Here is a 114890-nt window from a genome sequence, read left to right on the forward strand (position 1 = left end):
GCGACACGCGCCTGCGTCCATTTCTCGTTGATGACCAGCAGGACCATTTTCAGTCGGCCCTGCGGTGTCAGCGAAGCGCGGGCATGAGTAATGTAAGACATGAGGACCTTCGTGTGATTCGAGATGAGTGTGGTTACCCATATCGATACCGGAGGTCCTCACCTCTTCTCACACAACGCGCCGTTGCCCACAACCTCCGTGGGAAGAACAGCTAGCTCCGTGCCTGCTGGCCGCGGTGCTCCGAGCACTAGCATGTCGACTTGCTCATCGCTCAGTGTCTTATTGTGCTTACTACGCATGAGGAAGAACAGAACTCCGAGCAGCGTCCACACAGCCAGCGCGATCATCGATTCCTTTCCGAGCACTCCAGGCGACCCAGGAATCAATAGCAACGCCATAAACGTCAGCGAGGTGATCGCCCCAAGCAGGCTGAGAACCTTCTTTGAAGTCGAGTTGACGTCTCCTAGAGAGCTGATTCCCTGTTTGGAATTTGTCGTGCGGAAAAGCTTGAAAGCGCACAAACACGTGTACAGGTAAGCGACCGTTACACCGACAGCCGACATGTCTACTACCCAGGTAAGCGCAGCGCGGCCAAACCACGGGCTGATCAAGCAAACTGCTGCCACAAAGAGAACTCCGTAGTGGGGGGTCTTGTACTTGGGGTGAAGCCGGGCAAACACTGCCGGAATCATCTGCGCGCGCCCCATGCCCAGCAGGATGCGACTGGCCGATACGTAGAAACCGTTCAGCCCCGTGCTGACGCCCATGGTGATGCCGATGGTCAGCAACAGCATTCCTACACCGCCCATGACCGCGGTCAAAGCATCGGCGCTACCCCAGGCCGAAGTCCCATTTGCCAAGGCCTCCCAAGGTGCACTGAAAGCAACTGCCGCAATCATTGCACAGTACAGCAATGCAGCAGCCAACAGAGCCAGCACGATCAGTCGCATGGCTTTGGCCGGAGGAAAATCGAACTCTTCGGCCGCCTGAGGCACATTATCAAATCCGATAAATGCCCAAGGCGCGATGGCGACGATCGCGGCAATAGCGGCAACTGGATTCACTTCAGCGGGAAACGCGGGGGTAGCGTTGCTCAGTACTGCCTGTGGACTGGCCAGGACGCCGACCAGGATGCACGCCACCGCTATCAGCATGATGACGCAGGCGATGAATTGAATTCTGCCCGACAGCGCTGTGCCTCGAATGTTGAGCAGGGCGAAGACGATCAGCACAGTCAACGAGATGGCTACCTCGACGATGTACACATCCCATCCGGCCACGGTGTAGAGGTATCCCTGCTGCACTACGTCCGGCATGAGCTTGCGGAAAAGCAAGGCCATGGCTGAAGCGTTCAGGGCCACAATACAGGTATACCCCAGGGTCAGGTACCAGCCGCAGAAGAACGCGTGTGTACGTCCGAAACCGACAAGCGCGAATGCTAGCTCACCACCGGAAACCGGGAAGGACTTGATCAGGAAGCCATAGCTGACGGCGATAAGAATCATCAGCGCTCCACCGATCATGAAGCCGCTCAAAGCTCCGACGGGTCCGCCGATCGCGAGCCAGTCAGTGGGCAAAATAAACGCGCCCCATCCGACGGCAGATCCCAGAGCAATTGCCCAGACCCACCGGGCCTTAAGTGTTTTGGCTAGGCGTTCGGGCTGTTCTCCCCCTGACGCGGATTCCATAGCGATTCCGGAAGGTCTCGCCGGTTGGCTGGTGTTGCTTGTAGTAGTCGCCTTCATTTTTACCTCGATCTCAAGTGGTGCTGCACTTCTTTGGACTGACTCTTACTCCTTCACGCCTCGGCGGGCGGTGAAGGCAGAGACTGCACCAAGCTGATAAGGGAGACATTTACGATGTCTGAGACGCTCGCCCCACGGGACAAGTCATTGACCGGCGCGGCCAGGCCCTGAAGGATCGGCCCATAGGCCTGCGCTTCGGCTAACCGCTGAGTGATTTTATATCCGATGTTCCCGGCCGCCAGGTTCGGGAATATAAACACGTTGGCTCTTCCGGCTACTTCAGATTGCGGTGCTTTAGCGGCTGCGACAGCGGAATCCGCTGCCGCATCAAACTGAAGTTCACCATCTACGCATAGGCTGGGGCGCCATTGGCGTACCAATTTCGTGGCTTCACGTACCGTCCTAATACTCGGATGCTCGGCGCTTCCGGCTGTGGAGAAAGAAAGCATTGCAACCCGAGGTGTTGTGCCTGTTATTGCTTGAAACGTACCGGCAGTATCGATGGCGATCCGAGCCAGTTGTTCGACCTCGGGGTCGGGTACCACCGCGCAATCGCCGTAGGCAAGATACTGTCCAGACGTCAAGCGCATCAGAAAGCAGGACGATACGGTCGCCCCTTTTTCTGCCGGTCCGACGACACGAAATGCGGAACGCATGATGTCTGCCGTGGGCAGGGTTGCCCCCGCCACAACAGCTTCTCCTTCTCCACATGCGACTTTCGCCATGGCCAGCGCCACCGGGTCTTGCAAGGCCTGGTCCACCGCTTCTGCACCGCGTGGTTCCAGCGAGGAACGCAGGTGCTCCTCAACCGATGAGGTGCGCAGTTCGCGTATCGAACAGTTCCCGACCGCTGCGGCGGGCGCCTGAAGCAAGACTGGTTGGGCACCCAGTCCGCTCAAGATATCCGCAGCGCGCTGTATCCGTTCATCTTGTCCTTCCGGCAAGATGATGCGATGCATGTTCCGGTAGGCAAGAGCTTGTTCGAAACGCTGTAGAAGCATCTGGTCAATGCCGGCGAGATCCACAATGGTGCTGGCCATGGAATGGTCCTTCCTGCGGTCCCGCGCTTAGACGCCTGCCAGCGATTGCACGCTAGTGCGCAAGTACTGATCGGCTGCGCTCATCACATGATCCACCTTGCCCAGCAAGTCATCCAGAACGTCCTGGTCGGCGACCAGCGGCGGGGAGAGCACCAGCATGGTGGCGCCCCGGTTGTCCGGGCGAGTAATGAGATTGACTTCCCGCATCGCCTTCGGCATCACCTGGGTCAGCAAGTGCTTGGATTCTTCCTCAGTCAGTTCTCGTCCAGTGTTCCGGTCACCCATCAGTTCGATTGCATAGAAGAATCCCGCACCTCGGTATTCTCGGATGCTCGAATGGACATCGACCAGCTGGTTCAGTCCATTCTGGAAGTAAGGCTCGAGGCTACGAACGTTGCCTGTAATGTTCTCTTCCTTCAGAGCATCCAGGTTGGCCACGGCCACGGCAGTCGACACGGGGTGGCCGCCCCAGGTGGCGCCATGTGTGAAGATCCCCGCCTGCGGACTGGCGAGCATGCCATCGGCCAGCGGCTTGCGAATGATCACTCCCCCGAGTGGCGCATAGCCACTTGTGGACCCCTTTGCAAAGGTAATCATGTCAGGGACCACATCAAACTTGATGCTGCCGAACCACTCGCCCAGTCGACCGAAGCCCGTAATGACTTCGTCCGCGACCAGCAGGATTCCATGCTCATCACAGATCTTTCGCAGTTCCTGCCAGTAGCCGGCCGGGGGCACCAAGGCGCCGCGCGAGTTCTGAACTGGTTCGGCGAACAAGGCCGCGATCGTGTGACCGCCCTGCTCCTCAATGACCTGCCGAATCGCTTGAACCGAGGGCAGGTCTGCGGCGCTTCCGCCTTCTGGAATCGTTTCTCCCAGAGTATTTGGAACATGGAACACACCGGGCATCAAGTTGCCGAAAGGTTCCTTGTAGGCCGGGATTCCCGTTACTGCCAGCGCACCGAGGGTGGTGCCGTGGTAGGCCATGTTGCGAGCAATGATCTTGGTTCGCTCGGGCTGCCCCTGGCTGCGGTGGTACTGGCGCGCGAACTTGATCGCCGATTCCACGGCCTCAGAGCCGGAGTTGACGAAGAACGTTACATCCAGGTCACCCGGAGCCAAGTTGGCAATACGAGTCGCTGCCTCCACCGCTGCAGGGTGAGCTGAACCCCAGTTCGTCCAGTAGGCCAGTTCGGACATCTGCTCATAGGCGGCCTTCGGAATATCCTGTCGACCATGACCGATGTTCGCGCAGAAAAGCCCTGCCAAGCCATCGAGGTAGCGTTCCCCGGACTCGTCGAATAAGTAGCTTCCTTCGCCCTTGACGATAATCGGCAGATTCTTGTCATTCCACACCTGGCCGGCAGTGAAGTGCGGGTAGAGGTGCTGCTGGGCACGATTGCGGATGTCTGAAGCGGTCATTGCTTTCCTCCTTGATGAAGATCTGATCCTGCCAGCGTTAGATTCACTAACAACTACCAAGATTTGATGTGGTGAATATCACTCTGCCTTGTCGCTGGGTCCTTTCCCAGAGCCACAATGGAGCCAGTTTTTAGGTACCAGATGTTGAATCTCGATAGTTTCGTGGGACTCTTGCGCCAATGCCCGTGAGGATCTCATAGGGTATGGTTCCTGCGGCTTCCGCCCAATGCTCAACTGTTGGTTCGCCATCTTGTGCAGAACCGAAGAGAACGGCTTCGTCTCCCGCCTGGATCGCGTAGTCGCCCACGTCGACCACGAACTGGTCCATGCAAATGCGCCCTATAACGCGGAAGTGCTCGTCCCCGATGCGCACAGGTCCCCTTGAACTGGCACTCCGAACCACACCATCTGCGTACCCAAGAGGCACGACAGCCAGCCGCGTGGCTCGAGCGGTTTTCTCGGTCGCCCCGTAGCTGACAGGTGCTCCAGCAGGCGCTGGCTTCACGTTCACGATCTTCGCGCTCAATCTCATGGCGGGCTGTAGTTGCATCCGTGAAGTTCGGGCTTCACGGGGCAATGGGTTGATGCCATAGACGGCTAGGCCGGTGCGCACCATGTCGAAATGGGCATCGGGGCGGGAGAGGGTTGCGGCAGAATTTGCAATATGGCAAAGCTCTGGTCTGAGCCCCAGATCTCGTGCGACGGCTATTGCTCGACGAAAGTTGGAAAGCTGAGCGTCGATGGAAGGATGCCCGGGTTCATCGGCACAAGCCAGATGGGACCATACCCCGACGATGCGGACAACACCGTTAGCTTCTGCACGGCGGGCGGCTGCGCATAATTGAGGCCATGTCGCTGCGTCGGCGCCACCCCGCCACATGCCGGTGTCGATTTTCAGGTGAATACGGGCAGTGGCTCCGGCTTCTCGGGAGGCTTTGATGATTTCTGCTAGCTGTTCGATGTTGTAAGCCGCTACATCGATCTGCTTGGAGAGTGCGGTGACAAAATCTGCGCCTGGTGCCGCCAGCCATGCGAAAACCGGCGCCTCGATACCCGCGTCTCGCAGGGCGAACGCCTCCTCCAGAACGGCAGTCCCCAGGAAATCCGCGCCACCCCGCAACGCAGCCTCGGCCGAGGGAATCAACCCATGACCATAGGCATCGGCTTTTAGCACGGCCATCACCTTGGATTGCGCGGCAAACTGGCTCAGAAGAGAAACGTTTTTGCTGATGGCAGCCAAATCGATATCGGCATTTCGCTGTCCACGCCCATATTGGGCCTCGGGTTTAGCCGCAAACGCGGCTTCTTGTTGGGCGGTCATAGCGTGCTCCTTTACACACTCGGGTACCTTCCCAACTACTGTCGCCGAAGCAGACTCGCGGCCCTAGACCCAGATCGCACTGGTTTTCCAAGAACCAGCGGTAAGAAGGTCTATAGGCCGAGGCCGTGAACGATTTTCGCCAGTCGTCTTATCCCCGGTTCTATGGCCGCTGCGTCGATTGCGGCAAACCCGAGTCTGAAAAAATTCCGGTGAGTAGACGGATCGTCAAAGAACACGTCACCGCGTTCGATGACGACTCCTTCCCTCAGGCACGCCGCTTGAAGTTCGATGCAATCCAATTCCTGCGGCCCCCTAATCCACACGCTGACTCCTCCGGGTGGAGCCGACACGTCCCAGGGGAGGTACTTTTCAAGTGCTTCGACAAGCAAGCGCCATTTCCGCTGGAGTTGCGTGCGCCGCCGCGAAATTGTTCGATGGTACTGCCCAGAGTCAATCAGCATCGCCATGGCGCGCTGGGGATGCCCGGCGATATGGCGGATGCGGTATCGCCGTTGGCTTCTCAACTCAGCAATGATCACGGGGTCACCAACTATGTACCCCATGCGAAGCCCCGGAGCGAGAAACTTGGTGAAGGATCCCAGATAAACGACGTGCGCCGAATTAGGTAGAGCTTTCAACGCCGGAGTGGGTTTTCCCCGATACCGAAACTCGCTGTCGTAGTCGTCCTCGATTACCAAGGTTCCGCTTGCAAGTGTCGCATCCAAAATAGTTCTGCGGCGACTAACGCTGAGTGTCACATTCGTTGGACTGTGGTGGCTTGGGGTCAAGTAGAGTGCGTCCAAACCAGCAAATGACTCTGGCGGGATCAGCCCATGTTCATCTACGGCCAGAGGGCGCAGTTCAGCTCCAGTACGCGCGAAAGTATGACGAGCGTCCACGTAGCCAGGATCCTCCACGGCAACTGTTGAGCGGCTATCCATGATCGTCTGGGCCAGAAGATCTAGTCCTTGTTGCGAACCCGCGGTTATAAGTACGTTCTTGGGCTCGGCAACAATCCCGCGGGACGGTAGCACTCTGCGGCACAGAACATCAATCAGGTAAGGGTCATCCTCATCGACAGAGTCGCGTAAGGAGTAATGCAAGTGTGGTGGATCCAGCGCTTCCCGCAATGCCCGAGCCCACGCCAAACGCGGGAAATCGCGTTCGTCAACCTGCCCGGCGACAAACGGATAGCGGTGTTCTCGCCAATTGCTTACCTTGGTGATTTCGGGCCTGTCTGCGCCTACGCGCGGACGAATATGCTGACTCCAGTCGATGGCCGTGGGGCCAACAACCGCGTTGTGGGGCAAAGGCGCAGAGGCGTCTAAGATCTGAGCATTGATGAAATAGCCGCGTCGAGCGTGGGATTCTATGATTCCAGAGGCCAGCAACTCCTGGAAGGCCGCATTTACTGTGTTTCGTGACAACCCGAGCTCGCGTGAAAGCTCCCTGGAAGAAGGCAGAGGAGCGTCTGGAGCAAAGCCGCCCACGCGGATCTGATGCTCTAGAGCTCGACGCAACTGCCGGTAAAGCGGCTCTCCGACCTCGGAACTGATCGAGATTGGGGCAAGAATCTGCTCATACACTTCAGGAGCAGGTTTCTGAGAGTTATTCGTCATGTCAGCGTCACTCAGAGCTGGATTGAGTGCGTGGAATTTCTGCTCAGGTGGTACCGGGGAACTACCACCATGGGCACAGGAAGAGCCCGGAGCATTTTGTTGGCGGTTGTTCCCATGAAAATCGTGCTCCGCTCGGCCAGACGGCTGGAACCGATGAGAACAATTTCGGATTCGTCCCATTCCAACTGCTCAATAGCCGCCTCAATCGTCTTTCCCTGAGCCACTTCGGCAGTTACGAGAGTTCGATGGGCTACGGCCGCCACGGCCTGATTGAGCATTCGTGTGGCATGCGCCTGCGCTCGTTGTTGCAAATTGCCAACTTTACGCGCGGCGCTGAGATCCAAGGCAACCAACGACACGAGACGCAACGGAACATGGCGTAATGCTGCGGCTTCAACGGCTACGTCTAAGACGGCATCAGATCCGGAACGCAGTCCCACACCGCAGGTAAAACGTGTGAGGTGACGCGGCGGAAGATACCCTGTTGGTGCCAAAGCCACCGGAACCGGTGATGAATGCAGAAGGGCATTGGCAACACTTCCGACAGTAAAACGCCGCAGTGGGCCATGACTCGCTGCGCCAATAACGACCAGGTCAGCGTTAAAACTGGAAACACTCTCCAACAGCCCTTGAGCCATCGAGTCTGCGAAACGGACCCGGGCCTGAGCGTTTATCGACGAAGGTACCAGGTCCAAGGACCTCTTCATCCATGTTTGCGCAGTTTCAAGCTGGTACTGCTGAAACACCTTCTCGCTCTGGGTAGACGCATCTTCCGGGGAGACACCGTGAATGATGTGCACAAGTTCCAGCTCCACCTGATCAAGCTCAGCCAGGGAACGGGCCAAGGTCAAAGCCAGCGAAATCGCGGCTCGTCCCCGTTCATCATCGGTACAACCGATTACATACTTCAAGCTTCACTTCCTTCTAACGAGATATCTGACGGTGCTAGGTCACTTGATTTGCGCATGATGATGGAGGAAGGCGTAAACCTCTGTTTCGTCAACACCGGGGAATGCGCCCTGCGGCATCGCTGCCAAAAGATGAGTCTGAGCTCGGGCGCTTGGCCATGCCTGCCCTGCCCACTCTTGTTGCAGATCGTGAGGGGGCCTACGACAACAGGAAGGGTCTGGGCAGGTTGAAGTTGATCGCTCAGTTGTATCGCGGCCGCGAAACCATTTGACATGGACATATGGAACCCCGATACTCAGCGAGAATCGGCCGCTGGTCGAACGCTCGGTACGCGCCGTGCACCAGAACGTTCCTGCAATCGTATCCGTGTATTGGTTAAATGCACTGAACTGGTCTGGAACGTTAAAGACTTCTCGGCTGGTCCAGTACCGGCACACCGACTGCCCTTCGATCGCGCCAATGTGATCCTGCGGAAAATTCACGCCGTCATTCTCATACGCCTTGTGAATGATGCCTGACTCGTGCACCTTCTGGAAATGCACCGGAATTCCCAGATGTTCTGTCGCAAGATTGGTGAAACGGTGAGCTGCCGTCTCGTAGGAAACAGCAAAAGCGTCCCGGATATCTTCCACTGCGATTTCGCGGGCTTCCTTTGCGCGTTGCAGAAAATCGACAGTAGCTTTTTCGGGCATCATCAGCGCTGCAGCAAAGTAATTGGTAGAAACTCGTTGTCTCAGAAATTCGGCGTAGTCCTTCGGCGTTTGATGCCCAAGTACCTGATGTCCGAAAGCCTGCAGAAGGACCGAACGTGTGCTGAACTCCGATCGAGACGACTGTGTCAAGTAAATGCGCTTGTTTTTCAGGTCGGTTACGGATCGTGTCGAGTGAGGGAGGTCAGACACATTGTGGAGTGTAAAGCCCAGGTGACTCGCGATATCGGTAATCTGATGTGTTGACAGCGGTCCCTCGGTTTGGCCGATTGCTTTCAGCAACGAGCTGGCTTCTTCCTCTAAGGACGGGAAGTAGTTGTTTCGTTGCCGCATCTCTTCACGAAGTTTGGTGTTCGCCCGCCGCGCCTCCTCCGGTGTCGCTGCTTGTTCATTAAGTCGTCGTTCCAGTTCTCGTTGCAGCCCCACCAAGGATTCCAGCACATCCATGGATAGCGTGCTGCTAACGCGGACCGTCGGCAGGCCCAACGATTGATATAAGGGCCCTCGCTGAGCCCGCTCCAGTTCGATTTCGAGTGCTGCCCTTCTGGAGGGCGGCTCAGTACCAAGAAGGTCATCGATACCGACTTCTAGGGCTCGGGCCAAAGTTCTGAGAAGTGAAAGCTTCGGTTCCCGTTTGCCGTTTTCAATGAGCGACAGCTGGCTGGGTGCTGTATCCACGAGTCCGGAAACATCATCGAGGGTGAAGCCCTTTTGCTTCCGAAGGTGCCGAATCCTTCGTCCAAGCGCGATGGAATCTAGCTCTGCGCGTTCGGAATCGTCTGATTCACCGGGAACCTGCCCGCTCCATGTGGTAGTCGTCACACGCACAGTCTAGGAAAGAACTGAGATACTTTCCAGCCTTTGGTAATTTCGTTGCCGTCCTTGAATACCTGTGGTGCGTACGCCGTCAAAGAATCCCTGAAATTACAAGATGACTCATGGCAGGAGCTCCAGGTCCTGGAAAACCGGAACACGCTTATAGTCTTCGCCTCGTGAGTCCTTTAGGACCGAGTCCGCATCGAGTAGGCCGGAAACCTAAGGTGCCGGAGATCTCTGCGTGTGCGCTTCTTTGTCGTTCACCGCCGGTACCCCGACTCAAACTACGACCCTTAGACTCGTACCATGAGCGAAAACGTCTCGTCATACACGCCCGGTTCAATCATTCCACTTGCCACCAGCACGAAGCGGTCGTGGGAGTTGGGGGACATGCGACAAATAGCCACTGGAACAGTCTCCCAGAAGGGACTACTAGTGCCATCATCGAATGACGAGACATCATGGTTTCTTTCGGTTCGGTCCGTAGAACGCGCTGGTATTTTTGAGACGTCAATGCTCCGACAGACTGTGACTATTATCGAAGGCGAGTTCCTCCAGCTAAAGGTTGAGGGAAAGAGTCAAGGCCTCGAATTATTTCGACCTCTTACTCTTGCCGATAGGTCATCAATCGAAGCCGCCCGCCCCATGGAACAACTGCTGATTCTTCATCTGGCGCATGACACATCCAAGGTAAGCGGTGTCGTCCGCCTGGTCGAACTGTCCAAAAACCGCGAGCAATATCTATTTGACGGGCAACTCGGCGTCCTCATCCAAGGACAGGCCATCGTGAATACCGCCGATAACGAGTCCCGCATGATGTTGCGTGACACGGTCATCGGTAGCGAGTCAGAAGGCGTTAGATTACACGGGCGGGGGACGCTCGCCGTCGTTTCTCTGGACCGAAACGGGTAAACAGCACCTCGCTACCCCTGCGAACCCGCACTCAGAGTTAAGCCCGCGCCTGGGAATAAGGGCCGTCTATGCTCGGAATTGCCCACCCATCCCACTGCATGGCCATGCATTCGCTATACCTCGGTTGTATAGCCGGGAGGCTTTTTGGAGTTCCGACACATTGCAAACTTCCGGGCGGCTTCTTGCGCGCAGTTCTGTACCACCACTGCAAGCGGTTCCCTCTTATCCACGAATCGCACCACGTTGCGCTTGCAAAAAACCCTGAAATCTATAATTTGACGATTCTTCTGGGTTGAATCCTCAAAAATCGCACGTTCTTCATGATCCACCTCATAGATAAGCGAAAAAAACTAGTTCTTCTCACGCCATCAATAATCGGAGATCTTTCCTTGGATAACCTCTAGCAACACTCTTGCCCCTGGGGAAAAGTAGTTGTCACGAGGAAGTCCACCGGCAAGATCCGGCAAGACCGGAGCATCACCGGTAGAGGACGACAGCTGACGAAGGAGCAGGACATGACCGATCAGAACACCACCGAGAACCGGATTGCAACCCTTGAGAATGACTGGGCAAACAACCCGCGCTGGGCGGGGACCACCCGTGATTACTCGGCAGCCGAGGTCGTCAAGCTCCAGGGCCGAGTCCAAGAGGAGCATACACTGGCCAAACGCGGTTCGGAAAAGCTGTGGAAGCAGCTGACTGAAGAAACCCCGACCGGCGGCTACACGAACGCACTGGGCGCCCTGACCGGCAACCAGGCGGTCCAGCAGGTCAAGGCCGGCCTGCGTGCCATCTACCTTTCCGGCTGGCAGGTCGCCGCGGATGCCAACCTTTCGGGCCACACCTACCCGGACCAATCGCTGTACCCAGCCAACTCGGTGCCGCAGGTTGTGCGTCGCATCAACAATGCCCTGTTGCGCGCCGACCAGATCGAATTTTCCGAAGACATCAAGACCGTCGAGGACTGGCTGGTTCCGATCGTCGCCGACGCCGAAGCCGGCTTCGGAGGGCCGCTGAACGCCTACGAACTGATGAAGTCGATGATTACGGCTGGCGCCTCAGGCGTGCACTGGGAAGACCAGCTGGCCAGCGAGAAGAAGTGCGGCCACCTGGGCGGCAAGGTCCTGATCCCCACCCAGCAGCACATCCGCACCCTGAACGCCGCCCGCCTGGCAGCGGACGTCGCCGGCACCCCGAGCGTGGTCATCGCCCGTACCGATGCAGAGGCCGCCACCCTGATCACCTCGGACGTGGATGAACGCGATCAGCAGTTCATTACCGGCGAACGCACCGCGGAAGGCTTCTACAAGGTGCAGAATGGCATCGAGCCGTGCATCGCCCGGGCCAAGGCCTACGCGCCCTACTCGGACCTGATCTGGATGGAAACCGGCACCCCCGACCTGGAAGTGGCCCGTCGGTTCGCCGAAGCTGTCAAGTCCGAGTTCCCGGATCAGATGCTGGCCTACAACTGCTCACCGTCGTTCAACTGGAAGAAGCACCTGGACGACGCGACCATCGCCAAGTTCCAGCGCGAGCTGGGCGCCATGGGCTTCAGCTTCCAGTTCATCACCCTGGCCGGCTTCCACGCCCTGAACTACTCGATGTTCGACCTGGCCCACGGCTACGCCCGGGACGGCATGAAGTCCTACGTCGACCTGCAGGAGCGCGAGTTCGCCGCCGAGGACCGCGGTTACACCGCCACCCGGCACCAGCGTGAGGTCGGCACCGGCTACTTCGATGACATCTCGACCACCCTGAACCCGAACGCTTCGACCCTGGCCCTGGTGGGATCCACCGAAGAAGGCCAATTCCACTAAACCGGCTCACTTTTCGAGCCTTGGTGGGGTCTGAAACGCCCCGGCAGCCGACAAACTCAACACCAGTCGTCAGCGGTTGCCGGGGCCCACGGGCCCCACCAGCCATTAAGTCTTTAAGGATATGCAGCCATGAACTCCCCAATCACTTTGAACACCGTGTCCATCACCGCTTCCCCGGTGCGCTACCAGGAACAGATCCTGACCGCCGACGCACTGGATTTCATCGCCAAGCTGCACCAGGCATTCGAATCCCGCCGGGTGGAACTGATGCAGCGCCGCCAGCTGAACCGGGCCCGCATCGCCAACGGCCACGACCCGAAGTTCCTGGATTCCACCCGCCATATCCGCGAAGACAACAGCTGGCAAGTCGCCCCGGCCGCGCCGGGCCTGGAGGACCGCCGCGTGGAGATCGCCGGCCCCATCGACCGCAAGTCCACCATCAGGGCACTGAACTCCGGTGCCAAGGTGTGGATGGCCGACATGGAGGACCAGTGCTCCCCCACCTGGGCGAACGTCATCAAGAACCAGGTGAACCTGCGCCGGGTGCTGGACGGGACCATTGACTACACCACCGTGGAGGGCACCGTGCTCACCCCGCACAGCACCGAGCTGCGCGAGCTGCCCACCATCGTGGTTCGCCCCCGTGGGCTGCACCTGCCGGAGAAGAACATGCTCATCGACGGCAAGCCGATCGCTGGCGCGTTCGTGGACTTCGGACTGCACTTCTTCCACAACGCCCAGCGCCTGATCGCCGCCGGGCGCGGCCCGTACTTCTCCCTGCCGAAGCTGGAGAACCACGCCGAGGCGCGGCTGTGGAACGACGTGTTCATCCTGGCCCAGGACCTGCTGGGCATCGAGCAGGGCACCATCCGCGCCACCGTGCTGATCGAGACGATCACCGCCGCGTTTGAGATGGAGGAGATCCTCTACGAGCTGCGCGACCACTCGGCCGGCCTGGTGGCCGGACGCTGGGACTACATCTTCTCGATCATCAAGAACTTCCGTTCCCGCGGCGCCCGGTTCGTGATGCCCGACCGCGACTCGGTGACCATGACCAGCCCGTTCATGCGGGCCTACACCGAACAGCTGGTGCGCGCCTGCCACCGCCGCGGGGCGCTGGCGATTGGCGGGATGAGCGCGTTCGTGCCCAACCGCAAGGATCCGCGCATCAACGAGCAGGGCTTCGCCGAGGTCAACGCGGACAAGTCCCGTGAGGCGGCCGAGGGCTTTGACGGCTCCTGGGTGGCGCACCCGGACCTGGTGCCGGTGGCGATGAAGGCCTACGACAACGTGCTGGGCGAGAATCCGAACCAGGTCTCCAGGCTGCGTGAGGATGTGCAGCCCTCGGCCTCCGAGCTGCTGAACGTTTCCGGGCTGGGTGGGCGCATCACCGAAACCGGGATCCGGGACAATGTGGAGATCGGCATCCGCTACATCGAGTCCTGGCTGCGCGGCAACGGCGCGGTGACCATCCGCAACCTGGTGGAGGACGCCTCCACCGCGGAGATCTCCCGTTCCCAGCTGTGGCAATGGATCCACCAGTCGGCGATCACCGACGAGGGCGAAGTGGTCACCCGGCATTGGGTGAGCGAACTGGCCGAGGAAACCATGGAGAAGATTGAGCGTTTCGAAGGTGACCGCTTTGAGGAGGCCATGGAGATCTTCGAGGCCTGCTCGCTGCGCGATGACTTCCCGACGTTCCTGACCTCCAACGCCTACCTGCGCTACCTGGACAAGCCGGCCCGCCAGTACGCGATGGCCAGCTAATCCCGCAAGGACCTGCGGCACCCGCCAGCGTTCCACCAGGTTTCGGCCCCCAAGTTCCCGGTTCCGGCACTGTTGCCCGAACCGGGGGCGAGGCGGGCCGGGGCCCCAGGAATCCGCGGCGGGTGCCGCTGTGCTGTGCCCGGGCGCTGCAGCTGTGCGCCGGGACCGGGGGCGGAGGGACCGGTGGCGGCCAGCGCCTATGCTGGAGGCATGGCAGCAGAATGGGACCGGCAAGGGCAGGGATGGACCGCTGACGTGCTCGGCGAGGACTTTGAGTGCCGGGTGCTGCCGTTGCCCGACGCTGAGCAGGCCACCCTCATCCGGCACCGTCCGGCCCGCTGGCGCCGCGCCGTGGGCGGGGTGCTGCGCGGGCACTCGGTGCTCTACCTGCACGGCTGGTCCGACTACTTCTTCCAGCGCGAGCTGGCCGAGTTCTTCAGCGCCGCCGGGGCGGACTTCTACGCGGTGGACCTGCGCAACTACGGGCGCAACCTCACCGCGCAAAGCACACCGGGGTACATCACGGACCTGCAGGAGTATTTCGCCGAACTGGATGCCGCCCACCGGATCATGAGCGCCGAGCACCCGCAGAACCGGGTGGTGCTGCTGGGGCATTCCACCGGCGGGCTGACCGCGTCCCTGTACGCGGCGCAGAACCCGCAAAAGGTGGATGCGCTGGTGCTCAACAGCCCCTGGCTGGAATTCCAGGCCACCGAGTTCGGGCGCACCGCAATCTCCGCGCTGTTCGCCGCCGGCTCGCGGCTGAACCCGCTGCGGGAACTGCCGCGGGTGGACCCCGGGTTCTATACCCGCAGCGTCTCCAGCGCCTACGACGGGGAATGGGACTACAACCTGCAGTGGCGTCCCCCGCAGGGCTTTCGGATCACCACCGGGTTCGTCAACGCCGTGTTCCGCGCCCAGGCCACCGTGGCCAAGGGCCTGGAGCTGCAGCAGCCGGTGCTGGTGCTGCTCTCCGCCCGCGACTACCTGCTGCCGCGCTGGACCCCGGACGCCACCCGCGCGGATGTGGCCCTGAACGTTCAGGTGGTGGCCCGGCGCAGCGTGGACCTGGGCGCCAACCTGTCCCTGCTGCGCCTGGACGGGGCGCTGCACGACATCTTCCTCTCCGTGCCCCAGGTGCGCCAGCGCGCCTACCTGGCCGTTGGCTCCTGGCTGGATGCCCAGCGCCACCGGATGGCCGGGTCCCGGCTGCAGGCGCTGGCCCGCAGGGTCACCGAGGACACCGCCGCCCGGCGCAGCGCCGCGGCCACGCCAGCGGATGGGGCCGGGCAGCAGCCGGTCGCAAGGTAGCGCTCGGCTGCGGCTAGGTGCGCAGGGCTCGCTGCCGCCGCTCATGGTTCAGCCCCAGGGTGGCCCACAGCAGCATCGCCGCGGCCGCGATCCACAGCACCGCCAGCCCGAACGCCAGGTAGCTGATCGCCCCCAGAAGCGAGCCCAGGGTGATCATCGCCCACAGCACCGCGTAGGGCGCCCACATCCCCCGGTTCCCGCCGCTGAGCGCCGCCGCCAGCTGCTGGCCGAGCTTGACCAGCGTGCCGGTCATGTAGGTCAGCCCCATCGACACCTCCCCGGAGCGGGTGTAGCTCACGTTCACCGCCCCCATCGCACTGGCCAGCACGCAGGCGGTGAGCACCTGCCCGCGCTCGCCGAGCAGCGCCGCTACCACCAGCAGGGCCCCGGAAATGTACATCACGATCGGCCGGCGGTGCACCCGGGCCCGGGCGCCGACCAGCGTGGCCAGGATGACCCCGAGCACGAAGCAGGAGACAAACGCCATCGCCAGCCACCACCCGGTCACATCCCCGCCGGCCAGCGCCGCCGAGGAGCGGGTGGAGTTGCCGGACATGAACGACAGGAAGTACCCGGAGTAGTGGATGAACCCTACCCCGTCCACGAATCCGGCGATCGCCGTGATCGCGCCGGCGAAGAACACTCCCCGCCACGACAGGTTTCTGGCCACCACTTCCCCCTTTACCCAGGCCCCGGCGCGTGCCTGCGGTCAACCTCATATTGACTTGCGCCACATCAGTACCCAAAAGGGCGCGGCAGCGCGTATGATTTTCACGGTTCGACGTCCACCGCCGCGCAGGTGCCGGCGCAAGGCCGGCAGAGCGGTGCGCGGTAGGCGCGTCACCGACTCCAATCTAGCCAACCAGGAACCGAGTTCGCACCGTGAGTGAAACCCAGCAGGCCCTCGCCCGGGGCCTGAATGCCCGACACATCCGCTTCATGGCCCTGGGATCGGCCATCGGCACCGGGCTGTTCTACGGCTCCTCGGCCGCCATCCAGGCCGCCGGACCGGCGGTGCTCTTCGCGTACATGATCGGTGGCGCCGCGGTGTTCGTGGTGATGCGCGCCATGGGCGAGATGGCGGTCAAGCACCCGGTCTCCGGCTCCTTCGCGCACTACGCCGCGCGCTACCTGGGGCGTTTTTCCGGATTCGTCACCGGCTGGACATTCACCTTTGAGATGGCGATCGTGGCGATCGCCGACGTCACCGCGTTCGGCATCTACATGGGCTTCTGGTTTCCGCAGGTCCCGCGCTGGATCTGGGTGGCGGCGGTGGTGCTGCTGATCCTGGTGATCAACCTGATGAAGGTCAAGGTGTTCGGGGAAACCGAATTCTGGCTGGCGGTGATCAAGGTCAGCGCGATCGTGGCGATGATTGTGGCCGGCGCCGCGCTGATCGTCTTCGGGTTCCACGCCCCCGGGCAGGACACCGCCCCGGGCCTGGACACGCTGCTGGCCGCCGGCACCCTGTTCCCCAACGGCTTTACCGGCCTGCTGCTCTCCTTCGCCGTGGTGATGTTCGCCTTTGGCGGCATCGAGACCATCGGCATCACCGCCGGGGAGGCCGATGACCCGGCCCGGGCGGTGCCCGCCGCGATCAACACGGTGCCGTGGCGGATCCTGCTGTTCTACGTCGGTTCGCTGGCCGTGATCATGATGCTCTTCGACTGGCGCCAGATCGACGGGACCACCTCCCCGTTCGTGCAGATCTTCGACGCACTGGGCATCCCGGCCGCCGCCCACGTACTGAACTTCGTGGTGATCACCGCGGCGATCTCCGCGATCAACGCGGACACCTTCGGCGCCGGGCGGATGCTCTACGCACTGTCCCTGAAGGGCCTGGCCCCGCGCTCCTTCACCCGGGTCTCGGCCAACGGGGTGCCGTGGATGACCGTGCTGGTGATGGTGCTGGTGCTGGTGATCGGGGTGGTGCTCAACGTGCTGCTGCCCGAGCAGCTGTTCCTGATGATCGCCTCGCTGGCCACCTTCGCCACCGTCTGGGTGTGGGTGATGATTCTGGCCTCCTACCTGTCGATGCGCCGGGAAATGGGACGCACCGGCGGCAAGCGCAACGCGTTCGAGGTGCCCGGCGGCAGCCTGAGCGCCTGGGCGGCGCTGGCGTTCATGGGCTTTGTGGTGGTGCTGCTGGCGTTGAGCGCCGAAACCCGGGTCGCGCTCTACGTGGGCGCCGGCTGGCTGGTGCTGTTGGGCATCAGCTACAAGCTGCTGGTCAAGGCCCCGGCCGCGCAGGCGGTGGACGCCCCCTCGGGCAGCGGCCGGGAATAAGCCCGCCCGGCCCCGGGTTGGCACCGACATGAGTGAACAACGTCTTCGCGTGGACATCTGGTCCGACATCGCCTGCCCGTGGTGCTTCATCGGCAAGCGCCGCTTCGAGTCCGCGCTACAGCAGCTGGACTTTGCCGACCAGGTCGACGTGCACTGGCACGCCTTCCAGCTGGACCCGAGCCTGCCCGAGCATTATGCGGGCACTGAACTTCAGTACCTCAGCGAGGTCAAGGGAATGCCGGCCGAGCAGGTGCAGGGCATGCTGGAGCACGTCACTGCCCAGGCCGCCGGTGAGGGGCTGTCCTACGACTTTGAGAAACTGCGTCCGGCCAATTCTTTCAACGCGCTGCGGCTGCTTCAGTTCGCCAAGCAGCAGGGGCAGGGCTCGGCGATGAAGGAGGCGCTGCTCTCGGCGCACTTCGAGCGCGGCCTGGACACCGGCGACCGGGAAACCCTGGCCGACCTGGCCGCCGCGGTGGGCCTGGATCGTTCGCAGGCGCTGGACGTGCTGGAAACCGATGCCCACGCCGATGAGGTGCGAGCCGACATCGACCAGGCCCGCCAGCTGGGCATCAGCGGGGTGCCGTTCTTCGTGCTGGAGGGCAAGTACGGGATCTCCGGGGCGCAGCCAGCCGAGAACTTTGTCCAGGCGCTGCGTCAGGTGCGCGCCGAGCAGGGCTAGCGGCAGGAGACCGCCGGCAGCCCTGCCGTCCGGCTTCTTCTACTTCTTCGCCGCCGACGCGGCACACTGCAGGGGACCCGGCGTCTTGTCCAGGCGCCGGGTCTTGGTCATTTCGGCGAACTTCGCACCGATTTCAAAGTCCACCTGCGCCCCGCGCTTGTCCTTGTCGAACACGTACACGGCCCCATCCAAGTGCCGCTGCAGGGTCAGCGCCTGCGCATAGCCCTGCGGGCCGGAAACCACCGCGCCCACCGTGTCCGCGTAGTCGCTGACCGCGCTGGTGATCAGCGCAATCTGAAAACCGCGCTGGGACAGCTTCTGTGCGGTGCTGCCGCCCAGGCCGTTCTGCCCGCCCGCGTTCAGCACCCGCACCTCGACCTCGCTCGGATCCAGGTAGGTGAAGTCGCGCTGCGGGCATTCGGGGTTGGCAATCGGCTGCTGCTGGTCGGCGGCGGCCGGGGTCTGCCGCTGCCCGGATAGCTGGATCTTCTGCGTGAACACCAGCAGCGCCACGACCAGCACGACGGCCACCAGTGCGCTGAGCGCGCCGAACACGGCGTTCTGCCGCCGGCGGCGGCGCCGTTTGGCCTGGGCGTCGGACTGGAAGGACAGCTCATCCTCCCCCACAATCCGCTGCCCATGCCAGGTGTTCGCGTCCTGGGGTTCCTGCTCGCCGCTCATGGCCCACCTTTCCGGGCCCGCGCGCCGCGCTCCGTAGTGGCCGGCCCGGCCGGGGCGACGTCGATGCCCTGTGTGACCTGTAGCTTACCGGCTACTCGTCCAGGTTCAACACCCTGGCGTGCATTATCGAACGGTGGTGCAAGGCGGTGCGCACGGCGCGGTGCAGCCCGTCCTCCAGATACAGGTTGCCCTGCCAGCGCACCACGTGCGGGAACAGATCCCCGAAGAACGTCGAGTCCTCGGCCAACAGGGCTTCCAGGTCCAGGGTCCGCTTTGTGGTGGTCAGCTCCTCCAGGCGCACCTGCTGCGGGGGAATCGCGCTCCAGTCCCGGGTGCTGCGCATCTGATGCTCTGGATAGGGGCGCTGCTCTCCTACTGCTTTAAAAATCACCCCTCCAGCATAGAAAACCGCTGTCGGCCCAGACCCGCAACGCAACGGATGCGGCCAACCGCCCCCGCGTGGGTTATCATGTCCCCGGCGGAGCGGCTCGTTGTCCTCTACACAGCGCCCCCGGGTGCCGTCGCCGGGCAGTATGCCCCAGTAATCACGCAGAAAACAAGGATTTCGACGCATTCATTAACCTGCCGGAACCGTGCGTAACCTACGCTGGTAACAATCGCTGCGGCGGGTGCAACATTGTGGGCATGAACAACGCAGTCACCGAGATCCCAGTGCTCGATATCTCCACCGCCCGCAACGCCGACGGCTCCTTCAATCAGCAGTTCGTCCAGAAGCTGCGCCACGCGGCGCACCGCGTCGGCTTCTTCCAGATCGTCGGCTACGCCAAGACCGAGAACCAGGACCAGCAGCTGCTGGAAACCATCGCCGAGTTCTTCGCCAAGCCGGTGGAGCAGAAGCTGAAGCTGGATAACCGCAACAGCGCCCAGTTCCGCGGCTACACCCGGATGGGCACCGAGATCACCCGGGGACGGGCCGATGCGCGTGAACAGATCGACTACGGCCCACAGCGCCCTGCCCTCGACGCCGTTCCCGCGGACGCCCCCTACCTGAATCTGCAGGGCCCGAACCAGTTCCCCCAGGATTTCCCACAGCTGGAGGAACGCGCGATGGCGTGGGCCGAGCTGATGCACCAGACCGGACATGAGCTGCTTTCGGCGCTGGCCGTGGGCCTGGGGCTGGATGAGGACCACTTTGATGAGCCGTTTGCCAACACCCCGGCCTGGATGGGCAAGCTGGTGCACTACGTCTCCGGTGACGTGGTCCCGGACGCCGGCAACCAGGGCGTGGGGCTGCACGCCGACTACGGCTTCATCACCCTGCTGCTGCAGGACAGCGTGGGCGGGCTGCAGGTGCAGCCGTACGGGCAGGAAGAGTGGATTGAAGTGCCACCCACTCCCGGCGCGCTGGTGGTGAACCTGGGTGAGATGCTCGAGGTGGCAACCGACGGGTACCTGATGGCCACCATTCACCGGGTGATCGCCCCGCCGGCGGGCGTGGACCGCTACTCGGTGCCCTTCTTCTACTCCCCGCGCCTGGACGCGGTGATCGACAAGGTCCAGCTGCCAGCCGAACTGGCAGCCGAAGCCCGGGGCGTCTCCGATGATCCGCAGAACCCGATGCTGGCCTCCTACGGCGCCAATGTGCTCAAGGGTTGGCTACGCGCCCACCCACAGACCGCGGCAATCCATTACCCAGAACTGGTGCAGAGCAAGGCCAGCGCTTAAGTTCGCAAGGCCGGGCGCAACGGACGCCGCGAGCGCGGGAGCCTTACGGTGCTGTTGCTGTTAACAGTGCGAGTGTTCATGACGTCAACTGGTCCCCCAATTACCAGTCAGGCCGTCATCTGAGAAGCACTCCCGGTATACACCGTGCCCCCATTCTTACCCGTGTGACTCAAACTACTGATAGGTTCATCTAAAGATTTCATCAATTCATCTGAATGCGCCTGTCAGACCGCTAGTTTCTGTTCCGTAATCATTCGGTAGCCAACGCCGCGAACGGTCTCAATCCATTTTGGTTCCCGCGCCGAGTCACCCAACTTGCGGCGCAGGTTTGCGATATGCACCTCGATGCTGCGTTGATCGGCGGAGGAAATGTAGCTGTCACCGCCGTTCTCGTAGCCATTGAGATGGCGCACCATCTCCTGCTTGCTGCGCACACGCCCCGGATTCATCAGCAACATGTGCAGCAGCGAGAACTCCGTGGCGGTGACCGGAATGGAGGTTCCGTCAATCGTCACATCCCACGTGCTGGTGTTCAGAATCAGATCCCGGTGGCGCAATTCCTCGCCGCCGTCTGGATCGATTCCGTTCAGCAGCTGCCGCATTCGCTCGCGTTGCCGCATGATCGCATTGATCCGGGCGCGAAGCTCCCGCATGCGTCCGGTTCCGGCCATGTATTGATCGGCCCCGGCTTCCAGCGCCAGCACGACTTCTATCTCGTCGTCGCTGGGCAACATCGCAATGATGTGCGCTTTGGTTATCGGGCGGATTCGCTGAATGGTTTCATTCATGTCGATATCCGGCAGCCCGGGGAAGACCAGGACAATGTCCGTTTCGGCCCTCTCAACCTGCTGCACCCCTAAGCGGCCCGAGTCCGCACGGTCAACAGAGAACCCGGCGTTATGCAGCACCAAATCAAAATCTGGTCCCGCCGCCGCGTCTCCACAAATAAGCACAACTCTGCGCTTCTCATTCACCATATCTATGCCCCAAACATCGATGAACGATCCAATTTTTCCCAAGTACAGCAGATACTACAGCAGAACATGCGGCTGACGGGGAAAGAGATGACGGGTAAAGAGCGCAGGTTACTTGGGAAGCCGCAAATCCAATGCAATCCAGGAACAACGACGCCACACCCACAACCGTCGACGTGGCGGGCCTATCGATCAGATAGGACGCAGAATTCATTGCCCTCGGGGTCGGCCATGACCACCCATTCTTGAATGCCCTGACCAATGTCGATGGGACGGGCCCCAAGGATAATTAGACGCCGCACTTCCTCCTCCTGGGAAACACCATGCGGGGTGAGGTCCAGGTGCAGCCGGTTCTTGACGCCCTTGCCCTCGGGAACTCGAGCAAAGGTCAGGATCGGGGTTCCGGACCCCTCACCCGCACTCCTCATAAGCCCACCTTCACCACGTAGTGCGGGCGAACCTATGGACACGAATTCGGCGGTGCGTTCGATAACGGCAAAGCCCAGTGCGGCACACCAGAAATCCGCCAAGGCTTCGGGTCGATGACAGTCGATTCCGATCTCGGTGATCCAACTAGTCATTCTCGGCTCCCCTCAGGGATCAAGTCCGCAGGATCCCAGAGGTTAAATGATAATGTCCCGGTGAACCGAAGTTACGGTCCACCGGGACATCCATCTGGCGGAGGATGGGGGATTTGAACCCCCGAGGGCGTGAACCCAACACGCGTTCCAGGCGTGCGCCATAGGCCGCTAGGCGAATCCTCCATAGCGCTCTGTAGAGCAGGCTCCAGCATATCGAAATTTTTCCTGATTCACGAATCGGGTTCCGGGCCAGCCTCAAAAGTATCCCAGTCGCTCAAGATCCCCGGAAGTTCGGGGATTCCGGACGCTTATCCCCATCGAGCAGACCCCGAGATCAAAGTGTCGGGGTGCCGCGAGACAATGAATACATGGGAAAAAGAGATGTATTTCATAACGACGGTGATCCTCACCGTTTGCACATCCTCCCATCTGGTCATCGTGAGTTTTGTGGATCAGATGGAGACTGGTCCGCGCAGGTGGAACGGGAAGTTGTCTTCAGCTCGTTGGCAGATAACGTCACCACACTGTCGGCGCTCGGTGTTGCCACCACTGCAAAGCAGGCCCTGACCCAGCTTGAGCAAATCGCCAGAATTCGCTCACAACTGGATAGCGCGGAAGCGCTCCTGCTGGCTGATGCCTTGGAACTGGCCAATCGGGAGGCGGAACAGAACGCCGAGCAACAGGTCCTCTTCCAGGACGCACTCCAGGAACGCAGCGCTGAGTACTACGGAGTCGACCCTCGAAACCCGGACATCATCCGCTCTTCGCTGGTCAGTGAAGTTTCCATCGCCATGCGCGAACCCGAGCGGGTAGTGCGAGGCAAACTGATCACCGCAGAAGGCCTGCGCCATTTGTGCCCAAGGACGCTCAGCGAGCTCAGCCAAGGAAGCATCACCACCAAGAGCGCGGTGGAAATCGTGAAAAACTCGCAGGATCTTGAACCGGAGGAAGCCCACCATCTGGAAGAGGTGCTGCTGCCCATTGCCCGCACCAGCCCCGACCACACCGTCAAGAAACAGGCGCAGAAGATGCGCGGACGCCTTCATCCACAAAGCCCGGAGGAACGCCACAAGGTGAAGCAGGCCGAACGCGGCGTCATTTGCTGGAACGAAGATGGCGGGATGGCCAAGATTCTGATCACCCTGGAAGCCCAGGACGCACTCGCGATCATGAATACGCTGAACTGGCACATCGCGGGACACCGCGACCCGGACGACGATCGCGGCGACGCGCAGATTCGCGCGGACATCTTCCGGGATGTGTTGTTGGATGGCTGGCCGGAGCGCAAGGGAGCCGACGTCAAGGCTCGTATTGCAATCACCATCCCGGCCCTGGAAATGCTTGCAAACCCACAGCGGACGGTAGCGGAACTAGAAGGCTACGGGCCGGTCCCACTGGGAGTGGCGCTGCAGCTGGCCAAGAACGCGCCTTCGTTGATTCCGGTGCTAACCGACCCCTGGACCGGAGCGGTAATCGACATTGGTCGAACCCGCTACCGGCCACCCAACGTGCTAAGGGAATTCCTTCGCTGGCGGGACGAGCACTGTTGCTTCCCCGGATGTCGTCGGTTGCCCGATGCCAGCGAAATCGACCACATCGATGACTGGGCGAAGGGCGGCGGAACGACACGGCGGAACACGAGACTGCTGTGCAAGCGGCACCAGATGTTCAAGCACGCGCTCGGGTGGCAATCCACATACCGCCCGGATGGCTCGGTTGAATGGCGCACCCCCAACGGGATGATTCAAACTCACCTGCCGGGCAGCATCCGCAGCGCCCAATCGTTCGAACCCGAGATGGCGACAAATCCAATGTTGCCCACAGTCGAGGTGAACGATGAAGTGCTCCGGGTTCTGGGCTGGCGTGACCCTCCCCAACAGAATGCCGGGTAAGCGGCAAGGATCTTAACACCCTCGTTGAGAGCAAGGGCACGTCTCCTCGATTTCATCCACGGGCACGTCTCCGGTAGTATTTTCGGTGACCCCTCGTGTGGTGTCATCCTGTTGAACTCCCCCAGGACCGGAAGGTAGCAAGGGTAGATGGGCTCTGGCAGGTGCATGAGGGGTCTTTACTTTTCCACGATGCGTGAATGGAGTCTAGGTGGGCGCTGGTCGTTACGCCCCAAGTCCTTCGGGGCCGCTTCACCTTGGCAATTTACGCACTGCGATTCTGGCCTGGCTATTTGCCCGCTCAACCTCGCGGCAGTTCCTCTTGCGCATTGAAGACCTGGACCGTGTGCGTTCCGGCGCCGAAGAAATGCAACTCAAGGAATTGGCGGCGCTGGGCTTGGATTTTGATGGCCCCCTGGTCCGCCAGCACGAGCGGCTGGACACTTATCAGCAGATCATCGCGTCTCTGGCTGAACGCGGAATGGTTTACGAATGCTTCTGCTCACGCAAGGACATCGCCGAAGCTGCGTCCGCGCCGCACGCCGCACCCGGCGCCTACCCGGGCACCTGTCGAAACCTGACGGACGTGCAGCGGGCCGAGCGAGCCAAGGTTCGGCCTGCCGCTTTGCGGCTCCGCGCCGAAACCGCCTCCTTCACCGTCCATGACGAATTGGCTGGCGAATACCGCGGACTGGTCGACGACTTTGTGCTGTTACGCAACGACGGCGCACCGTCGTACAACCTCGCCGTGGTGGTTGATGACGGGCACTTCGGCATCGACCAGGTCGTGCGCGGGGACGACCTGCTCTCTTCGGCGCCCCGGCAGGCCTATTTGGCGTCGCTGCTGTCACTGCCCGTCCCCGAATATGCCCATGTGCCGTTGGCGGTCAACGACAAGGGGCAACGGCTGGCCAAACGCGACGGGTCAGTGACCCTCGAAGACCTTTTCGAGAAAGGCATTGATGCCGACCAAGTGCGCGGGATCTTGCTAGAGTCATTGGGCCTGCCTACCAGCTCGCTCGACGCCGCGTTGCGGGCCTTTGACCCGGCCCGGCTGCCCCGGGAGCCTTGGGTGGTACGGCCAGATGAAATTGTTCACCAGCTGATGCCTGATGCATCGAAGAACAGATAGGGTATCGGTGTGAGTACAGCGCTTTACCGTAGATATCGTCCCGACACCTTCGCCGACGTTATCGGGCAAGAGCACGTGACCACCCCCCTGATGACTGCCCTGTCGAAGAACCGGGTCAATCACGCCTACCTCTTTTCCGGGCCCCGCGGCTGCGGCAAGACCACCAGCGCCCGCATCCTGGCACGCTGCCTGAACTGTGCCGAAGGCCCGACGCCGACCCCGTGCGGCAAATGCGACAGCTGCATTGAACTGGCCAGCGGCGGCCCGGGCTCCCTTGACGTCATCGAGATCGACGCGGCCAGCCACGGCGGCGTCGAAGACGCCCGCGACCTTCGCGAGCGTGCAACTTTTGCCCCGACCCGCGACCGGTACAAGGTCTTCATCATCGATGAGGCCCATATGGTTACCCCGGCAGGATTCAACGCCCTGCTGAAAATCGTTGAAGAGCCGCCGGCCCACATCAAGTTCATCTTCGCGACCACCGAACCGGACAAGGTCATCGGCACGATTCGCTCGCGTACCCACCACTACCCGTTCCGCCTGGTTCCTCCCGAGGCCCTGCTGCAGTACCTGCAGACCCTCTGCGAACGTGAGAACGTCCAGGTGGCCGAGGGCGTGCTGCCGCTGGTGATCCGCGCCGGCGGAGGATCGGTGCGTGACACCCTCTCCGTACTGGACCAGCTGATGGCCGGGGCCTCGGAGGCCGGGGTCGACTACGAAACCGCGGTCGCCCTGCTGGGCTACACGCACGCCACGTTGCTGGATGAGGTGTCCCTGGCGCTGCATGAGGCCGACGGGGCCAGCCTGTTCGACGCGATCGACCGGATCGTGCAGACCGGCCTGGATCCGCGCCGCTTCGTCGAGGACCTGTTGGAGCGTTTCCGTGACCTGATCATCGCCAAGGCGGTGCCTGAGGGGCTGGAAAAGATCCTGCGCGGCATGCCCGGCGACCAGTTGCAGAGCCTGGCCGATCAATCCACCCTGTTCGGACAGGCCGAGCTGAGCCGTTGGGCCGATGTAACCAACCAGGCCCTGACCGACATGACCGGGGCCACCTCACCGCGCCTGCACCTGGAGCTGCTGGCCGCGCGCTTGCTGCTGCCTTCGGCCGATGCCGGGGCCAGCGCCGTTGCCGCCCGCCTGGATCGGCTCGAACGCCATGCCATGACCGGCGGCGCGCTGCCCGAGCTGGCGCAGGATGGCTCCAGCGATGCACCGATGTCCAGCGCTCCCATGGCATCTCCGGAAAGCACCCGCCAGGGCGCCGCCGCAGTACGTGAGGCACTGGCGGCTGCCCGCGCCCGCAAGCAGGGAACAGCCCCCGCCGAGACTGCCTCCCCGCAATCCCAGGAGCCTGAAACCCCCGCCGCTCAGCAGCCCGAACAGGTTCCAGCCGACGCTCAGACCGCTCACTCACAGACTCCGGCTTCCGATCACCGGCAGCCGCAGGAGCCGAGCGCGCAGCAGATCCCGGATGCCGAAGACGGACCCTTGGATCCGGGCGGCTCACTCAACACCGGGGCCGACGCCGACTGGGGCGGCACCTGGGGTCCGATCAGTGATGCGCCGAGCAATCCGGTAACCACCCCGGTGGATCCTTCCCCGAGTGTCCCGGCCCAGCGTCCGGAAGGCGTCTCCCCGTTCAGCCTGGTTCCGGATCCGGCCAGCGGCGAAGACCTCTCCTTTGGCACCGGAGTGCCTATCGACGACGTGAAGCAGAACGCGGCCATGGCCGAATTCGCCAAGCGCGCGGCGGCGCAGCGCGAACAGTCCCAGCCGCAGGGCCCAGCCGCACCACAGCAAACTGCTCAGCAGCAGCCCGCCTCGCCACAACCCGCACAGGATTCCCCTGCCCATCCAGCCCAGTTCGAACAGCACCGAGGGGCCGACGAGCAGGATCAGCACGCGGAACAGCAGCGCGCCGAAGTGCAGCGCCAGGCTGAGGAAAACGCGCGCCGCGAACAGGCCCAGCGCGAACAAGCTCAGCGCGAGCAGGCCGAACGCGAACAAGCCCAACGCGCCGAAGCGCAGCGCCAGGCCGAAGAAAACGCACGCCGCGAACAAGCCCAACGCGAACAAGCTCAGCGCGAACAGGCCGAACGCGAACAAGCCCAACGCGCCGAAGCGCAGCGCCAGGCCGAAGAAAACGCACGCCGTGAACAGGCCCAACGCGAGCAGGCACAGCGCGCCGAACAGCAGCGCCAGATGCAGCAGGAGCAGCAGCGGCCGCAGCAGCAGCAGGCACCACATGGTCAGCCTTCCCCGCAGCGCCAACAGCCACAGCAGCAGTCTCAAGCGGCTGCCGCCTCGGGCGGGTCCGGCGGTGCAGTCCAGGCGTTCCAGCAGGCCTGGCCCACGATCCTGGAGCAGCTGCAGTCCCACTCGCGGGTTCTGCACTCGATGGTTGCGAACTATGCGAACATCGGAGGTTTCGACGGTCGCACCCTGACACTGGCCTTCTCAAACTCCGGGCCGCTGGTGAACTTGCGCAACCGGCCGGACATGATGGGGCTGCTGACCAATACGGTCAGCCAGGTCATGCGGCAACAGGTCGAGGTGGTCCTCACCGAGGGAGGCTCGGGTCCCACCGGTGGTGGTTCCCCAAAAGGTGACCGCCGGCCCCAGCCGGCGTCCGCACCAGTAGCTGAACGTCAGTCGAACGCAGCGGCGGACGCCCCGGCGCCCACGCCCCACTCACCGCAGGCAGCGTCGGTCGCCCAGCCCTCCCGGCAGGAACCTGCCGGGCAGCGCGCCGGTGAGGGCTCCGCACCGGCGGGGATCTCCGCCCCGCCCTACGACGAACCGCCCTACGATGAGGAACCGCCGTACGATCCGTACGAGGACTCCTACCCTCCAGAGGACAGCTACTACTCCCCCGAGCCGTCGCGCCCCCAGCCAGCCGCACGCCCGGCTGCTGCCGACGTACCAGCTACGCCTGCGCGGCAGGCCCCGTCCGGTCCCGTGGCGCCCTCCGGGCAGACGGCTGCCCCCGGGGCTCCGCGTACCTTTGACGGGCCACCGGTGGCACCCAAGCCGCGGATGACCGCCGGCATGAGTGCCCGGCAGGCCGAGCAGGGCGGGCCGGCGGCACCTGCCGCGGCGGCCGGCGGCTACTCCCGGCCGGTCAGCGACGTTCCGCTGCGCCCGGGCAGCACCACCGATTCCTTCCCGGCACCTACCGGTCCGGTGGACGTGCCTTCCGAGCCGGCACCGCCGGCCCCGGGCAACGAGCCACAGCGTCGGCAACCGGAACCACCCCAGGCCCACCGCGAAGCCCCGATCCCGGCCAGGCCGGAGCCGGCCGGCCTGCCGCAGGCCCAACCGTCACAGCCATCGCAGCCGCACCAGCAGCGCCCACCCATGGACCAGGAATCGGCCCCCGTCGCCCCGGCTCCTGGCGCCGGGCATGCCTCGGCGGCGGACAATGCGTGGGGGCAGCCCGCAGCGCCGCGCGCACAGTCGGGCGCACCCGCAGCCCCCGCACCCGCGGCCCCCGCTGCTCCTGCAGCCCAGGGCGGCCAGCGGCTGAGCCGCTACCAGCAGCTGATGAACCAGGCGCGCAGCTCCTCGTCCCCGATGGATTCGGCCGCCGGTTCCTGGGGCCAGCCGCAGCGTTCGGCACCGCAGCGCCCCACACCGCAGCCGGAACCGGAGCCGGATGAGTTCGTGCCCAGCGATGATGACATCGCGGTGGAGGATTCGAACCTGATCGGGGTGCCGGCCATCGAACGGCTGCTGGGCGGCGTGGTGATCGAACAGCGCGACACCAACGGCAATCCGGTGGAACTTCGCCGCAGCCTCTAGCTGCGCCGCCCGCCACGGGTAAGTGTCGGTGTGAGACGCTAATCTAGTACGCGAACCCCGGCCAGCCAGCACGGGTTCGCCCAGCAAGGAAAGAGAGCAGCAGTGTACGAGGGAGCAGTTCAGGAACTGATCGACGAGCTCGGTCGGCTTCCGGGCATCGGTCCGAAGTCCGCACAGCGCATCGCTTTCCATATCCTCGATGCCGATCCGGGTGATATGACCCGGCTGGCGGCCGCCATCCAGACGGTGAAGGAGAAGGTGAAGTTCTGCCAGATCTGCTTCAACATCACCGAGCAGGAGATCTGCGCGATCTGCCGGGATGAACGCCGCGATGGCAGCAAGATCTGCATCGTCGAGGAGTCCAAGGACGTGTTGGCCATTGAGCGCACGCGCGCCTTCAACGGCAAGTACCACGTGCTGGGTGGCTCCATCAACCCGATCCAGGGCATCGGCCCGGAGCAGCTGCACATCCGCGAGCTGCTCGCCCGGTTGGGCGATGAGTCGATCACCGAGCTGATCGTGGCCACCGACCCGAACCTGGAGGGCGAGGCCACGGCCACCTACCTGATTCGTGCGCTGCGGCCGCTGGGCATCAGCATCACCCGGCTGGCCTCGGGCCTTCCGGTGGGCGGGGACCTGGAGTACGCCGATGAGGTCACCCTGGCCCGTGCGTTCGAGGGGCGGCGCGACACCGCGCCCGCGGCCCCCGCCACGCCCTCCGCTTCCCAGGACTCCTAGGGCTGCCCCCACGGCCATCGCCCTCCCCGGCACGCCACGGTTCGCCTCCCGTGGACGGGCACACGCGCCCGGTTTTTAGTTGTCAAAAGTCAATGAATGTGGAATCGCCCACTTTGGTTGATCGAACTCAACCATCGGTCTATAGTTGACGTAGTTCAACTAACAGACTTTGGAGCACTATGACCACTACACCCGCGGATCAGAACCCGCGTATGTCGCACCGGGAGGTTTTGCAATCTCTCACCGGGCTGCTGATGGGCATGTTCGTCTCGATCCTGGCCGGCACCGTTGTTGCCAGCTCGCTGCCGGTGATCGTTGCCGACCTGCACGGCAGCCAGACCGCCTACACCTGGGTGGTGACCGCCACGCTGCTGGCCACCACCGTCTCCACCCCGATCTGGGGCAAGTTCGCCGACCTGGGCAACCGCAAGCTGCTGCTGCAGATCGCGCTGATGATGTTCGTGCTGGCCTCCGCGGCCGCCGGCTTTGCGCAGGACACGAACTTCCTGATCGCGATGCGCATCATCCAGGGCCTGGCCGGCGGCGGCATGGGCGCCCTGAGCCAGATCGTGATGGCCGACATCCTCTCCCCGCGCGAACGCGGAAAGTACATGGGCCTGTTCGGCGCGGTCATGGCCGTGGGTACGGTCGGTGGACCGCTGATCGGCGGGTTCATCACCGACACCATCAACTGGCGCTGGAACTTCTTCGTCGCCCTGCCGGTGGCGATCGTCGCGGTCATCATGATCCAGCGGACCCTGCATTTGCCCGCCGTGACCAAGCGGTCGTTCAAGATCGACTACTGGGGCATGATCCTGCTCTCCGCCGGCGTGTCCTTACTGCTGATCTGGATGTCGCTGGGCGGCAGTGAATTCGAGTGGGCCTCCCTGACCAGCTACCTGATGGTCGCCGGCTCGGTGCTGCTGCTGGCCGCGTTCGTCCTGGTCGAGCTGCGCGCCGAGGAGCCGCTGCTGAACCTGACCCTGTTCCGCAACCGCACCTTCACCTTCGCCGTGATCGCCTCGCTGGCGGTGGGCGTGTCGATGTTCGGCACCTCGGTGTTCCTCAGCCAGTACATGATCATGGCCCGCGGCGCCAGCGCCATGCAGGCCGGGCTGATGACCTTCCCGATGATGGCGGGCCTGCTGGTGATCTCCACCGGCGCCGGCTGGCTGATCTCGCGCTACGGCAAGTGGAAGGCGCTGGTGGTCAGCGGGTCCATCCTGCAGGTGATCGGGCTGTTCCTGCTAGGCAGCATCCACTACGACACCCCGTTCGTGCTGGTGGCCACGTACATGTTCATCCTGGGCGCCGGCGTGGGCCTGGTGATGCAGAACATGGTGCTGGTCGTGCAGAACTCGGTGGCACAGCGTGAGCTGGGCGTGGCCTCCTCGGCCGTGAACTTCTTCCGCACCCTGGGCGGCACCGCCGGCACCGCCGGGCTGGGCGCACTGTTGGCGGTCAGCATCCCGAACATGCTCGAGGACCGCAAGAACGAGCTGATGCAGGCTCTGGCCTCGCTGGGCGACAAGGCCGCTGAGGTGGGCGCCGCCCTGAATTCGGGCTCGCTGCCGGAAATCTCCTCGCTGCCCGAACCGGTGCGCGTGATCCTGGAATCCACCTATGGCGATGCCGTGGCCCAGCTGTTCGCGGTCGCCGCACCGATCAGCATCATCACCGTGATCGCGGTGCTGCTGCTGCCGAACCAGTCGCTGAGCACCCAGACCCGCACCGAGCGCATGCGCGATGAGCAGGGCCTGGTTGAGGTTGACCCGGAGCACGGCCTGGCCGCCGCCGCGGTGACCACCGAGGCCGCACAGCCCACTGGGGATGCCGCCGATGCACCGCAGGCCCCGGAGCAGGGCAAGACACTGGGCTCGGGCTCCACCGCGCAGCAACGCCCGGGGAACCCGGCGGGAAAGTAATCCACGATGAACACGGATCTAGCGGCCGCGGCCGAACCGGCCCGGGAAGACCTGGGGCCGGCGGCCACCGGGGATGACTTCAGCCACCGCTTTGAGGCGCTGGAGCACCAGCTGGTGCAGCTGATGGTGAACAACACCCACGCCAAACGGAACCTCGCGGCCCGATTCGGGGATCAGCTGCCGCCGGCCGCGCTGCCGGTACTGGCGCTGGTGCTGAAGAACGACCATATCGCGCAGTCGGAGCTGTGCTCGCAGCTGATGATCGACAAGGCCAGCCTCTCCCGGCTGGTGACCCGGATGGAAGAGGTCGGGCTGCTGGCGCGCAGCCTGGATCCGGATGACCGCCGGGTCAGCCGGCTTAGTGCCACCGACGAAGCGCGCACACGCTGGCGCGCTCTGATGGGAGAGCACCGGTCGCGCTGGCGGTCCAAGGTAAGCGAGTGGCCCCGTGACGATGTGGACCGGCTGATCGGACTCCTGGACCGGCTGAACATCGATCTGCGGGAGAACTAAACAGCCGGACTCACCTCGTGCTCCGAGGCGGAGAACAAGGTGTATCACCGGATAGGACGCCGGGGGACTGCGAAAGTCCCCCGGCGTCCTGCTGTTTCTCCACCCCTGACACCGAGGCGCGGCTTCGGTAAGGTCGTGCCATGACCAGTAAGTCCAGCAACATCCCAGCCATCGAGCGCGCCACCGGGATTGGGTGGGAACAATGGGTTGAGCACCTGGGCGCGGCCCAGGCCCAGACGCTGGCCCACGCGCGCATCGCCGAGCTGGCCGAGCAGCGCATGCCGCACCGGGTGCAGAACTCCGGCTGGTGGGCCCAGAGCGTGGCGGTGGCCTATGAGCAGCACATCGGACGGCGGCTGCCGGGCCAGGCCAACGACGGCAGTTTCCAGTTCTCCGTCTCACGCACCATCGACGCCGACATGGACCAGGCCCTGCAGCGCTGGCAGGAGCTGGCCCAGGAACGCGGCGACTTCAACGGGGTGCCGATCCAGGAGCCCGGGCGCGCCAGCAGCACCCCGAAATGGCGATACTGGCGCATCGGGCTGCAGGACGGGGCGCGGATCGCGGTGAACATCAGCGCCAAGGGTGCCAAGTCCGCGGTGGTGGTGAACCACAGCGGGATCATGGACCCGGATCTGGTGGAGAACTGGAAGTCCTACTGGCGCTCGCTGCTCGCCCAGCTGCCCTCCTGAGACGGTCCGGCCCCGCGGATCCCGCCCTTTGACCGGTCGATCGGGCTTGCGGGAAACGATTTCAACAGCATGTTGCGAAGATGTTGGGCAATATGACTAATGTTAAGAACCGCAACTAGGTCAAGTGGGGCACCTGCTGTCACAATAGGACACTGATAGAAATACCGCGGCCGCGCCGGCCAAAATCGGCTGGCTGCCGCGCGTACATCATGGTTGTTGCCACGGGTGTGGTTCAACAACTCTCAGTGTTGGAGTGTGCTTGCCCATGAGCCTGATCGTCCAGAAATTCGGTGGTTCGTCCGTCTCGGATGCCGAAGGCATCAAGCGTGTTGCGCGCCGGATTATTGACACCAAGGCCGCCGGCAACGACGTGGTCGTTGTCGTCTCCGCCATGGGTGACACCACGGACGACCTGCTGGATCTGGCAGCCCAGCTCACCACCAACGCCCCGGCCCGGGAAATGGACATGCTGCTCTCGGCCGGGGAACGCATCTCCATGGCGCTGCTGGCCATGGCCATCGACGAGCTGGGCGAACAGGCCGCCTCCTTCACCGGCTCGCAGGCCGGGCTGATCACCGATGCCTCCCACGGCATGGCCCGCATCATGGAGGTCTCCCCGCAGCGGGTGCACCGGGCGATCGAGCGCGGGTACATCGCGATCGTGGCCGGCTTCCAGGGGATGAGCAAGGAAACGAAGAACATCACCACCATGGGCCGCGGCGGCTCGGACACCACCGCGGTGGCGTTGGCCGCGGCATTGGACGCCGATGTCTGCGAGATCTACACGGACGTGGACGGCATCTACACCGCCGACCCGCGGGTGGTCTCCTCGGCGCAGAAGATCGAGAAGATCTCCAGCGAGGAAATGCTGGAGATGGCCGCCAGCGGCTCGAAGATCCTGCACCTGCGCTGCGTGGAGTACGCCCGCCGCTTCGGCGTGCCGCTGCACGTGCGCTCCTCATTCAGCACCCATGAGGGTACCTGGGTCATCCCCGACCCGGACGACAAGATCACCATCCAAGAGGGAGAACCCATGGAACAGCCAATCATCTCCGGTGTCGCCCACGACCACTCCGAGGCGAAGGTCACCGTTATCGGCGTGCCCGACATCCCGGGCAAGGCCGCGCAGATCTTCGGGGTCATCGCCGCCGCGCAGGCCAACATCGACATGATCGTGCAGAACATCTCCACCCAGGGCTCGGGCAAGACCGACATCTCCTTCACCCTGCCGATGACCGAGGGCAAGCGGGTGCTCGATGCGCTGAACACCGCCAAGGGCGAGATCGGCTTTGAGGAGCTGGAGTACAACGAGGAGGTCGGCAAGCTCTCCCTGGTCGGCGCCGGGATGCGTTCGAACCCCGGGGTGTCCTTCACCTTCTTCGAGGCGCTGCACCAGGCCGGGATCAACGTGGACATGATCTCCACCTCGGAGATCCGCATCTCCGTGGTCACCGACGCGGACAAGCTCAACGACGCGGTGCGCGCGATCCACACCGCGTTCAATCTGGACGCCGAGGTCGAGGCCACCGTCTACGGCGGCACCGGGCGCTAGGCCCGCAGCGCGCGGCCGGCCAGCAACAGCACAAAAAGGGCCCGGGGTTCCTTCCCACAGCGGGAGGAAACCCGGGCCCTTTGGCGTCAGGGTGCCGGCGCGTTAGCGGCTGAGCTTGCCGGTGAGCCCGGCGATCGGGCGCAGGAAGATCGGGCGGGCCAGCAGCCAGCCGGCGACGACCACGACCACCGAGCCGATGAAGACCCACAGGCCCAGCCAGCCGGTGTCATCACGTGCCGCGTACATGTGGTTCAGGTTGCGCAGCGCCCCGGTGGAGAAGACCAGCACCACGTGAACGATGATGAACATGACGAAGAACAGCATGGTGGGCAGGTGGATCGCCCGGGCCAGCTCGATCGGGTACGCCTTGTTGATCCTGGCCTGCTTCGGCCACGCGTTGGACATCCGCAGCCCGGTGATGATGGCCAGCGGCGCAGCGACGAACACCACCAGGAAGTAGGTGATCATCTGCAGGGCGTTGTAGTTCGTCCAGCTGTTCTCCAGGGGCCAGTCGAAGGAGGCGTACTGCAGGGCGGAGGACAGGGCGTTGGGGAACACGTCCCAGTGGGTCGGCACGATGCGCACCCATTGGCCGGTGACGAACAGCAGGATGTAGAACACCAGCCCGTTGAGCACCCACAGGGCGTCCAGGCTCAGGTGGAACCACAGTTCCAGGCTGATCTTCTTCGGTGTGCCCTTCGTCTTGACCAGCCCCTTGTTGTTCCGCGTCCAGAAGGTGCGCGGGCGCCCGGTGCTGCGCACCTGCCAGCCGGAGCGGATGATCAGCACGATCAGGAACATGTTCAGGAAGTGCTGCCAGCCCATCCAGGCCGGGAAGCCGACCGGCGCGTTCTGCGGCAGCGTGGAATGCCCCGGGTAGCGGGTCAGGAAATCCTGCACCGGTTCCAGGGTGCGCAGCCAGCGCGCCAGCAGCACCACGAGGGCGGCGACGATCAATGCCGCTGCCACCGTGAGAACCGGGCGCAGCCACGGGGGTGGTGTGGCCTTCCCGGTGCGTGACGGTTTCTTGCCGATCGTAGACATATGTGTTTTTCCTTCGACACGAAGTGGTGATTGCACTTATCGTAGCGTTCCTACCGAGGTGAAGTCAGGTATCGGTGTTCAGGTCGGCCCCGGTTTCCGTAGCTCAGCTGCAGCTGCAGGGCCTCGCTGGCGACCAGCGCGGCCAGATACCGCTGCGCGGTGGCCCGGGCGATTCCCACGGCCTCGGCGACCTGGGCGACGCTCAAGGGTTCGCTGGCATCCTGCACGCAGGCCAGCACCGCCTGCTCGGTGGGGGCGGCGCCTCCGGACGGCGCGGCGGTCTCCTCCCCCGCCCACAACGCCTTGTACAGCCGGTCCACGGCACCCTGGTCCAGGTTCGTGCTCGCCGCCAGCTGCCGGCGGTAGCGGGCCCAGCCCTTGAGCTTGGCGGCCAGGGTGCGCGGTTCGAAGGGCTTGATGACAAAGGCCAGCACCCCGGCGCGCAGGGCCGCGGCGATGTTCTGCGGTTCGCTGGCGGCCGAGACCATGATGACATCCACGTCCAGCACCTTGGCCAGCTCCAGGCCGCTCACGTGCGGCAGGTACAAATCCAGCAGCACCAGGTCCGGCTGCTGCGCGGCCACCACCTTGGGCACCGTGCGCGAATCCTGCACGGGTTCCAGCGCCGTGAAACCCGGTATCTCATTGACCATGGAGGCGTGCAGTTCACCGACCCTGAAGTCGTCGTCGACGATCAGCACCCGGTAGTCCCCAGGGGTTGGCATGGTTCAGCCCTTCCTTTCCTCGCTTAGTACCGACGGCAGCCGGGCGGCAATGACCGCCCCGCCGTGCTCCCCGCCCCGGTCGGCCACCCACACGTCCCCGCCGCGGGCCCGGGCCAGCCGGCGGATCAGGGGCAGTCCCACCCCGTGTCCGTGCCCGGCACCGAGCTGGCTGCCGGTGGTGACCGCGGGATTGAAGATGTCTTGTGCGGTGGTGATGCCCGCCCCCGAATCGGCTACCGCCAGGTGCAGGGTGCTCCCCTCGGACAACAGGTCGACTTCCACCCACCGCGGCCCTTCAGCCCCTAGTGAAGCAGTAAATGCATTATCAAGCATATTTCCAAGGACCGCAGTGACGTCCTGGGCGTCGTGGGCGCTGGCGACCGGCGCGTAGAGCATTGAGTCCGGGGAGATGCGCAGCTCGATTCCCATTTCGTGGGCGCTGATCCCCTTGGCCGCAATGAACGCGGCCAGATAGGGGTCGCTGATGGTTTCCAGCCCCTGGACCGGGACAATGGCCGGCCCCGAGTCGGTGACCTCACGCAGGTAGTCGCGGGCCTGGTCGATCCTGCCCTGGTGCAGCAGTCCCAGCACCGCGTGCATCCGGTTGGCGAATTCGTGGCGCTGCGCGCGCAGCGCGTCGGCCATGTCCTGCACCGCATCCAGCTTGGTGCCCAACGCCTCAACCACCGTCACGTCGCGCAGCAGGATCACCTGGCCCAGGTCCACCCCGTCGCGCACCACGTCATTGATGCGCGCGATCAGCGAGGTCTGGCCAACCTCCAGGCGCACCGGGGTGCGTTCGCGCTGCCGGATGGCGGTGACCAGCCGCTCGTTCAGTCCGGCGGCCGCGTAGTGGCGGCCCACCACGTCGGCCAGCTCGGTGCGGTGCGGCAGCCCGAGCATCTGCCGGGCGGCCTTGTTGCGCACCGTGATCACCCCGTCGCTGCCCAGGCCCATCACCCCGTCGGTCACCCCGTAGAGCACGGCCTGCTGGTCGCGGACCAGTTGGGCGATTTCCGCCGGTTCCAGCCCCAGGGTCTCACGCTTGAGCCGGCGCACCGTCGCCCGGCCAACCAGGGTGGCCAGCACCGCGGCCAGCAGCGCGAAGAGGATGATCCAGGAAATGGAGACCAGCAGGGTGCGGGTCAGCGACTCGGTGGCCAGCCCGACCGAGACCTCCCCGACCACGGCGTCAGTGCCCGGGGCCCGGACCGGCACCTTGGCGCGCACCGAATCGCCCAGGGTGCCGTGCTCCCGCGAGACATCCTCCACCCCGCTTAGCGCAACCGGATCGGTGGAGACCCGCTGGCCGATCTGCCGCGGATTCGGGTGGGTCAGGCGCAGCCCGCGGTCCTCGGTGATCACCACGAACGCGGCCCCGGTGTCCCGCCGGACCGCCTCGGCCTGCGCCTGCAGCGGCCCACGGCGCAGCGAACCGGCGTCGAGCCGCTCACGTTCGGCCTGCTCGGCGGCCACCTGGCGCACCTGCGGATCGGCGGCCACGGTGCGGGCGATACCCAGGGCCGTGGCTTCGGCACGTTCAAAGACCTGGTCGTAGCGCACCGCGATGGTCGCGGCGGTCACCACCAGGATCAGCAGCCCAAGCACCGCGAACTGCAGGCGCATGATGCGCGAGGCGAAGTGCTTGCCGCTCAGGCGGCGGCTGGTGGCGGTGGTGGAGCGCATTTACCCAGCATACGGGCCGGGGAGATTTTAATGAGCAAAAAGCGGTCAAAAACTAAAAGCGATCAGAACCCGGCACAAGCCGCGGTCGTGACGCAGCCCACGTAGCGTCAATGGCGTACCCGCCCCACGGGTGCAATCATCAACGTTTTTCCGCCAAGGAGGTCGGTGCAATGTTAGTTGCCCTCGGATTCCTCATGGTCGCCACCTTCATGGTGCTGATCATGACCAAACGCATGACCCCGATGCTGGCACTGATCATTGTGCCCACCGTGTTCGGGCTGTTCGCCGGGGCCGGGCTGGGCCTGGGCGACATGGTGATGGACGCCGTGAAGTCGATGTCCGGCACTGCGGCCCTGCTCATGTTCGCCATCATGTACTTCGGCATCATGATCGACGTGGGCCTGTTCGACAAGCTGGTGGCCGCGATCCTGAAGCTGGTCGGCAACGACCCGGCCAAGGTCGTCATCGGCACCGCGCTGCTCACCGCCGTGATCTCGCTGGACGGCGACGGCTCCACCACGTTCATCGTGGTCACCGCCGCCCTGCTGCCGGTGTACCAGCGCTTGGGCATGAGCCCGGTGGTGCTCACCTGCGTGGCCGGCCTGACCAACGGCACCCTGAACGTCGTGCCCTGGGGCGGGCCCACCGCCCGCGCCGCGGCCGCCCTGGGCGTGGAGGCCACCGACATCTTCGTGCCGATGCTCCCCTCCCTGGGTGTCGCGCTGGTCGTGGTCGGCATCTTCGCCTGGCAGCTAGGCCTGTCCGAGCGCCGCCGGCTGCACCGCGAAATGCCCGAGGTGTGGGGCACCGAGCTGGGCGGCGGCGCGCTGAACCGCCCGAAGGCCCCGGCCGGCGGCCCGGGCTCCTCCCCGGTGGCCGTGCTGCAAGCGGTGGCCACCAAGGGCGATGGCAGCGAACGGCCCACCATGGACGGAACCGCGCTGGACCCGAACCGCGAGACGCTGCGCCCGAAGCTGTTCATCTTCAACCTGGTGCTCACCGTGGCGATCATGGTGCTGCTGATCATCGACGTTGTTCCGCTGTCCTACCTGTTCATGGTCGGCACCGGCATCGCCCTGGTGGTGAACTTCCCGAAGGTCAGCGACCAGATGAAGATGATCACCGCGCACTCCAGCGAAATCATCGCCGTGGTCTCCATGGTGCTGGCCGCCGCGGTGCTGACCGGCGTGCTCTCGGGCACCGGCATGGTCGATGCGATGAGCGCCTGGCTCGTGGACATCATCCCGGATTCCATGGGCCCCTACCTGGCCGTGCTCACCGGCCTGATCTCCGTCCCGGCGACGTTCTTCATGAGCAATGACGCGTTCTACTTCGGTGTCCTGCCGGTGCTGACCGAGGCCGGAGCCCACTTCGGCATCGACGCGGTGGACATGGCCCGCGCCTCGATCACCGGCCAGCCGGTGCACATGCAGTCTCCGCTGGTGCCCGCGATCCTGCTGCTGGTCTCCATGGCCAAGGTTGACCTGGGCGATCACCACAAGAAGGTGCTGTGGCGGGCCCTGGTGGTCTCGCTGGTGATGCTCGCCTCCGGCGTGCTCTTCGGCGTGATCCACATGGGCTAGACCCACTTCCCACGCCGCTGGCCGCTGGCCGCCACCGCCTCAGGGGCGGGATAATGGGTGCCATGCCCACGCCTGAAACCGTCCTGCTGCCCGCCGCCGCATGGGGCGAGCGCGCCCTGGAGCATGAGCGGCGCGCACGCAGCTTCGGCGAGGCCTTCACCACGCGGCGGATGAGCGGGAAGAAGCACCCGGTTGAGGACTTCCTGTTCACCTACTACACGCAGAAGCCCGGCCAGTTGTACCGCTGGCATCCAGGGGCCGGGGTGCAGCTGGCCGGGGAACCGGCCCGGCAGCGGGCCCACTGGAAGTTCTACCGGGTTTCCGAGGTGGACGGCACGCCGGTCGCGCAGGTCGATCTCGCCGCGTTCGCCGCCGCACGGGCCCGGATGGTGGAGTTCGCCCGGGTGATCCTGCGCGGCACCGCGAGCCGCCCCGCCAGCTTCTCCTGCTTTGGACTGCACGAGTGGGCGATGGCCTACAAGTCCGAGGAGAACGGGATCCGGCACGAATACCTGCCGCTGCGGCTGGGCGCGGCCGGCACCGACCGGGTGGTGGAGAGGCATCGGATCCGCTGCACCCACTTTGACGCCTTCCGCTTCTACACCCCGCAGGCCGCGCCGCTCAATGAGCTGCAGCCCACCCGGGAAACCCAGCGGGACCTGGAACAGCCCGGGTGCCTGCACGCCAACATGGACCTGTACAAGTGGGCGTACAAGCTGGTGCCGCTGGTCTCCAGTGAGCTGATGATGGACTGCTTCGAGCTGGCCTGGGACATCCGCACCATGGACATGCAGGCCTCCCCCTACGACCTGGCCGAGTGGGGCTACTCGCCGATCCGGATCGAAACCGCCGAGGGCAAGGCCCGCTACGTGCGGGAGCAGAAGCGCTTCGCCGAACGCGCCGACGTGCTGCGTTCGCGGCTGCTGGCAGTCGCCGAATCCGTGGCGCTGCCGGCCTCCGGCAACACCTTGAGCACCAGCTAGCGCCGGGACGCTGGCGGCCGGGCTGTGCTTCAAGCCACAATGGACTATGGACGTTCTACGCTTGGCGCGCCGCGCCGGACTTTCGCTGACCTGCCTGCTGGCCCTGATGGCGGCCAGCGGCTGCGCGCAGGTCGAGCCCGACGGGCAGCAGCCAACGACCACGGTCAGCAGCAGTTCCGCCTCCTCCCCCAGCCCCACGGATCCGGCCGTGGACACCGCGCTGACGGTGGAGCTGTACGCCGACGGCACGAACCTGAACAGCCAGTACACGCTGAGCTGCCGGGGCGCCGAGCCGGTGGATTCGAGCACCGTCCCGGATGCGGCGGCGGCCTGCGCGCTGATCGAGGAGAACCCGGCGGTCCTCGCCCCGCAGCGCCCGGCCTCCCAGCCGTGCACCGAGCAGTACGGCGGGCCGGACCGGGCCGTGGTCACCGGCACCCACCGGGGCGACGCGGTGGAAACCTCCTTTACGCGCAGCAACGGCTGCGCGATCGCCGAATGGGATGCGCTGGCTCCACTGCTGGGCCACGGCGGACTCTAGGCGACCTGCCACCCGCGGACCGACACGGAAAAAAGTTGATGAAAATCAACTACATTTGATCGTGTGACAACTAGGATTTGAGGTGTCATGGAATTCTTCCTCCTCACCGTCGCCCTGCTCTTTGTCACCGTGCTGGTGGTGGGAGTTTCCGAACGCATCGGACTGCCCTATCCGATCCTGATGCTGCTGACCGCGCTGGTGGCCGGCTTCCTGCCGTTCATGCCGACCCTGCACATCGACCCCGAACTGATCCTGCCGCTGTTCCTGCCGCCGCTGCTGTTCGCCACCGCCCAACGCAGCTCCTGGTCGGTCTTCCGGCTGCGCTGGCGCACGCTGATCCGCATGGCGGTGCTGCTGATCGTGGTCACCGCCGGCGCCGTGGCCGCCACCGTCTGGGCCTTCGTGCCGCTGCTGTCCCTGCCCCTGGCCATCGCGCTGGGCGCCATCGTCGCCCCGCCGGACCCGGTGTCCGTGGACGCGATTGCCACGAAGGTGAAGATGCCGCGCCGGCTGACCTCGCTGCTGGAGACCGAGGGCCTGTTCAACGACGCGATGGCGATCGTGATCTTCCAGCTGGCGGTGAACGCCACCATCAACCGCACCGACGTGGGACTGGAAATCATCCCGCAGTTCGTGCTCGGCGCCGCGGCCGCCACCATCCTGGGCATTGCAATGGCCTGGCTCGTTGGGGCGATGAACCGCTTCGTGCCGAACCTGGTGGCCCGCTGCGCGGCCACGCTCGTGGCCCCCTATGCGGTGTACCTGCTGGCCGAGGAGGTGCACGCCTCCGGGGTGATCGCGGTGGTGGTCACGGCGCTGGAGCTGGGCCGCCGGGCCCGCCCACAGGACTCCCGTGAACGGCTGACCCGCACCGCCTTCTGGGAAGTGCTGGAGATGCTGGCCACGGGCCTGGCGTTCGGGTTCATGGGCATTGAGATGAACCGGGTGGTCATCGAGGAGGGCGCGCACCTGCTGACCTTCATCCCGCAGGTGGCCCTGATCTGCGCGGTGGTGATCCTGGTGCGCCTGGCCTGGATCTTCGCCACCTACTACCTGCCGCACGTGCGGGCGCAGGGCCTGTCCGCCGCCAAGGACTCGCTGGTGCTCACCTGGTGCGGGATGCGCGGGCTGGCCACCCTGGCCCTGGCGCTCGCGCTGCCGGTCAGCGACGCGGCCGGGCAGGCGATCGAAGGCCGGAACTTTGCGGTGGTCACCGCCTGCGCGGTGCTGCTGACCACGCTGGTGATCCCGGGGCTGACCCTGCCGGCGCTGATGCGGGTGCTGAAGATCCAGGACAATGTGGAGCTGCTGGGGCGCAAGCGGCGCAAGCTGGCCAACCGGGCACAGCACACCGCGATGGAGACCCTGAAGGCCTCCCCGGACCTGGACAGGCTGCCCGATGACTACCGGGAGCTGGTGACCCGCCGGCTGCAGACGCTGCACACCCTGCTGCTCAGCGAGGAGTCGCAGGTGGAAAGCGACACCCTGCACGGGCAGAAAATGGCCAAGTACCGCAAGCTGATCCACATCTCCGATTCCCTGCAGAGCCAGGCGCTGGACGCGGCCCGCAATGAGCTGCTGCGGGCGCGCAACGAACCGGGGGTGGACCCGCACATGGTCGATGAGATCATTCACCGCCTCGACCAGCGCACCATGATCCTGGACCGCTAGCCGTTGTCCGCCGTCCGGGGGCGGCGCTGCAGGCGCACAATCACCTCATAGTGGTTGGTCTGCGGGAACATGTCCATCACCCGTGCCTGGACGGCGGTGAACCGGTCCATGCGCCGCAGGTCCTTGGCCAGGCTCACGGCGTTGCAGCTGGAGTAAATCACGTGCTGCACCTCAGAGGCGTTCAGCCAGTCGGCCAGGGTGGGCCCGATGCCGCGCCGCGGCGGGTTGACGACGACCAGCTGCGGGGCCTGGTCCTGGGCCAGGGCAAACTGCGTGGCGTCCCCGGCGATGAACCGGGTATCGGCCAGCCCCAGGTCCGCAGCGCTGCGTTCGGCCGCGCGCACCGCCTCGGCACTGGTTTCCACCCCGGTCACGCTGCGCCCCGGTGCGGCGGCGTGCAGTGCGAACCCGCCGACCCCGCAGTACAGGTCCCAGACGCTGGCCGGCTGCAGCTGCCGCACCCAGCTGGCGGCCTGGCGGTACAGGGCGGCGGCGATCGGCGTGTTGGTCTGGAAGAAGCCCTGCGGGCGCAGGTGCATCCCAATGCCGTTCAACTCCATCGGCAGGGTCTGGGCGGCGCTGAGCACGATCTCCTCACTGCCTTCGAGCACGGCCTTGTGCTCGGGCAGGAAGTTCACCGAGACCACCTTCGCCGCGGGCAGCGCCTTGGAAAACAGCGGCAGCGAATCGCGCAGCGCCACGAAGTGCTTCTTGGTGCGCAGCACCCAGCGCACCATCAGCTGCCCGGAGGGGGCCAGGGTGATGATCACGTGCTTGAGCTCACCCTTGCGCCGCGGCACGTCATAGGGGATCAGCCCCAGCTGGCGGATGAAGTGTTCGATGACGGGAAACGCGGCGCGCAACGCCGGGTCGCAGACCCCGCAGTGGCGCAGGTCCACCCCGTGCCCGTCCGCGTCCAGGATCCCGATGGTGGGGTTCTCGCTGGTGCCGGAAATCACCATTTTCGCCTTGTTGCGGAACCCTGATTCGACGCTGGGCTGCGGGGGCAGGAAGCGCAGCTGCTCATGCCCGGCCAGCAGCTGGGCGCAGTGCTCGGCCTTGCCCTGCAGCTGCTGCTGGTAGGGGCGGGTAATTTGGCTGCAGGAACGGCACCGGCCGGCCGAGAAGTAGAGGCATTGCATGATGCTGGCCATGTTATCGAATCCGCCCCGCTGCCAACTAAGTGAGCTCGACGCTGATTGCCCGGGATTTTTCAGGTTCCGGCGATAGGCTCAAACCCAGTTGCTTCGCTGGGGCGTAGCATGATGACCGCACTCGCAACCCCGGAAAGGGACAATGGTTCAGCAGATTCGACGCCGCTCGCTTCGTCGTCCCCTGGCCTTCACGGCCCTGCCCTTGGCCGCTGCGCTGGGTGTCAGCGGCTGCTCGGCCCCGTCCCAACCGGCCCAGCCCGTCGCTCCCACCTCGTCTTCGGCCCCCGAGGCCGCCGCACAGGGTTCCGGCCAGGTCGCGGCCGCCCCACAGCCCAGCAGTGACCCCAAGGCCAGCAGCACCGGCAAGGCGCCGGCCACCACCGAACCGGCCCCCTCCACCGCTGCGAGCAAGACCGCCGATGAGGTGGCCCCCCTTTCCAGCGCCGGCACCGGCGCGAAGGCCCCGGCGGTGTCCCTGCTGCCTAGCACCAGTGCCAGCTACGACAAGGCGACCACCCAGCTCCTGGATGCGGTAAAGAACAAGAAGGTCGCCCAGGCGGAGAAGGCCGTTGCCGACGGCGCGGACCTGGAGGCCCGCGACAGCTACGGGCGCACCGCGCTGCTGAAGGCGGTGGTGAACAAGGACGAGGCGATGGCCCTGAAGCTCTTGAAGCTGGGCTCTGACCCGAACGCCACCGATGACTTCCACGAATCCGCCTACCTGCGCTCCAGCGCCGAGGGAATGGTGCCGGTGCTCTCCGCCGCGATCGAGCACGGTGCGGACCTGGAGGCCACCAACCACATGGGCAGCACCGCGCTGATGATGGCCAGCGAAAACGGTGAGGTCGAATCCGTGCGGCTGCTGCTGCAGCACGACGTGGAGGTCGACCACGTCAACGACCTGGGCTGGACGGCGCTGCATGAGGCCGTCGTGCTGGGCCAGGGCTCCTCGAACTTCGTCAACGTCGCCCGGCTGCTGCTGCTGGGCGGGGCCGATGCGACGATCAAGGACCGCACCGGCAGCGACGCGCTGGAGCTGGCCAGCGAACGCGGGCTGTCGCAGATGGTGCAGGCCATCCGCAGCGCCTCGCGCTAGGGTGCGGCCGCGCCCGGCGGCTACAGGGCGTCCAGGTAGAACCAGGCCCCGTCTTCCTTGACGAACGTGCTTTTTTCGTGCTGCGTGCCCACCCCGTCGGCCGCACGGTAGCTGGCCTCGAACTCCACCACCCCGCGCGAGGCTGATTCCTGGCCGGCCCGGGTGGAAAGGATCCGCAGCCCCAGCCAGTGCACACCCGGGTCGAAGTCGATGCTGCGCGGACGGGTGCTCTCATGCCAGGTCGCCAGCAGGTAGTCGGCCAGCTGCAGCACAAACGCGCTGTAGCGTGAACGCATCAGCTGTTCGGCGCTCTGCGGCAGCGCGCTGGCATCGGCCCGTCCCGCGTGCCAAGGGGCGCAACAGCGCCCATAGCTGCGCGCGTGCTCCTCGGCGACCCGGCAAGGGCAGGTCGCCGCGAGTGAAGTGCTCAGTGAAGTAGCCACGCCTCCAGCGTACTGCCTGGCTGCGCCCGGCACCCGTGCGGCGGGCGGGTTCCGGTCCCGGGGATAGCTGGCTCACACTCGGCCCAGCACCGGTCACATTGCCGGTAGACTGGATGGGCAAGCTCGCGGAGCGCCAATCCCCCTGGTGTGAGACGGCAACTCCGTGTGGCATTTAACCCCCTCGCGCACAGGAGATATGCCGGATGCCCCGGATCGTTGTTGATGTCATGCTCAAGCCAGAAATCCTTGACCCCCAGGGCAAGGCGATTGCGGGAGCACTGCCCCGCCTTGGCTTCTCCTCCTTCGAAGCTGTCCGCCAGGGCAAGCGCTTCGAGCTGACCGTGGAGGGCGAGGTGACCGAGCAGATCCTCACCCAGGCCCGTGAGGCGGCCGCCACCTTGCTGTCCAACCCGGTGATCGAGGACGTCGTCAACGTCGAGGTCGTCGCGGACTAATGAGCACCGAACTGCCCCTGATTGGCGACTATTCGACGCCCAGTGCTGAACTGTCCGGCGCCCGCATCGGCGTGGTGACCTTCCCCGGAACACTGGATGACCGCGACGCCGCCCGTGCGGTTCGCGCCGCAGGCGCCCAGGCCGTGGCGCTGTGGCACGCCGACACCTCGCTGGGAGAGGTGGACGCGGTGATCATCCCCGGTGGCTTCTCCTACGGCGACTACCTGCGTGCCGGGGCGATCTCCCGCTTCGCCCCGATGATGGACAAGATCGTGGACGCGGCGAACTCCGAGGCGAAGCTGCCCGTGCTGGGAATCTGCAACGGCTTCCAGATCCTGACCGAGGCGCACCTGCTGCCCGGTTCGATGATCAAGAACGACCATCTGAAGTTCATCTGCCGCGACCAGGTGCTGCGCGTGGAGAACAACCAGACCGCCTGGACCGGTGAGTACGAGCAGGGTGAGGAAATCACCATCGTGCTGAAGAACCAGGACGGCCAGTACGTGGCCGATGAGAAGACCCTGGACGCGCTGGAGGCGGAGAACCGCATCGCGTTCTCCTACGTGGGCTGGAACCCGAACGGCTCCCGCCGCGCGATTGCCGGGGTGAGCAACCAGGCCGGCAACGTCGTGGGCCTGATGCCGCACCCGGAGCACGCCATCGAGCCCGGCTTCGGGCCGGACCACCGCGGCACCGACGGCCTGCGGTTCTTCACCAGTGTTCTGACCCACCTTGTTGGAGGCAAGAAATGAGCAAGGACGTCGCTCAGGAATTCAATATCGACACCGTGGAGAATGCCTCGGCCACCCCTCAGGTTCAGCTGCCCTGGGCCGAACTGGGCCTGAAGGAAAACGAGTTCGACGAGATCGTCAAGATCCTGGGCCGGCGCCCCACCGCCGCCGAGCTGGCGATGTATTCGGTGATGTGGTCCGAGCACTGCTCCTACAAGTCCACGAAGAACCACCTGCGCCAGTTCGGCGCGAAGGTCACCGAGGAGATGAAGAAGGACCTGATGGTCGGCATCGGCGAAAACGCCGGCGTGACCGACCTGGGCGACGGCTGGGCCGTGACCTTCAAGATCGAATCGCACAACTCCCCCTCCTACGTGGAGCCCTACCAGGGTGCGGCCACCGGCATCGGCGGCATCGTGCGTGACATCATCTCCATGGGCGCCCGCCCGGTGGCGGTCATGGATCCGCTGCGTTTCGGCGCCATCGACCATCCGGATTCCCAGCGTGTGGTGCACGGGGTGGTCTCCGGCATCGGCGGCTACGGCAATTCGCTGGGCCTGCCGAACATCGGCGGGGAAACCGTGTTCGACCCGATCTACCAGGGCAACCCGCTGGTCAACGCGCTGGCCGTGGGCGTACTGCGCCACGAGGACCTGCGCCTGGCCAACGCCTCTGGCGTGGGCAACAAGGTGGTGCTCTTCGGGGCACGCACCGGCGGGGACGGGATCGGCGGCGCCTCCGTGCTGGCCTCCGAGTCCTTCGACGACTCCAAGCCCTCCAAGCGCCCGGCCGTGCAGGTCGGTGACCCGTTCGCCGAGAAGGTGCTCATCGAGTGCTGCCTGGAACTGTTCAAGGCCTCCCTGGTCGAGGGCATCCAGGACCTGGGTGCCGCGGGCATCTCCTGCGCCACCAGCGAGCTGGCCTCCAACGGCGAGGGCGGCATGCACGTGGAGCTGACCAACGTGCTGCTGCGCGACTCGACCCTGACCCCGGGCGAAATCCTGATGTCCGAGTCCCAGGAACGCATGATGGCGGTGGTCTCCCCCGAAAACGTTGAGGCGTTCGAGGCCGTCATGGCCAAGTGGGGCGTGGAGTACTCCTGGCTGGGCGAGGTCACCGACACCAACCGCCTGGTCATCACCTGGAACGGCGAAGTGATCGTGGACGTGGATCCCAAGACCGTCGCCCACGACGGCCCGGTCTACGACCGCCCATACGCCCGCCCCGACTGGCAGGATGCGCTGCAGGCCGACACCTTCCGCTCCTCCGCGGCCGGGCAGGACCTGCCGGGCACCGGTGAGCAGCTCAAGGCGGCGGTGCTGGAGTTGATTGCCAGCCCGAACCTGTGCGACAAGTCCTGGATCACCCGCCAGTACGACCGTTACGTGGGTGGCAACACCGCGCTGGCCTCCCCGGATGACGCCGGCGTGGTGCGCGTGGACGAAGCGAGCGGGCTGGGGGTGGCGATCGCCACCGACGCCAACGGCCGCTACACCTACCTGGATCCTTACGCAGGAGCGCAACTGGCGCTGGCCGAGTCCTACCGCAACGTGGCCACCTCCGGGGCCATCCCGGCGGCGGTCTCCGACTGCCTGAACTACGGTTCCCCCGAGGACCCGGACGTAATGTGGCAGCTGGCCGAGGGCATCCGCGGACTGTCCGACGCCTGCATGGAGCTGGGCGTGCCGGTCACCGGCGGCAACGTGTCGCTGTACAACCAGACCGGGGAGAAGGCCATCCACCCGACCCCGGTGGTCGCCACCCTGGGCAAGCTGGATGACGTGGCCCGCCGCACCCCCTCCGGGTGGCGCGCCGAGGCCGACGGGCAGGCGATCTACCTGATCGGCAAGACCCTGGATGAGCTGGACGGCTCCGAGTACGCGAACCTGCGCGGGCACCTGGGCGGGCTGCCGCCGAAGGTGGACCTGGCCGCGGAGAAGGCGCTGGGCCAGATGCTGATCAACGCCAGCCGCGACGGCATGATCGACGCCGCGCACGACCTGTCCGAAGGCGGCCTGGCCGCGGCGCTGTCCGAGATGGTGCTGCGCTACGGCGTGGGTGCCCGGGTGGCGCTGGATGAGGTCATGACCCGTGATGGCATCGACGCGTTCACTGCGCTGTTCTCCGAAACACAGGCCCGCGCCCTGGTCGCGGTGCCGCGCAGCGAGGAAGTGCGCTTCAACGACATGACCAGCGCCCGCGGGATCACCGTGGCCCGGATCGGTGTGGTGGACGCCGAGTCCAACGCGCTGGAGGTCCAGGGGCACTTCACCGCCTCGGTGGAGGAACTGCGTGAGGCCCACGAGGGCACCATGGAGAAGTACTTCGGTTAATCGCCACTCTCCGATTTAACGCAACGGCCCGTTTCCCCCTCGCGGGGAGACGGGTCGTTGCGTTTCCCCCTCTCCGCAGGGGTGAGCCTTCCCATCTTGTACATGGCGGTGATGACCAGAGTCCCTTTGGGCGCAATGCGCCGAGTGCTTTCCCCGGTATTGGTCGCTTGGCGGGTGCAATGGAAATGCCATGGTCCACATAGACGTTATCCCCGGACACCTCTGCCGCGAGAAGAACCTAAATCTGCAGATCTGTATTCTGGGCTTTGGTAGATGCGCGGACGTATCTGCGCAGCCTGAACTTTAGTACGTCAAAGCTGTCTCGCAACTAACGATGGCAAATAAAATTTTCGATTCTTCCGCCTTGAGGTTCACGGTAGCCGTGTAATAGTGCAAGGTAGGGCGGCGCTATGGGGAGTCATGTCGGTAGCGGAGGTGAGCCGCCCCATCTTGTATCCCAGCTCGGCAGCGCGCAGACTCGAGGTGCCGGCCCAAGCGCGGTGGGCCGGGCCAGTGCGGCACCGCCACCCGATACCCGCGCATGATTCGAAGGGGGCCGGCAGATGTCGAAGCACCAGAGGCAGAAGTACCCGCGCCCCGGACGAGGCGAGGGGGCTCCGAGTGGCGCTGATCTGTTCGTCCTGCAGGTGCTTGAACGCGCCGAGCAGGCCGGGGCGAAGGCCGGGATCAAAGCGGTGAGGAAGGCGCTGAAGTACGCCCACACCCCTGGCTTCGAGTTGAGCCCAGAGCAGCAGGAGCAGCTTCGGGCGGCCGCCGAACGTGCCGGGGCCGCCGCGGCCCTGCTCGAAGCCCGCGACATGCTGCACGGTTCCGCGCTCCACGCACCGCACCGTGAAGGGGAACCCGCCGAGGCACCGGTCTCCGCCGCCCCCGAATCCGACCAGCCCCGTGTGGCGCCGGCGCAGGGCAAGGGCCAGCACGTGCTGGAGATCCGCCGGAGCGAGCAGTTGAGCCCACAAATGCTGCGGATCATCGCCGGAGCACCACAGCTGGACGGTTTCCAGCCCAACACGAAGGCCGACCAATATGTGAAGGTCTACTTCGCCGACCCCCAGCTGGGCCTTGAACCGCCCTATGACATTAAGGCGCTGCGGCAGCACCTGCCCCGCCACCAGGTGCCCCGCTCCCGCTCCTACACCATCCGGTGGGTGGACCGCGCCGCGCAGGAACTGGCCATCGACTTCGTGCTGCATGATCAACCCGGTTCCGCCGGGGAGTGGGCGCAGGCCGCGCGCCCCGGGGACCGGCTGGTGATCTCGGCGGCCCGCGGCAAGTTCAGCCCGGACCCGGACTCGCAGTACTTCGTCCTCGGCGCCGATGAAACGGCGATCCCGGCGGCGTCCCGCGCCCTTGCCGCCCTGCCCGAGACGGCGCTGGGCGTGGCCCTGCTGGAGGTGGCCGGGCCGCAGGGCGAACTGCAGATCCCCCACCCTGCGGGAGTGGAGCTGCGCTGGCTGCACCGCAATGGACAGCCTCCGGGCACCACCGACCTGCTGGCCGAAGCTTTCCTGGAGCTGCCCACTCCCCCGCCACAGAGCACGGTGATCGCCCACGGCGAGCGCTCTGCCGCCAAGGCGATCTCCCGCATCGTCGCTGGCTGGGGCCTGGACAAGAAGCGGGTGCACGTCTCCTCCTACTGGACGCTACGCACCCGATCGCGCTGAACCGGCCCCGGCCGCTATCCGGGCTGGCTGGCTTCTTCGCGGGGCCGGGACGATGCGGGCAGGCCCAGTCCCAGATGCCCGCGCAGGGTCGAGGAGGAGTACGCGGTGCGGAAAAGTCCCCGGCGCTGCAGTTCGGGGATCACCAGGTCCACGAAATCCTCGATGCCGCCGGGCAGAGTGGGCGGCATCAGGTTGAAGCCGTCCGCCGCCCCGCAGTCCAGCCACTGCTCCATCTCATCGACAATGGACTGCGGGGTACCGATCATGGTGGCGTGTCCGCCTCCGGCGGCCAGCAGCCCCAGCAGTTCGCGCACCGTGGGCTGGTGCACGGCGATCAGCCGCTGGATCGTGGCATAGCGTCCCTTCGGTCCGGTGAAGCTGTGCAGTGGCGGCAGTTCGGGCACCGGGGCATCCAGGTCCCATCCGGAGGTGTCCTGCTGCACGAAGACGCCCAGCTGCTTGAGCGCGTCACCGGTGGGCAGCAGCTCGTTCAGTCGGCGCTGCTTGGCCCGGGCTTCCTCATGCGTGCGCCCCACATAGGTCACCAGACCCGGCATGATCGCCACCGCTTCCGGGTCGCGTCCGGCCGCGGCGATCCGGGAGCGCAGATCGGTACCGTAGTCCAGGGCCATCTGCCGATCGGCGGCCACCGCGTACACGGCCTCGGCATACTTCGCGGCCAGCTCCCGACCCTGCGGGGAGGAGCCGGCCTGGAACAACACCGGGGCCCGCTGCGGGCCGCCGGGAACGTTCAGGGGGCCACGCACCGTGAAGTGCTCCCCCACGTGTTCGATGGGCTGCAGAAGTTCCGGGCTGGCGAAGTCCCCGTCCCGGCTGGCCTGTATGGCCTGGGCCGGGAAGGAATCCCACAGTCGGCGCACCACCTGAATGAATTCATCGGCTCGCGCATATCGGGTGTCATGGTCCCCCAGCCCGGGCATCGAATGGTTCTGCGCCTCGGCATCCCACATGCTGGTGACCACGTTGACCCCGGCCCGTCCGCCGGAGAGGTGGTCCAGGCTGGCCAGCATTCTGGCGGCATGGAATGGGGAGTAGAAGCTGGAGGAGACAGTACACACCAAGCCTATGTGTTCGGTGTGCTGGCTCAACGCCGAGAGCAGGGTCAGCGGCTCGTAGAACCAGGTGGGTCCGGCCTTTGCGGCCTGCGGGGAGATGGATTGGCCGTCGGCCAGGAACACCGCGTCCAGCAGCCCGCGCTCTGCGGTCTGCGCCAGCTGCGTGTAGTACCCGGTGTCGCCCAGGCGTTCGGCAGCGGAGTCCGGGTCCCGCCAGGCAGCCTGGTGGTGGCCTGCACCGTAGATGAACAGGTTGAGTTTCAATTGCTTGGGGCTCATCCCTTAACCAGTCCCCCATCCACGATCAGGTTCTGTCCGGTCACGCCGCGGGCCCAGGGGGAGGCGAAGAACAGGACGGCGTCCGCCAGTTCGGCCGGGCTGGTGACCTTGCGCAGCGGTGTGCCGGAGGCGATGAAGTCAAAGACCTCTTCCGGGGTGGCCGCGGAGGCGTCGGTCGTGCGCAGCAGTCCGCCCGAGACCATGTTCACGGTGATCCCCTCGGGTCCCAGGTCATCGGCGAAGGTGCGGGTCAGCGACAGCAGTGCCGCCTTGGTGGCCGTGTAGTCGTGGTACGGGACCACCGGATGCTGGAAGAGGTTCGTGCCGATATTGATGATCCGTCCAAAACCGGCTTTGCGCATGTTCGGCAGCACGGCCTGGATTGCGGCGACCGGGGCCAGCACCGACCCGGTGAACTGCTTGCTCAAATCGGCCGCGCTGAGTTCGCCAGCCTTGGGCCGGGCGTCCCCGTTGAAGGAGAAGTCGACCAGCGCGTTGTTGACCAGCGTGGTCAGCGGCTTGCCGAAGTGCTCTTCGGCCTGGCGGACCAGGTCCTTCAGCTGCCCGGCTTCACGCACATCAGCCTGTACGGCCAGGGCCTGTTCGGGGTAGCGGACAGCCAGATCGTTGGCGGCCTGCCCCGAGGAGTGGTAGTTGAGGACCACGTTCGCTCCGGCGTCCAGGAAGGCGGTGCTGATGGCCGCGCCCAGCCCGCGCGCGGCGCCAGTGACCAACACCTGCTGCTCTGCCAGGGGCAGAGCACTGTTGCTGGTTTCGACGGTGGTGGTTTGTGTGTTCATGGTGTTCGAACTCCTTGAATGTGGGTCAAGGCGAACGGAACCCGGTGGATACGCCGCAGCCACTCAAAGGTGCGGGGCATCGTGGAATCCAGGACATTCCCTTCGCCAGTACTAACTGGTGCAGGTTCGACGGGTGTTTTCTCAGCCGCTGCGGCGGCACCCCGTGTCACTAACCCCATTCCTACCACATCCAGCGACCAGGCACCGACTTGGAGACTTTTTGGCCCGGACAATGCCGAGGCCGCGCCGTTGCCGTTACGAAAACGGACGGGACCGGACTCCTTGTCGCTTTGCCGGAACCGGCCTACGGTGAGGATATGGACACGGTAAATGACAAGGGCAAGGACCCCTACGCACCAGAAAACATCGACACCGGCGAAGTGTCACCCGAGCAGCTGAAGAAGTGGCGTGATGAGGGCGGGGCATCGCACACCCGTCCGGGCCAGGACGAGGATCCGGGAACCGCGACCAACTAGCGCGGTCTGCGTCACGGACACCACATGAAGGTGCCCCGGCGGTTCGGGCGATAGTGTCGCCCCGAAGCGATAAGGTGCTGGCTGTACACCACAGGCAGCACCTTATTTTTGGTGCGCCCACTGCATCGAAGGGAACCTTCTACCGCATGCGCAGCCCGCGTCGCTTCATCACCCTGGCCCTCTTGCTTGGCTCACTGTCACTGACCTCATGCTCGGCCGGGACGCTCAGCGATTTCAACCCCGACGCCGCTCCAGGGCAAACGCAGTCACAAGCCCCCTCCACCGGCGGCCCCATCACCGAAGAGCAAAGCCTTGAGTTCGCAGAATCGCTGGCGTTGCTTGAGGAAATCGACGTCAAGGGCCGCGCCCCGAAGACCGGGTACTCGCGCGAGGAATTCAGCAAGGGCTGGAAGGACCCCGACCGCAACGGGTGCGACGCGCGCAATGACATTCTCGCCCGGGACCTGAAGGACGTGGAATACCGGGAGGGACGCATTGAATGCGTGGTGCTCAGCGGCGTACTTGATGACCCCTACACCGGCAAGAGCATCTCCTTTGTGCGCGGGCAGGGAACCAGCAGCGCGGTGCAGATCGACCATGTGGTGGCGCTTTCGGATGCCTGGCAGAAGGGCGCCCAGCAGTGGGACGCCGAAACCCGCCTGAACTTTGCCAACGACCCGCTGAACCTGATGGCTGTGGATGGCCCGACCAATGCATCCAAGGGCGACAAGGACGCGGCAACGTGGCTGCCGCCCAACCGCTCCTTCCGGTGCAGCTACGTTTCCCGTCAGACGCAGGTGAAGGCGAAATATGACGCGTGGATGACAAAGGCCGAACAGGCGGCCATTGAGAAGATCCTGCGCAGCTGCCTCTAACCGCGCACACCCCCGGCTCACGGCGGTGAACCGGTTTTTCCTAGGTTTACCCTGCTCCCCGAGGCGCCGCTTCATCCCACTGCGGTAGGTGAGCAGGCACATCTAGTCCTTTCGGAGGATTCCTTCGGACAACTATTTGTGCAATTATTGTAATTACAGTCATTGGTTTTTCACGGGACAGCGTGGTCTACGGAACAAGGGATGCGTGATGCAGAGATGAAGATGCGGCTTCTGGGGGTTGCGCTTTTGGTGTGCGGTGCCGCGGTCTTCATCTTTGCCCTCAACGTCCAGCATCGTGAGTTGGCCTACGGTCTGCTTACCGGGGCATACCTGCTCTTCGTGCTGGCCGTATGCGCGCTGGTCGGACGAATCGTGGGAGCCTCGCGGGTGGGGCCACCCAGCGGCGAATGATCCGCACGCCCCCGTTGCGGCTCTGCACCGAAGCCGGCCACGATCACACGGTGAACGTGAAAGATCTGCTTGATAGTCAAACTGTGGCGCGGATTTCGCGATGAAAGCCGACCAGGCCGACCCGCTGCGGGAACGCCGTGTGAAGCGAGGCCACGTGAACGGCCCCCGACATCAACCCCACACTTCATCAAAAAGTATCGACAGGTTCACTCCCGTGGGATAAACATGTGACGATCACTTGTTTACCTCTAGGGGATTTTCCATGTCTACCTCCAGACGTCTGCCCAGGGTCGGTTTCACTGCCCTGGCGTCCTTTTCGCTCATTGCCTCCGGCGCCGTTGGCGCGCAGGCAGCGCCCACCGACCCAAGTCGGGCCAAGGAAGTAGAGCTCAACCTGCTGAGCATCAATGACTTCCACGGACGCATCCAGGCCGAGGGCGAATCTGCCGGAGCTGCAGTACTGGCCGGAGCGGTCGCAAAATATCGGCAGGAGAATGCGAATACCCTCTTTGTCTCGGCCGGCGACAACATCGGTGCCTCCACGTTCGCCTCCGCTTCACAGCAGGATGCGCCCACGATTGACGCGCTCGGCGCCGCCGGGTTGGACCTGTCGGTGGTGGGCAACCACGAATTCGATCGTGGTTTCCAGGACCTGGAGGAGCGTGTAATCCCCCGCTACGGCACCAAGTCCAAAGCCGAAGGAGCCGAGGGGGCGGACTATGCCCTCGGCGCGAACGTATACGAGAAGGGCACCAGCAAGCCGGTCCTCAGGGAGTACACAATCCGCGAAGTCGACGGTGTATCGGTCGGGTTCATCGGCACGGTCACCGCGGACACGGCCACGCTGGTTAGCCCCAGCGGGATCAGCGACCTCACCTTCGGCGACCAGCTCGAGGCCGCCAACCGGGTGGCAGAGAAGCTGAGCGACGGCGACAAGAAGAACGGTGAAGCCGACGTGCTGGTGCTGCTGACCCACGACGGATCCGAAAGCACGGCCTGTGACACGATTGCCAAGGAATCAACGGATTATGGGCAGCTGATCCGCAATGCCGATGAGCACATCGACGCCATCATTTCCGGACACACCCATAAGCCCTACCACTGCTCAGTGCCAATCGCGGGCACTGACCAAACCCGGCCGGTGATCCAGGCGCATCAGTACGGCACCACCCTGGGCGAAATCTCCCTGAGCATTGATGCCAGCGACGGCACGGTCACGCAGTCGGACTCCAAGCTTGTCCCCTTGGCTGCCGAAGGCGGCTCGGCTTTCAAGCCAAACGCTGCCGTCACAGAGATTGTTGACAAGGCCGTTGCCGAATCCGAAGAAGTAGGCCAGCAGGAAATCGGCGCCATCAGCGCCGACATCCTGCGCGGCGGCGAACCGGCAGGTGATGACCGCGGCGTGGAATCCACCCTGGGTAACACCATCGCCGATGTCCACTTGTGGGCGACCTCCAACGAGGACTTCGGCGGGGCCCCGGCACAAATCGCCTTCATGAACCCCGGTGGTCTGCGCGCTGATCTGCTGTACGGCCAAAACGGCATCGTCACCTACAAGGCAGCCGCGGACGTACAGCCCTTCGCCAACACCCTGATCACCATGGACATGACCGGCGCCCAGCTGTATGAAGTGCTCGAACAGCAATGGCAGCCGGAAGGAGCTTCCCGTGAAAAGCTGCACCTGGGGATCTCCGAAGGACTGAGCTACACCTACGTGGAGGACGCGGCCCGCGGTGAGCACATCACGTCGGTGAGTTTCAACGGAAAGCCCGTCGCCGACTCTGACACGTTTCGGGTCGCGGCCAACGCGTTCCTGGCCTCCGGCGGGGATAACTTCACGGCCTTCGCCGAAGCCAAGGACCATGCCGACAGCGGCCAGGTGGACCTGGACGCCACGGTGAACTACTTCAAGTCCCACGACGTCGTGGATCCAGCGCCGCTGGGCCGCGCCGTGCAGGCGGGCGCCGAATGGGCCACCGTGAGCCTCTCCTCGGCCACCCTCGCTCCTGGCGCCACCCTGGAGGTGGCGGTTTCCGATTTGGAGCCCGGGGCGAAGATCTCGGCCAGCGCCTTCGACGGGGAGGTTGAAGTTCAGGACATCGCCGCGGCCGATGGCGCCGGCTCCACCTCCTTCCAGCTGACCGCGCCTCAAAAGCTGAAGGAAGGCCAGTACCAGTTGGTGATCTCGCAGGTGGGCCGGGAGGACATTTCCGTGCCGCTCACGGTAGCTGTCGAGGCACCCACCACGCCGAGCACGGAACCCAGCCCGCAGCCGAGCGCCTCGCCCACGGCGTCCCCGTCGGCGTCGCCGTCGCCGACCCAGTCAACCCAAAGCCCCGCGCCGCCACGCCCGGACGCTTCCCAGTCACCGGCACCCGATCATCAGGATCTGGCCGACACGGGCTTCGCGTACTCGAGCATCGGCATCGTTGCCGCGGTCATCCTGGTCGTTGGGCTGCTCATGGTGCTGCTGCGTCGCCGGGGCAACACCCACTAGAGGCCGAGAGCCCAGGGAGACAAGGTGAAGATTAACGTCAAAAGCACCGCCAGCGGCGGTGCTTTTGACGTGTCGACGCCCTGACCCCGGCCGGGGAAGCGGGGTCGCTCAGCGGCAGAAACTAGTCGATCTTCAGCTCGCCCATTTCTTCCCAGCCCTGACCATCGACCTTGCGGGAAATGATCTTCGGGGTGGACACCAGGGCCGGACGCATGGCTTCCAGACCTGCGGCGAAGTGCGGGCCATTGACGTGGGTGGCGGCCGCTTCGTCGTCACGGAACCCCTCAACCAGCACAAACTCGTTCGGGTCTTCGACGCTGGTGGACCAGTCGAAGAACAAGTTGCCCTCCTCGGCGCGGGTGGTGCGGGTGAACTCGGCGACGCGGTCCATGAAGCTGTCGGTGAATTCGGGCTTTACCTGAAACTTAACAACGATGAAGTACATGCCACCAGTCTAGTTAGCCGCCGCCGGTGTGTCTCTTGATTTGGATGGCGCTCCGGTCACGTGCCGGCATTGCCTCGATCACCAGGTCATAGGAATCCTCGACCAGTTCGCGCATCACCTGCGGGTCCAGTCCCACGCGCACTGAGTTCCAGTGTCTTTTGTTCATGTGGTAGGCGCCGGTGATCTGTTCGTGCTCGTCTCGCAGCCGTTCGGCGATGGCCGGTTCACACTTCAGGTTCAGCAGCAGTTCGCCCTGATGCACCATCAGCAGGGCAAACATCTTGCCCTTGGCGCGGTCCCGTCCGGCAACCTTGAACACGGTGCTGTGTTCCCCAAAGGGGAAGTCTTCGTAGGCTCCGGGCATGGACAGGCACAGGGTCCGCCACACTTCGTGGTGTTCCTCCAGCGCGCTCATTTCCACCGTCCCGGATCTCCGCCGCGTCCGGTTCCCACGGTAGCAGTCGCCGTCCGGGGCAGGGACTGGGGTGGGCTCCTTCGCAGCACTGGCGCTAGAGAAGCGGATATTCGATCTTCGGGCAAGTGTCCATGACCACCTCGAGCCCGGCGTCCTTGGCGCGCTGCGCGGCGGCTTCGTCGACAACGCCCAGCTGTAGCCAGACGGCGCTGGCGCCGACCTCGATGGCCTGGTCCACGATGTCCCCGACCTTCGCCGAGTTCACGAAGCAGTCCACGACGTCGATGTGCCCGGGGATCTGATCCAGACGCTCATAGCCGGTTTCCCCCATGACGGTTTCCCCGCTCAGGGATACCGGCAGGATCTGCATTCCCAGCTGTTCCTTCAGGTAGCGGGCAATGGAGGGGGCCACCCGCCGCGGGTTGTTCGTCAATCCCACCACGGCCCAGCGGGCGGGGGTGGTCAGCAGCCGGCGGATAACCTCTGGATCATTGACATGTTTGGCGTTCATGCCGTCACCCTACCCCGGGTGCGGGCAGGGGAAAACCACCGCTGCGAACTTGCAGCGGTGGTTCAGGTGCGGGTAGCGGCCCGGCCTCCCCCAGCCATCCAAGGGGCCGCTACCCGGGTCTTGTGTCCGGCTACGGGACCAGGTTCTGCTCCGGTTGGCCGCTGACGGCGCTGGAGTGCGTGAATGCCCCGCGGTACGCGGCGGCCGGGTGGTTTGACGGCAGCCGGTCCCCGCGCCCGAACACCTTGTGGCGCAGGCTTCCCGGGGTGTACTGGGTTTGCGCCAGTCCGCGGCGACGCAGTTCGGGCAGCAGCCCGTCAATGAAGTTGTCGTAGGAGCCGGGCAGCACGTGGTTCATGATGTTCAGCCCGTCGATGCCCGCGTCCTGCCACTGCTCCAGCTGGTCGGCGATCTGTTCCGGGGTTCCCACCAGCTGCTGGGCCTTGGCCCGGTAGTGGGCCAGATCCCGCAGCGTCGGGTTGCCGCCGGGGGTGGAGGCCAGCACCGCTTCGAGCACCCCCTGGGCGCCTTCGGTCTGCACCTGGCCCAGCGGGGTGTCCAGATCCAGTCCGCCCAGGTCGATTCCCAGCCCGCCGCCGATGTGCGCGATGATCGCGTGCGGGTCCAGGTACTGGTCGTATTCGGCTTCCAGCGCCTTGGCCTCCGCCTCGGTGGAGCCCACCACGAAGGAAAGCCCGGCGAACACCTTCAGGTCCTGGCGGCGGCGCCTGGCCGCCTGCAGGTTCGTCTCCAGCTGGGCGACCTTCTTGGCCACGTACTGCGGGTGCGGAGCGAACAGGAAGGTCGCCTCGGCGTGGGTCGCGGCGAACTGGGTGCCGCGCGGGGAGGAACCGGCCTGGAAGAGGAAGGGGGTGCGCTGGGTGCTGGGCACGGCCAGGTGCGGCCCGTCGATGGAATAGATCTGGCCGCGGTGGTTGATCTTGCTGACCTTGTCCGGATCCGCGTAAATCCCGTTGGCCTTGTCCGCCAGCACCGCGTCGTCCGCCCAGGAGCCTTCCCACAGCTTGTAGGCGGCCTCCACGTATTCCTCCGCCCAGCTGTAGCGGTCATCGTGGGCGACCAGGGAGGCTCCCCCGAAGTTGCGGTGCGCGTTTTCCAGGACGCTGGTGACAATGTTCCAGGCGACCCGGCCGTTGGAGAGGTGGTCCAGGGTGGAGAGCTGGCGGGCGAACTGGAAGGGGTGGGCCTGGATGACCGAGCTGGTCATGGCCAGCCCGATCTGCCCGGTGCCGGCGGCCAGCGCGGAGAGCAGCACCAGTGGATCGTGACTGGGCACCTGCAGCCCCTTGCGCACGTGGGAGGCCCAGCCGCCCTCGTGGTCCCCATAGAGGCCCACCACGTCGGCGAAGAACATGGCGTCGAACTTCGCGTCCTCCAGTTTGCGGGCCAGGTCCACCCAGGGCGCCAGTTCGTGGAATCGGTGCTGCTGGGCCTGCGGGTGGCGCCACATGCCGCCCAGGATGTGGCTGGAGGTGGTCATCAAGAAGGCGGACAGCAGCAGGCGCGGTCGCTGGTCAAAGGTTCCCATTTACTTCTTTCCCTTCGCTTCGCCAATGGAGTTCAACCCGGTGGGGATGGTGCCGTTGATGAAGTAGTCCCCCACGGAGCGGGCCTTGAACGCGACCGGGTTGTGGGTGGCCACGGTGCGCGCGTTGCGCCAGTAGCGGTCCAGCGACTTGCTGGTGGACACCGCGGAGGCGCCGGTGACGTCGAACAGCTCGCTGGTGGCATCCAGCACCAGCTTCGGGGTGGCCACGTGGGCCTGCTGCACCGCCAGTTCGGCACGCAGGTAGGCCTGCTGCTCGTCCAGCCCCAGTGCCGCATCGTGGGCGGCATCCAGTTCCCGGGCGGCGGTGATGACAATCGACTCGGCGGCAAACACATTGGCGGCCAGGCGCCCCACCAGTTCCTGGATCTGTGCGTCATCGCGGAACAGCGCCCCGGAACCGGTGTTGAAGGTGCGGGTGCGCGCGGCCACCAGCCCGGCCGCCTCGCCACGGGCCGCCTTGCCGATGCCCACCAGCACGGCCAGCAGGCACAGCTGGAAGAACGCCGGTTCCAGGGTGGAGGCGACCTTGCGCTGGATGATGTTCTGCTCCTGCACCGGGACATCCTCAAAGATGGCGGTGCCGGTGCCGGTCAGCGGCTGGCCGAAGCCGTCCCAGTCATCCAGGATCCGCACGCCCGGCGCGGTGCGTTCCACGACCGCGTACTGCCGCCCCTCCACGCCGTCCGTGGAGGCCATCACCACCACCCAGTCGGCGAAGATGGAGCCGGTGGTGTAGTACTTTTCCCCGCGCAGCACCCACCCGGCCCCGGTGTTGATCAGCTTAGTGTTCGTGGCGCCCAGGGCGTTGCCGCCGCGTTCGGTGGCGGCGTTGCCGAAGATTTCGCCGGCCAGCACCCGCGGGAACCAGCGGTCCTGGAACTCGGCGGGCTGCAGCGCGATGGTCTCCACGAAAGAGAAGTGGCTGCGCAGCAGGTGGGCGACGTTGGAGTCGGCGGCCGCCAATTCGATCAGCAGCCGGAACAGGTCGGTGTGGCTCACCGGCGTTCCGCCGTGGCTGGCCGGGACCCGCAGCGCCGTGAAGCCGGCGTCCTTGAGCCACGCCACCTGCTGGTAGGGCAGTTCACGGTGTTGTTCGCGCTCCCGGGCGCCCTGGGCGATGCGGGTGAAGACCGGGCGAAAGCGTTCCAGCAGGCGTTGGTAGACCGCTTCGTCGCTGGTGGCCTGGATGGCGTGGGTGCTCATGCTCCTCTTTTCGTGACGGGGGAAGTTCGTCGTTCGACGGTGGCCGGGCGCTTCCCGGCCGGGCTCGGGTTCAGCCGGCGGCAGGGCACAGTTCACGCAGAACCTGCCCGGGGTTCGCCGCCAGCAGGGTGCGGGTGTAGCGGTGGGCCGGTTCGGTGAACACCTGGTGCACGCTGCCGCTCTCCACCAGCTCCCCGCGCCGCATGACCCCCACATGGTGGCTGATGCGTTCCACCACATGCAGGTCGTGGGAAATGAACAGGTAGGTCAGCCCGTGCTCGCGCTGCAGGGACTGGAGCAAGGCCAGGATCTGCTCCTGGGTGAGCACATCCAGTGCGCTCAGCGCCTCGTCCAGCACCAGGATCTCGGCCCCGGACGCCAGCGCCCGGGCGATCGCCACCCGCTGGCGCTGTCCGCCGGAGAGCTGGGGCGGGCGGGCCGCGGCCAGGGAAGGGGCCAGGCTGACCTGCTCCATGAGCTCGGCCACCCGTCCGGAACGCCAGCGCGGGTCCCCCAGCCGGTAGTTCAGCAATGGCTCGGCAATGATCGATGCGATGCGCTGGCGCGGGTCCAACGCCGAGTCCGGGTTCTGGTAGACCAGCTGGGCCTGGCGCCACAGCTGGTGCCGGCGCCGGCCGTGGGCCGCACCCACCCGCTGTCCGTTGACCCGAATCTGCCCGGACTGCGGATCCAGCAGGCCCATGATCAGCTTGGCGGTCGTGGACTTGCCCGAACCCGATTCCCCGACCAGGGAGAACGTGGTGCCGCGCGGGACCTGGAAGCTGACCTGGTGCACCGCGCGGTGGGCGGTGGCGCCGCGGCCGAAGGTCCTGGACACCTCCTGCACGTCGATCGCGATGTCTGCGTGCGCGACCGGTTGGGGCCGCTGCCGGCTGCCGGTGGCCTGGGCCAGCAGCGCCCGGGTGTAGGGTTCGGTGCTTTCGGTGATCAGCGAGCGCACGCTGCGGTCCTCCAGGATCCGCCCCGAATTCATCACCAGCACCCGGTCGGCGATGTCCGTGGCGACCGCCAGGTCGTGGGTCACGAACAGGACCGTGGTGCCCTTTTGCCGGGCCAGGGAGACGAAGACCTCCAGCACGGTGCGCTGCACCGTGACGTCCAGGGCGCTGGTCGGCTCATCGGCGATCAGCAGCTGCGGGTCCAGCGCGAAGGCGATCGCGATCAGCACCCGCTGCTTCAGTCCGCCGGACAGCTCGTGCGGGTACTGGCCCAGCCGGTATTCCGGGCGGTCAACGCCCACGCTTGCCAGCAGTTCGACGGCCCGGGACCGCCATTGGGCCTTGGGCACCGAACGCTGCGGGTGCAGCCGGAACACCTCGATCAGCTGGGAGCCGATGGTCTTCACCGGGTCCAGGCTGGAGCCCGGATCCTGGGGCACCAGCCCGATACCGGCCCCGCGGATGGCCCGCCAGCGGCGCACATCCAGGTTCGTCACCTCGGTGCCGCCAAAGCGGATGGACCCCTCGACGCGGGTGCCGGCCGGCAGCAGCCCGATCAGCGCCTTGGTCAGGGTCGACTTGCCGGACCCGGATTCCCCGACAACGGCGAGGATCTGCCCCGAGGGGATGTGCAGGTCCAGCCCGTTGGCGGCCACCGTCCCGCCGGGGTAGCGTACCGTGAGGTCCTCGATGCGCACCACCGGTGCGGCGGGGGTGTTCTTGGCGTTCATTTCCATGTCCACTGTCCTTGTCCTAGAAGCGGAAGGCGCGGTTGATGCTGCGCCCCAGGGCGGCGGTGAGCATGACGGCCGTGACGATCACCAGGCCCGGCAGGGTGGTCAGCCACCAGGCCACCGACAGGTACTGGCGTCCCTCGGAAATCAGCAGCCCCCATTCGGGGGTGGGCGGCGGGGCGCCGAAGCCCAGGAAGCCCAGTCCCGAGATGGCCAGGATCGCCGCCCCCAAATCCACGGCGAGCAGGGCCAGCACCGGTCCGATCACGTGCGGCAGGATGTGCCGGCGCAGCACCGTGAAGTAGCCGCCGCCGCTCATCAGTGCCGCCTGCACGAAGTCGTGGGAGCGCACCCGCAGCACCTCGGTGCGCACCAGCCGGGCGAACGCGGCGATCGAGGCGATCCCCACCCCCAGGCCCAGGGACAGCGGCCCGGGCTCGGTGGCGGTGACCAGGATCAGCGCGATCAGGAACGCGGGCACCGCCAGCAGCACGTCCACCAGGCGCATGGCCACGGCGTCCGCCGCCCTTCCGGTGGTGCCGGCCAGCAGGCCCAGCACGCTGCCGAGCACCGAACCGATCAGGCAGGCCAGTCCCGCGGTCATCAGGGTTTGCCCGGTGCCGTGCACCACCCGGGAGTATACGTCGCGGCCCAGGTGGTCGGTGCCAAAGGGGTGGGCGGGGCTGGGGGCGCTCAGCTTCTGCGCCGGGATCCCGGTGATCGGGTCCGCTGCGCTGAACGCGCCGGGCACCAGCGCCCAGGCCAGCAGCAGGCCCAGCGGCAGCAGCATCCACCAGCGTCCCAGCCAGCGGCGCACCGGGCGGCCCGGTGCTGGCGCCGCGGTGGTTGGTGCCGGCTCCGGAACCGGCAGCCCGGCCGGGGTGGTGTTCTGTTCGGTCAGTACGCTCATGATCCCTTGTCCCTTCAGGCAGCCAGGGCCCGTGCCGAGCCGGCGTGGGCGGTAATGATTCGTGGGTCCAGCTGCGGGTGGATGAGGTCCACCAGCAGGTTCACCACGGTGAAGGTGGCGGCGGTGAGCAGCACCAGAGCCTGCACCAGGGGAATGTCCTGGACGGTGACCGCCTGCAGCACCAGCTGCCCCAGTCCGGCGCGGGCGAACACGGTCTCGGTGATCACCGAGCCGGCCAGCAGGGTGCCGATGGTGATCCCGGCAATCGACAGCGCGGCCGGGGCGGCGTTCTTCAGCGTGTGGCGGTAGAAGATCCAGGACTCCCCGGCCCCCTTGGCGCGCAGCACGTCCACGAACGGCTGGGCCGAGACCTGCTGAACGCTCTTGAGCAGCACCTGGGCGATCGGTGCGCTCAGGTGCAGGGCCAGCACCATGATCGGCACCAGCAGCGACAGCGCCGAACCGTCCGGGAACAGGGACATCACCCCCAGCTGCACTGCCAGCAGCTGCAGCAGCACCAGGCCCAGCCAGAACACCGGGATTGAAATGAACAGCGGCGGCAGGTTCAACAGCGCCCGGCGCAGCCGCTCACCACGGGCCAGGGTGGCCGCGGCCACCAGGGCCACCGCCAGCAGGACGGCCAGCACGAAGGCGCTGCCGGCCAGGACCAGGGTGGATCCGATGACCTCCCCGATCCGGGCGGCCACCGGCGCCCCGGAGGACAGCGAGTAGCCCAGGTCCCCGCGCAGCAGCGCGCCCAGCTGCCCCAGGTATTGGGTGATCAGCGGTTGGTCATAGCCGTAGTGGGCCTTCAGCTGTGCGATGGTGGCCGGGTCCGCGGCGGCGTCGGTGGACAGGAAGATGGTCACCGGGTCATTCGGCAGGGCCTGCACCGCCAGGAAAACCGCGGTGTAGGCCAGCCAGATGACCAGCAGGGCCTGGCCAACGCGCTTGGCAATGTATCCGCCCATGCTTCCCTCCCCTACTTGCCGCTCTTCCAGGCGCCCTGGAAGATCGGGGCGGTGCCGGAGGTGAAGTCGACGTGGGTGCCCGAATGCGCGCCGTAGACCTGGACCTCATCCCACAGCACCAGGGTCAGGGCCTTGTCCAGCACCAGGGCACGCTGTTCCTCACCGATCAGCTTCAGGTGCTCCTGCTCGGTGGTGGCCGCCTGTTCCCGGGTGAACAGTTCGTTCAACTCTTCGTCCGCGTTCAGCGTCTGGGTGTTGTTCGCCGGCCCGAAGACCGGCCCCAGCCCGCCGTAGGCGAACTGCCGGGTGCCGAAGAATTCGACCTTGTCATCGACCAGGGCACTGGTCAGGAACGTGTTGTCCGCTGCCCGGTTCACCAGTTTGACCCCGATCTCGCGCCACTGCTGCTCAATAAGTTCGAAGGCCGGCTTGATGACCACCGAGTTGTTCGAGGAGGCGACGGTGACCTCCAGCTTCTTCCCGTCCTTCTGCCGGATCCCGTCCGGTCCCGGAACCCAGCCGGCCTCATCCAGCAGCTCCTTGGACCGCGCCGGGTCGTAGGCCAATTCCGCGGAGAAGTCCACGAAGCCCGGGGCCTTGTGGTTCAGAATCGATGCGGAAATCACATAGCTGTCCGAAAGCACGGTGTCCTTCAGCGCCTGGCGGTCGATGCCCACCTGCAGCGCCTGGCGGACCTTGGCGTCGGCCAGCTGCCCGGAGCCAATGCGCACCGAGGCGTTGTTGGTGGTCAAATCCACGCCCTGCGCGGCGAACACCTGGCCGCCGCCGGATTTCAGCACCTGCTCATCCACCGGCTGCAATCCCCGAACCAGGTCCACCTGCCCGGACTGGGCGGCTCCGGCACGGTGTGCAACCTCCGGCAGGTACTTGATGACCAGCTCATCCAGGTAGGGAGCCCCCGGGTTCTGGGCACCCTGCGGAGCCCAGGCGTAGTCGTCGCGGGCGCTGAACACCACTTCCTCATCGGGCTTTTCCGAGGCGAAGACGAACGGTCCGGAACCCACGATCTTGGAGATCGCCGACTGCCCGGCGTTGTCCAGCTTCAGCGTTTCGGGGGCCACCAGCCCGGCGGTCACCGAGGAGGTGGCGCGCAGGAAGTTGGCGTCCGGACGCTTCAGGGTGACCTGGACCTTGTTCCCGTCCAGCACCTTGGAGGACTTGTACGCCGAGAAATCCACGTTCGGCTGGATCTGCGCATCCTTGATGCCCAGTCCCAGCGCGTCCAGGTTCGCCTTGACGGCCTTGGCATCCAGTGCGGTGCCGTTGGAAAACGTCACCCCGTCACGAATGGTGAACGTGTACTGGGTCTTGGTCTCGTTGGAGGTGAAGTCACTGGCGATCCACCCCACCAGCTTGCCCTGCTCGGCGTCAAAATAGGTCAGCCGGTCCAGCACCGAGTTCAGCACGTTGGCCTTCTCGTAGAACCGGGCCGCCTGGGTCTGCCAGTTGTCGATGGGGGTGACCTCGGCGTAGGTCAGGGTTCCACCCTGCACCGGGTCGCCGGCTGGCTGTGCCGACTCGGTGTTCGGGCTTGCCGCGCCGCTGCCGCCGCATGCGGTCAACGACAGCCCCAGGGCCGCAAGCAGTGCGGTGGCTTTCAGCGCCAAACGTGGTGGCCGCATAATCCGTGTTCCTCTCGGTTTAGCCCGAGGAGCACGCTGAATTCAGGTCCCTCCCGCGAAGGGAGGCAAAACAGGCAGACATCCGCCCGTGTGCGGGGACCGTTGCGAAATCTAGCAATCTCCATCGGTCCTGGCCTTAGCACCGCTCCCCGTCGGGGTGGTTGCTGCGACGTCAACGAGCCAGGTCTCTCAGTCGCTCTGGATGGTGTTGTTCCGGTGGGTGTTCCGGGTGATTTCAGTGTGCGGCGGGGACATTCATGTGACCAACCATGACGAAACATCGACGTCACATCGCCACCGAGGAGGCGACAAAGGCTCGGCAGCACCGTAACAATGGGGTCACACGCGCCGGTAAGTCATTGTGTGAAGGCGAAAACCGCAGATCCTTGACAATTCCTCCGGCAGGGTGGCGCCGGTGCCACCGCGCCCGCTGTAGTGGGTGGCGCGGGTTTTACACGCCTCCGCGGACCGGGGGCAGTACCGTGCAGCAGCCGCAGGGCCGGGCCGGCTTGGCCTTGTCCCGCAGTTGGAGCCCTGTGAAACCCTGTGCAGATTCCTCATCCACGAGCCGGCAGATCCACCGGCGCGGAAAAACCGCTGGGGGCTACGCCCTGCCGGGGCCCATAGGCCAGGCGACAACGAAACGCTCAAGCACGACCCGGAAACCCGGCTGCGACGTCAGGGTCGGATCCCATTGGTGTCCAGCAGCCCGCTGGGTGCGACGCCAGTACTTCTCATGCTCGCGGCGCCAGCTGGCCAACGAGCGGTCATCCTCCCCTTCGGCAAAGGCGAAATCGGCGTCCACGTGGTCAAAGGCCGCCAAGGTGACCTCGGTGGTCTGCAGGATGAGACGCGCCGTACCGGTGGAATCGCAGGCTAGCCAATAGGCGCCTGCCTCCGGCAACGGTTCACCGCTTGCCGTGTACTCGTTCTCCAGGCTCGAGGTTGCGCGCTTATCCCCGTCGGAAACTGCGCGCAGCAACGCATCGGCCAATGCGGGACTGTCCCCGAAGTAGTCAACGACAGGCAACACCTCGGGTCGCAGGACCCCGCCCCCTGCCCAAAGCACATAGTCGCCCCACAATTGTCTTGCCCGCGCGAGGTCGACCGGCGGGAGCCGGGAGGCCGAGGAATCCATGGCCCCAAGCCTAGTGCTTTCCGCCATGGGCCGGCGCTGCACAGGGGCCTTTCATTGCCTCTGCCCGGAACCAAGGTTGCGCGCAAAAATCGGCGGGAAAGGCATATGGTGCTTCGTGCGCAGAAACCGCTGGCTCCTCTCCGAAGGACTGCCCCGCCCCGGAGGCACTGCGCCGAAAGCCGGTTCCTCAGGGCAACCACAACTTTTGGAATGTGATGCGTCTCACTTCCATTGGATGTGGTGCACTTCGCCTAGCTTGAGGGGGTCAGAACCCATCAACCCCCAAGGAGCGGGTAGCTGTGCACCCACGATCACTTCGCGCCCCAGCCTGCGCGATCAGCCTGGCGTTGGGCTTGACCGCGCTCAGTCTGGCGCCGGCCCAGGCGGAACCACGCCAAACCGAGAAGCAAGCCACCGCCACCGGTTACGGTGGCGCCGTGGCCACCGTCGACCCGGAGGCCTCTTCCGCGGCGATTTCCGTGTTGCGCCGCGGCGGCAACGCCGTGGACGCGGCGGTGGCCGCCGCCGCGACACTGGGAGTCGCCGAACCCTACAGCGCTGGCATTGGCGGCGGAGGCTACTTCATGTACTACGACGCCGACACCCGGAAGATCAGCACGCTGGACGGTCGGGAAACCGCCCCGGCCGCCATGCCCCACGACGCCTTCATTGATCCGCAGACCGGCAGCCCCTACCCCTTCACCCCGGAGCTGGTGACCAGCGGGGTGTCCGTGGGCGTGCCCGGCACGCTGGCCACCTGGGATGAGGCACTTGACCGCTGGGGAACGATGAGCCTGGGAAAGGCCCTGCAGCCGGCCATCAAGACGGCCACGCGCGGCTTCGTCGTGGATGAGACGTTCCGCGAGCAAACCCTGGATAACAAGGAGCGGTTCGAGGCCTTCGAGTCCACCAGGAAGCTGTACCTTCCCCGAGGGGATGCCCCCAAGGTGGGCACCGTGTTCAAGAACCCCGATTTGGCCAAGACCTATCGCATGATTGCGCGCCGTGGCATCAACTCGTTCTACCGCGGTGAGCTCGCCGAGCAGATCGCCGCGACCGTGCAGGCCCCGCCGGTGGTGCCGGGAACCGAGCTGCCCGTGCCTGCCGGCCACATGACCGCCGCGGACCTGGCACGCTACAAGGTCGTGAAGCAGAAGCCGACCAGGGTGAACTATCGCGGCCTGGACGTCTACGGGATGGCCCCCTCCAGCAGTGGGGGCACCACGGTCGGCGAGGCCCTGAACATCCTGAATCGGTTCCAGCTTTCAACGATGCCGCGACCCGACGCGCTGCACCACTACCTGGAGGCCAGCGCCCTGGCGTTTGCCGACCGCGGCAAATACGTCGGGGATCCGGCATTCGTCGATGTGCCCACCCGCCAGCTGACCGACCGACTCTTCGGGGCCGAGCGGGCCTGCGCCCTGGATCCGCAGCGCGCCTCCGTGAAACCGGTAGCGCCGGGCGATGCCGCCAATTATGACGGGCGGTGCCCCACCGAAGCCGGTGTGGTGGCGCAGGAGAAGGACACGGAGAACATCTCGACCACGCACCTGTCGGTGGCCGACCGGTGGGGCAACGTCGTGTCCTACACGCTGACCATTGAACAGACCGGCGGTTCGGGCATCGTGGTGCCGGGCCGCGGGTTCCTGCTCAACAACGAGTTGACCGACTTCTCCACCGTCTACGATCCGGCCGACCCGAACCGCATCGAGCCGGGCAAGCGGCCGCGCTCCTCCATGGCGCCGACCATTGTGCTCAAGGACCGCAAGCCGGTGCTGGCGGTTGGCTCCCCGGGCGGCTCGACGATCATCACCACGGTGCTGCAGACCCTGGTCAACCGCGTGGATCTGGGCATGGAGCTTCCCGAGGCGATTGCCGCGCCGCGCGCCTCACAGCGCAACACTACCGCGGTCACCGCCGAACCGGAGTTCATTGCCGATGATGCCCGGATGCTGGAGCCCTTCGGCCACCAGTTCGTGCCGTCCGGGGATTCCTTTACCCCGCAGGCGGAGATCGGTGCGGTGGCGGCCGTGGAGATCGGCCCGCGGGGCAAGCTGACCGCCGCGGCCGAACCGACCCGGCGCGGGGGCGGCTCGGCGATGGTGGTGAAGCAGCTGAAGGGACACAAGAAGCACAAGTAGCTCCCGCGCATCCACACCGAAGGCGGCGCGGCCGCGGAAAGACCAGTGACGGGTTTTTCCGCGGCCGCGCCGCCCTGTTCACCGCTGGCCGCTAGCGGGCGGCAGCCAGGCGGTTGGCGATCTTGTACTGGGCGGCGCGGTGGGTGTCCTTGACCCGGTCGCCGGCACCGAAGAGCTTGTTGCGCAGCGAGCCTTCGGCATACTCGGTCTTGTAGGCGCCGCGGGCCTGCAGTTCGGGAACCACATACTCGACGATGTCCTCAAAGGTTCCCGGGGTGATCGCGTAGGCGAGGTTGAACCCGTCCACGTCGGTGTAGTCCACCCAGTCGATCAGCTTCTCGGCCACCTCGGCGCCCGAACCGACGGTGATCGGGCCGAAACCGCCCACGCCGACCCACTCGGCCAGCTGCCGGATGGTCCACGGTGAGCCCTCGTCGCCGCTGGCCTTCTGGAAGGTCTCCACGGAAGACTGGATCGCGTTGGACTTCACGTTCGAGCCGATCACGTCGTCCGGGTCGTAGGCCGAGAGGTCCACCCCCATCCACCCGGAGATCAGCACCAGTGCCCCCTCGACGTCAGCGTAGGACTTGTAGTCCTCGTACTTCGCCTGCGCGGTGGCCGAGTCCTGGCCGGTGATGATGGTCTGCATGGCGAAGATCTTGATGTCGTAGCGGTCCCGGCCGGCGGCCTCGGCGGCGTCACGGATCTTGGTGACGGTGGCCTTGAGCATTTCCCGGGTCGGCGAGGTGACGAAGACGGCCTCGGCGTTCTCGGCCGCGAACTTCACCCCGCGGCTGGAGGCCCCGGCCTGGTAGATCACCGGGGTGCGCTGGGTGCTCGGTTCGGTGATGGCGATGCCCGGAACCTTGAAGTACTTGCCCTCATGGTTGATCGGGTGCACCTGCTCCGGGTTGGTGTAGATGCCGCTGACCTTGTCGGCCTTGACCGCGTCATCTTCCCAGGAGCCCTCCAGCAGCTTGTACACCACTTCCAGGTACTCATCGGCGTGGTCGTAGCGTTCGTCGTGCTCCATCTGGTCTTCCTGGCCCATGTTGCGCGCGGCGGAGGGCAGGTAGCCGGTGACCACGTTCCAGCCGACCCGGCCCCCGGTGAGGTGGTCCAGGGTGGCCAGGCGGCGGGCGAACGGGTACGGGTGCTCGTAGGCGGTGCCCGCGGTGATGCCGAAGCCGAGGTTCTCGGTGACCGCGGCCATGGCGGAGACCAGCAGAATCGGGTCGTTGACCGGGGCCTGGGCGCCGGTGCGCAGCGGGGATTCGTTGGTGCCGTTGTAGACGTCATAGGTGCCCAGCACATCGGCGATGAACAGCCCGTCGAACTTGCCCTTTTCCAGCACCTTGGCCAGGTGGGTCCAGTAGCCCAGGGTGTTGTAGCTTGCGGCTTGGTCCTGCGGGTGGCGCCAGAGTCCGGGCGACTGGTGGGCGACGCAGTTCATGTCAAAGGCGTTGAACAGGATTTCGCGGGGTGTGCGGCTCATGGCGGTCCTTCTTTCGGGGGTTTGATTCGATGGTGGCGGGCGGGACTAGCGGAAGCTGACCTGGCCCGGGGCGGGGACGTCCCCGGTGGCGTTCAGCCGCACCGGGGGCACCGCGTTGATCTCGTAGTCGCCCACGATGCGGGATTTGTAGATGGCGGGGTTGTGGGTGGCGATGGTGCGGGCGTTGCGCCAGTGCCGGTCCATGTTGCAGCTGGCCTTGGTGGCCGAGGCGCCCAGCGGGTCAAAGAGCTTGCTGGTCACCCCGATGGTCAGCGGCTGGGTGACCGATTGGGCGCGGTTGGCGGCCAACTCGCACACCGCATAGCGTTCGGCGGGGCTCAGGTTGGCGTCGGCCAGGGCGGCCTCGACCTCCAGCACGGCGCCCATCACCACCGACTCGATGGCGAAGACCTCGGCCGAGACCTCCCCCACGACCTGCAGGACCTGCGGTTCGTGGCGGACCGGGACCCCGGTGCCGGTGCTGAAGCTGCGGGTGCGCAGCTGGACCGAGGAGCGCAGGTCATTCAGCGCCGCGCGGGCCACGCCGGCCTGCACGGCCAGCAGCACCAGCTGGAAGACCGCCGATTCGGTGTCGTTCTCATGCTGCGGGATGAAGCTGTCCACCGGGACCCGCTCGAACGTGGTGGTGCCGGTGCCCGTCAGCTGCTGGCCGAACCCGTCCCAGTCATCCAGGATCCGCACCCCGGAATGCTGGGTGGCCACGACGGCGATCTGCCGACCGGGCAGCTGCGGGTGGGCCACGGCCACCATGGTCCAGTCGGCAAAGATGGTCCCGGTGCAGTAGTACTTCTCCCCGGTGACGAACCAGCGGCCCTCGTGCTCGGTGGCCGTGGTGTTCAGGCTGCCCAGCCGGTTGCCGCCGCGTTCGGTGTAGGCGTTGCCCACAATGTGCCCGGCTGAGATCCGCTCCAGCCATTTGGCCTGCAGCGACTGGTCCTCGAAGGCCAGCACGTCTTCGACGAAGGCCAGGTGGGCACGCCAGAGCTGGGCGATGTGGGAGTCGGCTTCGGCCAGTTCAATCAGCAGGCGGAAGACATCGGACATGCGGGCACCGTACCCGCCGCGGTCCACCGGGACGCGCAGGGCCCCGAAGCGTTCCCGGTTCAGCAGCCCCACTTGCTCAAAGGGCAGGATGCGCTCCCGGTCCCGGTGGGCCGCGCCCTCGGCGATTTGCGCGAAGACCGGTCGGAAGGTGGCGGCCAGGCGTTCATATTGTTCGTCGGCCCCAGGCCCCGGGGTGATCTTCAGCAGCTGCCGCTCGGGCAGCTGCTCGGGGTGCTGGTCCAGGTCCACGGCGTTGCCGGCAGGGGCCTGGGCAGGGTCGGACAGCGCGTTGAAGTCCGGTTGGGGTTCGCCGAATGACATGCAAGAGCCTCAATTCTTCCATCGGTCCTGGCGGTAGCACCGGCCCGCATGGGGTGGTTGCTGCGGCGTCGTGGAGCCAGATCTCTCGGCCGCTCTGGATGGTTCATCTCATTTGTACCGGCGGTGACGAAGCCGGCTCAAGGCTTGGCGTCATATTTCGGGGCATGAAGCGCAGATGACGTCGAACGCCCGGATCGCGCGAATGGGCAGGACGTTACAGCCTGACCCCGTCAAGCGGCAGAATGATGCAGAATCCACAAGGGATCAAAGAAATACCAGAATTACCGGCCCCAGAAACGTATGCTTCGAAGATTCGTCACATTACGAACGATTTGCCTTCCATCCGTTCGGGACGATTACATGGTGGCGTAACCATCCCGAGCGGCCGAGAGATCTGGCTCGTTGACGCCGCAGCAACCACCATGACGGGGAGAAGGCCTCTTCCTGCATGGACGGTGCTAACGCCAGAAGCGATGGAGATGACAATGAGTACTGTCCTTGTGTCGCCCACACCCGTGGCGCCATCCACTGCCCGATCGGTTCAGTTCCACAACCTGGGGCGTTCGTTCACCGCAGGACGGCAGACCCGCACGGTCCTGTCGGGCATCGACCTGCAGATCACCGCCGGTCAGGTGGTGGCCATCCTGGGCGCCAGCGGCTGCGGCAAGTCCACACTGCTGCGCACCGTCAGCGGCCTGGATCACCCCAGTGTCGGCCAGGTCCGCATTGGCGGCCACGCCGTGGAGGGAATCGATGACCGCTGTGCGGTGGCGTTCCAGGAACCCCGGTTGCTGCCGTGGCGGACGGTGCGCCAGAACATCGCCCTGGGCCTGTCTCCGCAGCTGACAGCCCAGGCCGGCCGCGAGCTGATCGCCGAGCTGCTGGAACTGACCGAACTCACCCACGCGGCGGAACTTCGTCCGCGCGAGATTTCCGGGGGCATGGCCCAGCGCGTTTCACTGGCCCGCGCCCTGGCACGGCGCCCCGGGGTCCTGCTGCTGGACGAACCGTTCGGCGCGCTGGATGCCCTGACCCGCCTGAAAATGCAGGATCTGCTGCTGGAGATCCACCGTTCGTTCCCGACCACGGTGCTGATGGTCACCCATGACGTGGACGAGGCCCTGAGCCTGGCCGACCGCGTCATTGTCCTGGGGCACCGGCGGCCGAACGCGGAGCAGAAGCAGAACGGGGCCGGGGTCATCGAGGACCTGACCCTGAACTCCCCCAGGCCCCGCAACCGGACGGGTTCCGGATTCACCACCCAGCGCGCGCATCTGCTGCAGCTGCTCGGTGTCAACCCGTCGGGCCATTAACCCCCGCGCCGCGTCGCCTTCCTGCCCACCCCTCCCCCTTGCGTCCGGGCCTCCTCCCGTGCGCCGCCGAACCCACCCGCTAAGGATTCCCATGTCAAAATTCACCCTGTCCCGCCGTTGCGCATTCACCTTCGCCGCCGTCGCATTGGCCGCGAGCAGCCTCAGCGGCTGCGCCGGGGAGAACGCCGCTGCCGGTGAGACCCTGACCCTCGACTATGCGACCTACAACCCCCTGAGCCTGGTGCTGAAGGAAAAGGGATGGCTGGAGGATGCGCTGGCCGACGACGGCATCAGCGTCGAATGGATCCAGTCGGCCGGGTCAAACAAGGCCAACGAGGCACTGCGTGCGGACGCCATCGACGTGGGCTCCACCGCCGGATCCGCCGCCCTGCTGGCCCGCTCCAACGGTTCCCCGATCAAGACGATCGCGTTGTACTCGCAGCCCGAATGGTCAGCACTGGTCGTGGGCAAGGATTCACCGGTTTCCTCGGTCGCCGACCTGAAGGGCAAGCAGGTCGCGGCCACCAAGGGCACCGACCCCTACTTCTTCCTGCTGCAGGCCCTGCAGGAGGCGGGATTGGGGGAAAAGGACATCACGTTGCAGAACGTGCAGCACGCCGACGGGCGCACCGCTTTGGCCAACGGCTCGGTGGATGCCTGGAGCGGACTGGACCCGATCATGGCGTCCGCCGAACAGGACGGGGCACGCCTGCTGTACCGCAACCTGGACTTCAACACCTATGGGGCGCTCAACGCCCGTGAGGACTTCCTCAAGGACAGCCCGGAAGTGGCGCAGACCGTGGTTGACGCCTATGAGAAGGCGCGCCAGTGGGCCGGCAGCCACCCGGAGGAAACCGCACAGATCCTGGCCGATGTCGCCGGACTGGACGCTCAGGTCGCCGACACGGTCATCTCCGAGCGATCCAACCTCGACGTGGCGGCGGTCCCGGGCGAGAAGTTCGTTCAGGTGCTGGGCAACATTGGGCCGGTGTTTGTCGACAGCGGCGATGTGAAGAGCCAAGCCGAGGTGGACGCCGCACTGGACACCCTGGTTGACGACCAGTTTGCCCGGCAGGCCGATGCCTCACAGATTGCGGGTGAATAGGCGATGACCGCTCCTGTTGACCAGCAGCCGGCCACCACACAAGCCGATGCCCCGCGCGCCGGGCTGCTCGCCGCACTGCTGGGGCTCCCGCACTGGCTGGTGGGCCTGGTTGTCCCCGCCCTGGTCCTGGTGGCGTGGCAGTTGGCCACGACAAGCGGACTGGTGCCCTCCTATGCGCTGCCTACCCCGGCCTCCGTCATCACCGCCGCCGTTGACCTGCTGGAGCGCGGTGAGCTGTGGACCCACATAGGCATCTCCGCCCAGCGGGTCCTGTTGGGCTTTGCCGCCGGTTCGCTGCTGGGCCTGGTCTTCGGTGCCCTGGTGGGACTATCGAAGCTGGCCGATGCCCTGCTGAGCCTGAGCATCGGGGCGCTGCGCGCGGTCCCGTCACTGGCCTGGGTTCCGCTGCTGGTGCTGTGGATGAAGATGGGTGAGGACTCCAAGGTCACCCTGATCATCATCGGCGCCTTCTTCCCGGTCTTCACCACCGTCTCCCTGGCGCTGCGCCACGTGGATCCCCAGCTGGTGGAGGCGGCCCGCTCCTTTGGCTACCGGGGCCTGCGCCTGCTGCGCACCGTTCAGCTGCCGGCCGTGGTTCCCGCGATCTTCTCCGGGCTGCGCCTGGCCCTGGCCCAGGCATGGCTGTTCCTGGTGGCGGCCGAACTGCTCGGCGCCTCCATGGGCCTGGGGTTCCTGCTCACCGATTCCCAAAACAATGGGCGCATTGACCGCCTGATCCTGACCATCATCTTGCTGGCGATCTTCGGCAAACTCACCGATGCCCTGCTGTCCATCGCCGAACGCAAGGCCATTGCCCGCTGGGCCTAGGGCCCGCGACCACGTGTAAAGGATTTTCTTCGATGACAACCATCGACCTGACCTCCGAGGAAAGCACCGACGAAGCCACCCGCCAGCGCTTCTGGGATGAAGCGGCGAACCTGCTGGACTGGGACACCCGATGGCACACCACCTCCCGGATCGTTGCCGCCGACCCCGCCGCCGAACGCGGCCCGCAGATTTCCTGGTACCTGGGCGGCACGCTGAACGCCGCCGTGAACTGCGCGGACCGTCATGTGGCGGCCGGCCGCGGTGAGAAGGTGGCCCTGTACTTCGAGGGGGAACCCGGGGACCGGGAGACCGTCACCTACCGGGAACTGGCCGAACGGGTATGCCAGGCCGCGAACGCGCTGACCGAACTGGGGATCGGGAAGGGTGACCGGGTGGTCATCTACCTGCCGGTGCTGGTGGAGACGGTGGTCATCACCCTGGCCTGCGCCCGCATTGGCGCGATCCACTCCCTGGTTTTCGGCGGGTTCTCCGCCGCGGCCCTGAAGTTCCGGGTCGAGGACACCGCAGCGAAGCTGCTGGTCACCACGGACGGCCAGTTTCGCCGCGGCGCCGCCGTCCCGGTCAAGGACAACGCGGACGCGGCGGTGGCCGGGGAGAACAACATTGAGAACGTGCTGGTGATCCGGCGCACCGGGTGCGACATCGCCTGGACCGAGGGACGGGACGTGTGGTGGCACGAGCTGGTGGACAGCCAGCCCACCGAACACCAGGCCCAGGCCTTTGACGCCGAAACCCCGCTGTTCATCATGTACACCTCCGGGACCACCGGCAAGCCCAAGGGGCTGGTGCACACCACCGGCGGCTACCTGACCCAGGCCGCCTACAGCCACAACCTGTTGTTCGCGAACCCGGACCCGGCGCTGCGCGAGCTGGACGTGCACTGGTGCACGGCGGACCTGGCCTGGGTCACCGCCCACACCTACGAAATCTATGGTCCGCTGGCCAACGGGGTCACCCAGGTGATCTACGAGGGGGTGCCCAACGCCCCGCACCCGGGACGGCATTTTGAGATCATCGAACGCTACAAGGTCACCAGCTACTACACGGCCCCCACCCTGGTGCGTTCGCTCATGGGCTGGTTCCCCGACGGCATCCCGGCACACTATGACCTGTCCTCCATCCGGGTGGGCGGCACCGTGGGCGAGGCGGTGAACCCGGAAGCCTGGCGCTGGCTGCGCACCGAAGTGGGACGCAACACCGCCGAAGGCATCCCCATGGTGGACACCTGGTGGCAGTCCGAGTCCGGGGCGACGATCCTCTCCCCGCGGCCCACCGACACCGGCTTCAAGCCCGGCTGTGCCGCGCGAGCCACCCCGGGGGTCGCGGTGGACATCGTGGACGCCCAGGGAACACGTGTGGCCCCCGGCGAACAGGGCAACATCGTCATCACCCGCACCGGTCCGGCAATGGCCCGCACCGTGTGGGGCGATGCGCGGCGCTACTACACCAGCTACTGGAAGCAGTACGCCGAGCAGGGCTGGTTCCTGGCCGGGGACGGGGCCCGGTTCGATGCGGATGGGGACATCTGGATCCTGGGACGCACCGATGACGTCATCAACATCTCCGGGCACCGGCTGTCCACCATTGAAATCGAATCGGCGCTGGTCACCCATCCGGGCGTCGTGGAGGCCGGGGTGTGCCCCACCCCGGATGCCACCACCGGGCACGCGGCCACCGCGTTCGTGGTGCCGCTGGACCAGTCGCTGGTCGCGGCCGCACCGGATGCGGCCACCGCGGCGAGGCGCGAGGCGTTCGTGGCAGAGCTGCGGGAGACCGTGCGCCGGCAGATCGGCCCGATCGCCAAGCCGCGGGACGTGGTGCTGGTCCCGGACGTGCCCAAGACCCGCTCCGGAAAGATCATGCGCCGGCTGCTGACCCAGCTGTTCCAGGGCACCGAACTGGGTGACACCACCAGCCTGCAAAACGAGTCATGCATCGCGAAGCTGGAGCAAATCTGCCGCCACCGCTAGGCGCCGGGCCCGCTGGCCTGAGCCTCTTGGAGAACAACGGCCTTGCCCCGCCCCACGCAGTGAGCTGCGCGGGGCGGGGCAAGGCCGTTGTGGTGCCCGCCGGGGCGTACGCCCGGCCGGTGCCTAGCCGGTGGGCCGGCTATTTCCGGGGATCAGTGCCATCGGACTGCGGGTCATCGTCCCCGGTCCGCGGGTTCTCCCCTTCCGGGTCGGGACGGTCCTCATCGGTCACCGGCTTGGCCGGCGGCTGCTGCCCCTCCTCGTAGACGATCGTGTCGTGCGGGGCCGGGGCCCGTTCGATGGTGATGATGTCGATTTCGGTCGTCATCAGGCTGAAGTGCCCGCCCTCATGGCGTTCCACGCCCTCGGCCACCGACTGCTCCAGCACCTCACGGGCCACCTTGTTCTGGATGACCAGCGGGTCGCGGCTCAGATCCTTCCAGATGGCCACGCACAGCAGCAGCATCACCAGCACGAAGGGCAGAGCCGAGACAATCGTGATGTTCTTCAGCCCGTTCAGGGCCGCCGCCGGGTGGTCCCCGCCGGCCAGCAGCATCACCGCCGCCACGGCGCCCACCGCGACGCCCCAGAAGATCACGGACTTGCGGGTCGGGTGTTCAGCCCCGCGCTCACTGAGCGCTCCCATCACGATGGAGGCCGAGTCGGCGCCGGTGACGAAGAAGATCGCGATCAGCAGCACCGTGACCACCATCAGCACCACCGCCACCCAGCCGGGCACCGGCAGCTTCTCCAGCAGGTCGAAGAGCACCAGGTCGAAGTTGATGTCCGGGGCGCCGTCAACAATGCTGGCCAGCGCCTGGCCCGAATCCCCCGAACGCTGCGCGCGTTCCTGCAGGCCGATTGCGCCGCCGCCAAAGATCGCGAACCACAGCAGGGTCACGGTCGAGGGCACCAGCAGCACGCCGGTGACGAACTGGCGGATGCTGCGCCCACGGGAGATGCGGGCAATGAACAGACCCACGAACGGGGTCCATGACACCCACCAGGCCCAGTAGAACACGGTCCAGGACGAAAGCCAGTCGGCCATGGTCCCGTCGGTGGAGGCCGCGGTGCGCGAGGCCATTTCCGGCAGGTCGCGGATGAACGCGCCAATCGCGTTCGGGATGACGTTCAGGATGAACAGGGTCGGGCCGCCGATGAAGACAATCAGCGCCAGAACCAGGGCCAGCACCATGTTGGTGTTGGACAGCCACTGGATGCCGCGCTCAATGCCGGAGACCGCGGAGGCCACGAACAGGGCGGTGAGGATGGCAATGATGATCACCAGGATGCCCGAGCCGACGTTCTCCATCACGCCGGTGGCCTGGATGCCGCCGCCGATCTGCAGGGCGCCCAGGCCCAGCGAACAGGCCGAGCCGAACAGCGTGGCCAGGATGGCCAGGATGTTGATGGTGCGTCCGCCCCAGCCGTGGATGGCGCGCTCGCCGAAGATCGAGGAGAACATGGAGGAGAACAGCTGCGGGCGGCCCAGGCGGAAGCTGCCGTAGGCCATGCCCAGGCCCACAATGGCGTACATCGCCCACGGGTAGAGCGTCCAGTGGAACAAGGTGGTGCCCATTGCGGTGCTCAGCGCCGCATCGGTCTGCCCCTCCACGGTTCCCGGCGGCGGGGACATGTAGAAGAACAGCGGTTCGCCCACCCCGTAGAACACCAGGCCAATGCCCATGCCGGTGGCAAACATCATCGAGATCCAGGAGACCGTGCTGAATTCGGGCTTTTCCCCGTCCTTGCCCAGCGGGATGCGCCCGAAGTTCTTCGAAGCGAGCACGATCACGAAGACCGCGAACACCGAGGCGGCGATGACGAACAGCCAGCCGGTGTTGGTGATCACCCAATCCAGTGCCTTGCCGGCCACTGCGCCCAGGCCCTCGGGGGAAACGAACCCCCAGGCGATGAACGCCAGGGCCAGGCAGCCGGCAATGCCGAACACCCAGTAGTCGGTGCCGGAGGCGGTGTATTTCCGGGGGCGGCGTTTGCGAGCTGTGTGCAGCTCACCCACGAGCTCCTGGATCGATTGATCACTTGGCTTCATTACGTTCTTCCTTCACTGGCAGGACGGCGCTGCCGACGGGGAAATCATCGACTCGGCGGCAGCGCGCTCCGGACGGCAGGCTGCCAGGCGGTGGCAGCGGAACGGTTGCATGGCCCCAGTCGGGCGGGCCGGCAGACGGCAGGGGCCGGAAACGGCGGCGCTTCGAAGATCGGCGAGCCCACCGTTCAGATGCATGCGACAACGGCCAACACGGCCCACCGCGGCCCTAAGGTCTGCGTTCAATACTGTTGGATGCAGGCAAGTCAGGTCAAGCCCCACGGTCTTTTTTGCCCCCGATCCCGTTCCCACCAGAACGCTTTTTGCCCTTGTGCCATGCAGTGCCAGGGGCGGGGATGTGAAATTCCTCGCCTCCCCGCCCCCGCGCCCCCGCATTGCGCCCGCCTTCGGCGTTTAGCCGCGAATCAGGCCGTGCGGGTCCAGCACGAATTTTTGTGCCGCCCCCTCGTCGAAGGCCGCGTACCCGGCCGGGGCCTCATCCAGGGAAATGGTCGTTGCGTTCACGTTCCTGGCAATGGACACCTTGTCGGTCAGGATCGCGTGCATCAGCCCGCGGTGGTACTTCATCACCGGGCACTGTCCGGTGACGAAGGTGTGGGATTTGGCGAAGCCCAGGCCGAAGCGCATCGACAGCGAACCGACCTTCGCCGCCTCATCGGCGGCACCCGGATCCCCGGTGACGTACAGCCCCGGGATCCCCAGGTGGCCACCGGCGCGGGTGATCTCCATCAGCGAGTTCAGCACCGTGGCCGGCTGCTCGGTGGCCGCCTCGTGGCCGTGGCCGCGGGCCTCAAACCCGACCGCGTCGATCCCGCACTCCACCTCCGGCACGCCCAGGATCTGTTCTATCTGCTCACCGGGGTCGCCCTGGGAGACATCCACGGTTTCGCAGCCGAAGCTGCGGGCCTGGGCCAACCGGTCGGCGTTCAGGTCCCCGACGATGACCACCACGGCGCCCAGCAGCTGGGCGGAGGTGGCGGCGGCCAGGCCCACCGGGCCGGCGCCGGCCACGTACACGGTTGATCCCACACCCACCCCGGCGCCCACGGCCCCGTGGTACCCGGTGGGGAAAATGTCCGAGAGCATCGCCAGGTCCAGGATCTTCTCCATCGCCTGGTCGCGGTCGGGGAACTTCAGCACGTTCCAGTCCGCGTAGGGAACGAGCACGTATTCGGCCTGGCCACCCACCCAGCCGCCCATGTCCACGTACCCGTAGGCGGAGCCGGGACGGTCCGGGTTCACGTTTAGGCAGATGCCGGTCTTGCCTTCCTTGCAGTTGCGGCACCGTCCGCAGGAGATGTTGAACGGAACCGAGACGACGTCCCCGACCTTGACGAACTCGACGTCCCGCCCCACCTCGATGACTTCACCGGTGATTTCATGCCCGAGCACCAGGCCCGAAGGGGCGGTGGTGCGTCCGCGCACCATGTGTTGGTCCGAACCGCAGATGTTGGTGGCAATGGTTCGCAGGATCACCCCGTGCTCCACCTTGCGTCCGACGTTGTCTGGGTGCACCCCGGGCCCGTCGCGCAGGACGAATTCCGGATAGGGGGTGTCGACGACCTCGACCTTGCCCGGCCCTGCGTAGCTCACTGCCTTGTTTCCCACCTGAGAACCTCCGCCTTGTTAAATATAAGTTGGATAAATGAGTCCAACCTAGCAACAGTGTGCTCTGCGTCACAGGGGGTGTCAAGGGTGCGCTCCGTGGTCGGCGCGGCCTACGTCTCCTCGTCCAGCCGCTCGTCCAGGATGCTGCGCGCCCTCCCCTGCAGGATCTGCAGGCATTGACCGATCAGCGGGGAGTCCATGCTGCCGCGCCGCGCGGCGGCGACGATGCGTCGGGTGGGGCGTCCTGGCCCGGTCAGTCGCAGCCTGCGCACATCCTCATGCCCACCGATGGGTGCCAGCCGCGGCAACAGGCCCACCCCGAGCCCGGCGCCGACGAAGGCGATCATGGTCTCCCACTCCAGGGACTCGTGGGCAATGCGCGGGGTGGCGCCCACCGCGGTGAAGGCCGCCGTAAACAGCGCCCGGTAGGTGGATCCGACGGTGTCGGTAATCCAGGGTTCGGAGGCCAGCTCCTCCAGGCGCACCGAGACCCGCTCGGCCAGCCGATGCCCGGCCGGGACCAACACGTCCAGCGGATCGTTGAGCAGGAACGTCTGCTCAAAGCGGGGGTCCTCCTCCCCCACGGTGTCTGCCTGCATGGCCACCACGACCGCCAGGTCAATGCGTTCGGCCACCAGCAGCTCGTAGCAGCGTGCCGGGCTGGCCTCGATCAGGCGCACCGCCAGGGTGGGCCGGGTTTCGCGCAGCGCGGCGGCCAGCGGGGCAAGCAGCTGCGCGGCGGCACTGGAGAACCCGCCCAGGCCAAACTGCGCCGGCACCTGCTCATCGGCGCGCAGGGCCGCGGCGCGCAGCCCCTCCCACTGCGCGACCAGGTCATCCGAACCGGCCACCAGGTGCCGACCGGCCGCGGTGAGCCGTACGCCCCGCCCGTCACGGACCAGCAGCTCAATGCCCAGCGAGCGCTGCAGTTCGCGCAGCTGCGCGGAGACCGCCGACGGGGAGTAGCCGGTGAGCTCGGCCGTGGCCGCCACGGTGCCGCAGGTGGCGAACACGCGCAGCGTGTGGAGACGGGCATCGATCATGCGGATATTGTGCACGATGATCGGCAGGTTTTTGCGCTTTTATTGCACTTTCACAGCATCTAATGTGATCGGTACAACATCCGTTCACGTTGCGGTCCCCGCCATGCCGCGGCCGCTGACAGGCTCCCCTTCCGCCCCCCTTCCAAGGAACCGCCCATGTCTGTTTCGATGAATGCGCCGCGCACGGCCCGCGGCAGCCTTGCCACTGCCCTGCCCGCCGGGCAGCTGGAGGAAATACGCCAGCTCTTCGCCCGGCGCCGCTCGGGGTATTCGCTCAATGCGCCGTTCTACACCGACCCGACCCTCTTCGCCCTGGACATGGAGGGAATCTTCGGCACCCAGTGGCTCTACGCCGCCAGTGTCGCGGAAATCCCGGAGCCCGGAGACTACATCACCGTGGACTTCGGCCCCAGCTCGCTGATCATCCTGCGCAAGGACGACGGGCAAATCAACGTCCTGCACAACGTGTGCCGACACCGCGGCGCGCGGGTGCTGACCGAGGCCTCCGGCTCGACCGGCAACCTGGTGTGCGGCTACCATTCCTGGACCTACTCCCAGGACGGGGAACTGATTCACGCCTCGGCCCCCGGGGAAGTGGATTTCGACAAGGGCTGTTTCGCGCTGAAACGGGCACACAGCAGGGTTTATGCCGGACTGATCTTCGTCTGCCTGTCCCCCGAGCCGCCCGAGGACTTTGACCGGGCCGCGGCCGTCTTCGAGCCCTACCTCGCGCCCCATGATCTGTCCCGCACCAAGGTGGCCTACCAGCAGAACATTGTTGAACAGGGCAACTGGAAGCTGGTGATGGAGAACAACCGCGAGTGCTACCACTGCGATGGCCACCCGGAGCTGGCCTGCGCGCTCTTCCCCACCTGGGGCCTGAATGAGAGCACGGTGCCGCCGCACCTGGTCGAGGTCTGGGACCGGAACCAACAGGCGCAGGGCGCACTGGAGGAACGCTGCCGACGCTATGGGCTGCCCTATGCGGTCATCGAGGAGTTGGATACCCGGGCGGCCGGGTTCCGCGTCTCGCGCGAACCGTTGGACGGACAGGGCGAATCCTTCTCGCCCACCGGGCGCCGGCTGTCCAAGAAACTGCTCGGCGACCTCCCAGATTTCCGCCTCGGCCGCTGCTCGCTGCACATTCAGCCCAACAGCTGGTTCCACCTGCTTGGTGACCACGTCATCACCTTTGCGGTCTTCCCCATCAACGAACACCAGACCCTGGTGCGCACCACCTGGCTGGTGGCCGACGACGCGCAGGCCGGGGTGGATTACGAGGTGGAGTCCCTGACGCACACCTGGAAGCAGACCAACCTGCAGGACAAGGCCTTCGTGGAGTTGTGCCAGGCCGGTGCCGCCAGTCCCGCCTACGAGCCCGGGCCCTACATGAAAAGCGAGTACCAGGTGGAGGCGTTCATCAACTGGTACGTGCAGCGGATGCGGGAGCATCTGGCATGACGGTCACCACCACGAGCATCCGTGCCTCCGGCATCCAGCGCATCCGCGGCCTGGAGATGCCCTGGAACCGGGTGTTGCGGGCCACGAACCAGGCCGCCGGTGCCGCCCGCGCCCTGGGCCCCTGGCATCCGCAGGAATTCAGCGCCGAATGCTTGGAAACGATCCCCGAGGCCGGGGGCATGATGACCTTCGTCTTCCGCCGTACCGACGGGGCCCCGCTGGCGTTCCGCTCCGGCCAGTACCTGAACATCGCCTTTCCCGTTCACGGGGAAGGCCAGGAACCAGTCGACCGGAACTATTCGATTTCCAGTGCGCCCACCGAACCCTGGACCTTTAACATCACCGTCAAGCGCGAGGAACAGGGTCTGGTCTCCCCGTGGGTGCACCGGCACGTGCGCCCGGGCACCGTGCTGGAGATGCTCGGCCCGATTGGCGCCTTCCACCTGCCCGACGCCGAGCGCCGCGCGCGCTTTCTCTTCCTGGCCGCCGGGGCGGGCATCACCCCGATCATCTCCATGGTGCGCACCATCCACGCCCTGCCCGGCCAGGCCGACGTCGTGGTGCTGTATCACGGAGCCGAACCCGGCGGGTTCGGATTTGCCAAGGAACTGGAGTACATTGCGGCGGTCGATGAACGCATCACGGTGTACTACTCCCTGGGGGACCGCTCCGTGCCCGGGGACTGGGAATGGATGCTGGGACGACTGACCTGCCACATGATTGAGCAGGTGGCCCCGGACGCGAACGGCCGCCACGTCTATGCGTGCGGCCCAGAGGGGTACCTGAACAACGCGGCCAAATTGCTGCTGGAGGTGGGGGTTGACGACACCTCCATCCACATGGAGTTCTTCTCGGGGGGCCGGCAGACCCGCCTGGAATACCAGCAGGAGTTGGCATATGCCGAGGACCTGGCCGGGGAAATGGCCGAGGCACCCGAATCCCAATTCGAACAGCAGAACCTAGGCCTGTACGACCCGGCGCCAGCCACGCCGCCGGGACCACCCGGCGCCCTGCCCACGGAGGAGGGCGGGCGTGGTTCCGCATCGGATGCGGCGCCCGGGCCGCCACCTGACCTTGGCGGCACACCGCCCACGGACCCCCAGGAGTTTGCCACCGTCGGGGAAGGCAGTTTGACCATGTCCTTCCTCAAGTCCGGCCTGAAGGTGCGCATCGACCCCGACCAGCGGATTTTGCCGGTCGCCAAACAGGCCGGGGTGCGCATCGGGGCCAACTGCCAGGAGGGCATGTGCGGCTCCTGCAAGGTCATCAAGCTCTCCGGTGAGGTGGACATGAACCACCAGGGCGGGATCCGGGCCCGGGAAATCGAAGCCGGAAAATTCCTGCCCTGTTGCTCCACCGCGAGCACGGACCTGGTCATCGATGCCTGATCCGGTCCGTACTCCCGACCCTGGCGGGAGGACAACAGGGTCGGATGGCAAACGAAATCGTTTGTCGAACATTCTCTCGTCGTGGCGACAAACCTCTATCACACCACGTCGGTGACGCTATCAGCCTCTCAAGGTTGTTTCACGTGGAATCGGCGGTCGCCCTCCCACGCAAGCGCCGGCACCCCGGGCGTCGCATGGGGAGCTAGAACAGGGTGGAGGGTTGCCGCGCGCCGTTCGGGTTTTCCAGCTGCAGCAGGATCCGCTTGGCCTGCAGCCCGCCCAGGTAGCCCCCCAGCGAACCATCGGTACGCAGCACCCGGTGGCAGGGCAGCACAATGGGCAGCGGGTTGGTGGCGCAGGCCGACCCCACGGCCCGTACGGCCGCAGGCTTTCCGATGCGTTCGGCCATTTGCCGGTAGCTCAGGGTGTGTCCGTAACCGATGTGGCCCAGTTCCAGCTGGACCCGGCGCCGGAATTCGGTGGAGAGCCGCAGATCCAGCGGCAGGGTGAAGCTGGTGCGGTGGCCGCTGAAGTACTCCTCCAGCTGCCGGGCCGCGGTGTCCAATGCGCCCGGCGAGCGCAGGATCCGGGCGCCCAGGCTTTCGCTGAGCTGTTCCAGCACACGCTCGTGCTCCTCCGAGGCGAAGGCCACCCGCACCAGCCCTACCTCCGTGGCGGCCACCAACAGGGGGCCCAGGGGCGACTGCACGATCCGGTACACCGCGTCGGTAAGGTGCTCCCGGTGGGCGGCCTGCTCCAGCCGGTCGTGCAGGCTGGCCAGGAGGCGCTGCTCAACCTCGGTCGGCGGGGTGTTCAGCGGGGCGGTGCCATCAAGCTGACTCATGGTTTTCCTCCAGTTGCTGATCCGGCGTCCATTCGGCGTCGCAGATTGCTGATCCCGTCGGCGGCGGCGCGCCGCGCTGCTTCCGGGGTTCCGGAAAGAATCTGGGAGATCTGCCGGTAGTCCAATCCACCCAAATAGCGGTACGCAACGACCAAGCGTTGTTTTTCCGGCAACTGCTTGACCAGCTGCCACAGCTCCAGGTTTTCGGCCCGGCCTTCCGGCCCGGCCTCCGTCGAGGGGGCGTGTGCGGCGGGGTCGGTTTCCAGATCCTCGCCCCGCTGGCGGCGCAGCTCATCGATGGCCTTGCGGTGGGCGATGCGCACCAGCCAAGCCTGGACGTTGGCCTCCGGATCCAGTTGCGGGTAGGCCCGCAGGGCGGCCAGGAAGGTTTCCGACCAGGCGTCCTTGGCGCGGTGTTCATCCAGCAGGGAGCGGCACACGCGCAACACGCTCAGTCCGTGGGCCTGCACGATCTGTTCGAATGGCTGCTTCATGGTGCTCCTGGTGATTGGCTCTCACCATGTAAACGTGGCGGGACAGCTTTTCGTGAGGTCTTTGGCCGGATTTCCTGCGACCACCCACCGGGCGGTGGGGGCCGGCCCTGTTCCTAGACCACGACCGGGTCACCGTCGCGCAGGGCCAGTTCCAGTTCGCGCAGTTCGCCCAGGTCCAGGGGCACCACTTCCCCGTTCTCCACGCCCTGGGGCAGGCGGCGTCCGAGCAGGGTATCGCGGATGATGCGCATGGTCGCCCCGTGGCTGACACACAGGATGCGCCGCTGGGGGTGGGTGGCGGCCAGCTGGAGCAGGGCCGGCACTGCCCGGCGCAGCACGGCCGAACGCGGTTCGGCCTGCTCCATCAGCTCCTGCACCAGGTCCTCATCCAGCTCCGAGCGGCACTGCCCCTCCAGTGGCCCGAATCCGCGCTCCACCAGTTCCGGTACCGGCGGGCCGGTGCGGGCCCCAAGGGTCTTGGCAATGATCTGCGCGCTTTCCTGGGCGCGGCCCAGCGGGGAGGCCAGGACCACATCCCAGCCCTCATCGGCCAGCCGGGCGCCGACCGCGCGCGCCTGTTCCCGCCCGGTCGCGTTGAGCGGGATGTCCGTCTGCCCCTGCAGCCTGCCTGCCAGGTTCCAGTCGGTTTGTCCGTGTCGAACCAAAGCCAGTGCACCATTCATACTTCTTGAGTCTAGCCAGTACTGCCGGTGGCGCTGAATCCCCCGGGGTGCGGATGGCCGGATGGGGCCTGTGACGCGCCGCGCAATCTTTCGACGCACAACTTGGGTCACATTCACACATGTTGAGACACTGGGGGTAACCATCCCGAGCGGCCGAGAGATCTGGTTCGATGACGCCGCAGCAACCTGCCACAGCCGGTGGATACGGTGCTACCGCCAGAAACGATGGAGCTGTCTTCGGCCATAGGGCCAGTGCAGTGAAGACAGACATTGATTCCGGGATATTGCCTTGATGGCCCTCCCGGCCAATGCCGCGGTGGGCCGGAAGACGAGCCGATAAGGAGTCACGCCACCATGGCCGACCACAAGTTTGGATTCCGCACCCGTGCCCTGCACGCCGGCGGAACCCCCGATGCCGAACACGGCGCCCGCGCGGTGCCGATCTACCAAAGCACGTCCTTCGTATTCAAGGACACCGATGATGCGGCGAACCTATTTGCGCTGCAGAAGTACGGGAACATCTACTCCCGCATCGGCAACCCGACAGTGGCCGCCTTCGAGGAGCGCATGGCCTCCCTGGAGGGCGGGATCGGCGCGGTGGCCACCGGTTCGGGCATGGCGGCGGAGTTCATCACCTTTGCCGCGCTGGCCCAGGCCGGGGACCACATTGTCGCCTCTGCGAAGCTCTACGGCGGGACCATCACCCAGCTGGATGTCTCACTGCGCCGCTTTGGCATTCAGACCACCTTCATCGACTCCAACGACCCGGCCGATTTCGAGGCCGCGATCGGGTCGAACACCAAGGCGGTGTACACCGAGGTGGTTGCCAACCCCTCCGGGGACATTGCCGACCTGGCCGGGCTGGCGGCGGTGGCGCACCGCCACGACATTCCGCTGGTGGTCGATTCGACGCTGACCCCGCCCTACCTGTTGCGTCCGATCGAGCACGGCGCGGACATCGTGATCCATTCGGCGACCAAGTTCATTGGCGGTCACGGCACCACCCTGGGCGGGGTGGTCATCGAATCGGGCACCTTCAACTGGGGCAACGGGAAGTTCCCCACCATGACCGAGCCGGTACCCAGCTATGGGAACGTCTCCTGGTGGGGCAACTTCGGGGAGTACGGGTTTTTGACCAAGCTGCGCAGTGAGCAGCTGCGCGATTTCGGTCCCTCCCTGCCGGCCCAGTCCGCGTTCCAGCTGCTGCAGGGCGTGGAGACTCTGGCCCAGCGGATGGACGCGCACCTGGCCAACGCCCAGCAGGTGGCCCAGTGGCTGGAGGCCGATGACCGGGTCAGCTACGTGAACTATGCGGGCCTGGCCTCCCATCCCCAGCACGAGCAGGCGCGCAAGCTGCTGCCGCTGGGTGTGGGTTCGGTCTTCAGCTTCGGAATCAAGGGCGGCCGGCAGGCCGGGGCCAAGTTCATCCAGGCCCTGCAGCTGGCCAGCCACCTGGCGAACATCGGTGATGCGCGCACCCTGGTGCTGCACCCGGGGTCCACCACCCACCAGCAGCTGAGCGAGGAGCAGTTGCAGGCGGCCGGGGTGCCGCAGGACCTGATCCGCCTGTCGGTGGGCCTGGAGGATGTCGAGGACATCATCTGGGACCTGGACCAGGCACTGAGCGCCGCCCAGCAGCCGGAGCCGGAGCACCAATTCGAGATGCCGTCCTATGACGCAGCGGCCTGCGCCGTGCCGGCCGGGAAGGGAGCGAACTAATGAGCACCGCACTACGCACCTGGCAGGGCCCCAGCGCCGCGCAGCGCCTCCAGATCCTGCGCGAGACCACCTCGATCGCGATTGTGGGGGCCTCGAACAAGCCCTCGCGGGCCAGCTACTTCGTGGCCACCTACCTGCTGTCCTCCTCAAACTACCGGGTGTACTTCATTAACCCGGTGGTGGACGAGATCCTGGGCCAACCGGTCTACAAGTCGCTGGCGGACCTACCCGAGACCCCGGACCTGGTTGAGGTCTTCCGCAAGCATGATGACCTGCCCGGGGTGCTGGACGAGGCCCTGGCCGTGGGGGCCAAGACCCTGTGGCTGCAGCTGGGTTCCTGGCACGAGGAGGTGGCTGAGCGCGCGGAGGCCGCAGGGCTGAATGTGGTCATGGACCGCTGCGTGAAGATCGAACACGCCCGCTTCCACGGCGGGCTGCGCCTGGCCGGGTTCAACACCGGGATGATCTCCTCCAAACGCCAGCTGCTGGCCTAGCGCTTGCCCGCTGCCCCCGCCACGGCCGCAGGCTGCCGGCCAGGCGGGGCGGCGGGCCGGCAAATAGTGATTGACAAATATCAATCGGATCGGTGACGATAGACAAATCACCGACCCGAGGAGTGCGCCATGGGCGCCAAGCCATTCGCCGCGATCCGCCTGCTGCGGCCCTTCGCGCGCCGCGACTACACCGTGTTGGCGTGCGCCCTGGTGCTCTCCACCCTGGCCCACGGCATGTGGGCGGTGGCCATGGTCTACCAGGTGCGCCAGCTCGGCGGCGGTCCGGTGCAGCTCTCCAGCGTCGCCACGGCCACCTCGCTCGGCTTGATTGGCCTGGTGCTGCTGGGCGGGATCGCGGCCGACAGGTACTCCTGCCGCAAGATCCTGCTGCTGGTGGAAACCGCCTCACTGCTGGTGATGAGCGCCACGGCGGCGCTGGCCCTGACCCACAGCCTGCAGCTGTGGCACCTGGTGCTGGCCGGGTTCCTCTCCGGGGCCGGGGCCGCGTTCTTCTATCCGGCCTATTCGGCACTGCTGCCGCGAATGCTGCCGGCCGCCGAGCTGCTGGCGGCCAACGGCATCGAGGGCACGGTGCGCCCGGTGGTGCAGACCGCGTTGGGTCCGTTGGCGGCCGGGGTGCTGGTGGCCTCGGTTTCCCCCGCCCACGCTATTGCCGGGATTTCGGTAACCCACGTGGCGGCCCTGCTGACTCTGCGCCGCATTTCCCATGCCCCGGCCTATGACCGGCCCGCCGGTGGCAGCGGGCAGCAGGCCGGGGGCGGCATCATCCACCAGCTGCGGGAGGGCGTGGGCTACACGGTGGGCACCCCGTGGCTGCGTTGGACCCTGCTGTTCGCGGTGGTTGCGGTCTTCACGTTCATTGGGCCCTTCGAAGTACTGCTGCCCTTCGAGGTCAGCGACCGGCTGGGCGGGGACGCGACGGACTTCGCCTCCGCACTGGCCGCCTACGGCGTGGGCTGCGCCCTGGGGTCAATGGCCACCGCCACGCTGCGCATGCCCCGGCGCTACCTGAGCATCATGATGGCCTGCTGGGGTTTTGGCTCCCTGCCGCTGGTTGCCGTGGGCTTCGTCCCGGCCCTGTGGTGCCTGGTGATCCTGCTGTTCATCGTGGGGCTGACCGACGGGATTGGGCAGGTCACCTGGGGCACGCTGCTGCAGCGGCGGGTGCCGGCGCACCTGCTCGGCAGGATTTCCAGCCTGGACTTCTTCGTCTCCCTGGCCCTGATGCCGGTCTCTATGGCCGTCACCGGACCGCTGAGCCAGCTCGTTGCGCCGCGGGAGATCTTCATCTTCGCGGGCCTGGCCTCCCCGGTCTTTGCCGTCATCGCCTGGTGGTGCGGCCGCTTCTGGCGGGACGAAATCGCCCACCCGCTGGACGAGAGCGCCCCGCAGCCAGTGGCCCCGCAGGGCGAATAAGAGCCCCAAAGCACAGATAAGCAGACATAACGCCAACTTTTAGCCCCCAAATGTCTTGACGATGCCACACAAACAGGCATAAAGTCATACAAACACAGATCACTGTGGGACAGCTCACGCATACGGGAGGCAGGAATGTTCGCCGAAGAGAGACACCGGCTCATCACCGAAGCGGTGGAAACACACGGGAAGGTCTCCGTCGCGGAACTCTCCGAACGTTTTGCCATCACCCGCGAAACCGTCCGGCGGGATTTGGCGCTGCTGGAAACCGACGGCCTGCTGCGCCGGGTGCACGGCGGGGCGGTCGGGCTGGCCGCGGCCAGCACCCGGGAGCAAAGCCACAGCGACCGCAGCACCCTGCACGCCGAGGCGAAGCAGGCCATCGCCCGGGCCGCACAACAGCTGCTGCCCTCCGCTGGCGGTTCGATCATGCTGGATGCCGGCACCACCACCGCCGAGCTGGCCGGCCTGATCGCCCAGCAGGGTGGCGAGGACACCTTGGTGATCACCCACGCCCTGCCGATCGCCGCCCGCATCAGCGCGAACCCGCAGCTGGCGCTGGAATTCATTGGCGGACGGGTCCGGGGACTGACCAGTGCGGCCACCGGGGCCGGAACCGTAACGGCCTATGCGCGGCTGCGGGCGGATTTGGCCTTCGTGGGCACCAACGCCCTGCACGCCGATTTCGGCCTCAGTACCCCCGACCCGCTGGAGGCCAGCGTCAAGGCCGCCATGGTGGCCAGCGCCCAGCGCGTGGTAGTGCTGGCCGACGCGACGAAACACGACGAACTGACCCTGGTCCAGTTCGCCACCCTGGACCAGGTCGACACCCTGGTCACCGACCGCGCGCCGGCCGGCGCACTGGCGGCCGCCCTGGAGGCGGCCGACGTGGACGTGGTGCTGGCATGATCCTCACCCTGACCATGAACCCGGCCCTGGACCAGACGGTGGAGCTAAGCTCCGCGCTGGCCCCGGGACAGGTGCAGCGCGCCGCAGCCAGCCGGGTGCAGGCCGCCGGCAAGGGCGTGAACGTGGCCCGGGCCATTGCCCAGGCCGGCCAGCCGGTGCTGGCCGTACTGCCCGGGGCGGCCCACGACCCGCTGGTGCGGGCGCTGGAAGCCGACGGGCTGCCGCACCGGGCCATCCCCATCGACCAGCCGTTGCGCACCAACATCACAATCACCGATCCGGACGGGACCACCACCAAGATCAACGAGCCGGGCCCCGCACTGGACGCACCAGCCCTGGAACAGGTCACCGAGGTGCTGTGCGAGCTGGGTGCCTCGGCCCGCTGGGTGGTGCTGGCCGGGTCCCTGCCGCCGGGAGTCGCCCCGGATTTCTACGCCCGGCTGTGCGCGACCCTGCGCAGCAGGCTCGCCGACCGCGCCCCACGCATCGCGGTGGACACCTCCGGCGCCCCGCTGGCCAGCCTGTTTGCCTTTGATGCCAACCACCTGCCGGATCTGATCAAGCCCAACGCCGAGGAGTTGACCGAACTGATCGCCCAGGATTCGGCCCTGGGGTTCGAGCAGTCCCCGACGGAAGCGGCCCGCGCCGCCGGCTACCTGGTGCAGCGCGGGGTGGGCACCGTACTGGCCACCCTCGGCGCGCAGGGCGCCGTGCTGGCCACCGCCGAGGGCTGCTGGCTGGCCCGGCACGCGCCGGTGATCCCGCGCAGTACGGTCGGGGCCGGGGACTCGGCCCTGGCCGGGTACTTGATCGCAGAATCCACCGGTTCGGACCCGGCCGGAAGCCTGGCCCACGCGGTGGCCTATGGCTCGGCGGCCGTCGCCCTGCGGGGTTCCACCATCCCCTCCCCCACCCATCTCACCGCCGACGCGGTCAGCGTCGACGGACCGTTCTAAGTCAAGGATGCAGCCATGACCGAACTGATCAACCAGCACCTGGTGAGCCTGGACACCTACCTGGGTTCCAACACCGACCAGGTCATTGACGCGCTGGCCGCGCTGGTGGCCAGGCAGGGCCGGGCCAGCGACGCCGTGGCCCTGGCCGCTGACGCCAAGGCCCGGGAAGCGAAGACGGCCACCGGGGTTCCCGGCGGCATCGCCATCCCGCATTGCCGCTCGGCCGCCGTGACCGCGCCAACGCTGGCGATGGCCCGCCTGGCCCCGGCAGTGGACTTCGGGGCCAAGGACGGACCGGCGGACCTGGTGTTCTTCATCGCCGCCCCGGAAGGGGCGGACAAGGACCACCTGAAGCTGCTGTCCACCCTGGCCCGGGCCCTGGTGAAAAAGTCCTTCACCACGGCGCTGCGTGAGGCCCGCGAGCCAGGACAGGTCGTGGAGCTGATCGACGGGGTGCTTTCCGGGACCCCGGCCCCGGCCCCGGCAGCGCCCGCCGCGCCGGCCCCACAAACCCCCAGCACCGCACCGGAAGCCGCTGGCGCCCAGCAGGAGTCCGGCGCACGCATCGTGGCGGTCACCGCCTGCCCCACGGGCATCGCCCACACCTATATGGCCGCCGATTCGCTCGCACAGGCCGCCGAGGAGATGGGGGTGGACTTCGCGGTGGAAACCCAGGGATCCTCCGGCTCCACGGCCCTGGACCAGCAGGTCATTGACCGCGCCGACGCGGTGATCTTCGCCGTGGACGTCGATGTGCGCGACCGCTCCCGCTTCGCGGGCAAACCGGTCATCCAGGTGCCGGTCAAGCGCGGCATCGACGAGCCGGAAGCGTTGCTGCGCCAGGCCATCGCGGCCGCCACCGACCCCGCGGCGCGGCGGGTTCCGGCCGGCACGCCGGAAGGATCCGGGCATCAGGACCCGCGCGGCGGCCAGCGAGAATCATTCGGTGCCGGGCTGAAGCGGGCCCTGCTGACCGGGGTGTCCTACATGATCCCCTTCGTCGCCGGCGGCGGGCTGCTGATCGCCCTGGGCTTCCTGCTTGGCGGCTACGACATCACCGACGTGGCCGATGACATCCTGGGAACGAACACGCTGTTCAACCTGCCGGCGGGAGGGCTGGGCGCCTACCTGGGGGCGGTGGCGTTCAAGATCGGTTCGCTGTCCATGGGCTTTTTGGTCCCCGCGCTGGCCGGGTACATTGCCTACGCCTACGCCGATCGGCCGGGCATCGCCCCGGGCTTCACGGCCGGCGCCGTCGCCGGGTTCATGGGCGCCGGGTTCCTCGGTGGCATCGTCGGCGGGGTGATCGCCGGGCTGGCCTCCCGCTGGATCAGCTCCTGGAACGTGCCCAAGTGGGCCCGCGGGCTGATGCCGGTGGTCATCGTGCCGCTGCTTGGCTCCATCATCGCCTCCGGGCTGATGTTCCTGTTCCTGGGTGGCCCCATCGCCCGGCTGACCGACGCGTTGAACCTGTTCCTCTCCTCAATGAGCGGCACCGGGGCCGCGCTGCTGGGGCTGATCCTGGGCCTGATGATGGCCTTTGACCTGGGCGGGCCGGTGAACAAGGTGGCCTACGCCTTCGCCGTGGCGGGGCTGGGCACCGGCTCGCTGGAGAACCCGGCCCCATGGATGATCATGGCCGCGGTGATGGCCGCGGGCATGGTGCCGCCGCTGGCCATGGCCCTGGCCACGCTCATCGCCCCGAAGCTGTTCAGTCCGGCCGAGCGGGAGAACGGCAAGGCGGCCTGGCTGCTGGGCGCGGCCTTCATCTCCGAGGGAGCGATTCCCTTCGCCGCCGCGGACCCGCTGCGCGTGATCCCCGCGTCCATGGTCGGTGCCGGGATCACCGGGTCGATGGTCATGGCCTTCGACGTGGTCAGCCAGGCCCCGCACGGCGGGATCTTCGTCTTCTTCGCGATGCAGGGCAGCTGGCCCATGTTCCTGGTCTCCACAGTGCTCGGCACGATCGTCTCCGGCCTGCTGGTGGTGGGACTGAAGAAGTATGTGCGCAAGGGCGCACCGGTCAAGACGGAGGTGGCGGCATGAGCCGGCAACAATCCCAGATAGTGCACGGTGTAGGGGTCAGCGCGGGCCGCGTGATCGGTCCGGTGCGCCGGATGCCCGCACCCCTGGCGGCCCCACCCGAGGGCGCCCCGCTGCCCGAGGGCAGCAGCGTCGAGGAGGAAACCGCGCGGCTGGCCGAGGCCACCGGGCGGGTGGCCCAACGGCTGAAGGAGCGCGCCGCGCTGGCCCCCGGCGACGCCCGCGCGGTGCTCAAGGCGACCGCGCTGATGGCGGCGGACAAGACCCTGCTCAAGTCGGCCAGTGCCCTGGTCGCCTCCGGAACCTGCGCGGAATCGGCGATCTGGGAGGCCGCCGACGCGGTCGCCACCCAGCTCAGCGCGCTGGGCGGGTACATGGCCGAGCGGGCCACGGACGTGTTGGATGTGCGCGCCCGCATCGTCGCCGAGCTGCGCGGGGAACCGGCGCCGGGCATCCCGGACGAACGGCAGCCCTTCGTGCTGCTGGCCGAGGACCTGGCCCCGGCCGACACCGCCACCCTGGACCCCTCGCGGGTGCTGGCCCTGGTGACGGCCGAAGGCGGACCGCAGTCCCACACCGCGATCATCGCCAGGTCGCTGGGGCTGCCGGCCGTCGTGGCCGCCCGGGACAGCCAGCGGCTCGCAGAGGGGCAGGAGGTGTTCGTGGACGGGGTCAGCGGACAGGTGATCCCCGACCCGGGGCAGGCCCAGCGGCAGCTGTCCGAGGCCTACGCCCGGCGCGAGCCGCTGCCGGCCTTCGACGGCGCAGGTCGCCTGGGCGACGGCACCGCGGTGGCGCTGCTGGCCAACGTGGGCAGCGGCTCCGATGCCCGCAGCGCGGCCGCCGCCGGGGCCGAGGGGGTCGGGCTGCTGCGCACCGAATTCTGCTTCCTGGGGCGCGACAGCGAACCTGAGCACGCCGAGCAGGTCGCCGCCTACCAGGCGGTGTTCCAGGCCTTTGAGGGACGCAAGGTGGTGGTGCGCACCCTGGACGCCGGGGCGGACAAGCCGCTGCCGTTCCTGACCGACACCGCCGAACCGAACCCCGCCCTGGGGGTGCGCGGCTACCGCACCGACGCCTCCGTTCCCGGGGTACTCGCCCGGCAGCTGGCGGCCATCGCCGAGGCATCCCGGTCCAGCACGGCCCAGGTGTGGGTCATGGCCCCGATGGTCTCCACCGCCCAGGAAGCGGCCGACTTCGCTGCCCTGGCGGCGCAGGCGGGCCTGGACACCAGCGGGGTGATGGTGGAAGTGCCCTCCGCGGCGCTGCTCGCCGCCCCGATCCTGCAGCGCTGCGACTTCGTGTCGATCGGCACCAACGACCTGACCCAGTACACGATGGCCGCCGACCGGCAGCTGGGCGCGCTGGCCGCCCTGAACGACCCCTGGCAGCCGGCGGTGCTGCACCTGGTGCAGGCCACGGCGCAGGGCGCACGCAGCAGCGGAGGCAAACCCGTGGGCGTGTGCGGTGAGGCGGCCGCCGACCCGGCCCTGGCCGTGGTGCTGGTCGGGCTGGGAGTCGCCTCCCTGTCCATGAACCAGCGCGCCCTGCCGGCGGTCGCCCAGGTGCTGCGCGGCGTGGACTCGCACACCGCGCGCCGCCTGGCCCAGCTGGCGCTGCATGCCGCGTCCGCCGCCGAGGCGCGACAGCTGGTGCGCGCCGAGCTGCCGGACCTGCAGCGCTTCGGCCTCTAGCGCCCGGCACCGCGCCGGCCAGCGGAAACCAGGACCAAGCAGCACGCCCAAGCCCTACCGAAAACACCACCGATTACCATTTCACCGAAGGAGTCATCATGGCAGAACGTATCGCCACCATTGCCAGCCGTGTGGGCCTGCACGCCCGCCCGGCCGCGATCTTCGCCGAGGCCGCCGCCGAGCAGCCCGTCGAGATCACCATCGCCCTGGAGGGCGAACCCATCGAGGAGGCGCTGGACGCCTCCAGCATCCTGTCCCTGATGGGCCTGGGCGCCGAACACGGAACCCGGGTGGTGCTGCGGGCCGAAGGCGAAGGTGCCGAACAGGCGCTGGAAACACTGGCCGCAGTACTGGAAACCGACCACGACGCCCAGTAGGGGCCCGCGCCGCCGGCCCCAGCGGTACGGCACAGATCACCCTGTGAAATCGCCACGCGCTGCGCGTGGCGATTTCACTTTGTCCCGGGTCCGGAGCACAGTGGAAGGATGCGTTTGTTCAACCGTCGGCGGTACCGGATGGTGGCCGCCGCCCTGCTGCTGCCGCTGCTGGCCGGGTGCGCAAGCCCCGGATCCGATCAGGAGCCGGCCCCGCAGGAGCAGGCGCCGCAGCAGGTGGACTGCCAGCAGGTGGCCTGCGTCGCGTTGACCTTCGATGACGGTCCGGGAGAGTACACCGACCGGCTGCTTGATGAACTGGGCGAAGCCCAGGCCCCGGCCACGTTCTTCGTGCTGGGAAAGAATGTGGGGCACTACCCGCAGGCGCTGCAGCGCATGGTGGCGGAGGGCCACCAGATCGGTTCGCACAGCTATGACCACAAGGACATTACCAAGCTGACCCGCGAGGGAATCGAGCATGAGGTGCAGTGGACCGATGAGGCCGTCCAGCAGGCCGCCGGGGTGACGCCCGAGGTGTTCCGTCCGCCGTACGGCGCCAACGGGGTGGTCTACAACCGGCTGATTCCCACCCCCTTGCTGTTGTGGGACGTGGACACGCTGGACTGGAAGCACCACGACCCGAAGAAAACCGTGAAGATCGCCATGCAGGAGGTCAGCCCGGGGTCGGTAATCCTGATGCACGATATCCACGAGACCTCGGTGGACGCGGTGCCCGAGCTGGTGCAGCAACTGCGCGAGGCCGGGTACACCCTGGTGACCGTGCAGGACCTGTTCGCCCACACGGAGTTCGAGCCCGGGAGCGTCTACACAAAGCTGAAGACCCCGGCCAGCGCCGGGCCCTCCCCCAGCGCCCCGGCCGATTCCCAGTAATCGCCGGTCAGGGGGCCTGCTGCGCGTACTGCTTCAGGCGCGCCAGCATCGTTTCGTCGCTGGCCCGCACCTGTTCGGCAAAGCGCTCGCATTCCTGGACCGTCAGGTCCGGGTCGATGATCATCACCTGCAGGATCACCCGGGTGTCGGCGCCCAGCGCGGTGAGGTCGAAACGGTAGGACAGCGCGTCGGTATCCTCCGAGGAGTGCAGGACCAGGGTGTTGGGCTCCACCAGGTCGTGGATGACGAACTGCCGTGAACGGCCCGCCACCTGGTAATCCAGCAGGGTGCCCACCCGCGGCGGGTCCTGGCTGGCGTCCATGTAGCTCACCTGCGGCATCCACAGGTTCGCCGACCCCCAGTCGGTCAGCAGCGCCCAGACGCGGTGCACCGGCAGGTGGATGGTTTCCATGCTTTCGAACACAGTGAACTGACTCATACGCGCATCGTGCCATGGGTGGCCCGGAAAGTGAATAGCTCCACGGGCCGGGGGCGGGAGCCGGTGGGGCCCGGCTACCAGCCCTCTTCGTCGTCCGCCTCGGAAATCCCCAGCTCCGGTTCCTGTTCCGCGTCAAAGGTGTGCCACGCTTCGGTGAAGTCGGCAATCGCGTCCAATTCGTCCAGCTGGTCGGAGTCCAGCACTTCCTGGGCCTCGGGCAGGTTCAGGATGGTGCTCACTGCATGGAACGGGTGGCGTTCGAAGAAGTCCAGGGGCGTGACCTCCGGGTTGAAGGTCAGGTCCTCGGTCTGGGCGAACAGGTCGATATAGCGCTCCACCGCGGATTCCAGCCGGGTCAGGTTGATGCCGGTCAGGGATTCGTTGTAGATCTCAGCAGTGGCATCAGCCCACTGCTCAATGAGCTCCTCGCTCATCTGTGCCATTGTTCTCCGCCTCGGGGTCGCTGTGGTGGTTCGTAGCAATTCATCTTATGACGCACAGCCGGAGCTGTCATGCCGATTCTCCGTGATCTATCTCCACCCCCGGCCACGATGGCGGGCAGGGAATTTGCCGTGGCGCGACCCGGCGAGCACGCCGGAACGAACCCGGTTTTTCCAGGTCAGGTCGCGCCAGGCAGGGACTTGGGGTGTGCACCGAGGGCCCGGGCACGACCGGAGGCGCTGCCCAACCGGCTGGCAAGAGCCAAAACTTGGCGGTAGCTGGCGATCTGCTGGCGACCGTGGCCAGGGTGCAGCGTCTCGCGCAGACTGGGGGCATGACACCTACACCGCTCAAGGCCCTCATCCTGGTCTGCACGCTCACCCCCTCCCCGAAGCCCTCCAGCAGTGACCTGCTGGCCCGGCAGGTCGCCGAGGAATTGAAAAAGCACCACGTCGAAAGCCAGCTGCTGCGGGTGGTCGACCACGACGTCAAACCCGGGGTGCTCACCGACATGGGCCCAGGTGACGCCTGGCCGCAGATCCGCAAGACCATGCTGGAATCAGACATCCTGGTGATGGCCACCCCCATCTGGGTGGGCCACCCGGCCAGCCCGGCGCAGCGCGTCCTGGAACGGCTGGACGCCGAGTTGTCGGAAACCGATGAGAAGGGGCGCCCAATTCTCTTTGACCGCGTCGCCCTGGTTGCGGTGGTGGGCAACGAGGACGGTGCCCACCATGTGGTGGCGGAGCTTTCCCAGGGGCTGGCCGAGGTGGGCTTCAGCCTTCCGGCGCAGGGCTCCACCTATTGGGTGGGCGAGGCCATGCACACCGTGGACTACCAGGATCTGGAACAGACCCCGGAGGTGACCGCGAACGCCACCTCCATCGCGGTGCGTAACACCGCGCATCTGGCCCGGCTGCTGCGGCAGAACCCGTACCCCGCGCCCCCGCAGGATTAGCGGACACCGTCGCAGGCGCCGCGTTGACGGCGGCCGCCCCGGGCAAGGCAATGGCCGGCACCCCTGGGGTGCCGGCCATCCTGCGCGGCAACCGGGTGTGTCCTGCAGCCGACGGAGACTAGTCGTTGAGCAGGTCGTAGCGCACGATCGTCTGGTCGCGGTCCGGGCCAACACCGATGGCCGAGATCCGGGTGCCGCTCATGGCCTCGAGCGCCAACACGTAGTTGCGCGCGTTTTCCGGCAGGTCCTCCAGGCTGCGGGCCCCGCTGATGTCCTCGGTCCAGCCGTCGAAGTACTCGAAAATCGGCTTGGCGTGGTGGAATTCGGTCTGCGTCATCGGCATTTCGTCGTGGCGCACCCCATCCACGTCATAGGCCACGCAAACCGGAATCTTCTCGATGCTGGTCAGCACATCCAGCTTGGTCACGAAGTAGTCGGTGAAGCCGTTCACGCGCGAGGCGTGGCGGGCCATGACCGCGTCGTACCAGCCGCAGCGGCGCGGACGACCGGTATTCACGCCGAACTCGCCGCCGGTCTTCTGCAGGTATTCGCCCATCTCGTCAAACAGTTCGGTGGGGAACGGCCCGGCACCCACACGGGTCGTGTAGGCCTTGATGATGCCGATGGAGCGGTTGATCCGGGTGGGGCCAATGCCCGAGCCCACGGACGCGCCGCCGGCGGTCGGGTTGGAGGAGGTCACGAACGGGTAGGTGCCGTGGTCAACATCCAGGAACGTGGCCTGGCCGCCTTCCATGAGCACCACCTTGTCCTCATCCAGGGCCTTGTTCAGTTCATAGGTGGAATCGATGACCAGTGGACGCAGGCGCTCGGCGAAGGACAGGAAGTACTCGACGATTTCCTCGACGGTCACCGCACGGCGGTTGTAGACCTTGACCAGCAGTTCGTTCTTCTGACGCAGCGCGCCTTCAACCTTCTGGCGCAGGATTGATTCATCGAACACGTCCTGCACGCGGATGCCCAGGCGGCCGATCTTGTCCATGTAGGTGGGCCCGATGCCGCGGCCGGTGGTGCCGATGGCCCGCTTGCCCAGGAAACGCTCGGTGACCTTGTCCATGGTCTGGTGATAGGGGGCCACCAGGTGGGCGTTGGCCGAGACCCGCAGGCGTGAGGTGTCCGCCCCGCGGGCTTCCAGCCCGTCAATTTCCTCGAACAGGGCCTCGAGGTTCACCACGCAGCCGTTGCCGATGATCGGGGTGGCGTTCGGGGACAGGATGCCGGCGGGAAGGAGCTTGAGCTCATACTTCTCACCGCCAACAACCACGGTATGCCCGGCGTTGTTGCCGCCGTTGGGCTTGACCACGTAGTCGACCTTGCCACCGAGCAGATCGGTGGCCTTCCCCTTGCCTTCGTCGCCCCACTGGGCGCCGACGATCACGATTGCTGGCATGGGATCCTCCCCCTTGCGTAAAGCAGTGGTACCGGCGTGCTTCGCGCCGCCCCGGCACGGTGCCGGGCAAAAATATACCCCTTGACGCACTTACAGGACCATGGGTCCACCATAAGAGTTCAGGGGGCTCTTACAACCAAAGTTTAGCGAACCGGTAGGTTATTCTCGAGCTCGTTGCCGTGTGCCGTCATGTGTTCTGCCTGCGCCGGCTCCGCCAGCAGGCGCGGACCCGGACCCGGAACTAGAAAAGCTGCATCAAACGCGGGACATCCCCTCGCTCCGTGACCGGGTGCCCGTAGGCACGGGCACGTTTGCCGATCACCACGGCCAGGACAAACAGCAGCAGCGCAGCTGGCCAGCCCAGCGGATCAAAGAGGCCCAGGAACCCCACGCTTCCAAGGATGAGCGTGTTCCTGCGGTAGACCCGGGCCACCTGCGGGACGCAGCCCAGAATATGCCCCCGCACCGTCATCCGGTACGCCAGAACGATTCCGCCAAGCAGCAGCAGCCCGGGCAGTTGGAACAGCACCGAATGGCTCAGCAGGACCACCAGGCCCGCGCCGGCGAACAGCAGCACCTCCAGGGCTCCACCCACGGTACTGCTGCGCATTCTTCCTCCAAAAATCGACACCTCGCGCTCCCGCGGCGCCCGGTTCATCGGCCAGCGTGGTGCATAAGAAGGCGATGTTATTGCATCGTCCTGGAGGTTGGGCATTGCTGCCCCCCGCTGGACCGCGCGGGTCCGCGCGGCCGGCCTTGGGCGGTTATCCGCCGCGGGGAGTACACCAGCACACCCAGCGCCAGCCCAATCAGCACCACCCCCAGCCATCCAACGACGCCCAGGTGTTCGCCCACAATCAGCACGGCCAGCACGGCGGCCACCGCCGGTTCCAGCAGGGTGATGGTGGTGGCGGTACTGGCGTTGACCCGCGAAAGTCCCACCCCGAAGAGCACATACCCCAGGAACATCGGGACCAGGCTCAAATACAGGCCCACCCAGGTGTTCACCGCCGAGGCCAACAGCGGCGCGCCGGTCAGCAGCAGCACCGGCATCAGCAGCAGCCCGCCGGCACTGAACACCGACCCCACCGCCGCGCGGCGCTCGATGCCGCTGCCCATCAGCCGGCCCACCACCCAGGAGTACAGCGCGTAGCTGGCCCCGGCCAGCAGACCCAGCAACACGCTGGCCACGACCTGCTGCTGCCCGGCCTGGTCGCCGGCGCTGCGGGCCAGGCACAGCAGGACGCTGCCGGCTACCCCCACGGCCACGGCCAGCCACCACCGTGCCCGCAGGGGGTGTCCGTCAAAAATCCGTTCCAGCACTCCGGAGAGCACCGGCGCGGAGCCCAGGGAGATCACCGTTCCCAGGGCCACCCCGCCCAGGTGCATGGAGGAATAGAAAGCGAGCGGATACACGAAGACCGCCAGCGCGCCGGCGGCGAGAAGCCCACCGCGCCGACGCAGCTCCGAGCGTTGCCGGCGCAGCTGGGGCAGGGCAATCATCCCCTGCAGCAGTCCGCCAATGCCCAGGGACGCCGCCCCAATGGCCAGTGGGGAGACGCCCTGGGCGAAGCTCGCCGCGGTCCCGGTGGTTCCCCACAGGATTGAGGTCACCACCAGGGCCAGGACGCCGGGGGCCGCGGCGCGGCTCACCGGGACTCCACCCACCCGGCGATGATCCGGCGCGCCGCCACCAGACGCTGGTCGCTGCCTTCCAGGCCGGCCCGGGCCATGGCACCCTCCAGCAGGTAGGAGATCTGTTCGGCCAGCGCAGCGGCCCGCCCCGGGTCCTGCGTGTCCAGGTGCCCGCGCAGGAGGTGTTCAACTTCGGCCTTGTGCCGGGCCACGGTGGCACGACCAGGGTGGCCGGCGGGCAATTCGGCCGCCGCGTTGAGCAGGCCGCACCCGCGAAAACCGTGCGCGTAGGCCATGTGCGCGTGGTCCAGGTACGCGTCCACCACCGCCAGCACCCCGGCCTGCGCCCCGCGCTGGCGGCCCAAGCGTTCATGGTAGAGCTCCAGCCACTGCTGGTGGCGCCGCTCAAGGTAGGCGGCGACCAGCTCGGCCTTGGACCCAAAGTTGTTGTACAGGCTCATTTTCGCCACCCCGGCACCCTGGATGATCCCGTCGATGCCGGTGGCGGCGATCCCGTTCGCGTAGAAACGCTGCGCCGCTTCCTGCAGCAGCCTCTCCCTGGCACTGATCCGTGGGGACATCATCCACCTCCACTAGACAGACTAGTCTAGAACCTGTGGTGGCCCAGGAACTATGACGGCCCGCGGCGACGCGTCCGTAATCAGGCGCAAATCCCCCAGCAGCGGATGGTCCTGGCCGAACCAGCAGATCTCCACCTGCTCCACGAACCCTGCCTCATGCCACAGCAGCACCTGCGCCGCGCCGGGGTTCTCATCGATCTGCGCGTCGAGAGGTAACGGGTTTTCCACTCCCGCCGGCAATGGGGCCGCAGCGCACCTTCGGGTCAGGACCAGGCACTGGCCGCAGTGCGGGGCGGCTTCGACAAGGCAGGCGGCAAACTGACTGGCCAGGATCGAACTCAGCGCGGGCAACGCGGCCACGACCTCCCGCAGAAACCTGTGCTGAGCCGCGACCTGCTCACCGGACGCCTGCCCCTGCCCCTGACCACCTCTGGGGCGCTGGCCCCGGGGCTCCTTCATGTGACGGTCACCGGTTGGCGCAGGATGGTGCGCAGTTTATCCGGCGCACTGCGCCGGATATCGCTCAAATAGATTTCGTGATGCCGCCCGGTCAGCCGCAGGCCGGCATCCGCTGCGTGGGCATGCAGCTGCCCCATCACCCCGCCCTCGTCATCGAACGAACCCACATGCAGGGTCTGCAGACACGTTCCCTCCTCCAGGCGTTCCAGACGCACCTGATCCAGCAGCGGACTGGCGCCGCTGGCCCCAATTTGCTGGCGGGCCAGGTCCAGCAGGGACGCATCGATCCAGTCCGGGACCATGGTCATCAGCGTCCACAGCCATTGGGACTTGTCCCGCCGGACGGTAAAGGCCCCCATGTCCTCGGCCCACCACAGCCCCTCCAGGGGCATGACAACATAGTCCCGCCGCAGTTCGTTCTTGCTGTGGAACTTGAGTTTGTAGGCCAGCGGAAATAGGGCCCCGATGCCCTGCGCAAAGCGCGGGGAGGTGTTCGGGTCACCGTGCCCGTCAATCATCAGGTACTGCAGGGCGGGCACCGCAATCCGCTGGACGCGTCCGCGCGGCGCACGATATGCCTCGATCTGCCGCTTGAAGTCCACCTTCGCTCCCACTGCGGCTCACCCCTCCCCGTCATGGGCGCACGGCCCTGAATCCTGGTGTCCAGACTACCCAGGTCACCTACCCCAGCGGCAGGGGGCCTAATGCGCAGGGCGGGACAACTGCCCCTAGACTAGTGGGTATGGCCCTAACTCAGTCGGCGGTGGTGAGCACCGCAGTGGATATCCTGCAGCGGTTTGGGTTGGCCGACCTGTCAATGCGCCGCCTGGCCCGGGAACTGGACGTCCAGGTGGGGGCGCTGTACTGGCACGTGAAGAACAAGCAGGAACTGCTCGGCCAGGTCGCCGCTGCCCTGCTGAACACTCCGCAGCTCGCGGTGGATCCCACCGATTTTGCGCACCCCCGCGATGCGCTGCTGCAGTTGTGCCGCAAGCTGTATCTGACCCTGCTGCCCATCCAGGACAGCCCGGAGGTGCTTGAGGTGGCCAGCGCCCTGCAGGTGACCGGCCTGGCCCCGCTGGCCCAGCTGGATCGGCTGCTGCAGTCGGCCGGGTTGCCGGCCCAGGAGGCCGCGTTCGGCCGTCAGCTGCTGCTGAACCACATTCTGGGGTCGGTGGCCTACCGGCAGAACCTGGTGCAGTTGGACGTCAGCCACGAGCAGGCGGACGGGTTTGACTGGGCCCTGCAGCGGGCGGTCGCCGGGCTGTTGCCGAGGCCCACGGGCTGAGCCACAACGTCCCGCCCGCCGCAGGGCGGCAGGGAAACTAGCTCAGCTCCCCGCCGGATAGCCGCAGATAGCAGCCGGCACACAGCGACTCATACCAGACGTCCTCGCCGTCGATGGCGACCTGGTCCCCGTCGAAAACCACCTCATCGCCGACCCGGCGGGTGTTGAACATGGCCTTGCGCCCGCAACGGCAGATGGTTTTGAGCTCCTCAAGGGAGTGCGCCAGCTCCATCAGCCGGGCCGATCCGGGAAACGCGTGGGTCCTGAAATCGGTGCGGATGCCGTAGGCGAGCACCGGCACGTCATCGAGCACCGCGATGCGCAGCAGGTCATCAACCTGGTCACGGCTGAGGAACTGGGCCTCGTCCACGAGCAGGCACGCCACCGGCGGGGCATCCACGTGGGTCAGCAGCGCCTCGGGGTCCTCCCCGGAGGCGAGGGCCGCGAACTGCTCGCGCAGGTTGTCCGCGGGACCAACCACGAAATCAACTTCCCGTTCCAGTCCCAGCCGGGACACAATCGAGCTGTCCCCCTTGGTGTCGACCCCCGGCTTGGCCAGCGCGATGCGCTGGCCGCGCTCCTCATAGTTGAACGCGGCCTGCAGCAGGCTGGTCGACTTGCCCGAGTTCATTGCCCCGTAGCGGAAATACAGTTTGGCCACTGACGCTCCCTTAGCTCGTACCGGATGGCCCGGAAGCCACGGTTCCCGAGTGTAGTTTGTCCGCCCGGCGCCCCAGGAATCGGTAAATGATGCTGATCACCACCACGAACGGCACGCCAAAGACCAGGGTGAGGCGGAACTGTTCGGTGAACAGGGAGGTCACCAGCAGTCCGGCCAGCAGCAGGGCGCCCAGCAGCGAACCGGCCGGAAAGCCGGGCAGCCGGAAGTCCGGGGTGGTGCCCTGCTGGCGATGCCGGCGGCGGAAGGCCACGTGGCTGAGCAGGATCATCAGCCAGGTCGCCATGGCACCGAAGGTCGCCAGGGAAATCATGATGCCCATCCCGCCCTCGGGCACCAGGGCGTAGACCGCCGCGGCGACCGCGATCCCCCCGGCGGACATCCACACCGCATGCACCGGGGCCCCGTTGGCCGCGACCCTGCCGCTGAGCGCCGGAGCGTAGCCGACCTCGGACAATGACTTCAGGGTGCGGGAGGCGGCGTACAGCTGGGCGTTCATGGCCGACAGCGCGGCCACGATCAGCACGAAGTTCAGCACCGAATCGGCGTAGGGGATCCCCACCACCTGCATCACCGTCACGAACGGGGATCCGCCGTTAAGCAGCTCATCGCGCGGGGCAATGCACAGGATCAGGCCCAGGGTGGCGATGTAGAACAGCAGCAGGCGCAGGAACGTGACCTTGAAGGCCCGGCGCACCGCCACCCGCGGCTGACGGGCCTCGGCCGCGGCGATCGCAATGACCTCCACCCCCATGTAGGAGAAGATCGCCACGATGACCGCACCCCATACCCCCAGCGGGCCGCCGGCGAAGAACGGGGCCTGCGCGGTGTAGTTCGCCACCCCGTAGTCGGGGTTGCCGCTGCCCAGCACCAGCCACCCGGCCACGATGATGAAGGCCAGCACGGCGAAGACCTTGATGGCGGAGAACCAGTACTCGGTGCTGCCAAAGGCGCGCACATTGCTCATGTTCACCCCCAGCAGGGCCACCGAGAACAGGACCACCCACAACAGCGGCTGCACCTGCGGGAACCACAGCTGCATGTACTGCCCGACCACACTGACCTCGGTGCCCACCGCCAGCACCAGCGCGGACCAGTACAGGTAGCGGGTCATGAACCCGGCATAGTTGCCCAGGTATTTTTGGGCGAAGAGGCCGAAGGAGCCGGACACCGGGTGCTGCACCGTCATTTCGGCGAGCGCGCCCATCACCAGCAGCGCGATCAGCCCGCCCAGCACGTAGCTGAGGATCACGCTGGATCCGGCCATCTCGATGCCCAGCTTGCTGCCCATGAACAACCCGGTGCCGATCGCGCCGCCCAGCGCGATCATGGACATCTGCCCGGAGCCCAGGGTGCGCTTCAGCCCGCCGCCGGTGGCGTGGGGCACCGTACTTTCTGACACGTACCGTCCTCGGATTCACAGTTCACCGCGCCCCACGCTGGGGCGCCGTGAACAACGCTACCGCGCCCACCCCAGGCGCCGCTGCCTGCCCCGGTCTTGGTCCCGGGACGCCAAGCTGGACTAGGTCACCGCGTTTCGACGCGTGAACTCCTCCCGCTGCCAGGCCCCGGTGTGCAGAACCTCACGCAGAATTTCCACCGCGTCCCAGATATCGGTGCGCGAAAGGTACAGCGGGGTCACCCCAAAACGCAGCACCTCCGGTTCCCGGTAGTCCCCGATGACCCCGCGCTCAATCAGTGCGGCCATCACGGCGTAGCCGTGGGGGTGGCGGAAGCTGACGTGGCTGCCGCGCTCGGCGTGCTGCTGCGGGGTGACCAGTTCCAGTCCCAGTCCGGGGCAGCGTTCGCGCACCAGCTCGATGAACAGGTCGGTCAGCTCCAGGGACTTGGCCCGCAGTTGGTGCTGGTCCGCCTCCAGCGACACGTCCAGGCCCACCTCGAGCATCGCCAGCGAAGTGATCGGCTGGGTGCCGCACATGAAGCGGCGGGCGTCATCGGCCGGGGCGTAGTCCTCATCCATGGCAAAGGGCTGGGCGTGCGACCACCAGCCGGAGAGCGGTTGCCAGAAACGCCGCTGGTGCCGGGCGTTGACCCAGATGAACGCCGGGGCGCCCGGCCCGCCGTTGAGGTACTTGTACGTGCAGCCCACCGCATAGTCCGCGTCGGCCCCGTTCAGGTCCACCGGCACCGCGCCAGCGGCGTGGGCCAAATCCCAGATCGCCAGCACCCCGGCCTCATGGGCGGCGGCGGTGATGGCGGGCATGTCCCACATCCGCCCGGTGCGGTAGTTCACGTGGGACAGGGAGATCAGCGCGGTGTCCGGCCCCAGGGCGGCCAGCAGTTCGTCCTGGGTGTCGATCAGCCGTACCTCGTAGTCCACGCCGGTTTCGGTGGTGACCGAGTTCAGCAAATCCGCCAGGCCCTGGGCGATGTAGATGTCGGTGGGGAAGTTGTCCCGCTCGGTGATGATTACCCGGCGCCCGGGTCCGTCGACCTGCTGGATGCGCAGCGCCGAGGCCAGCGCCTTGAACAGGTTCAGGCTGGTGGTGTCCGTGACCACCGTTTCCCCGGGGTTGGCCCCCAGCAGTGTTCCGAGCTTGTCGCCCAGCCGGGTGGGAAGCTCAAACCAGCCCGCGGTGTTCCAGGAGCGGATCAACCCCTGGCCCCACTGTTCGTTCACCACTTCGGCGGCCCGTTCGGCCGCCCCGACCGGCAGCGGCCCCAGCGAGTTGCCGTCCAGGTAAATCACCGCCTCGGGCAACACAAAACGGTCCCGGAAGCGGGCCAGGGGATCCTGGCGGTCCAGGGCCTGCAGGGCTTCGCGACTGGTCTGAGTGCTCATCGTGACCTTTCAACAAACGGTGCGCCGGTGTCTGCGCGTGATCGGAGGTGAAACCCCATCATAGAATTGGAATCAAGATTGTGGTGGCGCAGCCGAAGTTCTGCGCAAGAAGGGCCGGAGGTTCCGTGGCTGATTCGAAATTCCCCGTGCCCGAGGATGGTGCGTCGAATCCGGTTCGCGTCGATGCGACGGACCTGGCGATCCTGACGGAATTGGGCCAGGATGCCCGTGTGGCCAACAACGTGCTCGCCGCCCGGGTGGGCCTGGCGCCCTCCACCTGTCTGGGACGGGTGCGGGCGCTGCAGGCCCGCGGGATCATCCAGGGCTATGAGGCCCGCATCAACGAGAAGCTGCTGGGGGTGAGCGTCAACGCCATGATCTCCATCGTGGTCGCCGCCCATGCCCGGGACCGGATGCTGCCCTCGGCCCAGGCCCTGGGTGCGCTGCCCCAGGTGCGTGATGTGTTCGTGCTGGGCGGGACGCCGGACCTGCTGGTGCGGGTGGCCACCAGCACCATCGACGAGCTGCGGGACTTTGTGGCCCGCCACCTGGGGGCGAACCCCGCCTTTTCCTCCACCCAGACCAGCATCATCTTCGAACATCTACGGTGAAAACCGCCCGCGGACGCCGGGGAACGCTGGTGCAGGCCGGCGGGCCGGCGTGCGCGGCGGTTCTCATCCTCGTCTCATCTGGCTTGGGGAGAATGGATCACATGGGTAGGCAGGCAATCTTTCGCATCCTGGTCGTGGTGACAGTCATCGTACTGCTCACCCTGGGCGCCGTGGGAATCGCCCACGTGCTTTCCGGGCCGACACAACGAGACCTGGGGCCGGGGGTGGTCGTGGACCAGCCGCCCACCGATCCGCCGGGCACCGGCAGCGACCCGTCTCCCGGGTCCGAAGAGCCCACCCCGAAGGTCGGTGACCCACCGGCCAGCGGAAAGGCCACACCCAAGCCAAGCCCCACCCCCAAACCCGCCCCGTCGCGCTCCCACGGGCCGGTCAAGCCCCTGCCGCCCACCTCCCCCTCGACGCCGCGCGTCACCGATGACGATGACGACGACGATGATTGGGATGATGATCAATGGGACGATGATGACGACTATGACGACGACTAGGCCGCGCCAGCGGCGCATGCCCATCCGGGCCCAGGTGATCACCGGGATGATCCTGCTGGTGGCCATTGCCCTGGCCACCGCCGGCACGGCCATGTACGTGTTGGAGCGCCACGAGCTCAACGACCGGCTGGATGACTCGCTGATCCGCACCGTGGAGGAATATCGGGTGCTGGCCGAGACCGGGGTGGATCCGCAAACCAAACAGGGCTTCCAACACGCCGAGGACCTGCTGTACACCGCGATGCAGCGCACCGTGCCGGCCCGCTACCAGGGGATGCTGGGCCTGAGCGCCGATCAGCTGCAGTGGACCGCGCCGCATTCGGTGACACTGCGCCTGGAGGATGACCCGGAATTCCTGGAGTGGGCCAAGAACAGTTCCACCGACGCCCGGGTGCGCATCGAGAATGTCTCCACCCAGCACAGCACCTACCGGGCCATGGTGGTGCCCATCCAGCTGGCCTCGGATCCCAAGCCGGCCCGTTTTGTGCTGGCCTATGACTACACTTCCGAGGTCCGGCACATCAACACCCAGATCATGGTGTTCATCGCCGCCGGGGCCATGGTCGTGGTGCTGGCCTCCATCGCGGCCTGGCTGATCGTGGGGCGGATGCTCGAACCCATCCGCCGGCTGCGGGACACCGCCCGGCAGATCTCCGAATCCGATGTCTCCTCCCGCATCGAGGTGACCGGCCACGACGAGTTCGCCGAGCTGACGGTGACCATCAATGAGATGCTCGACCGCCTGGAGGCGGCCCTGCAGTCCCAACGCCAGCTGCTGGATGATGTGGGCCACGAACTGCGCACCCCGGTGACCATCATCCGCGGGCACCTGGAGCTGATGGACGTGCATGACGCCGAGGATGTGGCCCAGACCCGGGAAATTTCGCTGGATGAGCTCAAGCGGATGTCGCTGCTGATCAACGACCTGGTGACCCTGGCCGGGGCGAACCAGGCCGACTTCGTGGTCAGCCGGCCCTGCGAGGTGGGGGCGCTGCTGGATGACATCCTGGACAAGGCCCGGGGGCTGGGCGAACGGGACTGGCGCATCGGGCACCGTGCCGAGGCCAGCGTCCGGCTCGACGCCTCGCGCATCACCCAGGCGATGCTGCAGTTAAGCGCCAACGCGGTGAAGTTCTCCAGCCCCGGCTCCCGCATCGATTTGGGTTCGGCCCTGGTGCACAATGACGGATCAGCCCCGTGCCTGCGCCTGTGGGTGCGCGATGGCGGGGTGGGCATCGCCCCCGATGACCTGCAGCGGATCTTCGAGCGTTTCGGGCGCGGGAAGAACAGTGAACGGGCCATGGGCTCGGGCCTGGGGCTGAACATCGTCGCGGCCATCGCCGAATCCCATGGTGGTAAGGTCTGGGTGGATTCAACCCCCGGAAGCGGTTCCACGTTCTACATCGACATCCCCCTAGCCGAAGGAGCCCCCACCCCATGAGCCGGATCCTGATCATCGAAGATGAGGCACGGATCAGTTCGTTCATCGCCAAGGGCTTGAAGGCCGCCGGTTTCGCCCCCGCCGTGTGCGACACCGCCGCGGACGGGTTCGAGCACGCCCAGAACGGCTGCTACGAACTGATCATCCTGGACATCGGACTGCCCGACGAGGACGGGTTCAGCCTGCTGCGCCGGATGCGCTCGGCGCATATCGATTCGCCGGTCATCATTCTCACCGCCCGCAACTCGGTGGATGACACCGTCACCGGGCTGCGGGACGGGGCCGATGACTACATGGCCAAGCCCTTCCACTTTGATGAGCTGCTGGCCCGGGTGCGGCTGCGGCTGCGCAGCGAGGACAACGGCGCGGACACCGCGGTGCTTGAGCACGGCAGCCTGCGCATGGACCTGCTGCGCCGGGTGGTGGAGGTCGACGGGGCGGAGGTGGATCTCTCGGCCCGTGAGTTCTCGCTGGCCGAGGCGTTCCTGCGCAATCCCGGGCAGGTGCTCAGCCGGGAACAGCTGCTCTCCCGGGTGTGGGGCTATGACTTCGACCCGGGCTCCAACGTGGTGGACGTCTACGTGCGCTACCTGCGCAACAAGCTCGGCGGAGCACGCTTTGAGACGGTGCGCGGCATGGGTTACCGGCTCGCCCGGGAAGCCTAGCGGTTCCCCGCCAGCGGGGGCGGGCCGAACAGTGAGGCTGGGTGTTTGCTCGATGTCCACCGAAGGTGAATTGTAAGCGGCGCGGCCGGTGGCTACGGTGCTGGTGAGGGTTCGCGGCGCCCGCCCGAACCGGATACCAGGCAGAGCGGGATCACGGGAGCGCAGCGTGTCAACACAGATCATGAAGCAAATCGAGCGGACGCTGCGCAACGGACCGGCCGGGCAGGGCCCACTGGTCAGCGTGGCCGACCACGCCCGGCAGCTGTCGGTGGACGAGCTGTCCTATCTCATCCAGGCCACGTCCCCCACCGAAAGCGCCGAACTGTTCCAGGCGCTGGACGCCGAGACCCGGCTGCGGGTGTTCCAGGACCTGGCCCCGGCCTACCAGGGCAAGCTGCTCTCGGTGCTGCAGGGCCAGGACATCAACTCCCTGGTGGAGGCGTTGGCCCCGGATGACCGGGCCTCCCTGCTCGATGAGCTGCCCGCCGCCGTGCGGGAGGAGCTGCTCACCTCGCTCAGCGCCGACCAGCGCCAGATGACCGCGCTGGTGCTTGGCTACCCCCGCACCGCGATCGGCCGCTACATGTCCCCGGCCGTGCTGGGCCTGGATGAGAACTTCACCGCCGGGCAGGCGCTGGAGTACCTGCGCTCGCGGATCCGCGAACCGGAGACCGTCTACCTGCTGCCGGTGATTGACCAGGACCGAAAACTGACCGGAGTGATCGGGATCCGCTACCTCTTGGGGGCCGAACCCGGGGACCGGCTGGCGCAGATCAGCGACGTGCCGATCAGCGCGCGGGCCGATGAAGACCGCCGGGAGGTCGCCCGAAGGTTCATGAAGCACAAGCTGGTGGCGATGCCGATCACCGATACCGACGGACGCCTGGTGGGGATGCTGACCAACGATGACGCCTCGGCGATCCTCGATGAGGCCGCCGCGCGCAGCGCCGCACGTTCGGGCAGCTCGGAGCTGATCTCGCGCTCCTACCTGAGCACCTCGGTCCTGCGCATTGTGCGCAGCCGCATCGTCTGGCTGGTCGTGCTGGCCCTCTCTGCGGTGCTCACGGTGCAGGTGCTGGAAATCTTCGAGGACCGCCTGGACCAGGTGGTGGCGCTGGCCCTGTTCATCCCGCTGCTCACCGGCACCGGCGGGAACACCGGCAACCAGGCGGCCACCACGGTCACCCGGGCGCTGGCCGTCGGAGACGTGCGCCTACGAGATTTGCCGCGGGTGATCTGGCGGGAACTGCGGGTGGGCACCATTCTCGGTGCGGCCCTTGGATCCCTGGGGTTCGCGGTGGCCTCACTGGTCTACGGCATGGACATCGGCGCGGTGATCGGACTGACCCTGCTCTCCATCTGTGTCATGGCCGCCTGCGTTGGAGGGTTGATGCCCCTGCTGGCCAAGAAGATCGGCGCCGACCCGGCGGTGTTCTCCAACCCGTTCATCTCGACCTTCTGCGATGCCACGGGCCTGTTGATCTACTTTTCCATCGCCACCGCGGTCCTGGGCCTGAACTAGTCCCAGGACCGCCGGGGCGCCGCCACGGGCTACGGACGGGTCTTGGGGATCTGGCGTCCCGGCCCCCGGGAACCGCGCGGGGCGCTGAACCGCTGCTTCAGCAGCCGGCTCCAGCGGTTGGCCGGCAGCTGCGGGTTCAGCAGTGCCACGCCGATGCAGTACTTACTCATGCTCTCCGGCCGGATGCCCAGCTCCGCCAGGGCCCGGTCCGAGACCCCCCGCCCGTCCGCGGACTTGGTCTCCACGACGACCAGGTCCGGGCCGTCCACCTGTTCGCGGCCATTGGAATAGGCCAGCTCCACGTCGCAGGTGACCCGCTCCCCATCCAGCGGGTTCACGAAGGTGGCCCGCACATAGGAGCTGTCCAGCACCGGGCGCAAATCCGGCACCTGTTCGCCGTACTCACGGGCAATCACCTCGTCCAGGAAGCGCATGCTGCGTTCGGTGAGCCGCCCGCAGTCGGCAGGGTCCTGCTCGATGCGGTGCTTGACCGTGTTGCCGCGCAGTCCCTTTGTCTTGATTTCAAACATCGACAACCCGGTGTCCACGTAGGTGCGGCTGCGAACCTTGTAGCGCCGGCGCCGACCCTGCCGGTGGGCACGGTACTGCTCAAAATCGGCGGTGTCGAAGTACACCGACTCGTAGCGGAAGGTGCGCAGTCCCTCGATCTGCATGATCCTGAAGTCCTTCCCCAGCTTCTGCACCATGGCGGTGAACTGCTCGGGAGTCAACAGGAACTTGCGGTCCACCCGGGTCTGCAGGGCCGCTTCGCGGATCACCTCCTCCAGCTGGATCGGGGCCCGGCGGGCGACGGCTTCCTCCAACGCCTGGCGGGCGCGTCCGGTATGCCCGGTGCCCGCCGCGTGGACGTCTTGCGGCGCCGCAGTCATTAGGACCACGTCTCCTGCTTGCCGCCGGGAACCTGGGAGGGGACATTGGCCAGCTCGTAGGTGCCATGGAAGTCCTTGGTGCCGGTGGACGGGGTCACCCGGAAGCGGACGTCAACGATGGTCAGATCCCGGACCATGTCCAGCTCGGTCACCACGGTGCGCAGCACGTTGGCTCCCAGCAGTTCCTCCAGTGCCGCGACCAGGTCCTCATTGCGCGGGTAGGCGCGTTCCAGGGTGACGGTCTGGCGCTGGGTGCGCGGGGCGAAACCCGGGTGATCGGCCAGGAACATGACCAGCACCAGGGCGGCGGTCACCGCCGGGGAGAACCAGGCAGGATCGGGGTGCAGGCCGTTGACCAGACCGATGGCCAGGGAAATGAAGTAGTAGGCCACTTCCTCCTGGGTCAGCGTGTCCGAGCGCAGACGAATGATCGACAGGATGCCGAACAGCCCCAAGCCGAGGCCCATCCCTGCGCCGCTGCCTGAGAGCAGCAGGGTGACCGCGAAGATGCCCATGCTCAGGGCAATGTAGGCCAGCACGAGGTCGCGGCGGAAATGCCGACGGAAGTACACGAAGTAAACCAGCACCGTCATGCCAAGAACATTGGCCGCCAGCGCCATCCAGAATGA

Annotated in this window: 101 protein-coding genes, 1 tRNA gene, 1 other RNA gene and 5 riboswitches (1 of these 108 running past the window's edge); of the genes, 52 read left to right on the plus strand and 51 right to left on the minus strand. The window is 66.1% G+C overall.

Features of this window, described 5'->3' with window-relative positions; translation table 11 throughout:
• Positions 1-158: 158 nt before the first annotated feature.
• The 7 genes from FDN03_RS04160 to FDN03_RS04190 all read right to left on the minus strand — a co-directional run bounded on the left by FDN03_RS04160 (position 159) and on the right by FDN03_RS04190 (position 9588).
• Positions 159-1688 carry an APC family permease gene (locus FDN03_RS04160; RefSeq protein WP_138174407.1) on the minus strand — a complete coding sequence of 510 codons (1530 nt, stop codon included), beginning with the start codon at positions 1686-1688 and terminating at the stop codon, positions 159-161.
• A 110-nt stretch (positions 1689-1798) separates the two neighbouring features.
• Complete coding sequence (locus FDN03_RS04165) at positions 1799-2785, minus strand: phosphotransacetylase (protein WP_212743863.1); 987 nt, start codon at positions 2783-2785, stop codon at positions 1799-1801.
• A gap of 27 nt (positions 2786-2812) precedes the next feature.
• A complete protein-coding gene (locus FDN03_RS04170; protein WP_138174409.1) occupies positions 2813-4207 on the minus strand; it encodes an aspartate aminotransferase family protein in 1395 nt (464 codons plus the stop codon).
• A gap of 130 nt (positions 4208-4337) precedes the next feature.
• Positions 4338-5528, minus strand: a complete 1191-nt coding sequence (alr, locus tag FDN03_RS04175) for an alanine racemase (RefSeq protein WP_138174411.1) — start codon at positions 5526-5528, stop codon at positions 4338-4340.
• A gap of 110 nt (positions 5529-5638) precedes the next feature.
• Positions 5639-7147, minus strand: coding sequence for a PLP-dependent aminotransferase family protein (locus tag FDN03_RS04180; RefSeq protein ID WP_138174413.1), 1509 nt, complete (start codon positions 7145-7147; stop codon positions 5639-5641).
• 11 nt (positions 7148-7158) lie between these two features.
• Entirely contained in the window at positions 7159-8058 is a 900-nt protein-coding gene (locus FDN03_RS04185) for a universal stress protein (RefSeq protein ID WP_138174415.1), read from the minus strand.
• A 39-nt stretch (positions 8059-8097) separates the two neighbouring features.
• Positions 8098-9588: a helix-turn-helix domain-containing protein gene (locus FDN03_RS04190; protein WP_171021125.1), complete on the minus strand. Its 1491-nt coding sequence runs from the start codon at positions 9586-9588 to the stop codon at positions 8098-8100.
• 300 nt (positions 9589-9888) lie between these two features.
• Here FDN03_RS04190 and FDN03_RS04195 point away from each other — a divergent pair, with 300 nt between their 5' ends.
• The 4 genes from FDN03_RS04195 to FDN03_RS04210 all read left to right on the plus strand — a co-directional run bounded on the left by FDN03_RS04195 (position 9889) and on the right by FDN03_RS04210 (position 15389).
• The gene (locus FDN03_RS04195; RefSeq protein ID WP_138174419.1) at positions 9889-10494 is read left to right on the plus strand and encodes a HutD family protein; all 606 of its coding nucleotides are present in this window, start codon (positions 9889-9891) and stop codon (positions 10492-10494) included.
• A 515-nt stretch (positions 10495-11009) separates the two neighbouring features.
• Positions 11010-12311, plus strand: a complete 1302-nt coding sequence (aceA, locus tag FDN03_RS04200; RefSeq protein WP_138174421.1) for an isocitrate lyase — start codon at positions 11010-11012, stop codon at positions 12309-12311.
• 129 nt (positions 12312-12440) lie between these two features.
• The gene (aceB, locus tag FDN03_RS04205) at positions 12441-14078 is read left to right on the plus strand and encodes a malate synthase A (protein ID WP_138174423.1); all 1638 of its coding nucleotides are present in this window, start codon (positions 12441-12443) and stop codon (positions 14076-14078) included.
• Between the two features lie 210 nt (positions 14079-14288).
• Positions 14289-15389 (plus strand): alpha/beta hydrolase, encoded by a 1101-nt coding sequence (locus tag FDN03_RS04210; RefSeq protein ID WP_138174425.1) that lies wholly within the window; start codon positions 14289-14291, stop codon positions 15387-15389.
• Positions 15390-15402: 13 nt separating this feature from the next.
• On the opposite strand, the gene FDN03_RS04215 is transcribed toward FDN03_RS04210, so the two are convergent.
• Positions 15403-16059, minus strand: a complete 657-nt coding sequence (locus FDN03_RS04215) for a YoaK family protein (RefSeq protein ID WP_138174427.1) — start codon at positions 16057-16059, stop codon at positions 15403-15405.
• A gap of 269 nt (positions 16060-16328) precedes the next feature.
• Here FDN03_RS04215 and FDN03_RS04220 point away from each other — a divergent pair, with 269 nt between their 5' ends.
• Positions 16329-17675 carry an amino acid permease gene (locus FDN03_RS04220; protein WP_138174737.1) on the plus strand — a complete coding sequence of 449 codons (1347 nt, stop codon included), beginning with the start codon at positions 16329-16331 and terminating at the stop codon, positions 17673-17675.
• 28 nt (positions 17676-17703) lie between these two features.
• The gene (locus tag FDN03_RS04225; RefSeq protein WP_138174429.1) at positions 17704-18357 is read left to right on the plus strand and encodes a DsbA family oxidoreductase; all 654 of its coding nucleotides are present in this window, start codon (positions 17704-17706) and stop codon (positions 18355-18357) included.
• Between the two features lie 39 nt (positions 18358-18396).
• Here the strand turns inward: FDN03_RS04225 and FDN03_RS04230 are convergent, their stop codons facing one another.
• A complete protein-coding gene (locus FDN03_RS04230) occupies positions 18397-19038 on the minus strand; it encodes a LytR C-terminal domain-containing protein (RefSeq protein WP_138174431.1) in 642 nt (213 codons plus the stop codon).
• 91 nt (positions 19039-19129) lie between these two features.
• The gene (locus FDN03_RS04235) at positions 19130-19429 is read right to left on the minus strand and encodes a type II toxin-antitoxin system VapB family antitoxin (protein ID WP_054821128.1); all 300 of its coding nucleotides are present in this window, start codon (positions 19427-19429) and stop codon (positions 19130-19132) included.
• A 254-nt stretch (positions 19430-19683) separates the two neighbouring features.
• On the opposite strand from FDN03_RS04235, the gene FDN03_RS04240 reads away from it, so the two are divergent.
• Positions 19684-20724 carry a 2-oxoglutarate and iron-dependent oxygenase domain-containing protein gene (locus FDN03_RS04240; RefSeq protein ID WP_138174433.1) on the plus strand — a complete coding sequence of 347 codons (1041 nt, stop codon included), beginning with the start codon at positions 19684-19686 and terminating at the stop codon, positions 20722-20724.
• Positions 20725-20948: 224 nt separating this feature from the next.
• Here the strand turns inward: FDN03_RS04240 and FDN03_RS04245 are convergent, their stop codons facing one another.
• The 3 genes from FDN03_RS04245 to FDN03_RS04255 all read right to left on the minus strand — a co-directional run bounded on the left by FDN03_RS04245 (position 20949) and on the right by FDN03_RS04255 (position 22462).
• Positions 20949-21743 (minus strand): response regulator transcription factor, encoded by a 795-nt coding sequence (locus FDN03_RS04245; RefSeq protein WP_138925534.1) that lies wholly within the window; start codon positions 21741-21743, stop codon positions 20949-20951.
• A 140-nt stretch (positions 21744-21883) separates the two neighbouring features.
• Entirely contained in the window at positions 21884-22279 is a 396-nt protein-coding gene (locus FDN03_RS04250) for a VOC family protein (protein WP_138174437.1), read from the minus strand.
• Between the two features lie 95 nt (positions 22280-22374).
• Positions 22375-22462 (minus strand) — tRNA-Ser (locus FDN03_RS04255).
• 293 nt (positions 22463-22755) lie between these two features.
• Between FDN03_RS04255 and FDN03_RS04260 the strand changes: the two genes are divergently transcribed.
• From FDN03_RS04260 to FDN03_RS04300, 9 genes are all read left to right on the plus strand, one after another.
• On the plus strand, positions 22756-24171 hold the full coding sequence (locus FDN03_RS04260) for an HNH endonuclease signature motif containing protein (RefSeq protein WP_171021126.1): 1416 nt from the start codon (positions 22756-22758) through the stop codon (positions 24169-24171).
• An 84-nt stretch (positions 24172-24255) separates the two neighbouring features.
• An RNA gene (gene ffs, locus FDN03_RS04265) (signal recognition particle sRNA small type) lies at positions 24256-24352 on the plus strand.
• Positions 24353-24379: 27 nt separating this feature from the next.
• A complete protein-coding gene (gluQRS, locus tag FDN03_RS04270; RefSeq protein ID WP_138174441.1) occupies positions 24380-25300 on the plus strand; it encodes a tRNA glutamyl-Q(34) synthetase GluQRS in 921 nt (306 codons plus the stop codon).
• Between the two features lie 9 nt (positions 25301-25309).
• Entirely contained in the window at positions 25310-29104 is a 3795-nt protein-coding gene (locus FDN03_RS16735) for a DNA polymerase III subunit gamma and tau (protein ID WP_249354275.1), read from the plus strand.
• Positions 29105-29206: 102 nt separating this feature from the next.
• Complete coding sequence (gene recR / locus FDN03_RS04280) at positions 29207-29842, plus strand: recombination mediator RecR (RefSeq protein WP_138174443.1); 636 nt, start codon at positions 29207-29209, stop codon at positions 29840-29842.
• Between the two features lie 179 nt (positions 29843-30021).
• The gene (locus FDN03_RS04285; protein WP_249354277.1) at positions 30022-31767 is read left to right on the plus strand and encodes a DHA2 family efflux MFS transporter permease subunit; all 1746 of its coding nucleotides are present in this window, start codon (positions 30022-30024) and stop codon (positions 31765-31767) included.
• Positions 31768-31773: 6 nt separating this feature from the next.
• Positions 31774-32280, plus strand: coding sequence for a MarR family transcriptional regulator (locus FDN03_RS04290; protein ID WP_138174445.1), 507 nt, complete (start codon positions 31774-31776; stop codon positions 32278-32280).
• A 140-nt stretch (positions 32281-32420) separates the two neighbouring features.
• Entirely contained in the window at positions 32421-32972 is a 552-nt protein-coding gene (locus FDN03_RS04295; protein WP_138174447.1) for a hypothetical protein, read from the plus strand.
• A 265-nt stretch (positions 32973-33237) separates the two neighbouring features.
• Positions 33238-34524 (plus strand): aspartate kinase, encoded by a 1287-nt coding sequence (locus FDN03_RS04300; protein WP_138174449.1) that lies wholly within the window; start codon positions 33238-33240, stop codon positions 34522-34524.
• Between the two features lie 102 nt (positions 34525-34626).
• Here FDN03_RS04300 and FDN03_RS04305 read toward each other — a convergent pair whose 3' ends face one another.
• From FDN03_RS04305 to FDN03_RS04315, 3 genes are read right to left on the minus strand one after another with little or no spacing between them, the layout of a single operon-like run.
• Positions 34627-35568: a cytochrome b/b6 domain-containing protein gene (locus tag FDN03_RS04305; protein ID WP_138174451.1), complete on the minus strand. Its 942-nt coding sequence runs from the start codon at positions 35566-35568 to the stop codon at positions 34627-34629.
• A gap of 50 nt (positions 35569-35618) precedes the next feature.
• A complete protein-coding gene (locus FDN03_RS04310) occupies positions 35619-36293 on the minus strand; it encodes a response regulator (protein ID WP_138174453.1) in 675 nt (224 codons plus the stop codon).
• Positions 36294-36296: 3 nt separating this feature from the next.
• Positions 36297-37979, minus strand: coding sequence for a sensor histidine kinase (locus FDN03_RS04315; RefSeq protein WP_138174455.1), 1683 nt, complete (start codon positions 37977-37979; stop codon positions 36297-36299).
• 170 nt (positions 37980-38149) lie between these two features.
• Between FDN03_RS04315 and FDN03_RS04320 the strand changes: the two genes are divergently transcribed.
• From FDN03_RS04320 to FDN03_RS04335, 4 genes are all read left to right on the plus strand, one after another.
• A complete protein-coding gene (locus tag FDN03_RS04320) occupies positions 38150-39562 on the plus strand; it encodes a CitMHS family transporter (RefSeq protein ID WP_138174457.1) in 1413 nt (470 codons plus the stop codon).
• A gap of 62 nt (positions 39563-39624) precedes the next feature.
• Positions 39625-40545, plus strand: a complete 921-nt coding sequence (locus FDN03_RS04325) for a 3-methyladenine DNA glycosylase (protein ID WP_138174459.1) — start codon at positions 39625-39627, stop codon at positions 40543-40545.
• A 46-nt stretch (positions 40546-40591) separates the two neighbouring features.
• On the plus strand, positions 40592-41086 hold the full coding sequence (locus FDN03_RS04330) for a hypothetical protein (protein ID WP_138174461.1): 495 nt from the start codon (positions 40592-40594) through the stop codon (positions 41084-41086).
• An 87-nt stretch (positions 41087-41173) separates the two neighbouring features.
• Positions 41174-42757, plus strand: a complete 1584-nt coding sequence (locus FDN03_RS04335) for a sodium:proton antiporter (protein ID WP_138174463.1) — start codon at positions 41174-41176, stop codon at positions 42755-42757.
• Here FDN03_RS04335 and rlmC read toward each other — a convergent pair.
• A complete protein-coding gene (gene rlmC, locus FDN03_RS04340; protein ID WP_138174741.1) occupies positions 42754-43899 on the minus strand; it encodes a 23S rRNA (uracil(747)-C(5))-methyltransferase RlmC in 1146 nt (381 codons plus the stop codon). The genes FDN03_RS04335 and rlmC overlap by 4 nt on opposite strands.
• 154 nt (positions 43900-44053) lie before the next feature.
• Here rlmC and FDN03_RS04345 point away from each other — a divergent pair, with 154 nt between their 5' ends.
• A complete protein-coding gene (locus FDN03_RS04345; RefSeq protein ID WP_138174465.1) occupies positions 44054-45007 on the plus strand; it encodes an ankyrin repeat domain-containing protein in 954 nt (317 codons plus the stop codon).
• 20 nt (positions 45008-45027) lie between these two features.
• Here FDN03_RS04345 and FDN03_RS04350 read toward each other — a convergent pair whose 3' ends face one another.
• Positions 45028-45450: a YchJ family metal-binding protein gene (locus tag FDN03_RS04350; RefSeq protein ID WP_246049680.1), complete on the minus strand. Its 423-nt coding sequence runs from the start codon at positions 45448-45450 to the stop codon at positions 45028-45030.
• A gap of 203 nt (positions 45451-45653) precedes the next feature.
• On the opposite strand from FDN03_RS04350, the gene purS reads away from it, so the two are divergent.
• The 4 genes from purS (at position 45654) to FDN03_RS04370 (ending at position 50654) form a co-directional block, all read left to right on the plus strand.
• Complete coding sequence (purS, locus tag FDN03_RS04355; RefSeq protein ID WP_054820624.1) at positions 45654-45905, plus strand: phosphoribosylformylglycinamidine synthase subunit PurS; 252 nt, start codon at positions 45654-45656, stop codon at positions 45903-45905.
• Positions 45905-46657 (plus strand): phosphoribosylformylglycinamidine synthase subunit PurQ, encoded by a 753-nt coding sequence (purQ, locus tag FDN03_RS04360; RefSeq protein WP_138174467.1) that lies wholly within the window; start codon positions 45905-45907, stop codon positions 46655-46657. The genes purS and purQ overlap by 1 nt, the downstream gene beginning before the upstream one ends.
• Complete coding sequence (gene purL / locus FDN03_RS04365) at positions 46654-48969, plus strand: phosphoribosylformylglycinamidine synthase subunit PurL (RefSeq protein ID WP_138174469.1); 2316 nt, start codon at positions 46654-46656, stop codon at positions 48967-48969. Before purQ ends, purL begins: the two co-directional genes overlap by 4 nt.
• A 563-nt stretch (positions 48970-49532) precedes the next feature.
• Positions 49533-50654 carry a siderophore-interacting protein gene (locus FDN03_RS04370; RefSeq protein ID WP_138174471.1) on the plus strand — a complete coding sequence of 374 codons (1122 nt, stop codon included), beginning with the start codon at positions 49533-49535 and terminating at the stop codon, positions 50652-50654.
• 14 nt (positions 50655-50668) lie between these two features.
• Here the strand turns inward: FDN03_RS04370 and FDN03_RS04375 are convergent, their stop codons facing one another.
• Positions 50669-52009 (minus strand): LLM class flavin-dependent oxidoreductase, encoded by a 1341-nt coding sequence (locus FDN03_RS04375; protein WP_138174473.1) that lies wholly within the window; start codon positions 52007-52009, stop codon positions 50669-50671.
• Positions 52006-52809 (minus strand): 3-oxoacyl-ACP reductase, encoded by an 804-nt coding sequence (locus tag FDN03_RS04380; protein ID WP_138174475.1) that lies wholly within the window; start codon positions 52807-52809, stop codon positions 52006-52008. The genes FDN03_RS04375 and FDN03_RS04380 overlap by 4 nt, the downstream gene beginning before the upstream one ends.
• Positions 52810-52888: 79 nt before the next feature.
• Positions 52889-52983, minus strand: a riboswitch (TPP riboswitch).
• Positions 52984-53126: 143 nt separating this feature from the next.
• Here FDN03_RS04380 and FDN03_RS16390 point away from each other — a divergent pair.
• The 4 genes from FDN03_RS16390 (at position 53127) to FDN03_RS04395 (ending at position 57068) form a co-directional block, all read left to right on the plus strand.
• Positions 53127-53285: a hypothetical protein gene (locus FDN03_RS16390; RefSeq protein WP_171021127.1), complete on the plus strand. Its 159-nt coding sequence runs from the start codon at positions 53127-53129 to the stop codon at positions 53283-53285.
• Positions 53286-53431: 146 nt separating this feature from the next.
• A complete protein-coding gene (locus FDN03_RS04385; RefSeq protein WP_138174477.1) occupies positions 53432-54160 on the plus strand; it encodes an HNH endonuclease family protein in 729 nt (242 codons plus the stop codon).
• Positions 54161-54361: 201 nt separating this feature from the next.
• Entirely contained in the window at positions 54362-54571 is a 210-nt protein-coding gene (locus FDN03_RS04390) for a hypothetical protein (RefSeq protein ID WP_138174479.1), read from the plus strand.
• A gap of 262 nt (positions 54572-54833) precedes the next feature.
• Entirely contained in the window at positions 54834-57068 is a 2235-nt protein-coding gene (locus FDN03_RS04395) for a bifunctional UDP-sugar hydrolase/5'-nucleotidase (protein ID WP_138174482.1), read from the plus strand.
• A gap of 121 nt (positions 57069-57189) precedes the next feature.
• Here FDN03_RS04395 and FDN03_RS04400 read toward each other — a convergent pair whose 3' ends face one another.
• The 10 genes from FDN03_RS04400 to FDN03_RS04445 all read right to left on the minus strand — a co-directional run bounded on the left by FDN03_RS04400 (position 57190) and on the right by FDN03_RS04445 (position 67498).
• Positions 57190-57513, minus strand: a complete 324-nt coding sequence (locus tag FDN03_RS04400; protein WP_138174484.1) for a putative quinol monooxygenase — start codon at positions 57511-57513, stop codon at positions 57190-57192.
• Positions 57514-57526: 13 nt separating this feature from the next.
• Positions 57527-57928: an MmcQ/YjbR family DNA-binding protein gene (locus tag FDN03_RS04405; RefSeq protein WP_138174486.1), complete on the minus strand. Its 402-nt coding sequence runs from the start codon at positions 57926-57928 to the stop codon at positions 57527-57529.
• Positions 57929-58022: 94 nt separating this feature from the next.
• Complete coding sequence (locus tag FDN03_RS04410) at positions 58023-58439, minus strand: CoA-binding protein (protein ID WP_054820967.1); 417 nt, start codon at positions 58437-58439, stop codon at positions 58023-58025.
• 130 nt (positions 58440-58569) lie between these two features.
• Entirely contained in the window at positions 58570-59988 is a 1419-nt protein-coding gene (locus FDN03_RS04415) for an NtaA/DmoA family FMN-dependent monooxygenase (RefSeq protein ID WP_138174488.1), read from the minus strand.
• Entirely contained in the window at positions 59989-61212 is a 1224-nt protein-coding gene (locus FDN03_RS04420) for an acyl-CoA dehydrogenase family protein (protein WP_138174490.1), read from the minus strand. It abuts the gene before it with no gap.
• Between the two features lie 70 nt (positions 61213-61282).
• Entirely contained in the window at positions 61283-62908 is a 1626-nt protein-coding gene (locus FDN03_RS04425) for an ABC transporter ATP-binding protein (protein ID WP_249354279.1), read from the minus strand.
• A 16-nt stretch (positions 62909-62924) separates the two neighbouring features.
• Positions 62925-63815, minus strand: coding sequence for an ABC transporter permease (locus FDN03_RS04430; RefSeq protein WP_138174492.1), 891 nt, complete (start codon positions 63813-63815; stop codon positions 62925-62927).
• 14 nt (positions 63816-63829) lie between these two features.
• Entirely contained in the window at positions 63830-64786 is a 957-nt protein-coding gene (locus FDN03_RS04435) for an ABC transporter permease (protein WP_138174494.1), read from the minus strand.
• 11 nt (positions 64787-64797) lie between these two features.
• Complete coding sequence (locus FDN03_RS04440; protein ID WP_138174496.1) at positions 64798-66429, minus strand: ABC transporter substrate-binding protein; 1632 nt, start codon at positions 66427-66429, stop codon at positions 64798-64800.
• A 118-nt stretch (positions 66430-66547) separates the two neighbouring features.
• Positions 66548-66638: riboswitch (SAM riboswitch) on the minus strand.
• A 395-nt stretch (positions 66639-67033) separates the two neighbouring features.
• On the minus strand, positions 67034-67498 hold the full coding sequence (locus FDN03_RS04445; RefSeq protein ID WP_249354281.1) for an ASCH domain-containing protein: 465 nt from the start codon (positions 67496-67498) through the stop codon (positions 67034-67036).
• Between the two features lie 368 nt (positions 67499-67866).
• On the opposite strand from FDN03_RS04445, the gene ggt reads away from it, so the two are divergent.
• Positions 67867-69708 carry a gamma-glutamyltransferase gene (gene ggt, locus FDN03_RS04450; protein ID WP_138174500.1) on the plus strand — a complete coding sequence of 614 codons (1842 nt, stop codon included), beginning with the start codon at positions 67867-67869 and terminating at the stop codon, positions 69706-69708.
• 91 nt (positions 69709-69799) lie between these two features.
• On the opposite strand, the gene FDN03_RS04455 is transcribed toward ggt, so the two are convergent.
• Positions 69800-71203 carry an LLM class flavin-dependent oxidoreductase gene (locus FDN03_RS04455; RefSeq protein ID WP_138174502.1) on the minus strand — a complete coding sequence of 468 codons (1404 nt, stop codon included), beginning with the start codon at positions 71201-71203 and terminating at the stop codon, positions 69800-69802.
• A gap of 45 nt (positions 71204-71248) precedes the next feature.
• Positions 71249-72589 (minus strand): acyl-CoA dehydrogenase family protein, encoded by a 1341-nt coding sequence (locus FDN03_RS04460; protein WP_138174504.1) that lies wholly within the window; start codon positions 72587-72589, stop codon positions 71249-71251.
• 15 nt (positions 72590-72604) lie between these two features.
• Positions 72605-72694: riboswitch (SAM riboswitch) on the minus strand.
• A 264-nt stretch (positions 72695-72958) separates the two neighbouring features.
• Positions 72959-73069: riboswitch (SAM riboswitch) on the plus strand.
• Between the two features lie 5 nt (positions 73070-73074).
• On the opposite strand from FDN03_RS04460, the gene FDN03_RS04465 reads away from it, so the two are divergent.
• The 4 genes from FDN03_RS04465 to acs all read left to right on the plus strand — a co-directional run bounded on the left by FDN03_RS04465 (position 73075) and on the right by acs (position 77826).
• Positions 73075-73902, plus strand: coding sequence for an ABC transporter ATP-binding protein (locus tag FDN03_RS04465; protein ID WP_138174506.1), 828 nt, complete (start codon positions 73075-73077; stop codon positions 73900-73902).
• A gap of 91 nt (positions 73903-73993) precedes the next feature.
• Positions 73994-75007, plus strand: a complete 1014-nt coding sequence (locus FDN03_RS04470; RefSeq protein ID WP_138174508.1) for an aliphatic sulfonate ABC transporter substrate-binding protein — start codon at positions 73994-73996, stop codon at positions 75005-75007.
• 3 nt (positions 75008-75010) lie between these two features.
• Entirely contained in the window at positions 75011-75835 is an 825-nt protein-coding gene (locus FDN03_RS04475) for an ABC transporter permease (RefSeq protein ID WP_138174510.1), read from the plus strand.
• A gap of 32 nt (positions 75836-75867) precedes the next feature.
• The gene (gene acs, locus FDN03_RS04480) at positions 75868-77826 is read left to right on the plus strand and encodes an acetate--CoA ligase (RefSeq protein WP_138174512.1); all 1959 of its coding nucleotides are present in this window, start codon (positions 75868-75870) and stop codon (positions 77824-77826) included.
• Positions 77827-77965: 139 nt separating this feature from the next.
• On the opposite strand, the gene FDN03_RS04485 is transcribed toward acs, so the two are convergent.
• The 3 genes from FDN03_RS04485 to FDN03_RS04495 all read right to left on the minus strand — a co-directional run bounded on the left by FDN03_RS04485 (position 77966) and on the right by FDN03_RS04495 (position 82548).
• Positions 77966-79879: a BCCT family transporter gene (locus FDN03_RS04485; RefSeq protein ID WP_138174514.1), complete on the minus strand. Its 1914-nt coding sequence runs from the start codon at positions 79877-79879 to the stop codon at positions 77966-77968.
• A gap of 411 nt (positions 79880-80290) precedes the next feature.
• Entirely contained in the window at positions 80291-81505 is a 1215-nt protein-coding gene (fdhA, locus tag FDN03_RS04490) for a formaldehyde dehydrogenase, glutathione-independent (protein WP_138174516.1), read from the minus strand.
• Positions 81506-81615: 110 nt separating this feature from the next.
• Positions 81616-82548, minus strand: a complete 933-nt coding sequence (locus tag FDN03_RS04495) for a LysR family transcriptional regulator (protein WP_138174518.1) — start codon at positions 82546-82548, stop codon at positions 81616-81618.
• Between the two features lie 156 nt (positions 82549-82704).
• On the opposite strand from FDN03_RS04495, the gene FDN03_RS04500 reads away from it, so the two are divergent.
• Both FDN03_RS04500 and FDN03_RS04505 read left to right on the plus strand, forming a co-directional pair.
• Positions 82705-84009 (plus strand): aromatic ring-hydroxylating dioxygenase subunit alpha, encoded by a 1305-nt coding sequence (locus FDN03_RS04500; RefSeq protein ID WP_138174521.1) that lies wholly within the window; start codon positions 82705-82707, stop codon positions 84007-84009.
• Positions 84006-85397, plus strand: a complete 1392-nt coding sequence (locus FDN03_RS04505; RefSeq protein ID WP_138174523.1) for an iron-sulfur cluster-binding domain-containing protein — start codon at positions 84006-84008, stop codon at positions 85395-85397. Before FDN03_RS04500 ends, FDN03_RS04505 begins: the two co-directional genes overlap by 4 nt.
• Before the next feature lie 202 nt (positions 85398-85599).
• Here FDN03_RS04505 and FDN03_RS04510 read toward each other — a convergent pair whose 3' ends face one another.
• The 3 genes from FDN03_RS04510 to FDN03_RS04520 all read right to left on the minus strand — a co-directional run bounded on the left by FDN03_RS04510 (position 85600) and on the right by FDN03_RS04520 (position 87418).
• The gene (locus FDN03_RS04510) at positions 85600-86241 is read right to left on the minus strand and encodes a methylated-DNA--[protein]-cysteine S-methyltransferase (RefSeq protein WP_138174525.1); all 642 of its coding nucleotides are present in this window, start codon (positions 86239-86241) and stop codon (positions 85600-85602) included.
• A complete protein-coding gene (locus FDN03_RS04515) occupies positions 86238-86735 on the minus strand; it encodes a sigma-70 family RNA polymerase sigma factor (RefSeq protein WP_138174527.1) in 498 nt (165 codons plus the stop codon). Before FDN03_RS04515 ends, FDN03_RS04510 begins: the two co-directional genes overlap by 4 nt.
• Before the next feature lie 113 nt (positions 86736-86848).
• Positions 86849-87418, minus strand: a complete 570-nt coding sequence (locus FDN03_RS04520) for a histidine phosphatase family protein (RefSeq protein WP_171021128.1) — start codon at positions 87416-87418, stop codon at positions 86849-86851.
• A gap of 137 nt (positions 87419-87555) precedes the next feature.
• Positions 87556-87650: riboswitch (SAM riboswitch) on the plus strand.
• A gap of 122 nt (positions 87651-87772) precedes the next feature.
• Between FDN03_RS04520 and FDN03_RS04525 the strand changes: the two genes are divergently transcribed.
• The 9 genes from FDN03_RS04525 (at position 87773) to FDN03_RS04565 (ending at position 97935) form a co-directional block, all read left to right on the plus strand.
• Entirely contained in the window at positions 87773-89137 is a 1365-nt protein-coding gene (locus FDN03_RS04525; protein WP_138174531.1) for an O-acetylhomoserine aminocarboxypropyltransferase/cysteine synthase family protein, read from the plus strand.
• Positions 89137-89631 (plus strand): CoA-binding protein, encoded by a 495-nt coding sequence (locus FDN03_RS04530; protein WP_138174533.1) that lies wholly within the window; start codon positions 89137-89139, stop codon positions 89629-89631. The genes FDN03_RS04525 and FDN03_RS04530 overlap by 1 nt, the downstream gene beginning before the upstream one ends.
• 129 nt (positions 89632-89760) lie before the next feature.
• Positions 89761-91068 (plus strand): MFS transporter, encoded by a 1308-nt coding sequence (locus FDN03_RS04535; RefSeq protein ID WP_138174535.1) that lies wholly within the window; start codon positions 89761-89763, stop codon positions 91066-91068.
• Positions 91069-91203: 135 nt separating this feature from the next.
• Complete coding sequence (locus FDN03_RS04540; protein ID WP_138174537.1) at positions 91204-91977, plus strand: DeoR/GlpR family DNA-binding transcription regulator; 774 nt, start codon at positions 91204-91206, stop codon at positions 91975-91977.
• Positions 91974-92933 carry a 1-phosphofructokinase family hexose kinase gene (locus tag FDN03_RS04545; protein WP_138174539.1) on the plus strand — a complete coding sequence of 320 codons (960 nt, stop codon included), beginning with the start codon at positions 91974-91976 and terminating at the stop codon, positions 92931-92933. The genes FDN03_RS04540 and FDN03_RS04545 overlap by 4 nt, the downstream gene beginning before the upstream one ends.
• A gap of 15 nt (positions 92934-92948) precedes the next feature.
• A complete protein-coding gene (locus FDN03_RS04550; protein ID WP_138174541.1) occupies positions 92949-94979 on the plus strand; it encodes a fructose-specific PTS transporter subunit EIIC in 2031 nt (676 codons plus the stop codon).
• The gene (gene ptsP, locus FDN03_RS04555; protein WP_138174543.1) at positions 94976-96670 is read left to right on the plus strand and encodes a phosphoenolpyruvate--protein phosphotransferase; all 1695 of its coding nucleotides are present in this window, start codon (positions 94976-94978) and stop codon (positions 96668-96670) included. The genes FDN03_RS04550 and ptsP overlap by 4 nt, the downstream gene beginning before the upstream one ends.
• A gap of 98 nt (positions 96671-96768) precedes the next feature.
• The gene (locus tag FDN03_RS04560; RefSeq protein WP_138174545.1) at positions 96769-97047 is read left to right on the plus strand and encodes an HPr family phosphocarrier protein; all 279 of its coding nucleotides are present in this window, start codon (positions 96769-96771) and stop codon (positions 97045-97047) included.
• Positions 97048-97155: 108 nt separating this feature from the next.
• Positions 97156-97935, plus strand: coding sequence for a polysaccharide deacetylase family protein (locus FDN03_RS04565; protein ID WP_138174547.1), 780 nt, complete (start codon positions 97156-97158; stop codon positions 97933-97935).
• 7 nt (positions 97936-97942) lie between these two features.
• Here FDN03_RS04565 and FDN03_RS04570 read toward each other — a convergent pair whose 3' ends face one another.
• Both FDN03_RS04570 and FDN03_RS04575 read right to left on the minus strand, forming a co-directional pair.
• Entirely contained in the window at positions 97943-98374 is a 432-nt protein-coding gene (locus tag FDN03_RS04570; protein WP_138174549.1) for an SRPBCC family protein, read from the minus strand.
• Between the two features lie 74 nt (positions 98375-98448).
• Positions 98449-98808: a hypothetical protein gene (locus FDN03_RS04575; RefSeq protein ID WP_138174551.1), complete on the minus strand. Its 360-nt coding sequence runs from the start codon at positions 98806-98808 to the stop codon at positions 98449-98451.
• Between the two features lie 341 nt (positions 98809-99149).
• Here FDN03_RS04575 and FDN03_RS04580 point away from each other — a divergent pair, with 341 nt between their 5' ends.
• Positions 99150-99773 carry an NAD(P)H-dependent oxidoreductase gene (locus FDN03_RS04580; RefSeq protein ID WP_138174553.1) on the plus strand — a complete coding sequence of 208 codons (624 nt, stop codon included), beginning with the start codon at positions 99150-99152 and terminating at the stop codon, positions 99771-99773.
• Positions 99774-99891: 118 nt separating this feature from the next.
• Here the strand turns inward: FDN03_RS04580 and FDN03_RS04585 are convergent, their stop codons facing one another.
• From FDN03_RS04585 to FDN03_RS04610, 6 genes are all read right to left on the minus strand, one after another.
• Positions 99892-101181, minus strand: coding sequence for an adenylosuccinate synthase (locus FDN03_RS04585; RefSeq protein WP_138174555.1), 1290 nt, complete (start codon positions 101179-101181; stop codon positions 99892-99894).
• Positions 101182-101422: 241 nt separating this feature from the next.
• Positions 101423-101791 (minus strand): hypothetical protein, encoded by a 369-nt coding sequence (locus FDN03_RS04590; protein ID WP_138174557.1) that lies wholly within the window; start codon positions 101789-101791, stop codon positions 101423-101425.
• Between the two features lie 77 nt (positions 101792-101868).
• Entirely contained in the window at positions 101869-102834 is a 966-nt protein-coding gene (locus FDN03_RS04595; protein ID WP_138174559.1) for an EamA family transporter, read from the minus strand.
• Complete coding sequence (locus tag FDN03_RS04600) at positions 102831-103400, minus strand: TetR/AcrR family transcriptional regulator (RefSeq protein WP_138174561.1); 570 nt, start codon at positions 103398-103400, stop codon at positions 102831-102833. Before FDN03_RS04600 ends, FDN03_RS04595 begins: the two co-directional genes overlap by 4 nt.
• 18 nt (positions 103401-103418) lie before the next feature.
• Positions 103419-103757: a hypothetical protein gene (locus tag FDN03_RS04605; RefSeq protein WP_138174563.1), complete on the minus strand. Its 339-nt coding sequence runs from the start codon at positions 103755-103757 to the stop codon at positions 103419-103421.
• Between the two features lie 95 nt (positions 103758-103852).
• Positions 103853-104470 (minus strand): GyrI-like domain-containing protein, encoded by a 618-nt coding sequence (locus FDN03_RS04610; RefSeq protein WP_138174565.1) that lies wholly within the window; start codon positions 104468-104470, stop codon positions 103853-103855.
• 128 nt (positions 104471-104598) lie between these two features.
• Between FDN03_RS04610 and FDN03_RS16920 the strand changes: the two genes are divergently transcribed.
• Positions 104599-105144 (plus strand): TetR family transcriptional regulator, encoded by a 546-nt coding sequence (locus FDN03_RS16920; protein ID WP_212743864.1) that lies wholly within the window; start codon positions 104599-104601, stop codon positions 105142-105144.
• 37 nt (positions 105145-105181) lie between these two features.
• Here the strand turns inward: FDN03_RS16920 and FDN03_RS04620 are convergent, their stop codons facing one another.
• The 3 genes from FDN03_RS04620 to kynU form a co-directional block, all read right to left on the minus strand.
• Positions 105182-105805: a thymidine kinase gene (locus FDN03_RS04620; protein WP_054820926.1), complete on the minus strand. Its 624-nt coding sequence runs from the start codon at positions 105803-105805 to the stop codon at positions 105182-105184.
• 10 nt (positions 105806-105815) lie between these two features.
• Positions 105816-107225: an amino acid permease gene (locus FDN03_RS04625; protein WP_249354282.1), complete on the minus strand. Its 1410-nt coding sequence runs from the start codon at positions 107223-107225 to the stop codon at positions 105816-105818.
• A gap of 120 nt (positions 107226-107345) precedes the next feature.
• Positions 107346-108626 (minus strand): kynureninase, encoded by a 1281-nt coding sequence (gene kynU, locus FDN03_RS04630; RefSeq protein WP_138174567.1) that lies wholly within the window; start codon positions 108624-108626, stop codon positions 107346-107348.
• 125 nt (positions 108627-108751) lie between these two features.
• On the opposite strand from kynU, the gene FDN03_RS04635 reads away from it, so the two are divergent.
• The 5 genes from FDN03_RS04635 (at position 108752) to mgtE (ending at position 113371) form a co-directional block, all read left to right on the plus strand.
• Positions 108752-109237 carry an Lrp/AsnC family transcriptional regulator gene (locus FDN03_RS04635; RefSeq protein WP_249354283.1) on the plus strand — a complete coding sequence of 162 codons (486 nt, stop codon included), beginning with the start codon at positions 108752-108754 and terminating at the stop codon, positions 109235-109237.
• A gap of 101 nt (positions 109238-109338) precedes the next feature.
• On the plus strand, positions 109339-109743 hold the full coding sequence (locus FDN03_RS04640) for a hypothetical protein (protein ID WP_138174569.1): 405 nt from the start codon (positions 109339-109341) through the stop codon (positions 109741-109743).
• Positions 109730-111184, plus strand: coding sequence for a HAMP domain-containing sensor histidine kinase (locus tag FDN03_RS04645; protein WP_246049669.1), 1455 nt, complete (start codon positions 109730-109732; stop codon positions 111182-111184). The genes FDN03_RS04640 and FDN03_RS04645 overlap by 14 nt, the downstream gene beginning before the upstream one ends.
• A complete protein-coding gene (locus FDN03_RS04650) occupies positions 111181-111849 on the plus strand; it encodes a response regulator transcription factor (RefSeq protein ID WP_138174571.1) in 669 nt (222 codons plus the stop codon). The genes FDN03_RS04645 and FDN03_RS04650 overlap by 4 nt, the downstream gene beginning before the upstream one ends.
• A gap of 166 nt (positions 111850-112015) precedes the next feature.
• Complete coding sequence (mgtE, locus tag FDN03_RS04655) at positions 112016-113371, plus strand: magnesium transporter (RefSeq protein ID WP_249354285.1); 1356 nt, start codon at positions 112016-112018, stop codon at positions 113369-113371.
• Between the two features lie 29 nt (positions 113372-113400).
• On the opposite strand, the gene FDN03_RS04660 is transcribed toward mgtE, so the two are convergent.
• Together FDN03_RS04660 and FDN03_RS04665 are read right to left on the minus strand one after the other, a co-directional pair.
• A complete protein-coding gene (locus FDN03_RS04660) occupies positions 113401-114261 on the minus strand; it encodes a polyphosphate polymerase domain-containing protein (protein WP_138174573.1) in 861 nt (286 codons plus the stop codon).
• Positions 114261-114890: the 3' portion of a DUF4956 domain-containing protein gene (locus tag FDN03_RS04665; protein WP_138174575.1), read on the minus strand. 6 nt of this gene lie beyond the right edge of the window; the window shows 630 of its 636 coding nt (coding positions 7-636); the start codon falls outside the window, past its right edge — the gene reads right to left on this strand; the stop codon is at positions 114261-114263. The genes FDN03_RS04660 and FDN03_RS04665 overlap by 1 nt, the downstream gene beginning before the upstream one ends.

This window comes from Glutamicibacter sp. V16R2B1 (assembly GCF_005774635.1).
GTDB lineage: Bacteria > Actinomycetota > Actinomycetes > Actinomycetales > Micrococcaceae > Glutamicibacter > Glutamicibacter creatinolyticus.

Coding starts and splice junctions, on each gene's coding strand:
- FDN03_RS04160 (WP_138174407.1), bottom strand. CDS start 1,688: ATGGAATCCGCGTCAGGGGGAGAACAGCCCGAACGCCTAGCCAAAACA.
- FDN03_RS04165 (WP_212743863.1), bottom strand. CDS start 2,785: ATGGCCAGCACCATTGTGGATCTCGCCGGCATTGACCAGATGCTTCTA.
- FDN03_RS04170 (WP_138174409.1), bottom strand. CDS start 4,207: ATGACCGCTTCAGACATCCGCAATCGTGCCCAGCAGCACCTCTACCCG.
- alr (WP_138174411.1), bottom strand. CDS start 5,528: ATGACCGCCCAACAAGAAGCCGCGTTTGCGGCTAAACCCGAGGCCCAA.
- FDN03_RS04180 (WP_138174413.1), bottom strand. CDS start 7,147: ATGACGAATAACTCTCAGAAACCTGCTCCTGAAGTGTATGAGCAGATT.
- FDN03_RS04195 (WP_138174419.1), top strand. CDS start 9,889: ATGAGCGAAAACGTCTCGTCATACACGCCCGGTTCAATCATTCCACTT.
- aceA (WP_138174421.1), top strand. CDS start 11,010: ATGACCGATCAGAACACCACCGAGAACCGGATTGCAACCCTTGAGAAT.
- aceB (WP_138174423.1), top strand. CDS start 12,441: ATGAACTCCCCAATCACTTTGAACACCGTGTCCATCACCGCTTCCCCG.
- FDN03_RS04210 (WP_138174425.1), top strand. CDS start 14,289: ATGGCAGCAGAATGGGACCGGCAAGGGCAGGGATGGACCGCTGACGTG.
- FDN03_RS04220 (WP_138174737.1), top strand. CDS start 16,329: ATGGCCCTGGGATCGGCCATCGGCACCGGGCTGTTCTACGGCTCCTCG.
- FDN03_RS04225 (WP_138174429.1), top strand. CDS start 17,704: ATGAGTGAACAACGTCTTCGCGTGGACATCTGGTCCGACATCGCCTGC.
- FDN03_RS04230 (WP_138174431.1), bottom strand. CDS start 19,038: ATGAGCGGCGAGCAGGAACCCCAGGACGCGAACACCTGGCATGGGCAG.
- FDN03_RS04240 (WP_138174433.1), top strand. CDS start 19,684: ATGAACAACGCAGTCACCGAGATCCCAGTGCTCGATATCTCCACCGCC.
- FDN03_RS04250 (WP_138174437.1), bottom strand. CDS start 22,279: ATGACTAGTTGGATCACCGAGATCGGAATCGACTGTCATCGACCCGAA.
- FDN03_RS04285 (WP_249354277.1), top strand. CDS start 30,022: ATGACCACTACACCCGCGGATCAGAACCCGCGTATGTCGCACCGGGAG.
- FDN03_RS04290 (WP_138174445.1), top strand. CDS start 31,774: ATGAACACGGATCTAGCGGCCGCGGCCGAACCGGCCCGGGAAGACCTG.
- FDN03_RS04295 (WP_138174447.1), top strand. CDS start 32,421: ATGACCAGTAAGTCCAGCAACATCCCAGCCATCGAGCGCGCCACCGGG.
- FDN03_RS04300 (WP_138174449.1), top strand. CDS start 33,238: ATGAGCCTGATCGTCCAGAAATTCGGTGGTTCGTCCGTCTCGGATGCC.
- FDN03_RS04305 (WP_138174451.1), bottom strand. CDS start 35,568: ATGTCTACGATCGGCAAGAAACCGTCACGCACCGGGAAGGCCACACCA.
- FDN03_RS04310 (WP_138174453.1), bottom strand. CDS start 36,293: ATGCCAACCCCTGGGGACTACCGGGTGCTGATCGTCGACGACGACTTC.
- FDN03_RS04315 (WP_138174455.1), bottom strand. CDS start 37,979: ATGCGCTCCACCACCGCCACCAGCCGCCGCCTGAGCGGCAAGCACTTC.
- FDN03_RS04320 (WP_138174457.1), top strand. CDS start 38,150: ATGTTAGTTGCCCTCGGATTCCTCATGGTCGCCACCTTCATGGTGCTG.
- FDN03_RS04325 (WP_138174459.1), top strand. CDS start 39,625: ATGCCCACGCCTGAAACCGTCCTGCTGCCCGCCGCCGCATGGGGCGAG.
- FDN03_RS04330 (WP_138174461.1), top strand. CDS start 40,592: ATGGACGTTCTACGCTTGGCGCGCCGCGCCGGACTTTCGCTGACCTGC.
- FDN03_RS04335 (WP_138174463.1), top strand. CDS start 41,174: ATGGAATTCTTCCTCCTCACCGTCGCCCTGCTCTTTGTCACCGTGCTG.
- rlmC (WP_138174741.1), bottom strand. CDS start 43,899: ATGCAATGCCTCTACTTCTCGGCCGGCCGGTGCCGTTCCTGCAGCCAA.
- FDN03_RS04345 (WP_138174465.1), top strand. CDS start 44,054: ATGGTTCAGCAGATTCGACGCCGCTCGCTTCGTCGTCCCCTGGCCTTC.
- purS (WP_054820624.1), top strand. CDS start 45,654: ATGCCCCGGATCGTTGTTGATGTCATGCTCAAGCCAGAAATCCTTGAC.
- purQ (WP_138174467.1), top strand. CDS start 45,905: ATGAGCACCGAACTGCCCCTGATTGGCGACTATTCGACGCCCAGTGCT.
- purL (WP_138174469.1), top strand. CDS start 46,654: ATGAGCAAGGACGTCGCTCAGGAATTCAATATCGACACCGTGGAGAAT.
- FDN03_RS04370 (WP_138174471.1), top strand. CDS start 49,533: ATGTCGAAGCACCAGAGGCAGAAGTACCCGCGCCCCGGACGAGGCGAG.
- FDN03_RS04375 (WP_138174473.1), bottom strand. CDS start 52,009: ATGAGCCCCAAGCAATTGAAACTCAACCTGTTCATCTACGGTGCAGGC.
- FDN03_RS04380 (WP_138174475.1), bottom strand. CDS start 52,809: ATGAACACACAAACCACCACCGTCGAAACCAGCAACAGTGCTCTGCCC.
- FDN03_RS16390 (WP_171021127.1), top strand. CDS start 53,127: ATGGACACGGTAAATGACAAGGGCAAGGACCCCTACGCACCAGAAAAC.
- FDN03_RS04385 (WP_138174477.1), top strand. CDS start 53,432: ATGCGCAGCCCGCGTCGCTTCATCACCCTGGCCCTCTTGCTTGGCTCA.
- FDN03_RS04390 (WP_138174479.1), top strand. CDS start 54,362: ATGCGTGATGCAGAGATGAAGATGCGGCTTCTGGGGGTTGCGCTTTTG.
- FDN03_RS04395 (WP_138174482.1), top strand. CDS start 54,834: ATGTCTACCTCCAGACGTCTGCCCAGGGTCGGTTTCACTGCCCTGGCG.
- FDN03_RS04400 (WP_138174484.1), bottom strand. CDS start 57,513: ATGTACTTCATCGTTGTTAAGTTTCAGGTAAAGCCCGAATTCACCGAC.
- FDN03_RS04405 (WP_138174486.1), bottom strand. CDS start 57,928: ATGAGCGCGCTGGAGGAACACCACGAAGTGTGGCGGACCCTGTGCCTG.
- FDN03_RS04410 (WP_054820967.1), bottom strand. CDS start 58,439: ATGAACGCCAAACATGTCAATGATCCAGAGGTTATCCGCCGGCTGCTG.
- FDN03_RS04415 (WP_138174488.1), bottom strand. CDS start 59,988: ATGGGAACCTTTGACCAGCGACCGCGCCTGCTGCTGTCCGCCTTCTTG.
- FDN03_RS04420 (WP_138174490.1), bottom strand. CDS start 61,212: ATGAGCACCCACGCCATCCAGGCCACCAGCGACGAAGCGGTCTACCAA.
- FDN03_RS04425 (WP_249354279.1), bottom strand. CDS start 62,908: ATGGAAATGAACGCCAAGAACACCCCCGCCGCACCGGTGGTGCGCATC.
- FDN03_RS04430 (WP_138174492.1), bottom strand. CDS start 63,815: ATGAGCGTACTGACCGAACAGAACACCACCCCGGCCGGGCTGCCGGTT.
- FDN03_RS04435 (WP_138174494.1), bottom strand. CDS start 64,786: ATGGGCGGATACATTGCCAAGCGCGTTGGCCAGGCCCTGCTGGTCATC.
- FDN03_RS04440 (WP_138174496.1), bottom strand. CDS start 66,429: ATGCGGCCACCACGTTTGGCGCTGAAAGCCACCGCACTGCTTGCGGCC.
- FDN03_RS04455 (WP_138174502.1), bottom strand. CDS start 71,203: ATGAGCCGCACACCCCGCGAAATCCTGTTCAACGCCTTTGACATGAAC.
- FDN03_RS04460 (WP_138174504.1), bottom strand. CDS start 72,589: ATGTCATTCGGCGAACCCCAACCGGACTTCAACGCGCTGTCCGACCCT.
- FDN03_RS04465 (WP_138174506.1), top strand. CDS start 73,075: ATGAGTACTGTCCTTGTGTCGCCCACACCCGTGGCGCCATCCACTGCC.
- FDN03_RS04470 (WP_138174508.1), top strand. CDS start 73,994: ATGTCAAAATTCACCCTGTCCCGCCGTTGCGCATTCACCTTCGCCGCC.
- FDN03_RS04475 (WP_138174510.1), top strand. CDS start 75,011: ATGACCGCTCCTGTTGACCAGCAGCCGGCCACCACACAAGCCGATGCC.
- acs (WP_138174512.1), top strand. CDS start 75,868: ATGACAACCATCGACCTGACCTCCGAGGAAAGCACCGACGAAGCCACC.
- FDN03_RS04485 (WP_138174514.1), bottom strand. CDS start 79,879: ATGAAGCCAAGTGATCAATCGATCCAGGAGCTCGTGGGTGAGCTGCAC.
- FDN03_RS04495 (WP_138174518.1), bottom strand. CDS start 82,548: ATGATCGATGCCCGTCTCCACACGCTGCGCGTGTTCGCCACCTGCGGC.
- FDN03_RS04500 (WP_138174521.1), top strand. CDS start 82,705: ATGTCTGTTTCGATGAATGCGCCGCGCACGGCCCGCGGCAGCCTTGCC.
- FDN03_RS04505 (WP_138174523.1), top strand. CDS start 84,006: ATGACGGTCACCACCACGAGCATCCGTGCCTCCGGCATCCAGCGCATC.
- FDN03_RS04510 (WP_138174525.1), bottom strand. CDS start 86,241: ATGAGTCAGCTTGATGGCACCGCCCCGCTGAACACCCCGCCGACCGAG.
- FDN03_RS04515 (WP_138174527.1), bottom strand. CDS start 86,735: ATGAAGCAGCCATTCGAACAGATCGTGCAGGCCCACGGACTGAGCGTG.
- FDN03_RS04520 (WP_171021128.1), bottom strand. CDS start 87,418: ATGAATGGTGCACTGGCTTTGGTTCGACACGGACAAACCGACTGGAAC.
- FDN03_RS04525 (WP_138174531.1), top strand. CDS start 87,773: ATGGCCGACCACAAGTTTGGATTCCGCACCCGTGCCCTGCACGCCGGC.
- FDN03_RS04530 (WP_138174533.1), top strand. CDS start 89,137: ATGAGCACCGCACTACGCACCTGGCAGGGCCCCAGCGCCGCGCAGCGC.
- FDN03_RS04535 (WP_138174535.1), top strand. CDS start 89,761: ATGGGCGCCAAGCCATTCGCCGCGATCCGCCTGCTGCGGCCCTTCGCG.
- FDN03_RS04540 (WP_138174537.1), top strand. CDS start 91,204: ATGTTCGCCGAAGAGAGACACCGGCTCATCACCGAAGCGGTGGAAACA.
- FDN03_RS04545 (WP_138174539.1), top strand. CDS start 91,974: ATGATCCTCACCCTGACCATGAACCCGGCCCTGGACCAGACGGTGGAG.
- FDN03_RS04550 (WP_138174541.1), top strand. CDS start 92,949: ATGACCGAACTGATCAACCAGCACCTGGTGAGCCTGGACACCTACCTG.
- ptsP (WP_138174543.1), top strand. CDS start 94,976: ATGAGCCGGCAACAATCCCAGATAGTGCACGGTGTAGGGGTCAGCGCG.
- FDN03_RS04560 (WP_138174545.1), top strand. CDS start 96,769: ATGGCAGAACGTATCGCCACCATTGCCAGCCGTGTGGGCCTGCACGCC.
- FDN03_RS04565 (WP_138174547.1), top strand. CDS start 97,156: ATGCGTTTGTTCAACCGTCGGCGGTACCGGATGGTGGCCGCCGCCCTG.
- FDN03_RS04570 (WP_138174549.1), bottom strand. CDS start 98,374: ATGAGTCAGTTCACTGTGTTCGAAAGCATGGAAACCATCCACCTGCCG.
- FDN03_RS04575 (WP_138174551.1), bottom strand. CDS start 98,808: ATGAGCGAGGAGCTCATTGAGCAGTGGGCTGATGCCACTGCTGAGATC.
- FDN03_RS04580 (WP_138174553.1), top strand. CDS start 99,150: ATGACACCTACACCGCTCAAGGCCCTCATCCTGGTCTGCACGCTCACC.
- FDN03_RS04585 (WP_138174555.1), bottom strand. CDS start 101,181: ATGCCAGCAATCGTGATCGTCGGCGCCCAGTGGGGCGACGAAGGCAAG.
- FDN03_RS04590 (WP_138174557.1), bottom strand. CDS start 101,791: ATGCGCAGCAGTACCGTGGGTGGAGCCCTGGAGGTGCTGCTGTTCGCC.
- FDN03_RS04600 (WP_138174561.1), bottom strand. CDS start 103,400: ATGATGTCCCCACGGATCAGTGCCAGGGAGAGGCTGCTGCAGGAAGCG.
- FDN03_RS16920 (WP_212743864.1), top strand. CDS start 104,599: ATGGCCCTAACTCAGTCGGCGGTGGTGAGCACCGCAGTGGATATCCTG.
- kynU (WP_138174567.1), bottom strand. CDS start 108,626: ATGAGCACTCAGACCAGTCGCGAAGCCCTGCAGGCCCTGGACCGCCAG.
- FDN03_RS04640 (WP_138174569.1), top strand. CDS start 109,339: ATGGGTAGGCAGGCAATCTTTCGCATCCTGGTCGTGGTGACAGTCATC.
- FDN03_RS04645 (WP_246049669.1), top strand. CDS start 109,730: ATGACGACGACTAGGCCGCGCCAGCGGCGCATGCCCATCCGGGCCCAG.
- FDN03_RS04650 (WP_138174571.1), top strand. CDS start 111,181: ATGAGCCGGATCCTGATCATCGAAGATGAGGCACGGATCAGTTCGTTC.
- FDN03_RS04660 (WP_138174573.1), bottom strand. CDS start 114,261: ATGACTGCGGCGCCGCAAGACGTCCACGCGGCGGGCACCGGGCATACC.